Annotated in this window: 95 protein-coding genes and 5 pseudogenes; 73 read left to right on the top strand and 27 right to left on the bottom strand. The window is 43.5% G+C overall.

The window, feature by feature from the left end:
- Window positions 1-14 precede the first annotated feature (14 nt).
- Window positions 15-206, bottom strand: a pseudogene (locus tag AB4503_RS23175) (SAM-dependent methyltransferase); the annotation flags it as partial.
- Between the two features lie 459 nt (window positions 207-665).
- On the opposite strand from AB4503_RS23175, the gene AB4503_RS23170 reads away from it, so the two are divergent.
- The 7 genes and pseudogenes from AB4503_RS23170 to AB4503_RS23140 all read left to right on the top strand — a co-directional run bounded on the left by AB4503_RS23170 (window position 666) and on the right by AB4503_RS23140 (window position 8,631).
- Complete coding sequence (locus tag AB4503_RS23170; protein WP_372115783.1) at window positions 666-1,190, top strand: GNAT family N-acetyltransferase; 525 nt, start codon at window positions 666-668, stop codon at window positions 1,188-1,190.
- A gap of 14 nt (window positions 1,191-1,204) precedes the next feature.
- Window positions 1,205-1,801: a LysE/ArgO family amino acid transporter gene (locus AB4503_RS23165; RefSeq protein ID WP_372115782.1), complete on the top strand. Its 597-nt coding sequence runs from the start codon at window positions 1,205-1,207 to the stop codon at window positions 1,799-1,801.
- 13 nt (window positions 1,802-1,814) lie between these two features.
- Window positions 1,815-1,988: pseudogene (locus AB4503_RS23160) on the top strand (porin family protein); the annotation flags it as partial.
- A gap of 213 nt (window positions 1,989-2,201) precedes the next feature.
- Window positions 2,202-3,455 carry an exonuclease subunit SbcD gene (sbcD, locus tag AB4503_RS23155; RefSeq protein WP_017063974.1) on the top strand — a complete coding sequence of 418 codons (1,254 nt, stop codon included), beginning with the start codon at window positions 2,202-2,204 and terminating at the stop codon, window positions 3,453-3,455.
- A 4-nt stretch (window positions 3,456-3,459) separates the two neighbouring features.
- The gene (locus AB4503_RS23150; protein ID WP_372115781.1) at window positions 3,460-7,176 is read left to right on the top strand and encodes an AAA family ATPase; all 3,717 of its coding nucleotides are present in this window, start codon (window positions 3,460-3,462) and stop codon (window positions 7,174-7,176) included.
- Between the two features lie 275 nt (window positions 7,177-7,451).
- Window positions 7,452-7,586 carry a DUF2256 domain-containing protein gene (locus AB4503_RS23145; protein WP_081324519.1) on the top strand — a complete coding sequence of 45 codons (135 nt, stop codon included), beginning with the start codon at window positions 7,452-7,454 and terminating at the stop codon, window positions 7,584-7,586.
- Between the two features lie 160 nt (window positions 7,587-7,746).
- On the top strand, window positions 7,747-8,631 hold the full coding sequence (locus AB4503_RS23140) for a PA4780 family RIO1-like protein kinase (RefSeq protein WP_029235559.1): 885 nt from the start codon (window positions 7,747-7,749) through the stop codon (window positions 8,629-8,631).
- 147 nt (window positions 8,632-8,778) lie between these two features.
- Here AB4503_RS23140 and AB4503_RS23135 read toward each other — a convergent pair whose 3' ends face one another.
- The 3 genes from AB4503_RS23135 to AB4503_RS23125 all read right to left on the bottom strand — a co-directional run bounded on the left by AB4503_RS23135 (window position 8,779) and on the right by AB4503_RS23125 (window position 11,806).
- Window positions 8,779-9,519: an SDR family oxidoreductase gene (locus AB4503_RS23135; RefSeq protein WP_065583629.1), complete on the bottom strand. Its 741-nt coding sequence runs from the start codon at window positions 9,517-9,519 to the stop codon at window positions 8,779-8,781.
- Complete coding sequence (locus AB4503_RS23130) at window positions 9,519-11,090, bottom strand: cryptochrome/photolyase family protein (protein WP_372115780.1); 1,572 nt, start codon at window positions 11,088-11,090, stop codon at window positions 9,519-9,521. The genes AB4503_RS23135 and AB4503_RS23130 overlap by 1 nt, the downstream gene beginning before the upstream one ends.
- A gap of 293 nt (window positions 11,091-11,383) precedes the next feature.
- Complete coding sequence (locus tag AB4503_RS23125) at window positions 11,384-11,806, bottom strand: universal stress protein (RefSeq protein ID WP_017063967.1); 423 nt, start codon at window positions 11,804-11,806, stop codon at window positions 11,384-11,386.
- 235 nt (window positions 11,807-12,041) lie between these two features.
- On the opposite strand from AB4503_RS23125, the gene AB4503_RS23120 reads away from it, so the two are divergent.
- The 9 genes from AB4503_RS23120 to AB4503_RS23080 all read left to right on the top strand — a co-directional run bounded on the left by AB4503_RS23120 (window position 12,042) and on the right by AB4503_RS23080 (window position 19,828).
- Window positions 12,042-13,172, top strand: coding sequence for a PcfJ domain-containing protein (locus AB4503_RS23120; RefSeq protein ID WP_017059201.1), 1,131 nt, complete (start codon window positions 12,042-12,044; stop codon window positions 13,170-13,172).
- Window positions 13,173-13,395: 223 nt separating this feature from the next.
- Window positions 13,396-13,830, top strand: coding sequence for a GNAT family N-acetyltransferase (locus tag AB4503_RS23115; protein ID WP_372115779.1), 435 nt, complete (start codon window positions 13,396-13,398; stop codon window positions 13,828-13,830).
- 242 nt (window positions 13,831-14,072) lie between these two features.
- On the top strand, window positions 14,073-14,327 hold the full coding sequence (locus tag AB4503_RS23110) for a DUF3297 family protein (protein WP_017059204.1): 255 nt from the start codon (window positions 14,073-14,075) through the stop codon (window positions 14,325-14,327).
- Between the two features lie 505 nt (window positions 14,328-14,832).
- Window positions 14,833-16,206 (top strand): glycerol-3-phosphate transporter, encoded by a 1,374-nt coding sequence (gene glpT / locus AB4503_RS23105; protein ID WP_052878355.1) that lies wholly within the window; start codon window positions 14,833-14,835, stop codon window positions 16,204-16,206.
- Between the two features lie 77 nt (window positions 16,207-16,283).
- Window positions 16,284-17,339: a glycerophosphodiester phosphodiesterase gene (gene glpQ, locus AB4503_RS23100; RefSeq protein WP_372110654.1), complete on the top strand. Its 1,056-nt coding sequence runs from the start codon at window positions 16,284-16,286 to the stop codon at window positions 17,337-17,339.
- 262 nt (window positions 17,340-17,601) lie between these two features.
- Window positions 17,602-18,066: an ASCH domain-containing protein gene (locus tag AB4503_RS23095; RefSeq protein WP_017059207.1), complete on the top strand. Its 465-nt coding sequence runs from the start codon at window positions 17,602-17,604 to the stop codon at window positions 18,064-18,066.
- 130 nt (window positions 18,067-18,196) lie between these two features.
- Entirely contained in the window at window positions 18,197-18,691 is a 495-nt protein-coding gene (locus tag AB4503_RS23090; RefSeq protein ID WP_372115778.1) for an HAD family hydrolase, read from the top strand.
- 121 nt (window positions 18,692-18,812) lie between these two features.
- Window positions 18,813-19,193: an STAS/SEC14 domain-containing protein gene (locus tag AB4503_RS23085; protein WP_102428721.1), complete on the top strand. Its 381-nt coding sequence runs from the start codon at window positions 18,813-18,815 to the stop codon at window positions 19,191-19,193.
- 233 nt (window positions 19,194-19,426) lie between these two features.
- Complete coding sequence (locus tag AB4503_RS23080) at window positions 19,427-19,828, top strand: NUDIX domain-containing protein (RefSeq protein WP_017070706.1); 402 nt, start codon at window positions 19,427-19,429, stop codon at window positions 19,826-19,828.
- Window positions 19,829-19,881: 53 nt separating this feature from the next.
- Here the strand turns inward: AB4503_RS23080 and AB4503_RS23075 are convergent, their stop codons facing one another.
- The gene (locus AB4503_RS23075) at window positions 19,882-20,283 is read right to left on the bottom strand and encodes a YkgJ family cysteine cluster protein (protein WP_017065706.1); all 402 of its coding nucleotides are present in this window, start codon (window positions 20,281-20,283) and stop codon (window positions 19,882-19,884) included.
- A gap of 208 nt (window positions 20,284-20,491) precedes the next feature.
- On the opposite strand from AB4503_RS23075, the gene AB4503_RS23070 reads away from it, so the two are divergent.
- The 33 genes from AB4503_RS23070 to AB4503_RS22910 all read left to right on the top strand — a co-directional run bounded on the left by AB4503_RS23070 (window position 20,492) and on the right by AB4503_RS22910 (window position 37,920).
- Window positions 20,492-20,653: a hypothetical protein gene (locus AB4503_RS23070; protein WP_012604036.1), complete on the top strand. Its 162-nt coding sequence runs from the start codon at window positions 20,492-20,494 to the stop codon at window positions 20,651-20,653.
- Window positions 20,653-21,351: a pseudouridine synthase gene (locus tag AB4503_RS23065; protein ID WP_372115777.1), complete on the top strand. Its 699-nt coding sequence runs from the start codon at window positions 20,653-20,655 to the stop codon at window positions 21,349-21,351. The genes AB4503_RS23070 and AB4503_RS23065 overlap by 1 nt, the downstream gene beginning before the upstream one ends.
- Before the next feature lie 78 nt (window positions 21,352-21,429).
- Entirely contained in the window at window positions 21,430-21,804 is a 375-nt protein-coding gene (locus tag AB4503_RS23060; protein ID WP_372115776.1) for a VOC family protein, read from the top strand.
- A 96-nt stretch (window positions 21,805-21,900) separates the two neighbouring features.
- Window positions 21,901-22,509, top strand: a complete 609-nt coding sequence (locus AB4503_RS23055; RefSeq protein ID WP_372115775.1) for a sugar O-acetyltransferase — start codon at window positions 21,901-21,903, stop codon at window positions 22,507-22,509.
- Between the two features lie 160 nt (window positions 22,510-22,669).
- Entirely contained in the window at window positions 22,670-23,008 is a 339-nt protein-coding gene (locus AB4503_RS23050) for a hypothetical protein (RefSeq protein WP_108111852.1), read from the top strand.
- A gap of 210 nt (window positions 23,009-23,218) precedes the next feature.
- Window positions 23,219-23,347 carry a hypothetical protein gene (locus AB4503_RS23045; protein WP_371721947.1) on the top strand — a complete coding sequence of 43 codons (129 nt, stop codon included), beginning with the start codon at window positions 23,219-23,221 and terminating at the stop codon, window positions 23,345-23,347.
- An 82-nt stretch (window positions 23,348-23,429) separates the two neighbouring features.
- Complete coding sequence (locus AB4503_RS23040) at window positions 23,430-23,843, top strand: GFA family protein (RefSeq protein ID WP_372115774.1); 414 nt, start codon at window positions 23,430-23,432, stop codon at window positions 23,841-23,843.
- A gap of 2 nt (window positions 23,844-23,845) precedes the next feature.
- Complete coding sequence (locus AB4503_RS23035) at window positions 23,846-24,463, top strand: RraA family protein (protein ID WP_372115773.1); 618 nt, start codon at window positions 23,846-23,848, stop codon at window positions 24,461-24,463.
- Window positions 24,464-24,543: 80 nt separating this feature from the next.
- Window positions 24,544-25,032 carry a GNAT family N-acetyltransferase gene (locus AB4503_RS23030; protein ID WP_029406105.1) on the top strand — a complete coding sequence of 163 codons (489 nt, stop codon included), beginning with the start codon at window positions 24,544-24,546 and terminating at the stop codon, window positions 25,030-25,032.
- A gap of 18 nt (window positions 25,033-25,050) precedes the next feature.
- Window positions 25,051-25,896 carry an MBL fold metallo-hydrolase gene (locus AB4503_RS23025; protein ID WP_029235170.1) on the top strand — a complete coding sequence of 282 codons (846 nt, stop codon included), beginning with the start codon at window positions 25,051-25,053 and terminating at the stop codon, window positions 25,894-25,896.
- 38 nt (window positions 25,897-25,934) lie between these two features.
- Complete coding sequence (locus AB4503_RS23020; protein WP_017068328.1) at window positions 25,935-26,492, top strand: nucleotidyltransferase family protein; 558 nt, start codon at window positions 25,935-25,937, stop codon at window positions 26,490-26,492.
- A 139-nt stretch (window positions 26,493-26,631) separates the two neighbouring features.
- Window positions 26,632-26,985, top strand: a complete 354-nt coding sequence (locus AB4503_RS23015; protein WP_017068329.1) for a tRNA-binding protein — start codon at window positions 26,632-26,634, stop codon at window positions 26,983-26,985.
- A gap of 96 nt (window positions 26,986-27,081) precedes the next feature.
- Window positions 27,082-27,339 (top strand): hypothetical protein, encoded by a 258-nt coding sequence (locus tag AB4503_RS23010; RefSeq protein ID WP_004733879.1) that lies wholly within the window; start codon window positions 27,082-27,084, stop codon window positions 27,337-27,339.
- A 98-nt stretch (window positions 27,340-27,437) separates the two neighbouring features.
- Complete coding sequence (locus AB4503_RS23005; RefSeq protein ID WP_372115772.1) at window positions 27,438-27,854, top strand: NUDIX hydrolase; 417 nt, start codon at window positions 27,438-27,440, stop codon at window positions 27,852-27,854.
- A gap of 45 nt (window positions 27,855-27,899) precedes the next feature.
- Complete coding sequence (locus AB4503_RS23000; RefSeq protein ID WP_102561981.1) at window positions 27,900-28,238, top strand: GFA family protein; 339 nt, start codon at window positions 27,900-27,902, stop codon at window positions 28,236-28,238.
- A gap of 400 nt (window positions 28,239-28,638) precedes the next feature.
- Window positions 28,639-29,046 (top strand): bleomycin resistance protein, encoded by a 408-nt coding sequence (locus tag AB4503_RS22995; protein ID WP_372115771.1) that lies wholly within the window; start codon window positions 28,639-28,641, stop codon window positions 29,044-29,046.
- Window positions 29,047-29,197: 151 nt separating this feature from the next.
- Window positions 29,198-29,629 carry a DUF2000 domain-containing protein gene (locus tag AB4503_RS22990; protein ID WP_102481596.1) on the top strand — a complete coding sequence of 144 codons (432 nt, stop codon included), beginning with the start codon at window positions 29,198-29,200 and terminating at the stop codon, window positions 29,627-29,629.
- A gap of 80 nt (window positions 29,630-29,709) precedes the next feature.
- Window positions 29,710-30,129, top strand: coding sequence for a GNAT family N-acetyltransferase (locus AB4503_RS22985; protein WP_171733316.1), 420 nt, complete (start codon window positions 29,710-29,712; stop codon window positions 30,127-30,129).
- Window positions 30,130-30,163: 34 nt separating this feature from the next.
- Window positions 30,164-30,598 (top strand): GNAT family N-acetyltransferase, encoded by a 435-nt coding sequence (locus AB4503_RS22980; RefSeq protein WP_017078753.1) that lies wholly within the window; start codon window positions 30,164-30,166, stop codon window positions 30,596-30,598.
- Window positions 30,599-30,687: 89 nt separating this feature from the next.
- Window positions 30,688-31,044 carry a hypothetical protein gene (locus AB4503_RS22975; RefSeq protein ID WP_171733317.1) on the top strand — a complete coding sequence of 119 codons (357 nt, stop codon included), beginning with the start codon at window positions 30,688-30,690 and terminating at the stop codon, window positions 31,042-31,044.
- 59 nt (window positions 31,045-31,103) lie between these two features.
- Window positions 31,104-31,448: a glyoxalase/bleomycin resistance/dioxygenase family protein gene (locus AB4503_RS22970; protein WP_017063934.1), complete on the top strand. Its 345-nt coding sequence runs from the start codon at window positions 31,104-31,106 to the stop codon at window positions 31,446-31,448.
- A 55-nt stretch (window positions 31,449-31,503) separates the two neighbouring features.
- Window positions 31,504-31,977 carry a GNAT family N-acetyltransferase gene (locus AB4503_RS22965; protein WP_372115770.1) on the top strand — a complete coding sequence of 158 codons (474 nt, stop codon included), beginning with the start codon at window positions 31,504-31,506 and terminating at the stop codon, window positions 31,975-31,977.
- Between the two features lie 85 nt (window positions 31,978-32,062).
- On the top strand, window positions 32,063-32,407 hold the full coding sequence (locus AB4503_RS22960; RefSeq protein WP_102447886.1) for a VOC family protein: 345 nt from the start codon (window positions 32,063-32,065) through the stop codon (window positions 32,405-32,407).
- Window positions 32,408-32,526: 119 nt separating this feature from the next.
- Window positions 32,527-32,943, top strand: a complete 417-nt coding sequence (locus tag AB4503_RS22955; protein WP_009846821.1) for a VOC family protein — start codon at window positions 32,527-32,529, stop codon at window positions 32,941-32,943.
- 52 nt (window positions 32,944-32,995) lie between these two features.
- Entirely contained in the window at window positions 32,996-33,412 is a 417-nt protein-coding gene (locus AB4503_RS22950) for a GNAT family N-acetyltransferase (RefSeq protein ID WP_102333300.1), read from the top strand.
- 150 nt (window positions 33,413-33,562) lie between these two features.
- Entirely contained in the window at window positions 33,563-33,922 is a 360-nt protein-coding gene (locus tag AB4503_RS22945; protein ID WP_102333301.1) for a histidine kinase, read from the top strand.
- A gap of 75 nt (window positions 33,923-33,997) precedes the next feature.
- Window positions 33,998-34,405 carry a GNAT family N-acetyltransferase gene (locus tag AB4503_RS22940; protein WP_102333302.1) on the top strand — a complete coding sequence of 136 codons (408 nt, stop codon included), beginning with the start codon at window positions 33,998-34,000 and terminating at the stop codon, window positions 34,403-34,405.
- Window positions 34,406-34,472: 67 nt separating this feature from the next.
- A complete protein-coding gene (locus AB4503_RS22935) occupies window positions 34,473-35,054 on the top strand; it encodes an HD domain-containing protein (protein ID WP_372115769.1) in 582 nt (193 codons plus the stop codon).
- Between the two features lie 203 nt (window positions 35,055-35,257).
- The gene (locus tag AB4503_RS22930) at window positions 35,258-35,515 is read left to right on the top strand and encodes a hypothetical protein (RefSeq protein WP_017066541.1); all 258 of its coding nucleotides are present in this window, start codon (window positions 35,258-35,260) and stop codon (window positions 35,513-35,515) included.
- A gap of 69 nt (window positions 35,516-35,584) precedes the next feature.
- Complete coding sequence (locus AB4503_RS22925) at window positions 35,585-36,106, top strand: GNAT family N-acetyltransferase (RefSeq protein ID WP_372115768.1); 522 nt, start codon at window positions 35,585-35,587, stop codon at window positions 36,104-36,106.
- 200 nt (window positions 36,107-36,306) lie between these two features.
- Window positions 36,307-36,771, top strand: a complete 465-nt coding sequence (locus tag AB4503_RS22920) for a DUF302 domain-containing protein (RefSeq protein WP_017066540.1) — start codon at window positions 36,307-36,309, stop codon at window positions 36,769-36,771.
- A gap of 259 nt (window positions 36,772-37,030) precedes the next feature.
- Window positions 37,031-37,570 carry an adenylate kinase gene (locus AB4503_RS22915; protein ID WP_372115767.1) on the top strand — a complete coding sequence of 180 codons (540 nt, stop codon included), beginning with the start codon at window positions 37,031-37,033 and terminating at the stop codon, window positions 37,568-37,570.
- A 107-nt stretch (window positions 37,571-37,677) separates the two neighbouring features.
- Window positions 37,678-37,920, top strand: coding sequence for a hypothetical protein (locus tag AB4503_RS22910; protein WP_029235167.1), 243 nt, complete (start codon window positions 37,678-37,680; stop codon window positions 37,918-37,920).
- Between the two features lie 104 nt (window positions 37,921-38,024).
- Here AB4503_RS22910 and AB4503_RS22905 read toward each other — a convergent pair whose 3' ends face one another.
- Window positions 38,025-38,357 (bottom strand): PBPRA1643 family SWIM/SEC-C metal-binding motif protein, encoded by a 333-nt coding sequence (locus tag AB4503_RS22905; RefSeq protein WP_017063923.1) that lies wholly within the window; start codon window positions 38,355-38,357, stop codon window positions 38,025-38,027.
- Window positions 38,358-38,612: 255 nt separating this feature from the next.
- On the opposite strand from AB4503_RS22905, the gene AB4503_RS22900 reads away from it, so the two are divergent.
- The 7 genes from AB4503_RS22900 to AB4503_RS22870 all read left to right on the top strand — a co-directional run bounded on the left by AB4503_RS22900 (window position 38,613) and on the right by AB4503_RS22870 (window position 42,492).
- A complete protein-coding gene (locus AB4503_RS22900) occupies window positions 38,613-39,329 on the top strand; it encodes an HAD family hydrolase (protein WP_372110500.1) in 717 nt (238 codons plus the stop codon).
- A 51-nt stretch (window positions 39,330-39,380) separates the two neighbouring features.
- Window positions 39,381-39,764, top strand: a complete 384-nt coding sequence (locus AB4503_RS22895) for a nuclear transport factor 2 family protein (protein ID WP_017066538.1) — start codon at window positions 39,381-39,383, stop codon at window positions 39,762-39,764.
- A gap of 89 nt (window positions 39,765-39,853) precedes the next feature.
- On the top strand, window positions 39,854-40,585 hold the full coding sequence (locus tag AB4503_RS22890) for a glucose 1-dehydrogenase (protein ID WP_372115766.1): 732 nt from the start codon (window positions 39,854-39,856) through the stop codon (window positions 40,583-40,585).
- A 112-nt stretch (window positions 40,586-40,697) separates the two neighbouring features.
- Window positions 40,698-41,330: a type B chloramphenicol O-acetyltransferase gene (gene catB, locus AB4503_RS22885; RefSeq protein ID WP_372115765.1), complete on the top strand. Its 633-nt coding sequence runs from the start codon at window positions 40,698-40,700 to the stop codon at window positions 41,328-41,330.
- Between the two features lie 170 nt (window positions 41,331-41,500).
- On the top strand, window positions 41,501-41,752 hold the full coding sequence (locus AB4503_RS22880; RefSeq protein WP_372115764.1) for a Rho-binding antiterminator: 252 nt from the start codon (window positions 41,501-41,503) through the stop codon (window positions 41,750-41,752).
- An 8-nt stretch (window positions 41,753-41,760) separates the two neighbouring features.
- Window positions 41,761-41,994, top strand: coding sequence for a hypothetical protein (locus tag AB4503_RS22875; RefSeq protein WP_137001805.1), 234 nt, complete (start codon window positions 41,761-41,763; stop codon window positions 41,992-41,994).
- Between the two features lie 48 nt (window positions 41,995-42,042).
- Window positions 42,043-42,492, top strand: a complete 450-nt coding sequence (locus AB4503_RS22870; RefSeq protein ID WP_372115763.1) for a GyrI-like domain-containing protein — start codon at window positions 42,043-42,045, stop codon at window positions 42,490-42,492.
- Between the two features lie 223 nt (window positions 42,493-42,715).
- On the opposite strand, the gene AB4503_RS22865 is transcribed toward AB4503_RS22870, so the two are convergent.
- Window positions 42,716-43,306, bottom strand: coding sequence for a glutathione S-transferase (locus tag AB4503_RS22865; RefSeq protein WP_017061817.1), 591 nt, complete (start codon window positions 43,304-43,306; stop codon window positions 42,716-42,718).
- 173 nt (window positions 43,307-43,479) lie between these two features.
- Here AB4503_RS22865 and AB4503_RS22860 point away from each other — a divergent pair, with 173 nt between their 5' ends.
- Window positions 43,480-45,735, top strand: coding sequence for a peptidase U32 family protein (locus AB4503_RS22860; protein ID WP_017063916.1), 2,256 nt, complete (start codon window positions 43,480-43,482; stop codon window positions 45,733-45,735).
- 187 nt (window positions 45,736-45,922) lie between these two features.
- Here AB4503_RS22860 and AB4503_RS22855 read toward each other — a convergent pair whose 3' ends face one another.
- Window positions 45,923-46,387, bottom strand: a complete 465-nt coding sequence (locus AB4503_RS22855; RefSeq protein ID WP_017061819.1) for a thioesterase family protein — start codon at window positions 46,385-46,387, stop codon at window positions 45,923-45,925.
- Window positions 46,388-46,567: 180 nt separating this feature from the next.
- Window positions 46,568-48,403: an ABC transporter ATP-binding protein/permease gene (locus AB4503_RS22850; RefSeq protein ID WP_017068343.1), complete on the bottom strand. Its 1,836-nt coding sequence runs from the start codon at window positions 48,401-48,403 to the stop codon at window positions 46,568-46,570.
- Between the two features lie 562 nt (window positions 48,404-48,965).
- Here AB4503_RS22850 and artP point away from each other — a divergent pair.
- The 5 genes from artP (at window position 48,966) to AB4503_RS22825 (ending at window position 53,372) form a co-directional block, all read left to right on the top strand.
- Window positions 48,966-49,694: an arginine ABC transporter ATP-binding protein ArtP gene (gene artP, locus AB4503_RS22845; RefSeq protein WP_032545343.1), complete on the top strand. Its 729-nt coding sequence runs from the start codon at window positions 48,966-48,968 to the stop codon at window positions 49,692-49,694.
- Between the two features lie 120 nt (window positions 49,695-49,814).
- Window positions 49,815-50,546 carry a lysine/arginine/ornithine ABC transporter substrate-binding protein gene (locus AB4503_RS22840; protein WP_004733839.1) on the top strand — a complete coding sequence of 244 codons (732 nt, stop codon included), beginning with the start codon at window positions 49,815-49,817 and terminating at the stop codon, window positions 50,544-50,546.
- Between the two features lie 3 nt (window positions 50,547-50,549).
- Window positions 50,550-51,236 (top strand): arginine ABC transporter permease ArtQ, encoded by a 687-nt coding sequence (gene artQ / locus AB4503_RS22835; RefSeq protein ID WP_017078229.1) that lies wholly within the window; start codon window positions 50,550-50,552, stop codon window positions 51,234-51,236.
- Window positions 51,233-51,901: an arginine ABC transporter permease ArtM gene (gene artM / locus AB4503_RS22830; RefSeq protein WP_372115762.1), complete on the top strand. Its 669-nt coding sequence runs from the start codon at window positions 51,233-51,235 to the stop codon at window positions 51,899-51,901. Before artQ ends, artM begins: the two co-directional genes overlap by 4 nt.
- A 340-nt stretch (window positions 51,902-52,241) precedes the next feature.
- A complete protein-coding gene (locus tag AB4503_RS22825; RefSeq protein WP_372115761.1) occupies window positions 52,242-53,372 on the top strand; it encodes a DUF4238 domain-containing protein in 1,131 nt (376 codons plus the stop codon).
- A 135-nt stretch (window positions 53,373-53,507) separates the two neighbouring features.
- Here the strand turns inward: AB4503_RS22825 and AB4503_RS22820 are convergent.
- Window positions 53,508-53,645 (bottom strand): annotated as a pseudogene (locus AB4503_RS22820) (IS110 family transposase); the annotation flags it as partial.
- A 96-nt stretch (window positions 53,646-53,741) separates the two neighbouring features.
- Here AB4503_RS22820 and AB4503_RS22815 point away from each other — a divergent pair.
- From AB4503_RS22815 to AB4503_RS22770, 10 genes and pseudogenes are all read left to right on the top strand, one after another.
- Window positions 53,742-54,377 (top strand): hypothetical protein, encoded by a 636-nt coding sequence (locus tag AB4503_RS22815; RefSeq protein ID WP_372115760.1) that lies wholly within the window; start codon window positions 53,742-53,744, stop codon window positions 54,375-54,377.
- A 114-nt stretch (window positions 54,378-54,491) separates the two neighbouring features.
- On the top strand, window positions 54,492-54,917 hold the full coding sequence (locus AB4503_RS22810; RefSeq protein ID WP_372058637.1) for a hypothetical protein: 426 nt from the start codon (window positions 54,492-54,494) through the stop codon (window positions 54,915-54,917).
- Window positions 54,918-55,559: 642 nt separating this feature from the next.
- Window positions 55,560-55,757: a hypothetical protein gene (locus AB4503_RS22805; RefSeq protein ID WP_108192577.1), complete on the top strand. Its 198-nt coding sequence runs from the start codon at window positions 55,560-55,562 to the stop codon at window positions 55,755-55,757.
- On the top strand, window positions 55,754-56,299 hold the full coding sequence (locus AB4503_RS22800; RefSeq protein WP_372115759.1) for a GNAT family N-acetyltransferase: 546 nt from the start codon (window positions 55,754-55,756) through the stop codon (window positions 56,297-56,299). The genes AB4503_RS22805 and AB4503_RS22800 overlap by 4 nt, the downstream gene beginning before the upstream one ends.
- 112 nt (window positions 56,300-56,411) lie before the next feature.
- A pseudogene (locus AB4503_RS22795) lies at window positions 56,412-56,905 on the top strand (AAA family ATPase).
- Between the two features lie 207 nt (window positions 56,906-57,112).
- Complete coding sequence (locus tag AB4503_RS22790; protein WP_372115758.1) at window positions 57,113-57,535, top strand: hypothetical protein; 423 nt, start codon at window positions 57,113-57,115, stop codon at window positions 57,533-57,535.
- 14 nt (window positions 57,536-57,549) lie between these two features.
- Window positions 57,550-58,013, top strand: a pseudogene (locus AB4503_RS22785) (hypothetical protein).
- 104 nt (window positions 58,014-58,117) lie between these two features.
- Window positions 58,118-58,522 carry a DUF1801 domain-containing protein gene (locus AB4503_RS22780; protein WP_372115757.1) on the top strand — a complete coding sequence of 135 codons (405 nt, stop codon included), beginning with the start codon at window positions 58,118-58,120 and terminating at the stop codon, window positions 58,520-58,522.
- Window positions 58,523-58,716: 194 nt separating this feature from the next.
- A complete protein-coding gene (locus AB4503_RS22775) occupies window positions 58,717-58,998 on the top strand; it encodes a hypothetical protein (protein ID WP_017059577.1) in 282 nt (93 codons plus the stop codon).
- Between the two features lie 78 nt (window positions 58,999-59,076).
- Window positions 59,077-59,592: a GNAT family N-acetyltransferase gene (locus AB4503_RS22770; protein WP_372115756.1), complete on the top strand. Its 516-nt coding sequence runs from the start codon at window positions 59,077-59,079 to the stop codon at window positions 59,590-59,592.
- Between the two features lie 253 nt (window positions 59,593-59,845).
- Here AB4503_RS22770 and AB4503_RS22765 read toward each other — a convergent pair whose 3' ends face one another.
- The 17 genes from AB4503_RS22765 to AB4503_RS22685 all read right to left on the bottom strand — a co-directional run bounded on the left by AB4503_RS22765 (window position 59,846) and on the right by AB4503_RS22685 (window position 79,667).
- Window positions 59,846-60,505, bottom strand: coding sequence for a sugar transferase (locus tag AB4503_RS22765; protein WP_372115755.1), 660 nt, complete (start codon window positions 60,503-60,505; stop codon window positions 59,846-59,848).
- 9 nt (window positions 60,506-60,514) lie between these two features.
- Window positions 60,515-61,702: a glycosyltransferase family 2 protein gene (locus AB4503_RS22760; RefSeq protein ID WP_372115754.1), complete on the bottom strand. Its 1,188-nt coding sequence runs from the start codon at window positions 61,700-61,702 to the stop codon at window positions 60,515-60,517.
- Window positions 61,699-62,799, bottom strand: coding sequence for a glycosyltransferase (locus AB4503_RS22755; RefSeq protein ID WP_372115753.1), 1,101 nt, complete (start codon window positions 62,797-62,799; stop codon window positions 61,699-61,701). The genes AB4503_RS22760 and AB4503_RS22755 overlap by 4 nt, the downstream gene beginning before the upstream one ends.
- Before the next feature lie 367 nt (window positions 62,800-63,166).
- Entirely contained in the window at window positions 63,167-64,591 is a 1,425-nt protein-coding gene (locus AB4503_RS22750; RefSeq protein WP_372115752.1) for a GumC family protein, read from the bottom strand.
- Window positions 64,588-65,706 (bottom strand): glycosyltransferase, encoded by a 1,119-nt coding sequence (locus tag AB4503_RS22745; RefSeq protein WP_136978473.1) that lies wholly within the window; start codon window positions 65,704-65,706, stop codon window positions 64,588-64,590. Before AB4503_RS22745 ends, AB4503_RS22750 begins: the two co-directional genes overlap by 4 nt.
- A complete protein-coding gene (locus tag AB4503_RS22740) occupies window positions 65,699-66,484 on the bottom strand; it encodes a DapH/DapD/GlmU-related protein (RefSeq protein WP_017059585.1) in 786 nt (261 codons plus the stop codon). Before AB4503_RS22740 ends, AB4503_RS22745 begins: the two co-directional genes overlap by 8 nt.
- 92 nt (window positions 66,485-66,576) lie before the next feature.
- A complete protein-coding gene (locus tag AB4503_RS22735; protein ID WP_372115751.1) occupies window positions 66,577-67,953 on the bottom strand; it encodes an O-antigen ligase family protein in 1,377 nt (458 codons plus the stop codon).
- A 252-nt stretch (window positions 67,954-68,205) separates the two neighbouring features.
- Window positions 68,206-69,312 carry a glycosyltransferase family 4 protein gene (locus tag AB4503_RS22730; protein WP_372115750.1) on the bottom strand — a complete coding sequence of 369 codons (1,107 nt, stop codon included), beginning with the start codon at window positions 69,310-69,312 and terminating at the stop codon, window positions 68,206-68,208.
- A complete protein-coding gene (locus tag AB4503_RS22725) occupies window positions 69,293-70,804 on the bottom strand; it encodes a sigma-54 dependent transcriptional regulator (RefSeq protein WP_017059588.1) in 1,512 nt (503 codons plus the stop codon). The genes AB4503_RS22730 and AB4503_RS22725 overlap by 20 nt, the downstream gene beginning before the upstream one ends.
- A 224-nt stretch (window positions 70,805-71,028) precedes the next feature.
- On the bottom strand, window positions 71,029-71,439 hold the full coding sequence (locus AB4503_RS22720; RefSeq protein WP_372115749.1) for an Hpt domain-containing protein: 411 nt from the start codon (window positions 71,437-71,439) through the stop codon (window positions 71,029-71,031).
- 394 nt (window positions 71,440-71,833) lie between these two features.
- The gene (locus AB4503_RS22715; RefSeq protein ID WP_017059590.1) at window positions 71,834-73,066 is read right to left on the bottom strand and encodes a glycine betaine/L-proline ABC transporter ATP-binding protein; all 1,233 of its coding nucleotides are present in this window, start codon (window positions 73,064-73,066) and stop codon (window positions 71,834-71,836) included.
- Window positions 73,059-73,958, bottom strand: coding sequence for a proline/glycine betaine ABC transporter permease (locus tag AB4503_RS22710; RefSeq protein ID WP_017059591.1), 900 nt, complete (start codon window positions 73,956-73,958; stop codon window positions 73,059-73,061). Before AB4503_RS22710 ends, AB4503_RS22715 begins: the two co-directional genes overlap by 8 nt.
- Before the next feature lie 147 nt (window positions 73,959-74,105).
- Window positions 74,106-75,098 carry an ABC transporter substrate-binding protein gene (locus AB4503_RS22705; protein WP_017059592.1) on the bottom strand — a complete coding sequence of 331 codons (993 nt, stop codon included), beginning with the start codon at window positions 75,096-75,098 and terminating at the stop codon, window positions 74,106-74,108.
- Between the two features lie 555 nt (window positions 75,099-75,653).
- Window positions 75,654-76,343 (bottom strand): tyrosine-protein kinase family protein, encoded by a 690-nt coding sequence (locus AB4503_RS22700; protein ID WP_017063892.1) that lies wholly within the window; start codon window positions 76,341-76,343, stop codon window positions 75,654-75,656.
- Window positions 76,343-78,442 carry an SLBB domain-containing protein gene (locus AB4503_RS22695; RefSeq protein ID WP_017067079.1) on the bottom strand — a complete coding sequence of 700 codons (2,100 nt, stop codon included), beginning with the start codon at window positions 78,440-78,442 and terminating at the stop codon, window positions 76,343-76,345. Before AB4503_RS22695 ends, AB4503_RS22700 begins: the two co-directional genes overlap by 1 nt.
- Window positions 78,439-79,275 carry an OmpA family protein gene (locus AB4503_RS22690; RefSeq protein WP_017067078.1) on the bottom strand — a complete coding sequence of 279 codons (837 nt, stop codon included), beginning with the start codon at window positions 79,273-79,275 and terminating at the stop codon, window positions 78,439-78,441. The genes AB4503_RS22695 and AB4503_RS22690 overlap by 4 nt, the downstream gene beginning before the upstream one ends.
- 62 nt (window positions 79,276-79,337) lie before the next feature.
- Entirely contained in the window at window positions 79,338-79,667 is a 330-nt protein-coding gene (locus AB4503_RS22685; RefSeq protein ID WP_017059596.1) for an STAS domain-containing protein, read from the bottom strand.
- Window positions 79,668-79,978: 311 nt separating this feature from the next.
- On the opposite strand from AB4503_RS22685, the gene AB4503_RS22680 reads away from it, so the two are divergent.
- The gene (locus AB4503_RS22680) at window positions 79,979-80,821 is read left to right on the top strand and encodes a DNA ligase (RefSeq protein WP_372115784.1); all 843 of its coding nucleotides are present in this window, start codon (window positions 79,979-79,981) and stop codon (window positions 80,819-80,821) included.
- The last annotated feature ends 69 nt before the right edge of the window (window positions 80,822-80,890 follow it).

Raw genomic sequence — 80,890 nt, 5'->3', positions numbered from 1 at the left:
TGATTTGATCAACAACGCCAACCGAAATCAATAAAATGACGAACGTGTGGGCCAGTGCCACAAGCTAAGTCGAGGTGTGTTTTTCCTTCATTTCCAAAGATTTGATGGAGTCTACGTACGCAGTTACTTTGCGCTTGGTAGTCAATATCTACACACATTAAATCATAGTAACCGGATAGGTCGGTATAGAGTGCGTTGGCGGACATATTTGCCTGCAGCATAAGCTGAAAAATTAGGGTGGCGCATCATATACCGAAATTGGAAAATCGCAATCAAATATTCGATCAATGAAAGCGTTTTATTTTCTAACTTATGGTCGTTTTAAATGAGACCGTTTAAAGGGATGTTTAAGCTGCCAACAACATCAGTACGCGTGTCATCGCTATTCACTTTGCCCTGACTACTTATTCGTTAACTAAAACAGGTGTTGCTCCCTCAATGCAGCGACCATACGGGCTTTGCGGAACGCTTTTATCACGAGACGAGATAGGAAAAATATGGTATCTAGGTAAACCCAGTGTGACATTTATAATTTTATGATTAATCAGTAATTTTACTGATTCAAACCGAGTTCTTGAAAAGGAAACAATTCAGGAAAGTGGGCTGTTGATAAAAACCAAATCACTCAAGCTAAATAAGCGAACTAAACAAGGAGAGTTGAAACAATGACATCAGCAATAAATGCACAGGGTTCAATGGAAAATAGAACAGCATTGGAAAGCAGTGCTTCAATAGAAATTAAGGTGGATGACTTGTCGGGTGGGGAAGTCATTGAATTACTTGAAGAGCACCTCGCTGATATGTACGCCACTTCGCCAGCCGAAAGCGTTCATGCACTGGATCTAGATGGGCTCAAGTCACCAGAGATTACTTTTTTCAGTGCTTGGAAAGACAGCCAACTACTTGGGTGTGTTGCCATTAAAGAGCTAAATACCCAACACGCTGAACTCAAATCGATGAGAACCTCACAGTTTGCTCGAAAGTCAGGTGTTGCGAGCCAACTTTTACAGCACGTATTGGATACAGCAATCGCCCGCCAGTATCAAACAATCAGTTTAGAGACCGGCTCAGAAGACTACTTTAAGGCTGCGCGTAACCTGTATGAAAAGTTTGGCTTCGGATACTGTGAACCCTTTGCTGATTATGTGTTGGATCCGCACAGCCAGTTTATGCGTATTGAGTTGCGTTAAGAGGCTAGCCTTAGATGTCGACTTGCTTTGCAGGTTTCTCCCTTGGCCTTTCGCTGATTCTTGCGATTGGCTCTCAAAATGCGTTTGTTTTAAAGCAAGGGCTTAAGAACCAACACGTATTGGCAGTTTGTGCTGTATGTGCCATTTCCGACGCCTTACTGATTAGCTTTGGCGTGACGGGCTTTGGCGCAATCGTTAAGCAGTTCCCACAAATAGAGCAGTTCGCCCGTTATGGTGGCGCTATCTTTTTGGGTGTCTATTCATTCTTAAGCTTCCGATCAGCATTTACCGAAAACCACGCCTTAGAAGCCACGGCAGAAACTAAAGACTCATTAACCAAAGCGATTGCGATGTGTTTGGCGTTCACTTGGCTTAACCCGCATGTGTATTTGGATACTGTGGTATTGCTGGGGTCTATCTCAACTCAATATCAACCGGATCAAATGTTGTTTGGCGCTGGGGCGGTATCGGCGTCATTCGTGTTCTTCTTTTCACTTGGATATGGCGCTCGCTTCTTGGCTCCAATGTTTAAGAACCCGAGAGCGTGGAAGGTGTTGGAATTTGTCGTTGGCGTGATCATGGCATCTATTGCAATATCTTTGATTGTCTAGCTGCGCGTAATTAGGCTTCCATTTTGGTATAGGTGTTGAATACACGCCAGTAGAAAGCCTAACCTTACGTTTAATCTCACAAGCAGATGCAGTAAATATCGAATTCTTCGGCCCGAATGGTAATAGACTGGCAAGCCGTGATGTAGCGTTTAGCACAGTAACTCTGGGCGCTTCGTACAATTTTTGACGACCTCTGTGAAATAGCTTAAAGCTAAAGCTATGGACACCTAAAACCGCTCTAACGTTGAGCGGTTTTTTTATGTCAAAAATAACGATTGGTCACGCTATGGGCGGAGTTGGTCCAAAGCCTGAAATTAGTTGGTTTTCACAAGCTTATAAAAGGGAATTATCTCGACTATTTTGGTAGATTAAAGGTATTACAGACTTCCAGTGAGCAGCAATGAAGATTCTTCACACGTCCGATTGGCACCTTGGCCAAAACTTCTACAATAAAAGCCGCAAGAATGAACATGAACGGTTTTTACAATGGTTACTTGAGCAAGTTACAGAGCACGACATCGACGCGATCATTGTTGCTGGCGACATTTTCGATACCAGTACACCGCCGAGTTACGCTCGTGAGATGTATAACAAGTTTGTGGTCGATTCGAACAAGATCGGTTGCCAATTGGTGTTATTAGGTGGTAACCATGACTCGGTGTCTGTGTTGAAGGAGACACAGCAATTACTGAAGTACATGGGCGCAGACGTAATTCCGAACACCAATGAAGATCATGCGACTCAGGTTGTCGAACTAAAAGGCAAGAACGGCGATGTAGAAGCGCTGGTTTGTGCCATTCCTTTTATTCGCCCTCGCGATGTGTTGATGAGCCAGGCGGGTGTCACTGGCGTTGAGCGTCAGAAGCAACTCGGCGATGCAATCAAACAGCATTATCAAAGTGTTTATGATGCGGCGGTTGCTAAGCGCGCGACGTTTGTAAACAGCGAGCACATGCCGATTATCGCTACCGGTCATTTAACGGCGATGGGTGTCCAACAATCGGATTCTGTGCGTGATATCTATGTCGGCAACCTTGATGGTTTCGCCGCTGATGGCTTCCCAGACGCAGACTATATCGCACTTGGTCATATCCATCGCCCACAAGTGGTGGCAAAGCGTGAATACATTCGTTATTCAGGCTCTCCAATCCCACTAAGTTTTGATGAACTTAAGTCTCAAAAACAAGTGTGTGTGGTTGAGTTTGTTGAAGGTGAGCGCACCATTTCTCAACTGCCTGTTCCCACATTCCAACCTCTAGCTGAAATCAAAGGCGACTTGAGCGAGATCGAATCTCAGCTTAACCAATACATAGGTTTAGATAGCGACCAAAGCGTATGGTTATCGATAGAAGTGCAAGCGCAAGATTACTTGTCGGATCTACAAGAACGTATGCGCGCACTGACCGAAGGATTGAATGTGGAAGTACTTCAACTGCGCCGAGCAAGAGAGCGTCGTAATCAAGCATTAGAGCAAGAGTCGGCAGAGACCTTATCTGAACTGAGCCCGATGGACGTGTTTACGAAGCGTATTGCCTTAGAAGAGTTTGAAACCGATTCTGAAAAAGCGCGTTTAGAGCGCATGACGGTGAAGTTCAAACAAGTGATGGTCGAAGTGTCTGAAAGCGCTCAAGCGCCCAATAAAGTAGAAGAGTAATCGTATGAAGATTTTAAGCCTAGAATTTGAAAACCTGAACTCTTTGAAAGGGCGCTGGAAGCTCGATTTTACCCAATCGCCGTTTGCAGAAAACGGTCTGTTCGCAATTACTGGTCCAACTGGGGCGGGTAAAACCACCATTCTTGATGCGATTTGCTTGGCACTTTTCCATCGCACACCGCGTTTGAAAAGCATTGCTAAAGGTAATAATGAATTAATGACTCGTGGTACGGGCGAGTGTTTTGCTGAACTGGAATTTGAAGTTCAAGGTAAAACGTACCGATCTAATTTCCACCAAAAGCGAGCGCGTGGAAAACACGATGGCGCATTGCAAACGCCGACCTGTGAATTTGCAGATGCCGACACCGACAAAGTCTTAGAGACCATGCTCACTAAGAAGATCAAGTTGGTGGAGCAGGTCACGGGCCTCGATTTCTCGCGCTTCACTAAATCCATCATGTTGTCTCAGGGTGAGTTTGCAGCGTTCTTAAACGCCAATGCTAACGACCGTGCCGAGCTACTTGAAGAGCTGACGGGCACAGAAGTCTATAGCCTGATCTCTGAGCGCATCTACGATCATTTCAAGTCGAGTGAAGAGTCGCTTAATCACCTTAAAGCGAAAGCAGAAGGTGTGAGCTTACTCTCTGAAGAGCAAATCCAAGAGCTAACCGCAGAACGAGAAACGTTAGAAGCCGAGCAGAAGCGTTTGTCTGAGCAGTTAAAAGAGTGGCAAGCGCATCTTAGCTGGTGGAAAGACGTGACTAAAGCTGAGCAAACTATCGCGACCAGTGAGCACGATCTTAAAACAGCTCAAGATGAACTAGACCGTAACCAACCTGCGCTAGAGCGTTTGGCAAACAGTGCACCAGCTGAAAAGCTGCGCCCAATGCACAAAGATTTAAAGCGTTGCGAACTAGAGGTGAACACTACTCAAGCTCATTTAGATAACAGCACTAAGTTACTTGCCGTTCGTGATGCAGAGAAGCAAGACGCGCAAACAAAACTGACGCAAAGCAGTGCGATTGTCGAACAGGTAAAAGCCGAGCAACAAGATCAAGAGAAGATCATTGAGCAGGTTCGTCCGCTAGATAACCAAATCGCCGTACTCAAAGATAAGCAAACTGCGGCCGTTAATGCAGCGAATACGCTAAACGAGCAACATACGCAGCAGCGCAATCAACAGGTCGTGTTAGTCCAAAAAATAGATGCACTGAAGCAACAAGATCAACTCAGTACTGAGTATTTAAATACACATCAAGCTGACCAACATCTGGAAAAATACCTAGGTCAATGGCAAGCCAAAGTTGAGCAAGTTCGTACTTTAGAGCGTCAACATGCAGAACAACTAAACTCAGCGAAGCAAGCTTTGTGTGCGGTTGATGCACAGCAAACGATCATCAAATCTGCGCAAGAAGCTAAAGCAACGCAAGACAAAACTTTAAGTGAATTGGTTGTGCTAGAGAGTAGTGCAAAGCAACAGCGGGAAGCATTGCAAGGCAACATCAGCGAACAAGTATTGAATGCGCAAAAAGATCTGTTGGAGTACTGGAATCGCAATACGCACTCATTACTTGAGATCAACCGTGGTTTCCTAAATGCCCAGCAACAGCTGCACGCAAAAACTCAGGCACATCAAACCAACACCCAATTGGTCGACAAGCTTTCGAAAGAACGTGAAGTGTTGGTGGAGCGATATAAAGAGAAAGAGACTTCGCTTGAGCGATTAACGCGTTTGATTGATCAAGAAGGCGAGTTGGCGAAATACCGTGCAGCTCTAGAATCAGGCTCTGAGTGCCCGCTGTGTGGTTCAACAGACCATTCGATTGAGCAGTCGCAAGATATTGCAAATTTGGTTGCTCAAAAAGAAACGGAAAACCTAGAGTTAACGGCCATCAAAAAAGAAGGCCAAGAGCATCGTCAGCAATTAGATTCTCTGGCCCCAATGATTGCGGCGCTTAACGATGACATCCAACGTGCGCAAGCAGATATTCAACAAGCTCAATTGAATTGGCAAGGTGTAATCGGCAAGCTTCAACAGAGCTTATCGGATTTCGTTGGCACGGCTCCTGAACTGGCACTGCTAACGATTAACGATTTAGGCAATGAAGCTACAGTCGCGACCTTTGCTCAGCAGTGTGAACTTCAACTAAGTCAGAGCGCGCAGCAGCTCAAAGCGTTGGGTGATGCTAAAGCGCATTACGCTGAAGCTGAGAAACAACGCCTGTCTGTAAGTGTTATGGCTGACAAGGCGCAGTCTAATCTCGAGTTGGCCGAGCAACGCTTAGCTGATTTGAATAAGCAAAACCAAGTCGCAAACGAGCAAGTGACTCAAATAGCTCAAGCGAAAGGCCAGCAATGGAACGCTTTGAAAGAGAGCATTGTTCAAACTTCTATCGAAGCACCTGAACTTGAGCATATCGATGATTGGTTTACTGCGAAATCGCAAGCATCAAGCACATGGCAGCAAACCAAACAGCAACAGGCCGATATTGAGAAGCAACTGATTACTCAAAATGCCGAATTGAAAACGTTAGACGACAAGCTAAGCAGTGTTGAGAAAGAGCTCGCGACACTGACGCAACAGAGTGAGTCTTTTGTGTTAGAGCTCACTCGTGTAACGGCTGAAAGAACAGAATTGTTTGGTGATAAAGACATTCAAGCCACCAGCAATGCGATGAAGCAAAAAGTCACTGAAGCGGTAAATGCATTTGATGCCGCTCAGTTGGTGCTTAACCGCTGCGAGCTGGAACATCGAACCGAGCAAACCAAACACACTGGTTTCTCGGACGAGTTGGTCAGTAAGCAATCTAGCTACACACAAGCGTCGAATGCTTGGTCAGAAGCGCTGAAAACTAGCCCATTCGAAGGTGAGGCTGATTTTGAAGTAGCGTTGTTGGATGAAGAGGTTAGAACTCAACTTCAAAGCCTGAAGAAGTCTTTAGACGAAGCGATTGTCAGTGCACAAGCTAGGTTGAACACCGCCAAAACGACGAAAGTGGAGTTACAAAACCACGAAAATGCGAAAGCATGGCAAGAGCAAAACCAACAGCAAGTTGAAGAAGCGACGACTGAGTGTCAAAACGCACAACAAAGCCATGCAACCAAGATCGGCGCAATTTCTGCCAATCTTGAAACGGATAGCCAGAACCGCAGTAATCAGCAAGATCTGTTTAAGCAAATTGATGAGCAACAAGTCGAGTTTGATGATATCTCTCGTTTGAACTCACTTATTGGCTCTAAGAACGGCGACAAGTTCCGTAAGTTTGCCCAAGGTTTAACATTGGAAAACTTGGTGTACCTTGCGAACAAGCAGCTACAACGTTTGCATGGTCGTTACGAGCTTAAACGTAAAGCCGACGATGGTTTAGAACTGCAAGTGCTCGACACATGGCAGGGCGATGTGATGCGTGATACAAAGACTTTATCAGGTGGCGAAAGCTTCTTGGTGAGCTTGGCGTTGGCATTAGCGCTATCTGATCTTGTGAGCTACAAAACCAGTATTGATTCTCTGTTCTTAGATGAAGGTTTCGGCACGTTGGATAGTGACACATTGGACATTGCCCTTAACGCGTTAGATAACTTGAATGCATCAGGCAAGATGATCGGTGTCATTAGCCACGTTGAAGCACTGAAAGAGCGAGTGCCCGTTCAGCTTAAAGTGACAAAACACTCTGGCTTAGGTGTGAGTGAGATGGAGAAGCAGTACAAGGTTGTCGCTTAGGTTGTTACTTTGGTTCTTGCTAAATTTATCTGCGCAGAAATAGAAACAGAGCTAGATGAAGCAGATCCCCGACTCAGTCGTTCCTCCTTCTCGAGGATGACGGAGTCGGGAGTAGTCACAAATCACTACGCAGTCACTCCTTAAAGTCAGGAACGAACGTCATAGAGAACTAGGCTTTGTTCGTATTGCCTTCGTCATTCTCTAAAGCGAGGTACGAGCGTAATAGGGAATCTCTAGTAAACGCAGGAAGTGGATGCTTCAAGAAGGGAACGGCCATGCACAAGAAACCCCATTTACCGACTAAGATATGTCCTGTTTGCCAAAAGCCTTTCGCATGGCGTAAAAAATGGCAGCGCTGTTGGGATGACGTGATCTACTGTTCTGAACGTTGTCGTCGTAATAAGTCTTAGTCCCATAATCTGAATAGATCAGGTCAATACTCATGATCTAAACCCGTTAACTCCAATATTTCCTTCCTTTGTCGTAATTTTGATGATCCTTTAATCGTTTCGTCATTCATTTCTCAAGTTAATATTTCTATCTGTAAGATAAGTGATGTATAAAGGCGGCATGAAGATACCTAAAAGAATACAGCCTTTAGTTGACGACGGTTTAGTCGACGAGGTGACAAGCCAACTCATGAGTGGCAAAGAAGCATCGGTGTACATTGTGCGCTGCGGCGATACGATCCGTTGTGCCAAGGTATATAAGGAAATAAGCCAACGCAGCTTCAAAAAAGCGACCGCGTATCGTGAAGGCCGAAAAGTCCGAAATAGCCGCCGCGCTCGAGCGATGGAAAAAGGCTCTGGCTTTGGTCGTGAACAACAAGAAAAGGTTTGGCAAAGTGCTGAAGTGGATGCCTTATATAAACTGGCAGAAGCGGGTGTTCGTGTGCCTGTCCCTTATGGTTGCTTTGATGGCGTACTGCTTATGGAGCTGGTCACTGACGATGAGGGTTACGTTGCACCACGTTTGAACGATGTGGTGATGTCAGCAGAGCAAGCGATCGAAGACCACGCCGTGATGATGACTTACGTGGTTAAAATGCTGTGTGTTGGTTTGATCCATGGTGACTTGTCTGAGTTCAACGTATTGGTGGATGAGTACGGTCCAGTAATTATCGACCTACCACAAGCGGTTGACGCTTCGGCTAACAACAACGCTGAGTGGATGCTGGCTCGTGACATCAATAACATCCGTGACTATTACGCTCAGTTTGCTCCTGAACTGGCAAAAACCGAGTATGCCAAGGAAATGTGGGCGCTGTACGAGAAAGGCGACTTGAAGCCAGACAGCAAACTGACGGGTGAGTTTACGGAAACCGACGACTTGGCTGATATCGAAGCCATCATGCAAGAGATAGACGCTGCGCGAATTGAAGAACAACATCGACGCGAGCGAGCTAAAGAAGAGAAAGAAGGTGTTGACGATACTAAGTTCAATTGGGCTGAATAATCGTGATGATCAGTTTTGATCTTTAGCTAGATATCAACCAAACGCCTTTTAAAACAGAGGCGTTCTTTCTAAATAAAAACCCAATGGAGCTTCAACTCTGTTGGGTTTTCTTTTTTAGCACTAATGAAAGACGTACACTCGTATCAACTACCAATTTAACTGTTCACCATCGTAAGCGTAGAAGTGCCCACTGTTATCCGGTGTGGCAGTGCGAATAATATCGACCAACTGATGGGCGACATAGCTTGACTCAAACAACTTACCTTCAGGGACATTGGTCTGAAAAGGCTTCGACAGAGCTGTGTCTGTCGTGCCCGGGTGCAGAGCCAACACGGTGCCTTTCTTAATGGTGCGTTGCCATTCGATCGACATGGTTTTGATGAACATATTTAGGGCTGCTTTCGATGAGCGGTAGCTATACCAACCGCCTAATCTGTTGTCTGAAATACTGCCAACCTTTGCGGATACCACAGCAAACTTTGGATTGTCGCTCGCTTTAAGTATCGGCGTGAAGTGTTTTGCTAATAACAAGCTGGGCAGGGTATTCACAGAGATGTTTTTGAGGAAAAACTCAGGGTCGATGGACGACAAGTTCTTTTCCGGTCCAAGATCTGGAGTGTGGAGCATACCCACGCAGTTGATCAGCCAATCAAGTTGTTCAAACTCAGAACTCAAGCGCTTAATATCAGCTTCGTCGGTGGCGTCGACTTTGTGCCAGCTCAAGCGATTGTTTTCTAGTTCCGGCTGTTGAGAGTGGTAAGTCGCGTCTACATGCACATCAAGAAAATCAAACCGAGAGAGCTCAGATAATAGGTGTTTAACCACAGCGAAACCAATACCGCCGCTCCCACCGACCACCAATATGTGTAATCTGAGTTGCTCCACCATTATAAGTTCTCCAAGTTTGTGATTCGTTGTTCAGCAGTATCGAGAATCGCTTGTTGTGATTGCTCATCCATGTTGTCCCAAGAGCGATATAACATGCCCATACGTGGGTTGCGGTTTAACGCATCGCGGTGCTGGTCCATAAAGCGCCAATACAAGCTATTGAAAGGGCAAGATTGCTCTCCGCTGCGTTCTTTAATTTGGTAATGACAGCCTTTGCAGTAGTCACTCATACGGTTGATGTAAGAACCGCTGGCAGAGTATGGTTTGGTTCCGACGATCCCGCCATCCGCAAACAGTGCCATACCTCGCGTATTTGGCATTTCGACCCACTCAATCGCGTCGACGTATATACCAAGGTACCAACTGTCTACTTGGTCGGGGTCTATGCCCGTAATTAAGCAGAAGTTGCCAGTGATCATTAACCTTTGGATGTGATGCGCGTAAGCAAACTCAAGGGACTGGTCAATCGCGTGCTTCATGCAATTCATATTGGTTTGTCCGTCCCAAAAGTAATGGGGCAGGTTATTATGTGCTGAGTAATGGTTTTTGTTGGCGTAAGCAGGCATGTTTGCCCAATAGACGGCGCGTATGTACTCTCGCCACCCCAGTATTTGGCGTACAAATCCTTCGACCTGTGCAATATCGATGCTTGGCTTATCTGGTGAGCTGTCTCGAAGACAGGATGCTTGGTAGGCCCACAGTGCTGCATCAATCACTTCTTTAGGGCTCAGCAGTTTACTGTTCAGCGAGAACGATATACGGCTATGATACAAGCTCCATTTAGAGTCGTGCTCTGTCGTCATCGCATCTTGAAACTGCCCAAATAACGGCAAGCAGACTTGGCAGAAATGAGCGAGTAGAGACAAGCTTTGTGCGCGGTTCACCGGCCATAGTAACTGGTTACCGACTTGACCAATGGTTTGTACTTGGTGACGTTCGATACGTTGCAAAATGTCGGTTATATCATTGGTAAACATCAGCGGCTGAGGTAGGTTTTCGATGTCTTGTTTCTTGAGCTTATTTCGATTGTTCGCGTCGTAATTCCATTTTCCGCCAACGGGCTTTCCGTCTTCTAGCAAAATGTCGAAACGTTTTCTCATTCGGCGATAGAAGTGTTCCATCATGATGTTTTTGTCTTTTGGAAACTGTTGTTCTATCTCCTCGAATGGAAAGAGGAAGTGTTCTGTATCACAACAACCTTTGGTCGCATTGGTCAGCTTGAGCTTGTTCATCTGCTCTAAGAGGCGATATTCATCTGGCCTTTGATATTCGAATTTCTCTGCGCCGAATTCGTGTACATAGTGCTTTAAAAGTGTGTCTAGGTTTTCAAATTGCGTTGTGTCGTCAAGAGTAAGGTGGAGTACTTGATGACCTTGTTCTTTGAGTTCGTTAGCGAAGTAACCCATCGCACAGAAAAACGCGGCCACTTTTTGAATATGAGAGGCTACATAATCCGTTTCTTGTTTGAGTTCAGCAATGATGTAAATAACGTCATCGTTGACCTGTCGAAACCATGAATGCTCAATGTTGAGTTGGTCACCTAATACAAGTCGTACCGTTTTAAATTTCATAATGCGTCCTGGTTTGTGAGGCTTGTTGTGACTGCGTTACCGTCTGACCATTGATTGATGAAGGCATGGTCTGGGTCGTACATTTCAGTACGTTGGTTCAAATCGAAATGACGTGATTTGTTAATTATTAGACGCTTACGAGTTGATAGGCTGACAAGATCACAAATGACTACTCTAAGTGGGAAATAGGAGATTTCGATCAGGATGAGTGTGTTGAAGAGGATATCAAGCCAACCAATAATACCGATAGAGGTTGGCAATGCCGGTTATTTTTGAGTGTCGAACTGGAGCTTCTATTCCATTGGAACAACGAGAATATCGATAGGGGAAGTATCGATGATCTGTTTAGAATGGGAGATGAGCTTATGCCAAAAATCATGGTGATGGCCGCATAGCAATAGGTCAACGCCGTTGGCTTCGATGGCATTTTTGAGCTTATCGTTCAAATCACCCGTTCCCACGAAAATGTGCTTGATTGGGTGCTTGGCGTAGGCTTCAAACTCTTTCAAATGCTTAACGGCATCTTCATTGATGGGTAAATCACCGTCATTTCCCTGAATATCAACGAGCTCTGGATAAATTTCTCCATGCGTACCATCGATATAAACAAATGAAATGCCAGCCTCCAGTTTATCAGCGAAGAAGGTCGCTCTATCAATGAGAATCTTGGTGTCGTCAGACAGTTCAAGTGCGACCAGAATATGTCGGTAATCCATAATTAAAGCCTCTTGTTGTGAGTTATGTAACAAGCATAGTTTCTGTTGACGCAAATGATATCGAAGAGATCTCATATTCCGTAAAATCATCATTCAATGTTCTTCTAAGCACTATCGTATTTATATCGCTTTGATTGGTAAGAAATTTACAAAAGGTTGATATAGTGGTTGAAGCGCTAGCTTATGCTGTTAGATAGGCTTGATAGTTCAATGCGCCAATAACGAAGAGGCATCAATGACAGCACTACTAACCATTCCCACTCGAACATTAGGTTTCGACTACGATATTGAGATCCGAGACTGGTCTCAAAAGCTCGTCGGCTTTCATGTGTTTGAAGATGGTAGACGACCGCTTGATGGAGGCATTGGGCTGAGCCTCAACCTTGTTGAACAGTTTGACGTGAATGGTCGTTGGCTAAATTCATTACCTGCGCGTTATCGTGAAATCACCGACGACTTTCCAGAATACCAATACCAGATGTTGTGGCTTGCTGCGAATACTTATGAAGCCGCGCAATTGCTTGAATTAAGGCCTGTTATTTTGGCTTTGATCTGCATGAAATACAGTGTCGACAACAAGAAAGCACTGGCACTAAGTCGCTTAGGGCAGAAGAAGATCCTTACCAAGTTGGGCTTAGACGGCAGCAAGGCGACACTCAAATTCATCGACAAGCTAGAGCTTCATTACAATGTTGGTGATGAACTCGACCACATTGTTCGCATTCTCGAGCCACTGCAAAGACGAGTTCTTAAGTTTAAGCATTACTCAAAAGTTGGATACACAGCCCTGCGTTTGGACCAAGTTCATCCATTTCTAACTGGTAGCAGGCTAGGGATTGCAATGGTGGAAGAGGGCAGACTTAACGCACCGTCGAAGATGGCGATGTTCCAAGATGCGATATTGCTAGGGCAAGATTTGGAGATGGATGATCCACTGCGCGCGATTACCAGTCAGAACTCTTTTGCGATGTTTGAGCAACTGCATGACCGCTGGACGGAGCAACGCCAATTACGACGCTTGGAGGGTAACTGCCCAATGGATAAAGACATCCCTTATCCCGTTCCTTTACTTGGCAATGACAACATTCATCCGCTCACGGATTATTACGACCTTGAACACGAAGGCATCGAGCAGAAGCACTGTATTGGCGTGTATCACAACCGAATCATGAGCGATCGTTATGTGGTGTTCCGCATGCTCAAGCCTCAGCGTTTAACCATAGGTTTACGCCGCGTCCCGAGCAAAGCATTTCCTTTTGAAATAGACCAAATCTGCGGAAAACGAAATGCACCTCCGTCGGAATCCGCTCGCCAAGTGATTCACGACTGGTTGGAAGCGAGTAAGCAGAAGTATCCTAAGCAATAGCCATTAAGTAGAAGGAATACAGGATGTTTCAACAAGGCGATCTTTGCCCTCATTGTGGTTTGATTATTGTGATGCCTAAGATCTGCAAGGTGAATGCCTAGGATGCGGCGAAGAAATTAATCAAGACCCAGCAGACGATTACGACGAAGAAGAGTAGCTTTACCTACACTTAGATTAAACAAGGCTAGGATAGCCGAATTACTCTCTTTAAAAGGACGGAAAAATGCAGAAAGTAATCTTTAGAAATTGCGATGAAAACTCACCTTATTGGCATGAGTTAGAGGGCTTATTTCAAAGTGAATGGTCTGATTTCAAGTTTAAAGATACATATAAAGAAAACGTACAACTCCCTCCAGTAATAACAGTACTTCGCGAGAATGTGGTCATTGGTGGCTTGGCGTATTCCTATTTTCAAGAACCTCACCAAGTTCGTGATGTAGTGTGGATCAACGCTGTGTTTGTCGACCCTCAATGGCGCGGTCAAGGCATTGCCAGTGAACTGATTAATCGTGGTGTCAGACAGGTTTCTTCTGCAGTGCAAACTCAACTCTACGCGTACACCAATATCATGGGTCTCTACCAAGGGCTAGGTTGGTCAATCGTAAATATCGAATCAGAACCGAACCATAAAGTGATGAGTATTGAGCTTAATCGATAAGCTCGGAATAAAAGCCTGATATTAGTTTATCTGCCGTTCGAGTAATGAATTTCTCCCTTTCATCCATAATGCATAAACCTGTTAAATTTTCGTTGAAACTCATGCCGATATCGCCTTTAAATCAAACAACTAGCTGTTGATTAAAACGATCAAGACGATTTATTGCAGCAGTTGTTGAGCACAAAGCCTATATTGACTAGAATGACGCACTTTTTTTATTTACGTACATACAGGTAATGAACATGAGCGATACTAATTCAAGACCAGCTTTACCAGATCATCTTGCAGGCAACCCACGCAGCCCACACCACGTTGCTGAGTGTTTCGAATACCCAATCGGCATTCGTCTAAATGGTAAAGAGCGTACTGATGTTGAAGAATACTGCATCAGCGAAGGTTGGGTTAAGATCCCTTCTCCAAAAGCGCTAGATCGTTTTGGTCAGCCAATGCTTATTACTCTAAAAGGCACTGTAGAAGCTTTTTACATCGACGCATAATCATGTCGTGTGGCTAGCTAATACTTCGAGTAATTAGCTAATGTTTGCTTAATTAGCCAACATCAAGCCACCAAGCGTTATTACCTAAAAGGGTCTAGAGAAATCTAGACCCTTTTTGTTTGCATTGATTTTAGCGAACTTCTTTAACCAATAGCCCAAACCACCTTCATAACTCCACAGATTCAACCAAAATTGTTGTTATTCACTATGCATTCGCAGTAATAACAAAGTTGTTGTTGGTTGATTTATGTTCGCTCGCTCTTTTTGGATTTATTCGTACTCGAAAGTTCTGATGTTTAATTAAACAGATACAAACAAAAATATGAAGCGCATTCTAATTAAATGAAACTAATATGCTGTATTTAAAGTTATTTTTTGTTAATAACTACCTCTATCACAGAAATTAATCCTGAAGCACATACAATTCCCTTGATTTCGAATGAGCGCTAAATTTTTTCGTTCGAGCGTTTAAATTCTTCCTTCGCCCAATAATTATGAGGTTCCTATGTTTGGAATATTCAAACCTATGGCGCATATCGATCGCTTGTCATCAGATAAGATCGATAGCACCTACACACGACTACGATGGCAGCTGTTTCTTGGCATCTTCGTTGGCTATGCGGGGTACTACTTAGTCCGTAAAAACTTTAGTTTGGCGATGCCTTATCTCATTGAACAAGGTTTTAGCCGTGGAGAACTAGGGGTTGCATTAGCGGCGGTATCTATCGCTTACGGCTTATCTAAGTTCTTAATGGGCAGTGTTTCTGACCGTTCTAATCCTCGATACTTCCTCAGTGGCGGCTTGTTAATGTCGGCATTGGTCATGTTCTGCTTCGGATTCATGCCATGGGCGACAGGCAGCATCACTGCGATGTTTATCCTGCTGTTCTTGAATGGTTGGTTTCAGGGCATGGGCTGGCCAGCTTGTGGGCGAACCATGGTTCACTGGTGGTCGCGTAAAGAACGTGGCGAGATAGTGTCGGTATGGAACGTTGCTCACAACGTGGGCGGCGGCTTGATTGGCCCGATGTTCTTATTGGGACTGTGGGCTTTTAACGATGATTGGCGAACCGCTTTTTATGTTCCTGCATTTTTTGCCACTCTCGTTGCTATCTTCGTTTGGTTTACGGTAAGAGACACGCCTCAATCTTGTGGTCTACCACCGATTGAAGAACACAAAGACGATTACCCAGACGACTACGATACGTCTCATGAGAAAGAAATGACGGCGAAAGAGATCTTCTTTAAGTACGTTTTCTCTAACAAGCTGTTGTGGTCAATCGCTATTGCCAATGCGTTTGTTTACCTTATCCGCTATGGCGTACTCGATTGGGCTCCAGTTTACTTAAAAGAAGCAAAAGACTTCTCTGTAGATAAATCATCTTGGGCTTACTTCTTGTATGAGTGGGCAGGTATCCCTGGCACCTTATTGTGTGGTTGGATTTCAGATAAGTTATTCAAAGGCCGACGTGCACCTGCAGGTATCTTGTTCATGGTTCTAGTGACAGTCGCTGTGTTGGTATATTGGCTGAATCCAGCAGGTAACCCAACGGTTGATATGCTGGCACTGGTTGCGATTGGTTTCCTTATCTATGGTCCTGTAATGCTGATCGGTTTGTATGCACTGGAACTTGCGCCTAAGAAAGCAGCGGGTACAGCGGCTGGTCTAACGGGTTTGTTTGGTTACTTAGGTGGCGCAGTTGCTGCGAACGCAATACTCGGCTTTATGGTTGACCATTACGGCTGGGATGGCGGCTTCATTATTTTGGTCGGCGCTTGTGTGGCTTCAATCATCTGTCTGCTTTACGCCTTCTTAGGTGAGCGTGCGCACCATAAACAAAAAGATCTCGAACGAGAGAAAGAAGCGTTAGCTCAGTAGTGTATTTACTGAATCACATCTATAAATAACAACAGAGGCAGGTATATCCTGCTTCTGTTTTATCAAGGGAAACAATAATGAAAACAACGTCACTGTCTCTGACCTTATTAGCACTAAGCTTATCTGCAAATGCATTAGCAGATCCTTTAGTGATTGCGCATCGCGGTGCTTCTGGTTATTTACCTGAACACACATTACCCGCTAAAGCGCTCGCTTATGCAATGAAACCCGACTACATCGAACAAGATGTCGTGATGACCAAAGACGACCAATTGGTGGTTTTGCATGATCATTATCTAGACCGCGTCACCGATGTCGCGGATCGCTTTCCAACACGTGCTCGTTCAGATGGCCGTTACTACGCGATTGATTTTACGCTCGCTGAGATCAAATCATTAAAGGTGACCGAAGGCTTTAAGTTAGATGAACAAGGCAACAGAGTGGCAGGGTACCCAACGCGCTTCCCAATGTGGCAGTCTGATTTCCGTGTCGCTACCTTTGCAGAAGAAATCGAGCTGATCCAAGGCCTAAATAAGACCTTAGGTTATGACGTGGGCATCTATCCTGAAATTAAAGCACCTTGGTTCCATCGTCACGAAGGCAAAGACATCTCCAAAGCGGTACTTGCAACCTTGCATCAATATGGTTACCTATCAAAAGACGACAAAGTGTATTTGCAGTGTTTTGACGCCAATGAACTTCAACGCATTAACGATGAGCTCATGCCAGCGATGGAAATGGATCTTAAGCTCGTTCAGTTGATGGCTTATACAGATTGGAATGAAACCATGACGTACCAAGGTGACAAAGCAACGCCGTACAGTTATGACTGGATGTTTGAAGCTGGTGGCATGGATAAAGTGGCGTCTTATGCGGAAGGAATAGGCCCTTGGAAGCCAATGTTGGTGGACGATGCATCGACCAAAGATAACATCATTATTAAACCGTTAATGAAGTCAGCAAAAGACGCGGGCTTAGATGTTCACCCGTACACGTTCCGTGCTGACCCAGGAAGAATCCCAGCTTATGCTGATAACTTTGATGGCATGTTGGATGTCTTCTACAACCAAGTCAAAGTTGATGGTGTGTTTACCGACTTCCCAGACAAAGCGGTCGACTTCTTGAACCGTTAATACCCCGTCAGTTACAAGCTATTAGTAACGAGATACTAAGAGCCAAAAGCACCGACTAAAGGTGCTTTTGGCTCTTCTTTCACTTTTTGGATCTCCTTGTACTGGCCTCGAAATCCTACCTATATTCTTCTTTCTCAGCCCGCATTTTGATATTCACTCGGTTTACAGCTATAACCTGACTTGATAGGTTACTCCCAATGCAGCCAGATGCTTAATCTATAAGTGTTTATCGGCTCAACCTGATATTGAATTTGGAAAGATCATGGAAGAAAGAAGCAAAGCTTATCTTGATAGCTACCTCAACACATTACCAGCAGACGTTGCTTCGCAATACACCTCTTTTAGTGCCGACTATTACTGTGCTGATGAATACAACGCCAACCTCTGCGCCCAGTTAATTCTCAAGGGTGAAAAACAAGCGTCTTGCAGCCTTGAATATTGGTACAGCCATGAAGGCGAGACGAGACCAGTAGTTGGTCACTTGCAAGTCGTCACTGACTGGGATGGCAAGCCAGTTTGCATTGTAGAGATCACTTCAGTCTCACAGTGCAAATATAACGAAGTGACGGCGGAGTTTGCTGCTGCCGAAGGCGAGGGTGACAAAACACTCGAATGGTGGAAAGAAGCTCACTGGAACTTCTTCTCTCGTGAATGTGAAGAGCTCAAGATCTCACCAAGTGAAGACATGTTACTTATGTTGGAGCGTTTCAAAGTGGTTTATCAATAAAGGGTATTTTGTGTTTAGAAGATCGTGCTCCATAAACAGTAACAAGGTTGTCCATAATGAGCCTAACCGTCCGAGAAGTTTTTATAGGCTCGCTTAAACATTAGATAATTCATCGTATGCAGGAGGCAAGATGACAAAGCTAATCGAATTAACAGAAATAGTCTTATTCGACTGGGGCAATACGCTGATGGTCGATTTGCCAGACGCACAAGGGAAGATGTGTGACTGGGAAACCGTACAAGAAGTGAGTGGTGCTCGTGCATTACTGGGGGAGTTGTCGAAAACTCATCTAGTTTATGTTGCTACCAATGCTGGTGATTCCAGTAAAGACGACATCATTCGAGCCTTTGAGCGTGTTGGCCTGTCTCAATATATCTTGGGTTACTTTTGTAAGGCGAGCATTGGCTTTTCTAAGTTCGAGTCGGGGTTCTATCCTGCCATTATTTCTAAGCTCGGTGTTTCACCACAAGAGATCACCATGGTAGGCGACACTCTAGAGAAAGACATTTACCCAGCACTTGAAGCGGGTTTGCAAGCGGTGTGGTTGAACACGGAAAGTGCTGAGCTTAAGTCACAGCATCCAGGTATCGTACAAGTTCAATCCCTAAGCGAACTGTTGGAGTAGCGCGATTAACTCTCTGATATTAAGTTCAGATAAAGCGCTTGTCCGTTTTGACGTAAACCTCTCATCTCTTTGCTGTTTAATCCTCTAAGCTAACTCTAGTTTCCACTATGAGGGCTAGGTTATGAGTGTCGAACGTCACGGAATATCGGTTGGAATTGAACGTGTTAGCGGTGAAACCATCGTTGTGTTCAAAGCGAAAGGCAAACTCACACACGATGACTATCAGGCAATGATGCCAATTCTAAATACCACGCTAGAAGAACTCGATTCATCTAAACTCAAGATGCTGGTCGATATCTCAACCTTAACAGGATGGGAGTTACGTGCAGCTTGGGATGATTTCAAATTGGGATTAGAGCTCAATTCGAAGATAGACAAAATCGCGATTTATGGTGATAAAAGCTGGCAAGAAATGGCATCAAAAGTCGGCAGTTGGTTTGTGTCCGGTGAGATTAAGTCATTCGAAGACCATGACTCTGCGCTTAAGTGGCTAGTCGATTGATTCTATCTACGAACAACTAGAAAGCAATCCGTAAACAACGCCGATGACAGTTGACGAGAATTGTCTCGAACGCTGTCATTTTTCGTTTTGGCGATGATATTTCCTATTCGATTCAATAGAGTATATTCCTTCCAGCGTGTAACATACCCAGGCTTTGTTTGGTCGTGACTAATAGAATAGCGCGGCCAGATTCAGTAATAACGAGAACTAAAACAGAAATAAGGTCTAACGACATGCATAAGGTAATTGATAAGCTGGCTTGGATATTCATCAAAGACGGCAAGTTGTTGATGGTGAGATCAAAAGGCAAAGAACTGTTCTATCTACCGGGTGGTAAGCGTGAAGCTGGCGAAAGTGATGAGCAAGCACTGGTTCGCGAAATCAAAGAAGAGATCTCAGTCGATTTAGTGCCTGATTCCATCAAATACGTCGAGACGTTTACAGGCCAAGCTGATGGCAAAGCGGAAGGCGTATCAGTGCAATTGACTTGTTATCTTGCTGATTATACAGGCGAACTGTCTCCAGATGCTGAAATCGAAGAGCTTAAGTATGTGGATATCAACGACAGAGCGGTATGTTCATTGGCAGCACTGGTTGCGCTTGATTGGTTAGAAGCGAACCAGTACTTGGCTTAAGGTTTTAGCGGCTATTAGCTAATGCTGAAGATTGATCTTCAAAAGATCATCGCTTACGAATAGCTTGAAGGGCGGCTGTCTTTCATCAACAGGTCGAGTTTCCTTTGAGCTTTCTTCGTGTCTTGTAAATCCACCACCTCAATCATTTCACACTCATCTCGTACCATCTCATTAATTAGGCTTGGGTAGTGTCGGCAATCTTCTGGTCGGTCTAAGTAAATGCTACATGTGTACTTGGCTTGAGCCTTGGTGTCTTTCGTCGGAACCAGCTCCAGAAAAGGGCAGCGAGTTAAACGTTCGCCAGATTCAGGGTCAAACCATATCTCGCTTCCTCGAACATATTCAAAGATGTCTGGGTTGAACAGCTCCCACAAATCGATCTCTTCTTGAGTCGCGGCAAGGTCGCCATCTCCGTATTTGATACAGCATTTTCCGCATTGATTACAATCTTTCATTATCGACTTCATAAGTTGGTGAGCTTTTATCATTTTACCACTGATAGCCGTGGCACGTTGACTTTGTTGTTCATGGTTAAGCCGTTACGGGGAGGGATCTTGGAATGGCGGTGCTTAAAATCAATTTATCTATGCACCACCACTCCAAACAAGGCTGTAAACAGTGATACAATTTGCGCCTAGCAAGTTATTAAAACAAGGCATAAAAATGAGAACCGTATACACCACCGAAGGCGACATCAACGCAAAGAAACAGAAAGACGCTTACCCAAAATTGGCGCTATGTGATAACTGCGTTCGAGACTATGTGGTGATTGCTCAAGGCGAACGTACTTATAAGCCATGCGCAAAATGTGGTGCTGACGATTAATGCGCCTTGATAAATACCTATGTAAAAGCACTGAACTAACCAAGCCTGAAGCAATTGAACGCATCCATAATGGCGAGGTGAACGTAAACAGTGAGACGGTCACCGATGAATCGACTCAGGTTCATGAAAGCAACACCGTCTTGTTAAATGGCACTCCGCTTAAGTTGCGAGAATTTCGATACCTCCTAATGCACAAGCCTGCGGATACTATCTGCTCTAATATCGATGAAGTTTATCCTTCACTGTTCAACTACATCGAGATAGACAAAGCATCAGAACTGCACATCGCAGGACGCTTAGATGCAGACACCACAGGCTTAGTCTTGATTACCGATGATGGGCGATGGTCATTCAACATCACTCTGCCAACCAAGTCATGTAAGAAGGTGTATCGCGTGACATTGTCACGAGATATCAAAGATGATGTCGCTGACAAGTTCAAAGCGGGCGTTAAATTGCAGGGCGAACAAAATCTGACGCGTCCGGCAGAACTCGAAGTGATTACCAGTAAAGAAGTGCTGTTGACCATTACAGAAGGTAAGTTTCATCAAGTAAAACGAATGTTTGCTGCGGTAGGAAACCGAGTTGTTGGCCTTCACCGTGAACAGATTGGTGATGTTCGTTTAGATGTTGAAGCCGGCCAGTGGCGTTATCTAACTAAAGCCGAAGTTGACTCATTTCAGCAAGACTCTGAATAAGAGCTCTGAATAAACGCCGTAACCACTTAAAGCGTTAAGCGTGTCAGCACCAGAACATCAATACTATAAGGATATAGGATGGAAAACCTAAAAGTCTCAGAAATTAAGTCTTTCGTACCCGCGAAAGACTTCGATTTATCCAAGCGTTTTTACCAGTCAATCGGCTTCGAGTTGATGTCTGAATTTCACGATATCGCCTATCTACGACACGGCAGTTGCGCCTTCCTTTTGCAAAACTTTTATGAACCTGCGCACTGTCACAATTACATGATGCACTTGCTGGTTGAAGACGTAAAAAGTTGGTATCAACACATCCAAAACTCTAATGTAGTGTCGGAATTTGAAGTTACCGTTTCCGAGGTTGTTGAGCAACCTTGGGGAATGCTTGAGTTTTGTATCACCGACGCAAGTGGTGTGCTGTGGCGTGTGGCTGAAAACATCAGGCCGCGTTAATTCATCCAACTTGCATTAAGGCCAGTGAAAACTTCAAATTATCCATCTGTTTCTTTATTTATGCCGACATAAGGCAATGATCAAATAGGTTCAAACATGGATATAAAGGCTAAAATGCACAGCCAAGACGTTTACTACTGTGACGACGTTGATTTGGTTGCTGAGCAAACTCAATGCTTAGAAGTGCTATACGATTTCAACCATACTCGCCCGAGCGAAGGTGATAAACGACAACAAATCATGAAGCAGTTGTTCGCCGAAGTCGGTGAGGGCTGCTACATTGAACCACCATTACATGCGAACTGGGGGCGTCACACCCACCTAGGCAACAACGTATACGTGAACTTTAATCTGACTCTGGTCGACGACACAGACGTATTCATCGGCGACAACGTGATGATAGCGCCTAACGTGACCATTGCCACTGGCACACATCCCATCAGCCCAGAACTCAGGCTAAAAGCAGCGCAGTTCAATGTTCCCGTTCGTATTGGTAACAACGTATGGCTTGGCGCGCACACAGTCGTACTTCCCGGTGTCACCATTGGTGAAAACTCAGTAATAGGCGCAGGCAGCATCGTCACCAAAGACATCCCGGCCAATGTCGTCGCAGTTGGCAAACCATGCAAAGTGATACGCGAAATCAACGAGAGCGACCGAGAGTATTACCACAAAGATCGCCGCATTCCAGATGAACTAAAGTAGGCGGTTTTTCACACGCCTGAAATTAGCTGTGACATAAGTCATTGCTATGCAATGGCTTAGTTGTATATTACTTATCTATCTTAGAAACTAGACAAAATTATTCTGGAGTTAAGTGCAGAATTTTTCTGTCTGATAGCTGTTATATGTACAGGAACTTTCAATGAAGGGTTTTCTCAAAGGGATTTTATCTTATCTTGTTGTGATCTCGGTAGCTCTGCTAATTTCTCGCAATTTTTTTGATTACCTATCCACAATAGACTTGGTTGACTACATTGCATATAGCGGGGTTTTACTTGTTGTATTGGCAGGCATTACATTTGATGGTAACAATCTAGCTAATCAAGACTTTTTGTCGTTAATGATTCATCGTGAACTTGTGTCCCGAACCAATGACTTTCAAGACGAAACTAATAAAGTAAGTTTTGCAGTTAATGTCGGATTGATAGGAATATTTTTACTTATTGCTAGTGGCGTAATGGCTTGGCATATTAGTAAGTAAAACATATAACAAGGTGCCTAAATCTGAATCGTAAACGCGTGCCGAACTCGCTTCGCTCAGGCATGGCACACATCCACTTTCAGCGTAGCTAAGCGTTATGCCTCGTCATTCTTCCTGAGTTAAAGTAACTATCCATATCTAGTTTAGGTTCACGGTGCTTTTCTTACCCATTTGCTAGAGTGACATTTCAATGAGCATGGAGGTTTTGTAATGGGAACTGTAATCGGTTTGGTGATTCTAGTTGCGATAGATTGGTATCTTGTTCGTAAAACAGGGCTTCATATTCATAAATGGATCTCTAAAAAGTATGCTGCGTATCTGTCGGGAAAGGGGAACTAAAAATAGCCTTTCTTATTAAGTCATCGGTATAAAAAGCGTTATCCGCTATTCATTTACAAACACTGCAAAGATTGGAGGACTCATGAAAGGTAAAGGAAAGTGCCTATGTGGCTTGGTTGAGTTGGAAGTAGAGTACGCCAGTAATGAATTGGGGGCCTGTCATTGTAGTATGTGTAGAAATTGGTCTGGCGGTCCGATGTTAGTCATTGATTGCTCTGATTCCGTCAAAATATCAGGTGAATCAAATGTAGTGAGATATAGATCATCAGATTGGGCAGAGAGAGGTTTCTGCGGTAATTGTGGTACTCACTTGTTTTACTTTTTGGTGCCAAATAATCAGTACCACCTTCCTGTCGGTTTATTGATGTCTGGGGATGACTACAAGTTAACTCATCAGATATTCATCGATGAAAAGCCCGATTACTACGAATTTAAAAATGAAACGCACAATATGACTGGCGCAGAAGTATTTGCCCACTTTGAAAGTGGAGAGTAAATATGAAGACAGATTTTTCTAAATTAGCGACAACCGAGTACGGAAATATACTAAGTAACGATCACTTTATTGACTTTAGTATTGGTCCTCTTTGGCAGGGAATGCCGCGAATTTGTGGAGAAGCGTTTACTGTCCAGTTAACGTCTGGTGATAATTTAATGCTTCATTCAGCCATATACGAAGCACCAGAAGGTTCGATCATTGTAGTAGATGGCGTTGATAGCGAATATGCTGTAGCCGGCGGTAATGTATGCGCAGTCGCGAAGAGTCGAGGTATCAAAGGCTTTATTATTGATGGTGTCATTCGAGATTTGACTGAAATTTCAGATATGAAGTTTCCAGTTTTTGCGAAAGGTGTTCATCCAGTACCGGGAAAGAAAGAGGTCTATTCTGAATTGGGTGCTCCAATCACTTGCGGGGGAGCAAAGGTGTATACGGGAGATATCATTGTTGCTGATGTAGAGGGTATTGTCGTTATTCCTAAATCAAGAAAAGATGAAGTGTTTCTAATGGCTTCAAAGAAAGCAAGTGACGAAGCTTCATTAACACTCGCTGAGTGGGAAACGAGTCATAGGGCTAAAATAGCCCAAGCAATAACGTCTGCGAAACAAAAAACTTAATTGGTGCAGCAAGTTGATTTGTAATGCGTGGCATTTGTCATCAATTAACAGGCGTTAGGCGACAACGAATAAATTCATCCATGGAGAAGAGAGTGATCGTACGGACTGCGACGAAAGAAGACTCAAGTGTCTTGTTAGAGTTTATTGAACAAAAAGCTGACTTTGACCGGAGTATGAAAGGGTTTAGTGGTGAAATCTCGACAACTATAGAGAAAATCGAACGCACATTATTTGGTGATTACGCATTTGCCCATGCATTAATATTAGAACGGAATTGTGAGCCTTTTGGCTTCGCACTGTATCACTATCGATATTCATCCTTCAGTGGAGAGCCATCAATCTGGCTTGACGACCTATTGGTTACAGGAAATCAAAGATCACAAGGGTATGGCCGTGAACTTATGTTGGCTTTAAAGTCACAAGCGGAGTCATCATATGCCTCTCACATCTCATGGACGGCAAGTCCACATAATAAGAAAGCGCATGATTTCTACAAAAGGTTGGGTGCAGAGGTTGAGCGAATGGATGGTCAAAGACCTTATTTTCGTTGGGCAATGTGCGATTCGTAAATGAATCAAAAGGGAACTATGAAAATAACGACGCTGGTTGATAACTCTCGACTGGATAACAGGAAAGATTTAGCCGTTGAGCGCGGACTATCACTGCATATTGAAACTGAATCGCTAAAGATCTTGTTCGATATGGGAAGTGGCGATACGTTTTGTCAAAACGCACCATTACTGGGTATTGATATTAAAGATGTAGACCTCGCTGTCATATCACACAGGCATCATGATCATTGTAATGGCACCGCTGATTTTGTTGCTCATAACTCTAAAGCCAAAGTGTTTCTGAAAAATTGCGAACAGAAAAGCTATCATTTCCGGGCTTTCGGTTTCAAAAGTGATGTCGGGATCAATCCGGACTTACTAGAAAACAGCAACGAGCGGTTAGTCTTCGTTAATCGTACTACTGAGATCGCCCCAAATGTCTTTGCTATCACAGATATTAGCGTGAAACACGAACAACCTAAGGGTAATAAATACCTTTATACACAGTCGGAAAATCGACGGGAGCGCGACTCATTTGATCATGAATTACTGTTAGTGATTAAAGAGCCAGATGGTTTAGTTATATTCACGGGATGTGCGCATAGTGGCGTTCTTAATATGGTTGATACAGCGGTTACTCTGTTCCCAGGAGAGAGAATAAAAGCGGTTGTCGGGGGCTTCCATCTAGTGGGCTTACCATTGTTCAATAGTATTGGTGGCACAAAGCAAGACATTAGAGATCTTGGATTGACGTTGTCTCAATACCCCATTGATAAACTGTATACAGGGCACTGCACAGGCAAGAAAGCTTATGAGTTGTTGAAAGAAGTATTAGGCAAGCGTCTGGAAGCAATGCCGACAGGTCGGCGTATTCATGTGTAGCGTTGGTCAAACCTTAGATGGATGTTAGTTAGGTCACGATGAATAAACAAAAACTAAAGAACCTCATTCAACAAGTTCCTGAGCTAATCGATACAGCCAAAGTATGTCGTGAGGTGGGCTTGCCAAACTTCTATATTGCAGGCGGAGCTATCACTCAAATCATCTGGAATGATATCGAAAACAAACCGCTTCTAGACCAAGTCAAAGACTTCGATGTTGTCTATTTCAATAGTACCTCAGCTATCACCGAAGATGAGTTCAAAAACCGCATTCGTTCGCGGTTAAGTCATTGTGTCGACGTGGACGTAAAGAACCAAGCGACCATTCATGAGCATTACGCTAAGAAGTTCGGTTGCTTCATTCAACCATACGATCGTGTTGAACAAGGTATCGAGTCTTGGCTCTCTGCATTTGCTATCGGGTTTACTTTGAATGATTCAGGCGGCATCAAGTTGTTTTCACCATACGGTGTAGAGGATGCGTTTGATATGCTGATTAAACCGAATAAGCGAGCAATGACAGAAGAAAATTACAACAAAATGACCACTGGCTATAAGGCTCGATGGCAGCAAGTAAAAGTGCTTCCTTGGAATTGATCTATAAAGCTTTGTGGGATCGCTCTTAACATTGGGTATTTAATTCAGTTTGGCGTCAGTGGTAAATTTGAATCTAGTCTCAGCATTGTTAGTGACTTAGTTGTACGTTATGTGATTTGGAAACAACGAGGTCTGGTTTATGAAATACGCTCCAATTAAAGATGAAATTACGTTTGATGATTTCGCGAAAATCGACATTCGTGTGGGTTTAATCACTGAGGTTTCTGAAGTCGCAAAATCAGATAAGCTGATGAAACTCACCGTCGACTTTGGCGATCATCAGCGATCAATCTTGGCTGGCATCAAACAAGAGCGTGAAAACCCCAAAGAAATCGAAGGTAAGCAAGCCTTGTTTGTCGTGAATCTACCTGAAAGAAAGATGGCGGGTGAAATGTCTCAGGGTATGTTGTTTGATATTGGTTATGAAGACAAATTAAATCCGTGTTTAGCTTGTCCTGAAACCGAAATGCCTAATGGTGCTCGAGCTGGGTAACGTACACATAAACGTGAACAATAATGTAAGACGGAATAACGCGTATCTTAACTTAAAGCGAACATCATAGATGGAACACAAAACAGGGTACAAGAGATGAAAGCTGGTACGCCAAGAGATTATAGCGAAGACATGTATAACGTTTATTTTGAAGTTGGAGAGTGGGAAGGAACGGCTCTCAGCATACTTGAGTCGTTTGTTGGTCAGTCACCGTCAACGTCTATTTCACATTTGGAGTTTGGATATGAACTTGCGATGCCTATCCAATGTGTACCAGATCTCGTGAGGCTTTTGACTGAGAAAAATATCGCTATTTATCAGATCGTACGTGGTAACAAGATACTAGAGTCATAAAGATATTGGTCGAAGTAGAACAGTGAATTAATCGAGATTGATTCGTTATACATGGTACTTATCGTTGAAGGTTGGATTTCTTTCTTAAGGAGTTTTAAGTGGGTCAGGAAGTAAGAGTAGGTGTAGCTGCGGTTATTCTACGTGAAGGACGAGTACTACTTGGAGAACGAATTGGTTCTCATGGGGCTCATACGTGGGTAACGCCGGGCGGACACCTTGAGTGGGGTGAAAGTATCGAAGAGTGTGCCAAACGCGAAACACTCGAAGAGACTGGCTTAGTTGTTAGTGCATTTGAGAAGCTGACTTTTACCAATGATATTTTTGAGAAAGAGAACAAGCACTATATTACGCTGTTTGTTGTTGCTTCTGACGCTAGCGGCGAACCGCAGGTGACAGAACCTGATAAATGTAAGCAATGGAAATGGTTTAAGCTCGATGAGTTACCAGAGCCATTGTTTCTTCCTCTGACGAATTTGCTTAACGATCCGGTCATCCTTGGGAAGCTAGTGCAGTAATACAAATTGTTAGGCCGTTGCTATGTGAATACAGGAAACAATCAAATGGAATTAAAGTGTCACTGTGGAAATGTGAGCTTAGAACTGAGCTCGCTTCCAGACGAAGTCGGGGAGTGTAATTGTTCTATCTGTCGTCGTTATGCTGCCGCTTGGGCGTATTTTTCTCCAGAGCAAGTTCAAATCAACTTGAGCGAGAAAACTGAGTTTTATTGTTGGGGCGATAAAGAAGTCGAATTTCATCGCTGCAAGTCATGTGGATGTTTAACGCACTATGTAACGACAGAGAAATGCTCCGCAGATATCTTGGCCGTGAACATGAGAATGGTCGAAAATGAAGTGCTTGCAAGCATCCCAGTTCGTAAGATCAACGGCGCAGCGTACTAAGTCAACTAACAAGGTACTCTCACTGCGCCTTGCAGTATTGAAACGGTAGGTTTGGTCGTATTAAGGAGATGTTCGATGTTCAAGTGTCCAAATTGTGGGGCGTTGGTTTCTATTAAAGATAAATCAAAGTTGCATCCTTCCAAACACATGCCATGTAGACAATGCGCTCAAGTATTGAAGCCTTTTACTATTTATTACTACTCACTCTTTTTTGTTGCTCCTTTTACGGTTTCGACTTCAATGAATTATGCTGGGTTTAGCACTTTTGGTGCCATGGTGCTTAGTTTTACATTGTTTTACGTGTTGTTTGTGTGTCAGCCAATAAAGAAAGTAACGCAATAGCCCTCTAGCATTAAAAGAAGAGGACTAATCAGTAATAAAATAATGAGACAGGTAAATCATGACATTACGAGTAGTTCCGGAGCTTTATTGTTTCGATATTAATGTGAGCAAATCCTTTTTTGTCGATGTGTTAGGGTTTGAAGTGAAATACGAGCGGCCAGATGAGGAGTTTGCTTATCTAACGCTTGATGGTGTTGATGTGATGCTTGAAGGGATTGCGGGCAAAAGTCGAAAATGGCTTTCAGGTGATCTGGAGTTACCTTTAGGGCGTGGCGTTAACTTTCAATGGGATGTTATCGATATCGAACCACTTTATCAGAGAGTTAACGAAAGCGCCGCTGATTCTATTTACTTAGCGTTAGAGTCGAAGCCTTATCAATGTGTGGGTTCGATCGTGACTCAGAAGCAGTTCATCGTTCAAACTCCTGACGGTTATCTCTTTAGGCTCTGCCAAGATATTCATTAAATCATGACCTTGTGGTTGAATACCAAATACTGGTCTCTGTTCTGCATTATTTGATGGACCAAACGTATTAACTGAGTACTAAGGTTGCATTGCTCACGCCCCAGTAATGCGTTATACAAATACGGTAATTAAGAATGAATGAGGATATGTAGTGAGCCATTTACCAGACGAAAGCCAAAAACGATTCATAGCGATTTTAAGCAAAAAGATGGATTTAGGAAGAACATTGAACGTGCTAGGGCACTTGAGCGTTGGCCTATCTAACCTATTAGAAAGTGAAGAGGCTTGCTACGTTGACTATGAAGACTTGGATGGCAATGTCCACCCTAATTTATCTCATTATCCTTTCATTGTTTTGAAAGCCGACAATTCAAACAAGCTTCGAAAAGTGCGTGAAGAAGCCTTCAGCCGTGGTATTAAATTTACCGATTTTACGAGCTCAATGATCGAAGGTGGTTCTGTTGAGCAGCAGCAACGAACCAAAGAAACCAAAGAAGAAGATCTTGAGTATCTAGGTGTATGCCTGTTTGGTGACACGGAAATTCTACGTGAGTTTACAAAGAAGTTTAGCTTGTATAAGTAACTCACTTTAGTGGTCTAGCTATCTGCTAGTAAGTACACCGAACATGTTACATAAGCCGTTAATCCAGAGATAGGAAGTCAATGGAATACCAATTAGATATTGAGCCTTCCGATGAAGACATTAATGAAGTCCGAGGCGGGTTAATCAAACACAACACACCGTTTCTGGAAGGGATAGCCAAGTCTCAAGTTGCGTACTACGCGATGGAGGAAGGCAACAAAGTTGGTGGCATTATCGCTGACCTTTGGGGAAACTGGTTACTGATTAAGTTCCTCTGGGTCGACGATTCGATGAGAGGAAAGCAAGTCGGCAGTGATCTACTTGAGCGTATTGAAGAGTATGCACAGTCTCAAGGTTGTACGTCGTCATTGGTCGATACATTAAGTTTCCAAGCGAAGCCTTTTTATGAGAAACGAGGGTATGAATGCCAGATGGTGTTAGAAAATTACCCTGTAGATTCATCGCTATCGTTTCTCACCAAGTCGCTCGTCAAAAAGTAGCAAATAAAGACCCCGTATATACAAGGAGAGTAGAGTGGTAAACATTCGGGAAATGGCAATTTCAGACTACGACTCAGTGATCGCGTTGTGGTGCCAGACAGAAGGCATGAGTATTCGCGATGCCGATTCGAAAGAAAGCATTGCGAGCTATTTAGATCGTAACCCCGGTCTAAGTTTTGTGGCTGAAAGCAACAACGAGATCATTGGCGCTGTGTTGGTCGGTACGGATGGACGTCGTGGGTATTTACAACATTTAGCTGTCTCGGCCAACTTCAGAGGGCAAAAGTTAGGTTGTAAGCTTGTCGCAGAGGCGGTCAACGCCCTTGCAGGGTTAGGTATCCCGAAGACCCACTTGTTTGTCTATAACGACAACATCAATGCTCAACAGTTTTACGAAAAATTGGGCTGGTTTCCTCGAGATGAAGTTCGAATGTACTCGTTTAATAGCTCGGATAATAGTAACGTTTAGCCTTAAAGGTTCGCGCTGGCTGAGCTTGAATTTGTAACAGATTCGCGTGCATCTTCCCAATATCAAAACAATCCTTGGAGTATTTAGAAATGTTGTTTTCTAGTCTGTCTAAACCATTGGTTCATGGCTCCGAGTTATGTTCTGAACTGGTCAATTTCTTAACCGAGCATAAGAGTGATTTCGAAGAAAAGTTAATCCCTGATCTGTCATACATCGATGATATGGCACATGTGGTGAACGGCATTAAAATCAAAGACGTTCTACACATCAATGCCAATCAATACCGACTTCAATATTCGTTTGATTGGGAGCTGTTTCTAGGTTGTTCAGATAGGAACGAAACCGGTGTAGAGAATGGAAGCGTTCTATTCACACTTGAGGATGATAACGTTCTTAATATCAACTTCCCAAACTACGGTTCTCGAGACACTAGCGATGAGCTCTAGTCGGTTCAGACTAACTTGTTTTATCCTGAATAATCGGTAACAACGAAGAAGAGGTAAATTTGAGTCCAATCGCTATCCTTGTCCATGTCCCAAATATTGAAGAAGGGCTGAACTGGTACCAGAAAGCATTTCCACATGCCGTTGCCATTTATCATCCAGATTCTGATTTTACAGTTTTGGATCTTAACGGGTTCTCTATTGAAGTTGTGCAAGCCGACAGTAAAGTTAATGCAGGTAAAAAAGGAACAGTACTGTATTGGTCAGTCGACAGCGTTGAAGAATCTCTTGTTTATTTTCAGTCAATTGGAGCAACGTTATATCGTGGTCCAATGGCCATAGAAGGTGGGCTAATCATGTGCCAAGTAGAGGACCCATTTGGTAACCTAATTGGCTTACGAGGTTAGAACTTCTCCCGCCTCTCAATAAGGGACTATGTGGTTTGTATAAAAAGGAACAACAATGATAACTATCGAAAGGCTTGAAGAATCACATGTGGCGTTAGTTCAGGCCATCCAACTCGCCGATGAACAGGTCAAGTTCGCTGGCACAGCTGCAGAGTTTTTATTAGACGGCAGTGAAACCACGCACTTGCACGTGATTAAGTCTAATAACGAAGTTGTTGGTTTCTTTAAGCTGGATATCGCTTACGCAGAGCACTATGAATTCTGCCCAGAAGGAAGTATTGGCTTAAGAGCTTTTGTGCTTGATAAAAACCAGCAAGGTAAAGGTTTAGGAACTGGCACGGTCAAAGCTTTGTTTCCATATTTAAAAGCGAATTACTCAGCGTATGAGTCGATTTATTTAACCGTGAATTGCAAAAATCCCGCCGCATTCAACTGTTATAAGAAAGGCGGCTTCGAAGATACCAATGAACAGTATTTAGGTGGCGCAGCAGGCCCGCAATTTATCATGAGTGGTCAAATCGCTTCGTAATATTAAACCGATTAATTATTGATGAGAAACACCTGCACAGCTGTATGCAGATTGAGAGTCTTAAAGAACTCGAAAAGGAAATTTGATGAAAGTTCAATATCTTGAAGTGGTTACCCCAGAAGTCGATGTTGTTTGTGCAACATACGCTCAGCTCTACAACGTGAAGTTCAGTGGTGCAGATGTGAACCTTGGTGGGGCGCGCACTGCAAAGCTATCTAATGGTGGGGTCATTGGCATTCGAGCACCACTTCGTGAAACTGAAGGACCAACTGTTCGTCATTACACGCTGGTTGAGGATATTCAGTCTGCAGTAAATGCAGCCGAGAAATTAGGCGCCGAAGTTGCGTTGCCGCCAATGGAGTTACCACGTCACGGCATGTGCGCCATTGTTATTCAAGGTGGCGTCGAACTCGGATTCTGGCAATTATAAATGATGTATACCTTTTAGATTGTGACGGACGAGATACTACGATTTATGATGAGACACCTAGTGTCTTTGCCTGCTTCATGGCATCATTCCACGCAGCTAAAACCCCAACAAGGTATGTTATGAAACAGAATATTGTCCACATTGCACTCGTGGTAAAAGACTACGATGAAGCGCTTGATTTCTATGTAAACAAGCTTAAGTTTGATCTCATCGAAGATACGTATCTACCAGAAGAAGATAAACGCTGGGTTGTTGTTGCTCCACCAAATTCAACCGGTGTGAGCCTGTTACTTGCTAGAGCTTCTAAGCCAGAGCAACACGATTTCATCGGCAACCAAGCTGGTGGACGCGTATTCCTATTCTTAAACACCGATGATTTCTGGCGTGATTACGAACGCATGACGTCTTTGGGCATTAACTTTGTCCGAGAGCCTAAAGAGCAAGGCTACGGCACCGTTGCTGTGTTTGAAGATCTTTACGGTAACTTGTGGGATCTGCTTCAGTTAAACCCTGAACACCCTATGGCTAACAGGTAGAAAAGCTTAGTCAACAACCTTAATTCTGGTCATACGGATAGGCAGGAGCGACATGGAAGTCACAAGGTATCAACCCAAGTATTTAACCGCTTTACAGGCGCTCTATCTAGAATCAAGACAGGACACCTTTCATTGGGCTGATGCCGACGCTTTTGAGTTATCCGATTTCGAATTAGATACAGAAGGTGAGCAGATATGGGTGGCTGTTTCTGGCGACAAGGTTTTAGGTTTTGCCTCTGTTTGGGAACCTGAGAGTTTCATCCATCACCTATATGTGTGCCCGCGAACGCTACGTTCTGGAGTAGGCTCTGCTTTACTCAATACCTGCAAACAACATTACACTGATCTGACTTTGAAGTGTTTGACTGCCAATGAACATGCTATTGGCTTTTACCAGTCGCAAGGTTTTGTTATCTCATTCACAAAAGGAGAGGGATTAGAGCGTTATCATTTAATGGAATACAGATAGCTGATATCTAAAGTTAGGATGTGAGCTACAACTTAGCTCTAAGTATTGAAAAATCAAATTTGAGTTCTTTGTTTACGGTGCAATAGATAATTTCAAATGGTAGCGTCATCCAATTCTGTTTCAATGTTTAGTCGTTACTAGAGGTCCCGAATGAATCAAGTTGAAGTTCTTTATGCCCTAATGAATAGAATAGTGTCTGATTTAAATAAACGTTTGCCAGTTTCTTTGGTTCTACATCAGCAACAAATAACAACAAAGAATATTAGTTTGAGTGGGGCTAATGGGAGGGTATGGGTATCTCCATGTCAGGGCGGTTACGATATTTCGATTAGCGGAATTTCGCTCGAAAATGATATGACGGCAAGGTTAACATCTTATTTTGGTCGCAATCCGGATGGCTACAAACAAAGAAATGCAACTCGAGGTTTTGAACGCCAGCCTTTTTGGCGCACAAGTAATTTTCTAAACGTCGAAGTCGTTTGTGAAATGTATGCCAAGACTACTCAATAGTAAATTAATGTTGAAAAGGATTTGCTTCATTTCAAGCTTGCATACTTACGTAGGTTTCTGAACATTGGAGATAATATGGAAATAAAACAGCTTTCAGCGACGGAGGTACTTCCGGTTAGGCATCAAGTGCTTTGGCCTGATAAACCGATGTCGTTTTGTATGGTGCCAGATGACGAACAAGCAACGCATTACGGCGCGTTTGTTGGTGAGCAGTTGGTTTGTGTCGCGTCTATCTATATCCAAGGCAATGAAGCGAGGCTGAGAAAGTTTGCCACGCTGCCTGAATTCCAAGGGCAGGGAATCGGTTCAAACGTGATTGATCATGCCATCTCTAACCTCAAAGAATCAAACATCCAATATTTTTGGTGCGATGCGCGCACAACGGCTTTAGGTTTTTATCAAAAGTTTGGGATGGCTGTAGAAGGCTCTGAATTTGAAAAATCGGGTGTTGCGTATTACAAAATGTCGGTTCATTGGGAGTAACGCTTCTCTTTCGTTAGGTTAACCCTCCGCATCGCTAAATCATCAACTTAAGTTAAGGAAGCTCATCGTGGAAGAAATCAAAGGCATTCTGCAATTCATGGTCGAAATTGAACAATTAAAGGATGTTCATCGACAGACAAAACCGGTTGGATTGGATCGATATGAAAACTCGGCAGAGCACAGTTGGCACGTCTGTTTGAGCGCACTCATGTTGAAAGACTATGCCAATGAAGAAATCGATATTACGCGAATAATGAAGATGCTGCTGATTCATGATCTTGGGGAAATCGATGCCGGAGACACCATCATTTATGCCAGTGAAACCGCAGAAAACAAGCTCAAAGAGAGAAACTGCGTTGAGCGCTTGCTGAAATCATTACCGAGCCATTCAAGAAGCGAGTATTTGGATTTATGGCTTGAGTTCGAAGCAGGTGAGTCACCAGAAGCCAGATTTGGTAAGGCGATCGATAGAGTGCCGCCTTTGCTTCATAACATCCATGGTGGTGGTCACAGCTGGAAGAAGCACAACATATCCAAAGACAAAGTACTGACCTTCAATGGCGAGCGTATTTCTAAAGGCAGTCGTGCTCTATGGAAAGAGCTAGAAGTGCAACTTGAAGGTGCTGCGGAAAAAGGGCTATTAAAGTAAAAGTTAATTTCATACCTTAGCGTAAGAATAGCTTTAGCTTTTCAATGAGGGAGATCTCGATGGTAACTGATTCAAGATGCATGGCACTTACCTTGTGTCTCATTTCTTTCTAATAAAACTCTAGTGGACAACAATAAGTTCGAGAACCGAGTGATAAGTTGTTAGTATGTATCAAATTTATAAATATCAGTTGGCTTATATAAATGCTTGATAATAAGTATATTAAACACCCTTATCACTGTGAGCAGTGCGACGCACTTACCCCGCACCTTGCTGTTAGCGCTTCCGATGCTGAATCTAAAGCGGACGCTGAATCTGAAAAGAAACAATGGAAGTTAGGCGTGTTGATGGAGTACCTGGTGACGTTATTGTTTAGAGGTGATCATAATGTTCCCGGTTTTTATGTAGACAGTGATTACGAATACCAGTGTGAGAAATGTGGGACTAAGTCGTGGCACTGATTGGGTATGAACATTTGATGTAAATCTCATGACAATAATAAATATGAGTCAGAAATTACAAGGGACTGTATGGAAATCATATCCGAAATCGAAGTGTCCAAAAAGCAACATCAAGCCATTACCGCTCTGAGAAATAGCTCTTTCCCCGATCATCAGGTAGAGCGTTCTTATTATAAACAACTCCCTCATATGCGAGCTCTGCAATGCCGTGAAGAACGACTCGTCGGCTACCTTGGTCTTGATTACCGTATGGTCAGTGTTGGTGACAGTGCTTACAAAGTATTAGGTGTTATTGATTTTTGTGTTGCTGAGAATGTCCGAGGGCAAAGTGTTGGTAAATCTATGCTGTGTGAATTGGATGAGTATGCAAAGAATAGGGATGTCGATTTCATTATTTTGATATCAGATCTTCATGATTTCTATTCCTCACAAGGGTATATCCAAATTACTAGTACTAACTCTTGGTTAAGACTTCATGAGCACCTTAGTTATGGCGTCGCTGTTGAAGAAATTGATGACCTATATGTAAAGCCATTGAACGGAAAACAATGGCCTTTAGGGGATATTGATTGGCTTGGCTATATGTATTAGCTCTCTTGTTTTAAGTTACTCCATGAGTTAACGATGTGAATAAACCCTAGGTAAACTGATGATAATAAGACGCATTAGAAAAGTGATCCTCTCTGCAAACTGAGAATGGAATCGCGTCTATACTGACATGGGTTACGTCGCTGAATTTGGAAGTGGCGCTATGAATGTAAGTTTGATTAGGTTAAATCTCAGAGGTGACGATGAAAAAATTACTACCACTATGCGCCATTTTACTCTCGGCATCATTTTCAGCCGCGGCTTCTGATGGTTTGATTAAATACCAAAGTAATTATTCAGTGAAAGAGACCGCTGACCGCTTTGAAGAAATCGCCAAGAGCAAAGGTTTGACCTTGTTTGCGAGAATCGACCATCAGAAAAACGCGAGTAAGGTCGATCTTGAATTGAGACCAACGGAAGTCATCATCTTTGGTAACCCGAAAGTAGGGACACCATTAATGCAATGTGCTCAAGAAGTCGCGATAGATTTACCGCAGAAGGTGTTAGTCACTGAGGATTCTAATAAGAAAGTATGGTTGTCTTACAACGATCCTAATTACTTGGTAGAGCGTCACGCGATCAATGGCTGTGACGAGGTCGTTAAGAAAGTATCGGGTGTACTAAGCAAGCTATCAGAAGCGACAGTGGCGAAAAAGAAAGCAAAATAACCAAGATCAATAAGCACTCATTAAGACTATTAATGGGTGCGATATGACGATGATATCGCCCATTAGTCATTGTGTTGACAACTAAGCAACAGTATATAAAAGTAGTTTTATGAAACTGAATTTAGCGCAATCTAACCAACGAATTATCATCATTCCATAGGAATGGTGGGATTGTTGATGCGCTTTGTTTATCGAACCCACCCGTAAGGTGGGTTTTTTGTCGCTGTCTTATGGGTTTTATCTGAATAGAGGAAGTCATATGAAAAAGATCGCGGTTTTTGGCAAGCCTGGGAGTGGAAAATCCACAATCAGCAAGGCGTTAGCACTAGCTACAGGGATAGAGCTTCACCAGTTAGACTCTATTGTTTACAAGGCCAACGGAGAGCTTGTTGAACGTGAAGTATTCGAGCAGGCTCATGAGAGCATACTTAAGTCAGAAAGCTGGATCATCGATGGTTTTGGCCCTCTAGGCTCGTTCAACACACGTTTAGATGCAGCTGATACCTTGGTTTATATCGACCTTCCTTATTCAATTAGCTACTGGTTTGTAACCAAGCGAATGCTCAAAGGTCTATTCGTTAAACCTGAAGGCTGGCCTGATGGAAGTTCAGTTATAAAAGGCACGATACAAAGTTATAAGACACTAAAACTGTGTCCTAAATTTTGGAATGACGACTTTAAAGCGCAGTTAGAATTGCGCGCTAAAGAGAAAGAGGTTTACATCATCAAAAGCGTGACTGAATTGAATAACTTTGTTCATCAACACTCACTTAACAGTCGAGAGCTTACCTTTCTTTGAAACGCTTTAATTTGCTCATAACTTCATGAAAATATATAGATTTAACTCAACATGTGGCATATTTGCCATGTGTTGAATTTGTGCTTTGAATTAAGGCTATAGATATTATGTATGGAAGTGAGAAGACGAGAGCGTTCTGCTGTAACTGTAAGGAACTTACACTGCATAGGTACACGATGTTCAGTAGCCAAGTGCAAAAGGCACCACAAGCTGAAGATAAAGAACCGAGCTTACTCCAACGAATTTTATCGGAGTTTCTATCTTTTGGTGTTACAGGTTCGGGCGCGACAGGTGATTACAAATGTACCCAATGTGGAACATATCTGAATACACCAGACAACCTCGACTGAGTTTGTGAGTTTGGCTTAGGCAAATAAAAACGGGAAGACCTCAATGATCTTCCCGTTAGATATTACTTAACTCATCGTGCTATTGGCAGTTTGAGTGAGAAGTCTTATGCACAACACTTCTTGTATTTTTTACCGCTGCCGCAAGAACACGGATCGTTACGGTTAGGGGTCTTTTCAAACGTCATCGTTTTTGGCTTGTTCAGTAGAGTATCAAGCTCGATGGTGTTCTCTTCTTTGTCTGCGTCGACTGTAACAGTAACGAAGATAGAATTTTCAGCGGCTAGTGCTTCAACTTCTGCTTTGCGCGCTTCAGTTTGAACCATTACTGCGATTGGAGATTCTTCGGTACCCGCTTTTACATCGCGGTTTACGTTGTAGCCAGCAAGAACGTGGTTCTGTCTTGTTTCGATACGGCCTTTGAAAAATAGTTTCGACATTGGGTACTCATAAAAAATGTTGAATGGCGCTATTTTTAACGACGATAGCGCAATGGAGCGGGGATTATACGCATATATTGCAATTGATAAAGCAGTGATGTGAACAAAGGCTGTTTGGTTATTGTTTGCTAGTAACGGTTTGCTCTCTAGCATTGTTCGGATTGGACTAATTTTCAAATTCAAGACAATAAGATTTCCCTAAATAGGCTTATGAATGATAAATTCAAATTATTAATCGAAACAAAGAGATAGTGTATGAAGTTAGATGCCATCCTGTGGGATTACGATGGAACCTTAGTCAATTCCGTTCCAAAGAATATCGCAATCACAAAAGACATTATCTCTTTAGTCGCGCCACACTTGTCAGGCGACAACTTACCTAAATATTTGCTCAGCGAAGCGCTTTATCATGAAGCCAACCACGGGGCTAAAAACTGGCAAGCCTTATATATCGACTATTACGGCTTATCACACGATGAAATGTTGATCGCTGGTGGAATGTGGGCAGAGCATCAAGAGAAAAACCAAACAGCCGTCGCCTTGTTTGAAGGAATGGAAACCGTGGTTAATCAGTTTGCTCATCTTCCTCATGGGATCTGCTCTCAAAACTCTCAATTGAATATTCGTGGTGTGCTCGACAGTTATGGCATCGGCGATTTGTTTAAATCGGTAGTGGGTTATGACGATGTTTCGAACGGCAACCAAAAACCCCATCCATTTGGTGGTGTGAAATGTGTCGAGAACATATTTGGCGCCGATCCGACTAACGAGCTTTGTTTGATGTACATCGGTGACCATGAAGCGGACACACAGTTTGCTCGCAATATTGAAGCCGCGCTGGGTAAAAACGCAAAAGTGATTGCCGTTGCAGCAGGTTATAGCCGATCGAAACCTGAAAATTGGCAAACCAAGCCCGATTACATTGCTAACAGTGTCGATGATCTTTTAACGATCATTAGCAAGTACGCATAACGAAGCAGACATTTAAAAATCACCACACCTGAATGACTTTAAGGAAGAATAATGACACCAAAACAAGTGGTATTAGGTTTTTGGGATGCAATGCGCAGTAATGATTTTGCCAAGGCAAGCGAATGGCTAGCCGCAGATTTTGAAGGCTATTGGCCTCAGTCGTCTGAATTGACGGTAGGCCGCCACAACTTCACGGCAATCAACTCTGAATATCCAGCCAATGGTGTTTGGGAGTTCACGCTCAATTCGATTGTCTGTGAAGGTGATACGGTAGTAACGGACATTTCAGTTACTGACAGTGTGCTGAAAGACCGAGTGATCACCTTTCACACGGTGGTTGACGGTTTAATTCAAAAGCAAACTGAGTTTTGGCCAGACCCATTCGAAGCGCCGGCGTGGCGATCGCAGTGGGTTCAGATCGTATCGAACAATTAGTTTGTATCGATACGATCAGTTTGTCACGAACAACTAGGTCGTATCGAATAATCAGGTTGCACAGAATAAGTAAACATTAGGAGGTTTCATTGAGCAAGGTAGTGGTTGTAACCGGCGGAAGCCGAGGCATTGGCGCAGCGACGTCTAAATTGTTGGCCAGTCAAGGCTATGCTGTATGCGTTAACTTCATACACAATGAGTCGCGAGCTGAAGATCTAGTGAATGAGATTCGCGAACAAGGCGGAACCGCGATTAGTGTGCGTGCGGATGTGTCTGTTGAATCGGACGTGAAATCCTTATTCGAGATTGCTCGTAATAAGCTAGGTCCAGTGACTCACTTGGTTAATAATGCCGGGATCTTGTTTACCCAGTCACCATTGGTTGATATTGAATTGGATCGCTTTGAAAAGGTTATGAAATCCAACGTATCAAGCTGCTTTCTGTGCAGTAAAGCCTTTATCAAACAAGCCGATGGCGCGGGTTCGATTGTGAATGTATCGTCTGCCGCTTCTCGCACTGGCGCACCATTTGAGTATGTGGATTACGCAGCATCGAAAGGTGCGATGGATTCACTCACCAAAGGCTTATCGCTTGAATTAGCTTCACGCAATATCCGAGTGAATGGCGTAAGGCCAGGTTGTATTTATACTGAGATGCATGCAGACGGCGGAGAGCCAGAGCGCGTAGACAGACTAGCTTCGCAGTTACCATTACAACGAGGTGGAACACCAGAAGAAGTCGCTAACTCTATCGCATGGTTATTATCAGACGAAGCTTCGTATGTCACCGGCTCGTTTATTGATATTGCAGGCGGTCGATAGGGCGCGTTGCCCTTTACACTAAGATAAACAAGTTACAACAAGATAAACCAGTTAAAACCATAAACTCGCAACAAAAGTACCTAACTAAAAGAACGAAACTAAGAGTACAAACATGAAGAACTATTTTGAAAGTCCGTTTGTTGGAAAGCCACTCAAAGAGCAAGTGACCAACCCAAACATCATCGTGGGCGAGCACAGCTATTACTCGGGTTACTACCATAACCACAGCTTTGATGACTGTGCGCGTTACTTATTACCGGATAGAACCGACATCGATAAGCTGATCATTGGCAGCTATTGCTCGATTGGTTCTGGCGCCGTGTTTATGATGGCAGGCAACCAAGGCCACCAAAATCAGTGGGTGAGTACCTTCCCGTTCTTCTATCAAGACGATGAGAAGTTTGAAGGTGCGATAGACGGCTTTGAACGCTCGGGTGATACCGTGATTGGTAACGATGTGTGGATTGGCACAGAAGCCATGATCATGAGTGGTGTTAAGGTTGGTGACGGAGCCATCATCGCAAGTCGAGCGGTTGTGACTAAAGATGTCGCGCCATACTCGATTGTCGGTTCAAACCCAGCACGCCATATCCGTTATCGTTTCAATGAGACTGAAATCGCTCAGTTGCTAGAAATGAAATGGTGGGAATGGAGCGAAGAACAAATCAAAGGCGCAATGTCGCTAATGTGTTCTTCAGACATTGGTGGTTTGTACCATTATTGGAAAGGATTCTTGAAGCCTTAAATTGTCGTTCACAGATGAAATGTGAATGGTGAGAACGAGATTAAATTTAACAAATTACTCAATAATCTGATTATGGCAATGCGAATGTGATACGAGTAACTTATTGATTGTAAAGATATTGAATAGTATGGCATGTCGCATTAGCGTGGTGGATGAATTGGAAGGGTATTATGATTAGTTGCAACGATTACGATTATATTGAGATTGTGTGTATGCACCGATACCCAATCAAATTAACGCTGAAATCTGGCGAGCAGATTGAATGTGTCGGATTAGATACTCAACGCAATGATAGCCGTGAAGAGTGCATTAAGGTCAGTATTCAAGGTGTAGAACAACTTGTCGTACTCACAGACCTTTCCACACTAGAAGTTTGTGTCTACAACCCTCATTTTCAGCAGATTTCATTCAAAACGTCATAGGCTTTCAAATGAATAACACCATAGAACAATGCTATTGCACCGCATGCCGAGAAGATACACAGCACGTTGTGGTGTTGGTCAGAAAGACGAGTGCGTTTGCAGACAAACCTAACCAAAAGCGAAGTGAGTTTTGGGCAGGCATGATAAAAGGTTGGTTCCTTGGCCCATTTATCGCATCTATGGACGAATTTTCTCGTCATATAGTGTGTGAGAAGTGTGGTCACAAAGAGATTGAAGATTAGGTATCGATTCAATATGCTCAAACCATCGTTGGCTTAGGGATAAAACGAATGAAAGTAGAAACGATTGAAGCCGTAAAGGCGTATGGGTTTTCAGTAAGAACCACTAATCAGGATGAGGTTGACCCAACTAAAGCGAAGATAGGGCAATTGTGGCAGGGCTTTTTTGACCAAGCATTTCCGAAATTAACACCGGATTCAAAAGTGTATGGCGTTTACACGAACTACGAGTCTGACTTTACGGGCGAATTTGATGTTATCGCGTGTACTAATGCACTTACGGATCAGAATGTTGATACGCTTGTAGAAACCGAAATACAAGCAGGTAAATACTTAACGTTTTCTGCTGAAGGTGAATTACCACAAGCTGTGATCGACCTATGGGGTGAAGTGTGGGCGTATTTCAGCGCTGCTGACTGCCCACATGTGAGAACTTACACGACAGATTTTGAACTATACAAAGGTGAAACTGAAGTCGCGATTTCGATAGCGATTCAGTGATCAGGTTAAAATGAACAAAAGGCTTAGCTTAGACTGTGTTTGCCAGTTAAGAGACAGTAGTTACCGGTAAAGAGACAACGGAATCCCAGTTAAGCCTTTGAATATCTGTTCTTTACAAAGAAGATACAGTGTCACGTAACTACTTTAATACCTAGGAATTATCTATTCCAGAATTCCCCTAGATCACCCTAGATACCCTTAAGTCACCCAAAATTCTCTTAAGTTATCCAAAAAGACAATCTTGCTTGGTTTCATTCCACAAAGGGTATTGCTTCATGACTTGGGTGTAGAGCTTACTTTCAAGGTGCGCTCTTAACCAACGTCCTACGTTTTGATATTCCGATTTCACAAACCACTTCTTTTCGACTCGCACAAACTGACTGACGAAAGGCATCACCGCAAAATCGGCCAAGCTTGGGCTTTCTCCAAAAAAGTAGGGCTGATCGGTAAGTCGCACTTCTAACTGCTTAATGAAGGTTTCGCAGGCTTGTCGGCGTTGTTCAACATCGATGTTTCGGTAACGAACCGATGCACGATACCTTTCTAAGTGACCAATAAATTCTTCATCGTTGGTTTTAATGAGCTGCTGAACTTGTTCGCTAAGCGTTGGATTGCTTGAACGCAGAAGATCTTGAGGATCGTTTTGTTGAAGTGACCAGTTCATCACATCCAAGCTCTGTTCAATGACTTGTCCATTGGGTAACACCAATACAGGCACTGTTCCTTTTGGCGAACTGGCCAATAGTTCGCTAGGCTTGTCTTTGGTAACGATTTCTCGAAGTAACACTTTTTGCTGTGATAGTGCGATGCCCATTCGTCCGCGCATTGCATAAGGGCAACGGCGTAAAGAATAAAGGATAGGTAGATCGGATTCGTTCGGCATTATTGAGGTCATTTAGTTTGAAAAGTGTTGTACGGTGGTAAAGAGATCGTGATGTGGGTAGAATACGCGGCTTAAAAATTATAAGTAAGTGAGCGACTTCAAAAATGAGCAGAAAAATTGAGTTATTAGCCCCAGGTGGCGATGTAGAAGCGATAAAAGCCGCCATCGTAGCGGGTGCTAATGCAGTTTATTGTGGTTTAGACACATTCAACGCTCGTAACAGAGCCTCTAACCTGTCGTTAGACGAATTGAATGGTGTGATTCGCCTTGCTCATGAATACGGCTGTGAAGTGTTCCTGACTCTTAACGTTGTGCTACTGGAGCACGAGACTAAGAGCATCACCAAACTGCTGAACCAGCTTGTGAACACCAAAGTGGACGGCATCATTGTTCAAGACTTGGGTTTATTCAACCTGGTTAAGAAGCATTTCCCATCGTTAGACGTTCACGCGTCGACTCAGTTAACTACGCACAACGAAGGCCAGATTAAGTTCTTGTCTAAGATTGGCGCGACGCGCGTTAACTTGTCTCGTGAGTTGAACCTGCCTGAAATCAAGATGCTGACGGAAGTGGCACACGATCACGACGTATTAACCGAAGTGTTCGTACACGGCGCTCTGTGTATCGCATTCTCTGGTCAATGTTACTCAAGCTCAGTAAGTGTGGGTAACTCAGGTAACCGTGGTCGTTGTAGCCAAGCGTGTCGTGATGAGTACGAAATCACCAACGCGGGCAACAAGTTCCCACTTAACCTGAAAGATAACTCAGCTTACTACGACCTACCTGAATTGGTTGATGCGAAAGTCGACTCATTGAAAGTAGAAGGCCGTATTAAAGGCGCACACTACGTTTACACTGTGGTAGACACATGGCGTAAACAGATTGATAGCTTTGTAGAAAGTGGTTTGTTGATCGAAGACGATTCGAACCTACACAAAGTATTCAACCGTGATTTCACCAACTCTTTCCTAAAGGGCAACCTAACGAAAGACATGTTCATCGATAACCCGCGCGACAACAGCATGAACTACGCTGTTGAAAAAGCGACGGAGCAGAACAACGAAATCTCAGTTGTACAGATTCAAGAAGTGACCAACGAACTTCACCAAGCGAAAGACGTTCTTGGTAACGAAATGCGTGACAAGATCGAGTTCCTTGATATTCGCAAGACACCAGTAGCACTGTCGTTCAGCGCAAAAGTGGGTCAACCATTTACGGTGACTGTGAACACGCCAAAAGAGAACTTTACTCTTCAATCTAAATCGCTATTGAAAGCGGTTGAAGAGAAGGCGATTACTCAAGAGCTACTTGAGAAGCGCTTCAAAAACGTGAAGAGTGCAGTTCACACGCTAGAAAGCCACGACTTCAGTGAAGTGGATGCAGGCTTGTTGATTCCTCTAAAAGAAGTTTCAGACCTAAAAGACGAGATCGACTTCATTCTGAACGGCTCTGTGGAAGTGATTAAGCACGTTGAAGTGCCAGCACTGCCTCAGCACCCTAAAGTGAACGAGAAGCCGACTATGTCGATGCTTATCGCCGATGTAGAAGACTTACACCTGTGTGACGTGACTGACGCGGATGTTTACTTCAAACTTCCAGAAAGCTTCAAGAAGCGTTGTAACAAGTACATCGACATCTTGGCAGCAAACCCACGTTTGATTCCTTGGTTCCCAGCGGTATTGATCGGTAAAGATTACGACGAAGCGGTTCGTATTCTTGAAGAGATCAAGCCAGCTCGCATCGTAACCAACAACACGGGTATTGCTTACAAAGCTTACGAGATGGGTATTGAGTGGGTTGCAGGCCCGTTCATGAACACGACCAACTCTCACGCACTGGTTACTCTGAAAGAAGAGCTGAACTGTGCAGGCGCATTCATTTCGAACGAGATCAACAAAGGTCAGATTCGTCATATTCGTCGCCCAGAGAACTTCAAACTGTTCTACAGCATTTACCACCCAATCTTGATGATGACCAGCCGTCAGTGTTTCTTCCAAAGAACCGTGGGTTGTAACAAGCCAAGCATCGAAGCAGGTTGTATGTTGAAGTGTGAGAAAGCGACCACGATTACCAACGTGAAAGGCATCTCTTTTGCGGTTGATAAACAGAAGGGTGGCTACCCAAGCATTTACAACCACGAGCAGTTCTTGAACCACGACGCAGTAACTGACTTCTCTGGTCTGTTCGACGAGTTCTTCATTGACCTAACCAACATCGGTGCAGGTTCTAAAGAAGTGAAAGACAAAGTTGAGCTTATCAAGCATTTCGAAGCGCTACTGAACGGCGTTGAAGGTTCACAACAGAACCTAGAGCAGATGGTTGAAGTTCGAACTAATGCTCAGTACGTGCAAGGTCTATAGCGTACAAGTTTTATAGGGTTCAATGTCTATGGGCTGTAAGGCTTATAGCTTCTAACGCAAAGAGCGTTCAAGGTTTATAACGCTCAACCGCTTATAAGCACTCTGAACCAATAAACAAAAGGCCACTCAATCGAGTGGCCTTTTTAATGTCTGAAACTTTCTCAATCTTTCTCAACCAACGAATACGTTATTCTGTCACGGCTTCTTGTTTGAAGCATGGGCTTTTCAACGTGTTCATCTTTTCGATTTCATTGGTTAAGCGCAGCGAGAGCAGGGCTTTCTGGTTCGAAGCAAAATCAAACATCACGATAGTCGCAGTGCCAACGGTCGTCAGTTTCTGTTGAGCCTTACTGACAATCGCGTATTCCATGGTGAATCGGTCATCTTGAATATCGGTAACACGTGAGCCGACCATCAAGGTATCTGGATACGTGACTGGGCGGAAATACTTACAGTAAGTGTCACCAAGAACAGGACCAACTTTGGTAATCGCCATCTCTTCCATCAGCTCGACGTGCTTGAAAAAATCTAAGCGAGCGGTTTCGAAATAGCGAAAATATACAGCGTTGTTAACGTGATTGAGTGCGTCCATTTCTCCCCAAGCGACAGGGATTTCTGTTACTACTGGGTAGTCAGATAATAGTGCTTCCATGCGAACTCTCTTATTGTTATCTGTGTAATTAACGTTATTTACTTATCCTTCATCGGAATAAGTTGTTATTGGAATAAAAACCCTACCGCTAAATTAACAAAACTGCAACACGCGTGATTTAAGTTTTTGAAGCTTGAAACCACACAATGTCAGTGACTTAGTTGCACATCCACTCAATAGTTAGGCACTAAGGTGTTTGAATTGCAGCTCAACCAAGCGTTGGTACAATTCGCAGCTATTGATGAGAGACTGGTGGTCGCCGATGTCTACTAGTTGTCCTTTATCGAGCACCGCAATTTGGTCGGCGTGTTTAATTGTTGATAATCGATGGGCGATAATGATCGTCGTTCTGCCACGCATTAACTCTTCTAACGCTTGTTGTACGTGATGCTCACTTTCACTGTCTAGTGCGCTGGTTGCTTCATCCAACAATAGAATATTTGGATCTTTCAAGATGGCACGTGCGATAGCAATACGTTGTCTCTGCCCACCAGAAAGCCTTACACCACGTTCACCAAGAAAGCTGTTGTAGCCATCAGGTAGGTTTTGAATGAACTCGTGTGCGTGCGCTTTCTTCGCCGCTTCGATCACTTGCTCGTCTGTTGCCTGCGGGTTGCCATAGCGAATGTTATGGAACACATCGTTACTGAACAGAGCAGGTTGTTGCGGTACCAATGCCATCTGCTTTCTTAGCTCGTTAGGATCAAACTGATTCAGTTCAACACCGCCTAATGTGACCTTACCCACTTGTGGGTCGTAGAAACGTTGCAGCAGTTCGAACAGGGTAGTTTTACCTGCGCCAGACGGGCCAACCAGTGCCAACACTTTGCCTTCATGGGCAGTAAGCGTGAGGTTGCTTGTTGCGGGTTGGTCCGGTCTTGATGGATAACAGAAGGTCACATCATCAAATGCAACTTCTGGCGTTACGTTAGCAAGCGAAGTTGGATTCGCAACTGGCGCAACAATATGGCTTTCAACTTGTAGGATCTCGATTAATCGCTCGGTCGCACCTGCCGCGCGTTGCAGTTCACCCATCACTTCAGAAATCGTACCTAACGATGAAGCAACCATAATTGCGTAGAACACAAACGCCGCTAAGTCACCAGCCGACATAGTGCCGTTGATAACATCACTGCCGCCAACCCAAAGCATGCCTGCAATAGCACTAAATACAATCACGATAACGCCAGAAATAAGAATCGCGCGCTGTTTTACACGCTGGCGACCAATCTCATACGCCTTTTCCACTTCTACCGCGAATGATGCTTTCTCTTGCTCTTCTCGGCTGTAGCTTTGCACCGTTTTAATGTGCTCAATTGCCTCACCTGCGTAAGAACCCACATCAGACATGGAGTCTTGGCTTTGGCGAGATAGGGCTCTTACACGGCGCCCATAAACAAGGATCGGAATCAAGATAAATGGCACCGAGGCCAATACAATCAACGTCAGCTTAATATTGGTCGCAAACAGCATGATGATTGCACCAATACACATCAACGCGCTGCGCATCGCCATAGAGAACGATGAACCTATGATGCTTTGAAGCAGAGTAGTATCCGTGGTGATTCGCGACATGATGTCGCCACTGCCATTGGTTTCAAAGTAACTCGGGTGCAGCGTCACCACGTGATTGAAAACCGACAGGCGTATATCCGCACTTACTCGCTCACCAACAGAAGAGACCAAATAGAAGCGGAAGAAGGTGCCAATCGAGATCAGCACGACCACCACCATGATGAATTGAATCGCGCTGCCTAAGTCTGACAACGATTGTTGGCTGAAGCCTTGGTCGATAAGAAGACGAATACCGTGTCCGACTGAGAGGGTTAAGCTCGCCGTGAAGATCAACGCGATCAATGCGGCAATAACACGGCCTTTGTAAGGCTGAATGAATTTGCTCAGCTCAAACAAAATACTGAGGCTTTTTTTCTCAGGTTTGGGGTCTGGCACTTTTTGAGTAGAGCGCTGAGTCTGTCGCTGGTTTGAGTCGAGCGTAGAAGAGACATCGTTTTGCATATGACTGCCTTAATGTGTTGTCGCTTTAAAAATAGATGGCTTGTTGCTTATGGCTAATTGCTTATGGTTTATGACTTATTGCCTGTACTGCGCGTTGTTCGCTGGGCAGTCATTGTTGTTGAGAATCGAACCCATTAAAGCATTTATTGCGCTGTGACGCTCCCTAGGAAACTCAATTTCCAATATTTCCTCATCATTAAGTGAATAATTCGAAACAACCTTAAAGGAAAACTAAGCATTCTGATCCAGTCAGTTGGATAGGAAACCAAGCTATTTAACCCTAATTTTTATGCAAGTAAATTAGCGTTGATAGGAGAGTGCACACATAAACAAGCAACCGTGCGATGATTTATAAATTGATAGCAAAACGTTTGCTATTTATCTCGATATTAGCTTTATCAATGACTTGTGAGTTTTGGTTGTAAGACCAGTTATAGCGACTGTTTTTTGTGGAATGTTTGTTACAAAAATTCAACAAAGTAGTTTTTTATACATTTTTCTTGCATAAAACCTCGGATTGAATAGAATAACCAACAAATGACAATTAATGCAGTATTGTGGCATGAGTATTCAAGTAAAGAGCATCAACAAATCATACGGTGATACCCAAGTTCTTCACGACATCAGTTTCGACTGTGAGAGCGGCGAAACCTTGGTATTGCTTGGCCCAAGCGGCGCGGGCAAGAGTTCATTACTGCGTGTATTGAACCTGCTTGAAATCGCGGACAACGGCGAATTAGACATTGCGAATGAGCAATTCGATTTTTCAAGCCAAATCCAAGAGAAGCAGGGGCTTAAACTTCGTCGTAAAGTCGGCATGGTGTTCCAGCAATACAACTTATGGCCACACATGACGGTGATGGAAAACTTGATTGAAGCACCAACCAAAGTGGCGGGTTTGGATAAGCAAGAAGCGATTAAGCAAGCGCAAGAAGTCCTAAAGACACTTCAACTTGCCGACAAAGCAGACGCTTGGCCACTTCAACTGTCTGGCGGTCAACAACAGCGTGTTGCGATTGCACGTGCGCTGATGATGAAACCGGATGTGTTGTTGTTTGATGAACCAACAGCGGCGCTTGATCCTGAGATCACCAACCAAGTCGTGAGCATTATTAAAGAATTGAGCGGAACGGGCATTACCCAAGTGGTCGTGACGCACGAAGTCGACTTCGCGAAGAAGATTGCTAGCCACGTTCTGTACCTAGAGAAAGGGTACATCGTTGAACACGGCACCAGCGATTCATTCGTTAATCCGCAGACACCTGAGTTTGCTGAATATTTGACTCATTAAGTAAGTCACGTATTAAAAGAAAGTTGACTCACTAGATTTAGCTAAACACAACATCAATTAAAACAATCAAATTATAAGAATGGCCACAGGCCGCTATCAAACAGTATTCGGAGTAACAAAATGAAAAAGATTCTACTAGCTTCACTTATCGGCCTTGCTTCTTTCAACGCAGCGGCGCAAGAAGAAATCAAATTCGCAATGGAAGCAACATACGCACCATTCGAATACATGGATGAGAACAACCAAATTCAAGGTTTTGACGTAGACTTAGCAAACGCACTTTGTGAAGAGTTGAAAGCAACGTGTACTTTCCACAACCAAGCATTCGATAGCTTGATCCCTGCACTTAAATTCAAACGTTACGATGCAGCTATCTCGGCAATGGACATCACAGAAGCGCGTCTTAAACAAGTGAACTTCTCTAACGCATACTACGATAACTCTGCAGCATTCATTTCTTTCGAAGGCAAAGTAGCAGACCAAGCAGCACTAGAAGGTAAGCGTGTTGGCGTTCAAAACGGTTCTACTCACCAGAGCTTCCTACTTGAGCAAATGACTGGCGTAACAGCGGTACCTTACTCAAGCTACCAAGATGCATTCATCGACATGAAGAACGGTCGTATCGATTCTGTATTCGGTGACACAGCCGTTGTAGCAGAATGGTTCAAGAAAGAAGACAACCTAACGTACGTAGGCGACCAAGTAACAAACCAAGAGTACTTCGGTAACGGCTTTGGTATCGCAGTAAACAAGAGCAACCAAGAACTTGTAGACCAGCTTAACGTTGCACTTGCAGCAGTGAAAGCGAACGGCGAATACGACAAGATCTTCAACAAGTACTTCGGTAAGTAATTTATGGAATTAACGGGTTACTCTTTAGGGCTCGTCGAAGCAAGCTGGATGACTGTTCAGCTTGCGTTCGTAAGCCTATTGGTTGGATTGGTTCTAGCAGTTTTGTTTGCAAGTGGTGAGATGTCTCGTCGTATTGCAATCAAATGGCCAACGACTGCATTTGTGACGATTGTTCGTGGTTTACCAGAAATTCTGGTCGTACTGTTTATCTACTTTGGTTCGACACAAGTTCTGTTCATGATCACTGGCGACTTCATAGAAGTGAGCCCGTTCTTATCTGGTGTTGTTGCACTGTCACTTATCTTTGCTTCTTACGCTTCGCAAACCTTGCGTGGTGCATTAAAAGCAGTAAGCAAAGGGCAGAGAGAAGCAGCAAGCGCGCTTGGTATCTCTCAATCACGTTCATTCTTTCGTATCGTGTTACCTCAAGCGGTAAGACACGCACTACCAGGGTTAACCAACCAATGGTTAGTGTTACTGAAAGACACTGCATTAGTTTCGCTAATTGGCGTAACAGATTTGTTGAAACAAGCACAACTAACATCCGCTGCAACGCACGAAGCATTTACTTGGTACGCGACAGCAGCAGCAATCTACTTGGTCATCACTTTAATCACACAAAGATTGGTAAAAGTGATTGATGGTAAGTTCTCTATTCAAGGTTTGGGTAACAAAGGGGCAATGGCATGAATCAACAATACCTCTCTCAAATGCTTGAAGGCTTAGTGACCAGTCTTCAACTCACAGGTGCTTCATTGCTGGTTGGTTGTATCTTGTCACTGCTGATGACGGTAACGCTAATCCTAAGAATACCTGCGTTTCACTGGTTCACTCGTGGCATCATCACGCTGTTCACTGGCACACCATTATTGGTGCAGATCTTCTTGGTGTATTACGGCCCGGGTCAGTTCGATTGGATTCGTGAAAGCTTCATGTGGACTTGGTTAAGCCAACCTTGGTTCTGTGCAATGTTAGCATTAGCTTTGAACACTGCCGCATACAGCACGCTACTGTTCAGAGGCGCATTCAACGCCATTCCAGCAGGGCAGTGGGAAGCATGTCGTGCACTAGGCATGGACAAAGTAGCAACGCTTAAAGTGTTACTGCCATACGCTTTACGCCGCGCCGTTCCAGCTTACTCGAACGAAGTGATTCTAGTCTTCAAAGGTACGTCACTGGCAAGCACCATCACCATCATGGACTTGATGGGCTACGCTCAGCGTATCAACGGCCAAACCTACGACACACTAACGGTGTTCGGTATTGCTGGCGCATTCTACTTAGCAGTAAACGGCATATTAACGCTGATCTTCCGTCAGGTAGAGAAGAAAGCCCTCGCATTCGAAGCCGCGTAAGCTAGCCACACACAAGCTTAACTAACGTATAAAGCCTGCCATTTATGTTCGCATAGATGGCAGGCTTTTTTGTGTTTTGGGGCATGTGTAAGGGGACTGTGTTTATATCCAGTTGGTCGGGGTTTTTACGAAATTCATACTATATAGAAATATTCTATATTTTGTTATTCGATGTGCCTATCTATGCTTTAAGTCACTGAAATAACGAAATTAATTGTGCTAGAGTGCTATGCATATGAAACTAGATTGAATAATTCTATATTTAAATGCGGGGTTTTTCGGTCTAGTCGCTGTTAAGGCTCTAAGTTCAATTCGGCGTATAGAAATATAAAGGATACAAATGGGCGAAATTACTATAAATCAGCATTATGTACCTCGTTTTTTGCTTGATGGGTTTCGAGTTAATTCGGTAGCTGAAGATCTAGCAAAAGTTAATGTTCTTCGAATCAGAAATAACAAGCTATTGTTTAACCAGTCAGTGAAAGAGGTATTCTCACAGAACTATTTCTATGATAAGGATAATTTCATTGAAAACTTTATTGAATCGCATATTGAAACGCCTTCATCTAAACTAATTAATCAATTTCGCAGTGGTGCTTTTCATAGTTTAAATGTTGATTGTCAATGTTTGACGAAATTTTTATGTTGTCAGCTAATGAGAACTCAAGAAGCCTTGAACGAAAGCTTGAGGTATAGTGAAGAACATACTTATCATATTGCTGAAGAGTTGCTTGAACAAAATGAAATTGCATATGAAGATGATGTGCGAGACCTATTTTCTATAGAGTTCCAAGATCGTGATGCTAAGCGAAGTGTTATAGCCCAATTAGTTCTTGATAGTGTATTGATTTCGAAGGGTATGGAAGATTTGAGATTCCATATTTTAGTTAATGAAACTAGTGAAGATTTTATTATTTCAGATCACCCAGTTATTAAGTATAACTGGTTCTATAAAGATTTGAGTGCTCTTGGTGTTGCTGGTTTGATGAATAAAGGAGTTCAATTATTCCTTCCACTATCTCATAGGCTATACCTGTGTGCCTATGACTCGACTGTTTATAAATATGGGGCTAAAAATAGTGACGTCTCCGAAGTTTTAAGCCTTGAAGACGTGCGGTTTTTAAATACTATTCAAGTTAGAAATGCCAACGATCTAATTGCGTTAGGTGGTACTTTTGATGAAAGAGAGATCCGTAATCTGGTAACTAAGTATTATGGTCAAAAACTTAATGTAGTTGATAGTTTGGGGTTAGGTATGACCGATGCAAGTTCGCAAGTTGAACGGACTGTGTTGGGAGCGGTGTATTACACTCAGCGTAATCTATTGGATAAGCCTAGTTTCTTTAAAGTGTTAAAAAAATCTAAGATCTACCAAGATGAACTGACTGTAAGAGATCCTTACTTGGTCGATGGAGTCAATATGTTGTTTCAGTATAGCGCTCAACAAAGGCATCAAAGATTCGAGCCTTAACAAACGACTATGGCGTCAATGATTAATTTTTGGCAGTGTTTTCATCCCACATGGCGCCATCTCTCAGCATAGAGTTAAGAGTCACAACCATCTTTCGAACACATTCGAGTGCGATTGGGGCGACACCAATGACTGTATATTTGCTATTGAAGTCTGTAGTTTAGAGCGGGTTGCTGACTTATGAAGTATTACCTTACCATTTTGGTCTTCGGCATGAAGACTGAAGTGGTTTTTAGCTAGGTCGATACCGCAGAAATAAGAATAATCAGACATGGTGCCTCCGATGCATTTAAGTACCACATAAGTGTGGCAGATCCTCGGTAGGGGGAATCCATGTCATTCGTTAGGCTTCAAGGAGGAAGCAACAAAATGAAACGACAGATTGCTTGGGCACTTCTTCGCCTTGGGTTCGTTGCGATTCTCTATCTGCCCATAGCGTATACGTTCCTAATACTTATCGAAACTTCGCGCCCTCGATTCCTAGAAATGAACTGGGATGCTTATATTTGGCTTACCGTGTTTCTATTGGTCATAGGTTACTGCTTTCTTCGCTTGTCGCTTACAAAAGAGTTCGGGAAACTGTTTTTAGTTAGTGTCCTTGGGGTTTCAGTACTAATGATGTATGAAGGTCAATCTTATGCTTTTGATTCTCGTAATATATCGGCAAACACTTTGTATGTGGCGTTCCTATTTTTGATTTCCGGAATCCATTTTGTAGTGCCTACAAAATGGACGAAGCCATTGTTGTTTTTGCTACCTGTTAGTGCGTTGGGTTGGTTCCTAAGAATGTCTGTATATCAACCAATTTGCTTTTCTTATGAGGTATATTTAAGCAAATCAACAATGAGTTCGGAACAGTACGATAAGGTTGTGGATCTGGTTTTACAAAGCGTTCCAACGACGTTTGTAGGTGGCTCAATGGCATTTGGGTTGCTACTTCCATATTGGTTTGCTTTGTATGGTTCTAATCCAACTTCAACATATAAAAGCCTAACAAAACGCTAAACCAGACACTTCACGCTTGGCAATTTTGCTTCGCAAAAGTATACGCCAAGGTGCTGTGCAGGTTAGCTAGACGTTTAGCGTCATGCGCTACTCCAACTTGAGAAGGTAGTACAAGTGGAAACTAGAGTTAAAAAGTCGGTTCGGTATCTTACCTTGGGTATTCTTATCTACCCGTTTCTTTACATGATACTCAATTTTATTATCCCGATTCTAATGGCGATTTTGGGCGAAGTTGGTCGCTCGTTAGTTGAAATTCTTGAATATTTCACTTGGTTTATAATGCCTTTTTTTTCGGTGCTCTATTTGTTAGCTTTCTATCATTTTTCACCCATGTTAGGTAAGTGGCATCAATGGGTTGGGTATGCTTTGGTTTTTGCCGCTGTGCTAATGGAAATAGCGATGCCCTGGATGGAATCTGGTCTGGTGTTTAAGACAGCATCTTTTCTATGTCAGCTTTTCGAGATAGGCATTTTGGTTAGTTGCCTGTTCGTTTTTAGCAATAAGTTGAGGCCAAATTCTGAGCTTGGAAGTAACGTATAGCAAGTCTGAGCCTCATCTTACTAGATTGGAGTGCTTATTATCCATCCGAGCTGTTCAAGAGTGATTCACAACACACGGCATTTTAACTATGCCTTTGTATTAGCCATTTAAGAAGTATAAGGCTGCTTCGGCATTGCGTTACTCCGCCTTGAACAGGGCGCACCACTCATCGTGTTGAAATTCATATTGCATCCCCGTTTCAGGGTAAATCGAGACCTATTTCCTTGCCTGAGAAATGAGCAAAAGTAGTATGTGCTTTAGAACTCTACTTCTTTAGTCAATTTTTCAGGTAATACGTGAAATACTTCTGATCATACCTACAGTTTTTTTAACTAAATTTATTGGTTTGCAAATGGGATTCACCTATAACCTGTTTTCAGACCCGTTCAGTCTTAAAGTTGCTCTGATTGACCTTGGTTTATTTGTCTTTGTCGGTGCACTTCTTAGTTTTATTTACGACAAGGTCAAACATGCACTCAAGAACGTCAGGAAAAATTAGCCTGACATAGCACTGAAAACGGATGCTCAACGGCGTTATTTTCGGCTTACTTCAATTTCAGTGTTTATGTAACAATGGTTTAAGGTCTGGTCATAACGTCACTCACACCTATACATAGTGTTGCTTTCTACGAGGGGATGAACATGAAACAAGGAATTTTAAAGAATCTGAAGCTGGCATTAGGTGTTGGTTTTGGTGTTGCCATCCATCAGTACTTTTTTATGACGGATGGTGCGTTTGATTTCTATCGACCACTTGTGGCTTTTGCTTTTACGTTTGTAGTTAGCAGTATTGGTACACTTCTAAAAGAAAGAATCATGCGTAAGAAGGAGATTACATGAGAATATCGGAAGCCGTTCTGTCGGATTTAGAATCCTTTTTCGAATACATAGGAGCACAGCTTCTTGAGAATGCGGATGATAACTCTCCACTTTTCCAACCGATCTCTAAAGAGAATTGTGTAGTTTCAGAACGATTTAAAGACAAGTTTCGAAATGGTTTTGAGGCAAGCCTTGGTGAACATGGCTGGAGAAAGCTCTGGGTAATCAAAGACTCTAAGGAACGAGTGTTTGGTCATATAGACCTACGTCATTACGGTGAAGAGTATAAGTTTCATCGTGTGCTTCTCGGCATGGGTGTTGATTCAAGTCTAAGAAAGCAAGGGTTGGGTGTAGAACTGATTAAGCGCGTGACTGAGTTTTGTAACGAAAGCCCAAGTATCGATTGGTTAGATCTAAATGTTCTCTCGAATAATCTTCCTGCAAAAAATTTGTATTTGAAATGTGGTTTCGAAGTGATTGGAGAAGTCCCAGATTGTTACCTTATAGAAGGGCAGACTGTGTCAGAAACAATGATGACACTATGCACAAGAAGTTCCGGGTAAGAACGCTTTTAAGAATAAATTATGACACTTGGCATCCTAAGCTTATGTTAGTGCTTAAGCTTGGTGTCAGTGCTTTTACACGGCAACTCTACCTAGAAGCAAAAGAGGAATCATGACAAAAATCTACTTCGTATGTGGCTTTATCGGTTCGGGTAAAACGACTTACTCTAAAGCGCTTGCAGAAAAGCATGGTGCCTTTCGTTTCTCGATTGATGAGTGGATGATTCCTTTGTATGGAGAGCATATGGAGCGCATATGGAGCGTGAAGATTTTGACCGCCGGCTGGCTGCGCTACAAGGGTTATTCAAGGAGTCTGCAATGCAGCTGTTTTCCTTGGGTGTTCCGGTGATTTTTGACTTTGGTTTTTGGCGTAAATCTGATCGGGATTCTTTTACAAGCTGGGCATCAAACCTAGGCGTGGGCAGCGAAGTTCACTACCTTGATGTCCCGTTTGAGACTTGTAAGGAGAGGGCATTCAGCCGCAACTCGGAACTTAATGGTAAGTCTTATGAGATGACACCTGAAATGTTAGATCTGTTTTGCTCTTGGTTTGAGGTTTCCACTTCAAATGAAAATGTTATTTGGGTTCAACAGCAAGCTCAATAAGGTATGTAGTTAGGCGCGAAGGTGAGTGGCGTTTTTGTTATCTAGCTTGTGTTCTAAGTCTCACATTACATTGGGTTTGTGAAAGTCTGAGTCGTCCATCGAATAGTCGTGTAACAAGGGCATTTCTCATGCCGTATTTTTGGTAATTAGTTCTTCCTGTCGATTATCGAATTTGTCCTAAACCCACTATTAAGGCAGGGAACCCCAATGAATAGAACGCTATGGTTCGCACTCATTTCGCTTTTGTTTTCAATGACAATGGTATTTTGTACATACAGTTATGGAACAGAGAGCCACGTTGAAGTAATCACACTCACTTTAGTACTGTCGGGCCCTCTGATTTTGACCTTTGCGCTCGTTGTCATTTTTTGTGGCGCACCAGTCATTAGCAAGTACAAGTTACTTGGAACTGTCGCAATTTGTGTGCATGGATTTACAGCATCACTGCATGTGCTGTGGAACGGATTTATGTTTGTCGATGTGATAAATAAACAAGGCTTAGGCCCGGGACAAGGTTATTCTGGTTTGATACTTTGGGTTGGTAGTCTCAAGGCGATGCTACTTGGTTTGGTTGTGGGAGTATGCCTGCATTACTCACTACGATTATTTAGAAAGGCCGCAGTAAGATAGCTGTTGGCTAGTTAATGGGGTGTTCGTTGTCTATAGGAGTTGTCGCTGTGTTTTATAGTAAGGAATTCAACAAGGGATTGCTGCTCATCCTTGTTGCGATAAGTGCTTTCATTGTCGTTACCTCGGATAATAACCCTGGGACATTAATCGCTCACGCCATCAATGGTTTAATTGCTTTGCTCTTTTTCTCCATGACCATTGAGGTCAAAGACAATGTACTAAGCTGGTATTTCGGTTTTGGGTTTTGGCGTAAGAATGTAGAAGTGTCAGACATTACCGAGACAGCGTTCTATCAAAGCAAGTGGTATCAAGGTATTGGCATCCGAATGCTGAGCGATGGCTGGTTGTATAATGCATCGATAGGTTCAGCGCTGAAGTTAAGCCTAAACAATGGAAAGCATGTTTACATTGGTTGTAAGGATACGGACGGTTTAAAGCTGGCCTTGAAACCGCTAACGAACAGATAAACGAAAAATGATTTATTAGGCTTGGCACTTTTCGTTTAAAGTTGGGCTAATGTTTAAGGTTCTATGCTTTAAGTGAGCTGGACTTTAATATCACAACAAATGAATCGGAGGTTGAATGGACAGAGCAATCAAAACACATTTCGACGAGTATCCCGATGATGTTCGAGCTCGGCTTGAAGAGTTGCGTTCATTAATCTTTGAGCTTTGCTCTGATTTGGAACTAGGTGAAGTCGAAGAGTCTCTGAAATGGGGCGAGCCGAGTTACAGCGTTAAGACGGGCAGTCCAATTCGAATCGATTGGAAATTAAAATCGCCAAACAACTATTACTTGTTCTTTAACTGCCAAACTAAGCTAATCGACACATTCAGAGAATTGCACGATGGCACATTGGTATTTCAAGGTAATCGTGCAATCGTCTTGAAACTGACTGAACCACTTCCCGAGGCACCAATCAAGCAGTGCTTGGAGTTAGCCTTAACTTATCAGAAACGAAAACATCTCCCACTTCTTGGCGCGTAGTTCTTATATGTTGTCATTATATTTCTTAAACAGGTTTTCTGTGTTCTAGCTATCACTCTTTAAAGTGCTAAGACTGTACCATCTTGATTAGTATCAAGAGGCTAGGGAATCTCTATAACCAACGCTGATTGTATTGCTTACCGTTTAAAAAGGTGTTCTAGTCACCTTGTATTTCAAACTTAAAAGGAAGTTGTATGAATTTAGATAAAGCCAAAAAACGTATCGCAAAGCAGGTTAAAAAAGGCGACCACGGATACCCAAAAATCACGTTAGCGTATTACGGGACGACCAAAGATCTCGCAACGGAAGTCGCGGTTCAATTTATGCTGGGTGAGGGCGATGGTGTTCAAGAAGAGCGTTTTTCTTGTGAAACCGAAATCCGAGATAATGAATTAGTTCAAACGACGTTACTCAAGATAATCGAGCGAGCAAATGTTAACTCAGTGATTGAAGTTGAAGGCGTGGCTGTTCTTTAGTTTGCTTTAGCCTGGAAACGAAGCCAACACGAGAACTCAGGTGTATAATCCACATTTTTATCGAATTAGGCAGGACACATGGCGATCTCGTTTGAAACTCAAAGACTAAAAGTAGAAGAAGTTGCAGGTGAACTTATTGTTCCTGAACGTTCGGTTCTGCTAGAGAGAGTGCCTGACATTCTAACCTCGTCAGTAGTTGAAAACCTTCCTCCATACTTTCACGGTATTGTGTCACGTGAACTGGCTGAAATCTGGCTCGATCGAATGTTGTCGGAGAGCCGCTTACTTCAAGTGAAATCCAATGATAATCAATTGATTGGTTTTCTGTTCGCTTATGTAGAAGACGAAAGTGATGCTCATATTGGCTACTTGCTTGCAGAAGAGTTCTGGGGCAAGGGTTTCGCGAGTGAGTTACTGAAGGGTTTCATCACAGAAGTCGCAAAAACCGAGTTATGGTCCACACTGATTGGCGGTGTCGACCGTTCAAACATAGCCTCTACACACTTACTTAATAAGCTAGGTTTTGTTGAGCAAGCCTCTGACGAAAGTGCCGTGGTTTTCTATGAATATAAGCTTTCTCGCCTTAACTCTTAATTCTTAACTCTGAGCTCTCAGCTCTTAATTTCTAATCCCTAACTCAAGCCACATCTGCGTTATACATTCATTGCCAATGTTTACGTCAATTGATAGGGAAGAAACCTTATTACACCATTCAACTGAGAACCGAGAGCAGCGAGTCTAGTTAACGTGGGCTAATTCGGCACTCTGTGTTTCATTAGCGACTCTCCAATCGCCCCCTAAGGCTTTATAGAAAACAGGCTTTGTATCCACATTAGACCATACTGGTTTAGCGACCTCGACCATCTACCATTACGATGATTGTTTTAGAGATGATGCTGAGATCAGCGGCAATCCAAGACTTAACCGAACATAGGCTTAGTGCATAACTGTGGTCAAAACCTACTTTACGACGTACATCATCAATACAGGTGTCGTAACCTTGATTTACTTGTGCAAGCCCTGTAATACCAGGCATTACGCCGTATGTACGGTCAGCAAAGTAAGGGATTTCGTTCTCTAGTTTGGTGTAAAAAGTAGGGCGTTCAGGGCGTGGACCAATTAGAGACATTTCACCTTTCAATACATTGATCAGTTGTGGCAGTTCATCAAGACGTGTCTTTCTCAAAAAGCGGCCAACAGGCGTGATTCGCGGGTCATTCGCGGTAGCCCAAACTGCACCAGAGCGAGTTTCTGCATCCTCGTACATGCTACGGAATTTCATGATCTCAAAGATTTCCATTTTCTCCGGTGTCGATTTACCAACGCGCAATTGACGGTAGAAAATAGGGCCACGAGAAGTGAGTGCAATCGCCATCGCAATCAACGAAAATACGGGCGCTAGCAAAATCAAAGCAATCAGTGAGCTTACAAAATCGAAAGTACGTTTAGCACGTGAGATTTTGTATTGGTATAGGTTTTGGGTAGATAGCTGTTCGATGTTCATCATAATAAGTCCTTAATGATTTGCTCGTGTCCAAGGTGAGTTTTCTAGTCCGATTAGGTAACGAATGCCACCAATGAAGTTGGCGTAGTGTCCAACTATCAAATAAGAGATTAATGAAATAGGTTTGTTTACTAGACGCTTTGGCAAGATGCAGCCAAGGACGCCAATGGTATAAACGGTAACTTGAGCCCATAACAGCGCTTCAAATACCAAGTAGTTGCTAAGTAAGATTGAGCACACTAAGCACACAATCATTAAATAGGGAGTGAGTAGGCGAAGTCCTTTTCCTGAAAAGAACGCAAACGCGATGCCTTTAAACTTCGGGCTGAACAAGGCAAATAATCGAATCGCTTGTTGCATGTTGCCCGCTGAAATACGAAGTCTTCTTTTGAAGTCTGTTTCTAGGTTCGATTCTTCTAGCTCTAATGCCACCATTTGGGTTTCGTATTCGGCGATGTAACCTTGTTTAACGATTTGCATCGGTAAGATGAAATCATCATTAATAGTGTTGAGTGGAAGCAGTTCAAACAGGTGTGTTCTAAACAAGTAGAAAGCGCCATGAGAACCCAAGCTAGAACCTAATGAAGCCTCAGACTCTTTAACCGTGGTTTGGTACTGCCAATACGTGTTTTCGCCTTCATTGCCTGTTGGACAAAGTTGATACGTTGCGTTTACCACTCCAACCTTGTCACTTTCAAAATGAGCGGCAGCTATAAGCAAAGCATCCAATGAAATAAGGGCAGAAACATCACTCATCGCCGTGATATCACTGGTTATACGTGTCACTTCTTCATTAACAACCGCGACTTTACCTCGGTTTACTTGATGGTCATGTATCTCAAAATAGACATCACTGCACATCGCTTCTTGTATGGTCATTTGTGCAATGGCGACTGTGTTATCAGTGCAACCATCGCAAGCGATAATGACTTCCAACTTCTTTTTTGGGTAATCGAGTGAAGCAAGGTTACGAATCTTGTCTGCGATCCACTGTTCTTCGTTAAATGCAGGAACAAGAACGGTGATGGTCGGCAACGTGCAATCTTGCTGTTCCTCTTTGTAGCAACGATGACTCTCTTCAACTTTGCGTGCGGGGTGGCTTTTCGCATACCAACGCAGTAACAAAGGGTAGGCTGCGTGATGATAGACAATCAACGCACCTGAAAACAAACAAAGTCCCGCAAGCAACCAATCAATCATGCGTAAGCTCCTTCTGAGATGTCGTTGTAAGACGAAACCATTTTGATGATGTCGAAGTTCTTAAGAACATAGTGTCGAGGTGATAAAAAGCGTTCATTTTGATTCTCTAACAAGGCATTGGCTAATCCCGTGATACTGCCTTTTTTAACGAGGGCGCCGCTGACTGGACATAAGGTTTCATCGACAGCTCCTACATTCATTGCGACGGTTGGAATATTGCATGCTTGAGCTTCAAGTGTAGAAAGCGGCAGCCCTTCGTGGCGTGAAGGTAGGCAGAACGTATCCAACGCTCCGTAAAACGTGGTCATGTCTTCAACTAAGCCAAGAAAGATGACTCGGTCACTCAGATTCAAGCGGCTAGTCAGTTGCTCTAGTTGATTGCGTTTAGTACCGCCGCCAGCCAATGCGACAACCATGTTTGCAGGTAAAAGAGTCAGTGCTTTAATAAGTTGGTCTTGGCCTTTGACATGTTCTAGTCGACCTGCACAACCGATGATGTGTTTGTCTGTCGGCAGGTTTAGTTTTGCTCTCGCGTGTTCTTTCGACATTGGCTTAAACTTCTCACAATCAACGCCATTTTTGATGGTAATGATGTTCTCATAAGAAAAAGCAGTGCGTAGTTGGTTATAAACACGTGTCGCGTCGGCAACTAACGTTGGTTGAGCAGCTTTTAAAGCAAGCGCTTGTAATCGACGACGTTTGTTGTTGTTCAGATGCCAAGCGTCATGTTCGGTATGGATTCGAGTTGGAACCCCGGTTACGCGAGCGGCATAACCAGCGTATAACAGTGGGCCAATATGATGGGTATGAACCACATCAGGGCGAATCGCGTTGAAGGCTTTAATTAGCTTAATAATGATATTGAATTGTACGCCTGGTGCTTTATCCAAAAAGACGATTTGCTTTTTGTATGGCTCTAGCTTCGGCCAGTTGTTTATAGACTCTTGTTTAGTACCCTCTAAACTGACAATCAACACTTGGTCTGTTGGTTTAGCAAGGCGGAGCAAATCCAGAGTTAGGGTTTCTAATCCACCCGGTGCAAGGTGCTGAACAACGTGTATGATCTTTTTGCCATGCTTCGTTAAATGCGTATTCATAGTTTGGACCCTGCCTTTATAATTGTTGTTTCGCCTTTCTGACGTTTCTCTTGAAGTAACTTCTTTAAAACGTTTAACTACACAAGGAGATTGCAGGAGTTGTGCCAATTAAATAACCGTTATTTTTCAGTTGTTTAGATTATTTAATTCTAGGGCAGTTTTCATTTCTCAAAATGGGAATCAAAACAAAATACAATTGAATGGCAGTTTGAATCATAGGGCTTGGGTAAATCGAAAGTAGCATTAGAACTTGGGGCTCTAAATAAACAAAACGCCAACCGAGTGTTGGCGTTTTGCTCTAGGATGCACGAAGCTTGGAAATTAGAAAGCTGTGAATCTAGCAAGTCAAAAATGGCTTTGAGGCTGACTAGCTCATTTTAGGGATCACCGTTATCACAGGGACACCCAAGATATCTTCGATTTCGTCTTTGCGTTTGATTGAAGAATCAAACAGTTCAAACAATACCGCTAAACCAATACCCAAACCGATACCTGCAACGAATCCAGCCAGAATAAAAACAAAAGTCGGCATGTTAGATTTGACACTCGGTGTGAAAGGCAAATCGATAATCTTCACACGTTTGTTTTGCTCGAATACACCAAGCGAACCCGTTAGTTGAGCCATTTCATAACGCTCTGTCAGTTCATCATATAGTTGACGTTTGATTTCAACTTGACGTTTAAGGCGGTACATCTCTTTTGCATTTTCGCCGAAGTTATTGGCCTTGTGTTCTAATTCGAAAATCATAGTTCGAAGGCTTTTGGTCTCTTCAGTTAAAGACTCAAAGCGAGCACGAACCAGCTGTAGACTGTGTAATTGAGTGACCAGAAGAGGTTGGGTCTCAGAAAGTTTGTTCAGTGTCGTACTACTTGCGATGTCCCAAAGCTGGTCGCTGTTCATCGTTGGCTGGGTTACCTCGAGCAAACTCTTACGTTCATTCTCTAGTCTGTCTAGCTCACGCACTTTAGCTTGCACAGCACTGTGCTTGTCCGTGTATTTAGCTTGTAACAAGGTAAGGTCGCTACGAATGTCGATGATCTGGTCTTCTAATTTACCGATCACAGGGTTGGTTCTTGAAAGTTGTTGGTCGATTGACCCTAAACTTTTTTCGACACCCGATAACTCGGCCTCTTTTTCTGCCAGTGTTTGTTTGAGTGAAGCTAAGCGATTCAAACTTTGGCTCTGTACCTCAGGCGTCGAATGAACATTCTCATTCATGTATGCAGCTAGCGCTTCTTCTGCTTCTGCAAGCTCTGCGCTACGTTTGTCTATATGGATTTTCAAGAAGTTACTTGAATCTTCAATCGATGAACGTTCCGGTGCGAGTAACTGTTCAATGAAATGTTCACTTACCGAGCGCAGCGTCGCTTCCATTCCATTTGGTGTGTTCGACGTTAGACTTATCTTTAGAAAATCTTTTCCAAGCTGAGTCACCGTTAGACGTTGAGACAGGTCAGTAATGATCTCTTGTTTCTCAATTTCAGGCATATCTGGCGTGGTTAATTGCAGTTCATCAGCGACCGAGTAAAGCACATGTCGACTGTGAAGCAGTGTTCTCAATGCGTTAAGTCGATCTTTGAGCATCGTCGAAACGGCAATGTCTTCCAAGAATGGATTCATCTTGGCCGTTTCTTGAATCAACATACTGGTATGCGCGTCATATTTAGTTGGAGCCAACTTGCTCACACCAAAGCCTACAAAGGGCAAAATAAGCATTGGCAGAACGATAACGTAGCGTTGGCGCCACATCGCATTGATGATGACTAATAACCGCAATTTCAGATTATTCATAATAGCTCCAACATCCAATGTACGAAGTTACCGCGGTTCTGCCAGCTCTCTTGTTCGACGACAGAGATAGGTGAGTTGCTTAGCTCGCGTGCATGATCAAGCGCCCAAATCATTTGGTTGGCACTGCCAACCGTGGTTACGTGCCCTTGATATGGAACCAAAGCAGGGAACGGTGTTGTGATAATGGGTGTGCCCGCCGCAAGGTATTCCATTAGTTTGAGTGGGCTACACGCTCGGATCTGCTCGTTATCAACAAACGGCAACAAGCTCACATCCCAGTGTTGAGAATAGCTTGGTAGCGTGTGGTGTGGACGAGGGCCAAGGTAATGTACGTTACTCAACTTAGGTAGCATGAGCGTATCAAGCTCGTTTGGACCTATGAAAACAAAGTCCCATTCCGGCATCGCATTCGCAACATGATCAATCATTTCATAATCAAGCCACTTAGAAAGGCTGCCATAAAAACCAGCAATAGGGCGGTGGTTGCTTGGTAAATCTTTTGCTCTTGGTGCGGGTGTTGAAAATAGGTCTACGTCGACACCATGTGGTAGCAAGTGCGCTTTATGCTTTGGAAATTTACCCATCAATTTTTTGCTAGCCGCGAATATAAGCGTTGATTTTTCGATTAGCTCTGATTCGTGCTGTGCAACGGTGTCATGATCAACACCAGCCAGCGCGCTAAAATCATCACCGCAGTAATAGACCACAGATGACTCGCCTAAGTGTCCGCACAAATCAACAGCGGTCGGAAGAGAAGTCCATAGGATAGGCGCGTTCAGATTAAGCTCCGCAATAATCGGTTTTAGTTGGTGCAACATCATTTGCTGAGCCAACTTTCTAGAAAATTTAGAAGCAGGCGCAGGGATTGTCTTTAAGTTAACGATAGTAATGTTGTCGTGTCCCTCAGAGTCGAGCATGTTTTGAGTAACGGCTTTGGTTTTACCAAACAACTTGTTGAACGCTCGGCTGGCATCTTTAGCGGACAGCTTCGGTTGTCTTAAGCCAATAGAGTTGACCCATAAGACTTTGTGTTGCTTAGCAAGGTGACGAACTAAATGTTGAGTCGATGAAGGTAGGCCACCAAAGTCTTCACCAAATACGATTAAATCACGCATGGTCACCTCCATGAGTCTCTAACGAATCGAACATATCGGATTCTGTCACTTCAACGGGTTTAATGTGACCGACAACTCGAGCTGGGTTACCGCCTGCGATTGCAAAAGCCGGGATGTTCTTTGTTACTACGCTGCCTGCGGCTATTACGGCACCTTCGCCGATGGTTACGCCACCTTTAACCGTCACATTCGTGCCTAACCAAACATCGGGTTCAAGAATGATGTCACCGATTTGCTGAGGGTCGTCACCTTCACCTAGCGCTCGGCGTTTTGCATCAAGCGGGTGTCCAGAGTATCCAAATAGAAAAGCGCCGCCTGCGATTCGTACGTTGTCAGAGATAACCACTTTACCTCCAACAGCGATAGTCGACTGCCAACCAATGTCGACGTTATTGCCAATCGACAATAGTGGGTGTTCCAAGCCTTCAAGTTGTTGAGTACAACCAGAGAATGTCGTGTGGCCAGAGATACGGCAGTTGTCGCCAATCGTAATTTGCACCGGACCGCTGACGAAAGGCAGTCCACCATACAAATACAGGCGTTTGCCACATTGAGCCACACGACCTTTGAAAGCCGGAGTCCAGTAGAAGAATCGCGTAAAGCCAGAAACCAGATTCACCACTAGCTTGTGCGCTTGATATAGACAGCGATTAAATAGTTTAGGGGTAGGTAGCTCTGCGCTTCTGATGTTTTTCAAAATGAAAAACACATTTCTAATTCGAGAATTAGGATGAAACTTAAGCCAATGTTTGAATTGATGTATAGATACTGACGTCATAATGAAAATCCTCTTTTTTGTTATATAGAAGTACTTTCATATATTGTGCCATCTAATAAATATAATATTTTCAATAGGTTAAAATGTGTCTTTTAGGTTTTCTCATTTTGACAGGCAGTTTGAGATACATTTGAGACGCAAACTGTGAGTGCTGCGAGGATATAAATCGGCCAGTTGAAGCCTTGAGTCAAAAATGTACCCGACACGATTGTTCCAATCAGACCTGCATAGATCGCATAGGCGACCGCATTGAGTTCGGGGGCGATTTCTGTGGCCGAGTTTTTTAACCTCGTTAGCGTAGAGCGAGAGGTTTTGACCAAAGAAACGATAAGGCAGACAAAAATGATCAGACCAATAAAGCCTGTTTCTGCCAACACACCAAACCAGGTACTGTGAACGGCGTGATTCAGTCCGTCCCAATGCGAACTGTAAAAGAAGTAGTTCGAGAAGAAGTTGTTCAACCCTACGCCGGTCAGTGGATTCTCAACTGCCATCTTTATTGCTGCTTCCCAAGCATAGATTCGACCCATTGCAGATTCATCGATACCTTGTTCAGCGGCACCACCAGAAGATCTGTCTGAGATACCAGCAACTAAATAGAGCACCACGGCCGCGACAGTTCCCACTGAGATTAAGAGAACTTTAGAGCGCACTAGCTTCCACGCAAAAATACCAATCACCGCAATACAACCCAGTAATCCGCCACGGCTTTGAGTGGCAATAATGGCGGCGAGCAGTAACAGACAAATTAAGGCACTGATTAAACGTTTGGATCGTGAGATGCCAGTCGTGGTGGCTTGGCTTATTGTAAAGGCGAGTGGGAACATCAGTACCAGTGCTAGGTCGTTCGGGTCACCTAACATAGAGCCAAAATCGCGGCCAATAGTCACGCGTGAGCCCTCGACAAGCCCAATACCATTTACTGAGTTGTACACGGCAATAGAGCTGACTAAAGCGCCAGCGTAGATAATCGTCATCGCGGTTTTTGCGAGATTTTCCGTGGTGTTTACTAGCCAAGTAATCGCAAGCGTCATCACTATAATTTTCCAATAAACGCCCTTGAATTCTGCTAGTGCTATTGGCCTGTTGGACGCGAAGATAATACCAATGAAAACCAATACCCAAAATATGGCGAGCCAATTTAAACAAGGGTGCCAGAAGATTTTAAGTTCTTTACTGATTAATGCATGCCATAGAAGAGCCGACAGAGCGCCTAATGAAAGCATCAGCGGTATTTTTAGCGAATAGAGCTGAGGTATAGCTTCGTGAATTCGGAAAAATGAAAAGACAACGAACAGTAAAACTAACCAGAATGTTTTGTTTAACACGAATAACCCGGCCAATGGCACAAGAGCGAGCGCCACAATGACAGCAGGGTGAGGCACAAAGTACCAAACAACACCAAGCCCAACACACAAGGTGCTGATCGTGATGATGACTGGCAATCTATTGACTTCAGGGTTGACCATTGTGACCTCTATTGGCAAATAAACTCTTTAGGACTCGGCTCGTAATCTTTTTAAGACGTAGTTACGCCTGATGTTAAAGATTGCAAAGTGAGTGCCAGTTATGCATTTTGTTTAACTTACTGATTTAATGTTGGATTATTAAGTGAGGGCGTAGCCTTGAGGTGAGTTTTGTCATTTTGAGAATCAGTATAAAACTGTCTAAAGTACTTAAATCATCAAGCCAAAATAACCAGTTATCGACTAAGGCTAGAATTAACGGTCGAGTTGATAGATTTCCAACAACTGCGGGACAACGGCTTGTGGAGAGTATTGGTTTTTCACGGTTTCTATCGCGTGACTCTTGAGAGAGTTACGTTGCTCGTTCGTCAATGACATCCACAAAGATAAAAACTGTTCTAGCTCAGCTTCTGAATTTGCAAGGTAGCCGTTAACTTGATGCTCGATGAGTTGAGGCAAGTTACCAACTGAGGTGGCGAGAACGGGAATGCCACGAATCATGGCTTCTAATGCCGCCATAGGTAAGCCTTCAAAGCGAGAAGGGATGATTAACAGATCGATTTGGTTCCAGACGTCGTCCATATTGGTCTGATGCCCATGAAAGGTCACATTATCAGGCTGCGATTTAACTAAGATGTCCATTTCTGGCCCGTCACCAAAAAGCTCAAACCGAACATCAGGAAACTGTTTGGCTAATGCAACAAATCGACCAGGCGCTTTTTCATGGCTCAATCGCCCCACAAAACCAACATGGAATGGGCTTGATGAAGGGGAGCTTGTTAACCCGGTTGGCATTTTAACAAAGTTATTCAATTGATGGGTTTGACTCGGCACTTTCGCTTTAATCTTTTCACTGACCACGAGCGACTGATCAGAAAGAAAACTGCTGTAACGGTCGAGCCAATCATAAAGCCATACTTTGCCTGTTGGGGTTTCACCTGCGTGATAAGTGGTGATTTGCTTTGTGTTGTTGAAACGAGGCGGAAGCTTGATTAACTTGCTGACCAAACTGGCTTTGTAACCATGAGCATGGATAAGCCTTGGTTGATAATGTTGAATTGCACGTTTCAGCTGTGTCGCGCTATTGCCATTTGAATCTACAGAACATGAGGCTAAATCGGAGAGGTAACTAAAAGGGATGTTCAGCGCATTCAACTTTTCAACGATGATCGCTTCAGGATTAAACTTAGTCAAAAGAACGATACGAACAGCCTCTGAATACTGAGCGCTTTCCGATATCAGGCCTTGTGCTAATTCTAAAACATGCGTTTCTATGCCTCCAAAAGTTTGGCTGTCGATCAACAGCCAAATCTCATGAAGGTTTATGTCGAGTATACCTTGGTTAGGCTTGATTGTACTCATCTTCCGATTCCCAAGCCTGTTTCTTACGATAAACAGTAGAAGGGCTAAGTTCTAACAGAACAGCAGCGTTTAACACATTCCCATCGCAATGATTGATGGCATGTTGAATGGCTTCACGTTCTATTTGCCACATTGGACGAATAGCACCTTCGCTTGTGGTAAATGCAGGCGTCATCGGCTCATTGTGAGCTTGAGCAACTGACGATTGTTCCAACTCTTCCGGAGTAATCGGTGGCAACTTAGCTTCTGGTGCTTCAACAACTGCAGGTTGAGGCGCAGTTACTCGAATTGGTGTCACTGATTTAGATGATGGAGCGGCATCTACTTTATTAATCGGTGGCGGTAACATGTCTTTAGTCACGCTCGTTTCATTGTTCAACACCACTATGTTACGGATGATGTTTTGCAACTGACGCACATTGCCTGGCCACGCATAACGTTTAAGTAGATTCTGCGTTTCTTTGTCTATTGATTTAAACTTCTTCTTGTCTTGCTTCGCGTACAGTTTCAAGAAGTGATTAGATAGGGTGACAATGTCACTTCCTCGTTCACGAAGCGGTGGCATTTCGATAGGCACAACGTGAACACGATAGTAAAGGTCTTCTCTAAAACGTCCTTCTTCTACTTCAACCAGTGGATCGCGGTTGGTCGCACAGATAATTCTGACATCCACTTTAATCTCGCGGTTGCCACCGAGTGGAGTAAACGTACCAGTTTGCAAAAATCTGAGGAGCTTCTTCTGCATCTCCAGTTCCATTTCACAAAGCTCATCGAGAAATAGGGTACCGCCATGCGCTTGCATTGCTGCACCTTTACGGTCGGTTGTCGCACCGGTAAACGCACCTTTAACGTGACCGAAGATTTCACTCTCCATTAGGTCTCGAGGGATAGCGCCGCAGTTAATGGCCACGAAGGGTTTACCATTACGCTGACTCTCTTGGTGAATCGCTTCCGCACACACTTCTTTACCTGTACCACTTTCGCCGTTAATAAACACGCTGGCAGTGGTTGGTGCTACCGAATCAATGATCTTGTAAACCGCCTGCATGGGTAGGCAAGAGCCAATGAAATTATGAAAACGATCACGATCGAATTTGCTTTGCATGTTATCGACGAGGTTTTCGAGTTTCGCTCTTTTTAGATGCAAGCTAACAGAGGTCTTGAGTCGATCGGCTTGAATGGGTTTCTCTAAGAAGTCTTCTGCACCGCGTTGGATAAGGTCTACCGCGATGTTTACTGAACCATGCGCTGTCGCGATGATGACAGCGGTCGGTATTTCGTTAGCAGTAATCCAATCTAAGACTTCTTCGCCTGGCATGTCAGGAAGCTTAAGGTCGAGAATCACAAGCTGTGGAGAGTGCCTTTCAATGAAGGTCTTAGCTTCCGCGCCGGTTTCGACGTGGAAAATATCATAGGGCTCGTCTTTTACGTACTGCTTGTAGAGTACGGCGAGTGAGGTGGAGTCTTCAACTAACAATACCTTAGGGCGCATTGTGTATTCCTTTTGAAACTTTATCCTAACCAATCAATAACATAGTGATATGCAACCATCAATACGAGTCTTGTGTATTTGTTATCTACCACATGCAATCTTTTAAGAAGCGGCCTGTATAACTTCTCGCATTGCTGTTCATGATGGAGCCCATCTTATGGCGACTATATTAATAACGAATATGTTGAGTTTTATCTGATACCGATACTGATACTAATGAGCATTCAGAGCTCGCTGAAACCAGCCTTTTTTCTTTCAAGCAAGGCTTTGATTGAACGCTCTGCGAGTTCTAGTAATTCGTCAACTTGTCGAAATGCCGCATCATGACTCTGTTCTAAACATAGCTTTTCTAAAGCTCGAGCTAATTCACCCAAAGGGCGATTACCTAACGAAAGCGCTGTGCTGCCGAGAGTGTGGACCTCGAACTCAAGTGTTTGAGCGTCTTTCTGCGTGACTGCCTCTTTTATAGCGACCAAGCGTGTTTGTGATTCTTCGACATAATGGTCGATCAAGATAGGGATAATGTCCGCACTTGTATCGCGAATCATTTGCTCCAGAACGCTTTCATCGACAAGCTCGCTCACTTGTTGTGAGTTTAGATTTGTAGCTGCGTCTGACGCTAAAGTAGAATTCATCAAACTAAGTCCTTTTATTGAGCTTAATATCTGTTAATACTATTAAGTTTTAGTCATTTTCTAGAATAATTTCAACTGGTTGCCGTACAAATAGAGCATTTAATTGGCATCTCACTCATCTTGCTATTGGGTTTGTGACAAACCTAACGGACTGATTTTATTTTGTTTTCTCTTATGAAATATAAACTTAGGTGCCTATAAAGCCTAAGGTGCGGGTAGATCTCAGAAGAAAACGAGCCCGATACAAATAAAAAAGACCACTGCAGTGAAATAACAACAGTGGTCTTAAAGCGGTTTATGTAGTTTAGGCTAATCTAAATAGCAATAACTCAAATAACGATAACCCAAACAATGATAATTTAAACAGCCGTGCTTTAAATCACGAAAAGTAGGACTACGAAGCTTTATCAATTTTTGGCTTTGGGTCGGCTTCTACTTCTTCCTCGCTACTTTCTGAGAAGATATCAGCAACAGCGCTTCTCTCGAGTTCACCTTTTAGATTACCGTCTTCATCAACAACTGGAAGAGAGTAGTCACAAGACATAGTGTCCGGTAGCACTTCTTCAATCACCGCATCTGGTAAGATGGCAGGGACTTCTTCGTATATCTCATCACTAAAATCATGTACCGATGAATCTTCAACGGCGTCTTGTAGACTTTCTTGTGTGACTAGGCCTTGATAGCCGTCATCTGTTACGTGATAAGCGTAATCGTTTTTAAGCATCTTCATTTGTGCCAAAGCACCTTCAATTGTTTCTGATGTGATTCGATACAGAGGAGGCTGCATAACGGTTTCAACGGTCAGTGCACGAGCACGGTTTACGTCTTTCACGAACGCTTCCACGTAATCATCGGCTGGATTTAGCAGAATCTCATGTGGTGTGCCTTGTTGTACTAACTCGCCGTCTTTCAAAATTGCGATTCTATCGCCTAGGCGGAGTGCTTCGTCCAGATCATGAGTGATGAAAACAATCGTCTTATGAAGCTTCTCTTGAAGTTCGATAAGCTGATCTTGCATTTCACTTCGAATCAAAGGGTCGAGTGCCGAAAAGGCTTCATCCATTAACAAGATTTCAGCGTTAGTACACAGAGCGCGAGAAAGGCCAACACGTTGTTGCTGACCACCTGAAAGTTGCGCAGGGTATTGCTTGCCGTAACCTTTCAAGCCCACGGTTTCTAACCATTCGTTGGCTTTTGCTAAACGGTCTTCTTTTTTGATGCCTTGTACTTCCAACCCATACGCAACGTTTTCAACCACAGTGCGATGAGGCATTAAGCCAAAGCGTTGGAATACCATCGACATTTTATGACGACGGAACTCTTCTAGCTGTTTAGTGTTGAGGCTCATCACATCAATGCCTTCAACCATGATTTTACCTTGAGTCGGGTCAATCAAACGGTTGAAGTGGCGAATCAGCGTCGATTTACCCGAGCCAGAAAGCCCCATGATAACGAAGATTTCACCACGGTTAATCTCAAGGTTGATCTCTTTTAAACCAACGGTATGACCCGTATCCGCAAGAATCTGATCTTTGTGTTCGCCGTTTTGAACTCGGTTCATAACAGACATTGGTTTCGGTCCAAACACCTTGTACAGACCACTAATTTCAATCAATGGTTTAGTCATGCTTGAATCCTCCTAAATGCGCATTAGTTCTTCTTGCGTACGCTTGTGAAGCGCGGTCAAAAAGGATTGCGAGGGCAACGATGGCGAAACCATTCATCAAGCCTAATGTGAAGTACTGGTTAGTAATCGATTTGAGAACCGGTTGTCCTAGGCCTTTCACACCAATCATGGATGCGATAACAACCATAGACAGTGCCATCATGATGGTTTGGTTAATACCCGCCATGATCGTTGGCATTGCTAGAGGAAGTTGAACACCCCATAAGCGTTGCTTTTTGCTCGCACCGAAAGCGGTAGCGGCTTCAAGGACTTCTTTATCAACTAAGCGTATGCCTAGGTTAGTTAGACGAATTACAGGTGGAATCGCGTAGATAACCACGGCGATTAGCCCTGGAATCTTACCGATGCCCAGTAGCATTACCACTGGAATCAAATAAACGAACGCAGGCATGGTTTGCATGATATCGAGCATCGGCGTAACAATTGACTGAGCTCGATTTGAACGAGCCATCGCAATACCAATCGGAATGCCCAAGAATATTGAAACCAAGGTACATACAGTGATGATACTGAGCGTCCGCATGGTGTCTTCCCACATTCCAAAGTAACCAATGAGAAGTAGAGAAGCAACACAGCCTAGAGCCAGTTTCCAAGAACGGCTTGCTGCGTAGACAAGGCTGGTACACACAGCCAGGACTATAATCCAAGGTGTTGAGATAAGGAGTTTTTCAAACCAAACGAGGAATGAAAGAAGAGGGTCAAAGAGAGATTCAATCATTTCGCCGTATTCACGGGAAAATTCACGGTATGCGCCATCTAGCGTCTTTTTTATGGTTCGTAAATCACCGCGTTCCATCTCTGGAAAGCTTGATAACCAATTGCTGTCAGCCATTTTATATCCTTATAGTTCGGAGCCACTTGTCCATGCGATAAGAAAATCGCTAATGAAAAGGGCTCCGAATCATGAATAACATCAAGTATAGCGACGTTATTTCTGTTTTATTGTTGAAGCGTAATTACTTGTTATTAAATCAAGCTCTTACAGCTGAGCTTCAACTTTCTTAGCCACTTCTTCAGAAACCCATGGGTGCCATACTTCTGGGAATTCACTTAAGAAATGCAGACTCGCTTCTTCGCCATCAGCTTGGTTGTCTTCCATCCAAGCAAGTAGCGAGTTCATTTTGTCGTTTGTGAAACCACGTTTAGTAAAGTAGTCGTACGCTTCAGGAGCACGTGACGCAAAACTTTCAGTGGTAATCGTGTGGACAGGTGAAGGCGGGTACATGGTTGCTTTTGGCGATTCACAATCTTCTTTGGTGGTACAGTTAAGGAACTCTTCCTCATTAACGCCACTGCCAAAGTCGACTTTAACCATGTCGTATTTACCTAGAACAGCGGTCGGTGCCCAGTAGTAACCAAACCAAGCTTCTTCACGTTCATAAGCTTTTGCGATAGAGCCAGATAAGCCGGCACTCGAGCCTGGATCAACAATCGTGAAACCGCTGTTTTCTAGCTCAAGAGCATTAAACAAGTTTCCGGCGCTGATCTGACAGTTCCAGCCTGCAGGGCAGCTGTAGAATGCAGATGTATCTGGGTCTTCAGGGTGTTTAAATAAGCTTGCGTTTTTGCGTACGCCTTCGATGGTTGCCATTTCAGGGTACTGTTTTACTAGGTAAGCTGGAACCCAAAAGCCTTCTTCGCCGCCGTTCACAAGTGCTTTACCTGCGTAGCGAAGACGTTTTTCTTCAACACCTTTATCTAATGCGTCTTTTAAGCTGTTGCTCCAAAGTTCAGGTGCAACATCAGGCTGGCCTTTTTCGATCATAGACGTGCCTGTTGGCATAGTGTCGCCAGGGATAAGTTCAGCATCACACCCATAACCATGTTCAAGGATGAATTGGTCGATATTGGCGATCAGTGTTGCAGAGTTCCAGTTCATATCTGCGATTGTTACGCTGCCACATTCTCCAGCGTTAGCATTACCGCTGGCTGCTGCTACTAACAAAAATACGGAGCTTAACTTGTATTTCATATTGAGTTTCCTTTCTCTTTAATAATACAACTAAGGTAACCAAGGTAAATTGATTATCTAAATTGCTCGATGGTGATCCTTTCCGTGTATTTGAACCATTTGAGCAGAAGGAGGGATGGGTGAAGTTTGAATAGATAAACGTGCAAAGTCAGTGAAGTGTGATTTGCCAATTCATCCACTGTGTTTCAACAGCCATCGGATAACTTTGTCAAACTATTACAAATTCGTCAAAAACCACCTCTATTTATAATCTTAGGGAATAATCGTACGAATTCCATCTTTGATGCGATTTACATGGCACTTTAACCGTCTGTGTCACATTACCGCTAAAGTTAGGTGTGGGGCTGTTTATTTTTGAAGGGATTTAAAGGTGGTAAGACCATGAATGACGTGTGTGAAATGCGTTGAATGGTTTTTTAAATCTTATTTTTAATAACAATTTCGCCAAAAACACCCAATTTGGTTTTGAATCATTCAGAGCAGTTGGAGCTTGAAGTCTAATACGATTGGCGGCTGTCATGGTTTTAATGACAGCCAGAAAGTAGCAAAAGAAAGTTACATAGGAAGGTTCAAAAACTCATTTTGATACAGCTTGTTTGCCAAGCTATCGCGAAGCTTAACGGGGATAAATTTCATTCGATTGATTTGTCTGACCAACTCTTGTGCAAAGCTAGGCTTTTGTTTCATGTTCATCACGCAGCCCATTAGATTGATACTTTGTGCATCAAGCAGCTTTTTCGCTTGTTCTAGGTGGTGACTCGACGTTTCTCCATAGGCGACAACAATTAGTGTACTGCCACAAGCGCTCGCGACAGACTGCGCCGGAATATTGCCTTTGTTTATGTTGAGAAGCGGTGAGGTATCAATGATGACTCTGTCGTATTTCTCTAACCATTTGTTGACCACTTTTTGTAACGTTGTCGGATCTTTATAAGCCAATTGCGTTGAAGCAACTTGTGGAGCAGGGACACCGATAAACGTACGCTGAGATTCAACATGTTCTATCAGTTGACCTTGCTGATTATCTTCTAGCATATTCAAATCTTTGAAAGCAGGGTTGAATAAGTTGAGATCAACATAAAGCGTTGAATGACCCGCAAGAAGAAAACGCTCGGCTAATGCGGTTGCAATAGATGTTACACCGTCACCTGAATGGCAGGCGGTGACGCATATTGATTTTTGGCCGTTAAGTTCAGAAGCTAAATACAGTTGCTCGACTTCGGCATGGGTCGCTGAAATTGTCATTATAAAGCTCCTATTAATACGATGGTGGTGGTGATACGCAGTATGTCATCAAGTCCGACGCGTGCTTTTTCAATAAAGCTTTCGCGACGGTCTGGGATGTAAATCGTGTCACCAGCGCGTAGCACCGGCAAATTGTAAATGTTCGCCGTTTTGCTGAATTCAACAAGGTCAAAAGTACGAGCCTGACCTTGGCAGCAAGACATATTGACGATGGTAATTTTTTCTACATAAGCATTGTCGGTAGGTCCTGCTGCTTCTGCCAGAATATCTAGAATGGTCATGTTGTCGTTGAACACATAACGCCCCGGATTGTTAATCGCACCAAGCACACGAACGGTTTCTTCTTTCGGTGTATCTAACCAGTTTTTGCCTTTCTCTGGGATGTAAATCGTGTCGCCAGTGGTTACGTTTGGCAGTAACGATTCGTCACCGGTTTCGAAGTACAGTGATAAGTTAAGTTTGCTTACTTGCGAATAGGTTTTGTCACGATGCGTTACTCGAACGTTGTGGATGTCGGCATCCTTTGTTGGACCGTCAGCCGCAGACAAGATATCAAGGAAGTGCATGTCTTTGGTGAAGCGGTAACGACCGGGTGCATTCACTTGTCCAAAGATGTAGATCGAAGCATCAGAGCTTTGACGAACCCATTGTGATTTATTGTCTGAAGGATCTTGTGGCAAGTCGTGAACACGCACGATAGAGCCCGCTCGAATTTGTGGCATTTGGTCACGTGGCGCACCATTTCGAATAAAATCATCAAGGTTAAACACAACTAGCTTTCTACCAGTAACAACTTCGATTTTCGATGTGTCAGCGCGTAGCGTAGGGCCACCGACGTGTGCCAATAATCCCATGAAATTCATTTCATCTGACCATTCAATACGACCAGGTCGATTCACCTCACCAATCACGTTAACTGCTCTGTCTGGCGTGATTTTCAACCAAGACTTCTCGTTCATGTCGGTTTTCTCGGGAACGAAAATCGCGTCACCAGCTTTGATGCTAGGAGGGTTAGAGTTAGGTAAGCCTTCAGTGTAAGCCGCTAAATCGAATTTAAGCACTCTGCCATCTGCTTTGATAACACGGATTTGTCGTGACTCTGCAAATCGAGTTGGGCCGCCCGCATTCGCCAAGATATCCATAAAGGTCGCGTCTCTTTTGCCTTCAAAAGCACCAGGGGCTGCGACTTCGCCCATTACGTAAACCATGTTGGCGCCAGATTTGATCTCTTCTTCTTGCTTGGGAACGAAAATGGTCGCACCCGGGCGTAAAATTGGAAGCAGACTTTCGTCACCAGAATCTAAGTAACGTTTTAGGTTGAATAGCGTTGGGGTGTTGTTCGAAATTACTCGGATTTGCTCAACACTGGCATAACGAGTTACGCCGCCCGAACGCATAAGTACGTCGACAAGGTCGGTGTTCTCTTTGTAAGTGAACGAACCCGGCGCGTTCACCTCACCAAACACTTTGATGGAGTTACGAGAATCAGCACTGTCACCTGAGTTAGCAAGCTTTGCTGCGTCAAACTCTTGCTCGATGTTACCGACTAATGGAGAAGCTGGAACGAATAGTGAATCCAGTGATTGAAGAGTAGGTAATGCTGACTCGTCTCCTGAATCAAGGAATCGTTTGTAGTTAAACTCTTTCTTATCTGCGCCTCGCTTAAGAATCAGCTTATCCAGTTGCGCGCCCGGGCGTAAACCACCCGCAGCGTAAAGTGCCATTTGGATGCTAGAACCTAATGAGAGCGTGTATTCGCCAGGCTGTTCTACATAACCTTGCACGTAGATGATGATTTGCTGCTCTTTTACATACACTGAAGCGTTCGAAAGATCTTTGTAAGCGGTTGCCAGCGACTCTAGAACGACTTTGTTAAGCTGTTCGCTGTCGTAACCCGCAACAAACACAGCGCCTACTTCAGGAAGGGTAATACGGCCACGCTTATCCACTTGGAACCCCGTGTTTAAGGTACTTTCACCGGGTACGTTAACTTGGATTAGATCACCGACTTGAACCGCGTCTGAAAACTCATCGTTAGCATTGACGACATTCGCAAAGCATAACGATAGGGTGATGATAAAAGCGATCAAGGATTTCATAATCCACCTCCCATTTTCTCGGCATTCTTAGGCGAGACAATTTCAATACTTACTCGGCGGTTCGTTAAACGCGTGCCGTCGGATTCACCTTCAAAAAGAGGGACGGTTTCGCCAACAGAGACGGCTTTGATTCGTTGAGCGCCTAGTCCAAAAATAGTCAGGTAGCGTTCGACTTGTTTCGCTCGTCCAAGTGCTAACTTGTCGTTGTATTCTTCGGCACCCGTTGCATCAGCATGGCCGGTAACAACAAGGTCTAGGGATTTGTGTTCTTTAAGTAAAGTGGTCGCCTCGGCCAGTCTTCCCATATATTTAGGATTTACTTCAGTCGAGTTTTCCGCAAATTGGTTGTCAACATTAAGCAGGTCATACAACTGTTCAATAACCGACAGTTGCATTCTAAATTGATTTTCATTTTTTGGTGGCTCACAGCGGGCTTGTGAAGTTACGTAATCCAGTTGGACCTCAAGTTCATTTAGGCGTTTTCTTTGGATCACTAAGTCGTTGGCTGCATCCAGTAGTAGACCGCCTTGAAGTTCACGAGCAATACGATTTTGCTTTTCGATTGCTTGAACAACAGCAGCTGGGAAACACCAACGAGCACCTTCTTGGATCAAAGCATCAAGGTGCAATTTAGCGAGCTGCCAATCAAAGCGTAATCCATGTTCTGGACCAAGAGGCTCGTCTGGCATGACAGGAGAGAAGTCTGAGTTTTGATAGTTAATAGAATCGTAACTTTCAGCCAAACCCCCTGTGCCTTGTTCAGGATAGCTAGTACAGCCACCCAGAACGAGAGCGGACAGAGAAAGGGCTATGTAGTTTTTCAGTATTTTCATGCCAACGTCCTATGTTTCTAATTTTTCTTATTATTTTTTGTTACTTCTAGCTTAGTGGGTCTTCATGAATTTGCAGGATTTTTTGAATTTACTGGGATAGCGTGGCCAATACGTAGTAGGTTCATAATTTCAAGCGGTTGCCCCGTCACATTTTCAAGTCGCATGTTGCGTTCGCGCTCAGTCAGACGTTTGAACATATAAACAATCGCGCCAACACCAGATGAATCTAAAAACTCAACTTGGCTAAAATCAACTTCGATTTCAGGGTGACCATCGTTAGAAATCACATCATCGATGTCGGTTTGTGCATCACGACTGCCTGCTGCATCCAGATCACCGAAAATAGAAAGTGTCAGTGTCGTTGTGTTTAAATCAGTCTTACGTAGTTCCATAGCGATATCTCCTTTTAAGTATGTATGGACAACTGCACTGAATGTGCCAACTTTTATGTTGTTATTTTTCAGTAATTTATGTTTAGTACGAATTCCTATCTCAAATTGAGAAAAGACGTTTCTCAATATGAGAACTAAAAACGGCGGAATATATGAGAGTTATAGGTCATTAATTTAATGAATAAATGAAAAGGTTAGATAAGGTTGATGAGTGGATCGCATCTTCTAGCAAAGGTTGTCTACCTACGTGTCAGAACGCTTAGGATTAAAGGCGTTTGTTGACCACTACAGATATCAATACGGAGCAGATGATGAGATTAACTAAATTGGCGATAGCAACTCTATGGGCGTGTTCGCTCTCTTCTCATTCATCCTATTTACCTCCCGACCATTTGGTACTGGCCAATACATACCAACAAGGCATTGATGTTTCTGAATACTGGAAGAGTGAAAAGCTTGATGGAATTCGGGCTCTTTGGGACGGACAACATCTTTATACACGCAATGGTAATCGCATTTACTCACCCAAGTGGTTTACTGAAAACTTGCCTAAGGTCCATCTCGAAGGAGAGTTGTGGGCAGGAAGGGGCAAGTTCCATCTCGTTCAATCTACCGTTCTCGATCATACGCCGAGTGACACTGCATGGCGCCAAATTGATTTCATGCTGTTTGATATGCCCGGCGCCGCAGGAGATTATCAAAAGCGCTATTACAACATTTTGCATTGGGTAAGTGTGATTGGAGAATCTCATGTCAGCTACATCGAACATGTACCGATTCATAATGAGGAAGCACTGTTCCATCAACTCGATAATGTCGATGAGCGTAATGGTGAAGGTTTGATGCTTAGAAAAATCACCAGTCGTTATCAAGCAGGCAGAAGTAATGACCTGTTAAAGCTGAAAAGGCATCATGATGCCGAAGCCACAGTTATTGGCTACAAGGGTGGGACAGGGAAGTATAAAGGGATGATGGGTTCAATCTTGGTTCACACAGAAGAGGGTGTGGAATTTTATATAGGCAGCGGGTTCAGTGACCAAATGAGACTCGCACCGCCAGAGATCGGCAGCCGTATTACCTTTCGTTACAATGGTTTTACTCAAAACGGAAAACCCAAGTTTGCGCGCTTTGTTCGAGAGAAGAGTGAATATTAAGGCAGATACGATCTACCTGACCATTAAACGAAAAAGAGCCCTGAAAATCAGTAATGCCGATCAGTTAAA

Source organism: Vibrio sp. 10N.222.55.B11, assembly GCF_041473705.1.
GTDB lineage: Bacteria > Pseudomonadota > Gammaproteobacteria > Enterobacterales > Vibrionaceae > Vibrio > Vibrio crassostreae_C.
Note: the sequence above shows the minus strand (reverse complement) of the source record. Positions and strands in the feature narration are given on the sequence as shown.

Coding starts and splice junctions, on each gene's coding strand:
- glpT (WP_052878355.1), top strand. CDS start 14,833: ATGTTTGGAATATTCAAACCTATGGCGCATATCGATCGCTTGTCATCA.
- AB4503_RS22690 (WP_017067078.1), bottom strand. CDS start 79,275: ATGAAAATACTGAAAAACTACATAGCCCTTTCTCTGTCCGCTCTCGTT.
- AB4503_RS22745 (WP_136978473.1), bottom strand. CDS start 65,706: ATGCGTGATTTAATCGTATTTGGTGAAGACTTTGGTGGCCTACCTTCA.
- AB4503_RS22710 (WP_017059591.1), bottom strand. CDS start 73,958: ATGGCTGACAGCAATTGGTTATCAAGCTTTCCAGAGATGGAACGCGGT.
- AB4503_RS22700 (WP_017063892.1), bottom strand. CDS start 76,343: ATGACAATTTCAGCGACCCATGCCGAAGTCGAGCAACTGTATTTAGCT.
- AB4503_RS22685 (WP_017059596.1), bottom strand. CDS start 79,667: ATGGAACTACGTAAGACTGATTTAAACACAACGACACTGACACTTTCT.
- AB4503_RS23015 (WP_017068329.1), top strand. CDS start 26,632: ATGAAATACGCTCCAATTAAAGATGAAATTACGTTTGATGATTTCGCG.
- AB4503_RS23060 (WP_372115776.1), top strand. CDS start 21,430: ATGGAAAACCTAAAAGTCTCAGAAATTAAGTCTTTCGTACCCGCGAAA.
- AB4503_RS23115 (WP_372115779.1), top strand. CDS start 13,396: ATGCAGAAAGTAATCTTTAGAAATTGCGATGAAAACTCACCTTATTGG.
- AB4503_RS23145 (WP_081324519.1), top strand. CDS start 7,452: ATGCACAAGAAACCCCATTTACCGACTAAGATATGTCCTGTTTGCCAA.
- AB4503_RS23170 (WP_372115783.1), top strand. CDS start 666: ATGACATCAGCAATAAATGCACAGGGTTCAATGGAAAATAGAACAGCA.
- AB4503_RS22800 (WP_372115759.1), top strand. CDS start 55,754: ATGAGAATATCGGAAGCCGTTCTGTCGGATTTAGAATCCTTTTTCGAA.
- AB4503_RS22900 (WP_372110500.1), top strand. CDS start 38,613: ATGAAGTTAGATGCCATCCTGTGGGATTACGATGGAACCTTAGTCAAT.
- AB4503_RS23045 (WP_371721947.1), top strand. CDS start 23,219: ATGGGAACTGTAATCGGTTTGGTGATTCTAGTTGCGATAGATTGGTAT.
- AB4503_RS22925 (WP_372115768.1), top strand. CDS start 35,585: ATGGAAATCATATCCGAAATCGAAGTGTCCAAAAAGCAACATCAAGCC.
- AB4503_RS23135 (WP_065583629.1), bottom strand. CDS start 9,519: ATGGTGGAGCAACTCAGATTACACATATTGGTGGTCGGTGGGAGCGGC.
- AB4503_RS23165 (WP_372115782.1), top strand. CDS start 1,205: ATGTCGACTTGCTTTGCAGGTTTCTCCCTTGGCCTTTCGCTGATTCTT.
- AB4503_RS22995 (WP_372115771.1), top strand. CDS start 28,639: ATGACATTACGAGTAGTTCCGGAGCTTTATTGTTTCGATATTAATGTG.
- AB4503_RS23065 (WP_372115777.1), top strand. CDS start 20,653: ATGCGCCTTGATAAATACCTATGTAAAAGCACTGAACTAACCAAGCCT.
- AB4503_RS23050 (WP_108111852.1), top strand. CDS start 22,670: ATGAAGGGTTTTCTCAAAGGGATTTTATCTTATCTTGTTGTGATCTCG.
- AB4503_RS22775 (WP_017059577.1), top strand. CDS start 58,717: ATGAATTTAGATAAAGCCAAAAAACGTATCGCAAAGCAGGTTAAAAAA.
- AB4503_RS22930 (WP_017066541.1), top strand. CDS start 35,258: ATGCTTGATAATAAGTATATTAAACACCCTTATCACTGTGAGCAGTGC.
- glpQ (WP_372110654.1), top strand. CDS start 16,284: ATGAAAACAACGTCACTGTCTCTGACCTTATTAGCACTAAGCTTATCT.
- AB4503_RS22705 (WP_017059592.1), bottom strand. CDS start 75,098: ATGAAATACAAGTTAAGCTCCGTATTTTTGTTAGTAGCAGCAGCCAGC.
- AB4503_RS22755 (WP_372115753.1), bottom strand. CDS start 62,799: ATGAATACGCATTTAACGAAGCATGGCAAAAAGATCATACACGTTGTT.
- AB4503_RS22940 (WP_102333302.1), top strand. CDS start 33,998: ATGGAAATAAAACAGCTTTCAGCGACGGAGGTACTTCCGGTTAGGCAT.
- AB4503_RS22950 (WP_102333300.1), top strand. CDS start 32,996: ATGGAAGTCACAAGGTATCAACCCAAGTATTTAACCGCTTTACAGGCG.
- AB4503_RS22975 (WP_171733317.1), top strand. CDS start 30,688: ATGTTGTTTTCTAGTCTGTCTAAACCATTGGTTCATGGCTCCGAGTTA.
- AB4503_RS22735 (WP_372115751.1), bottom strand. CDS start 67,953: ATGGTCAACCCTGAAGTCAATAGATTGCCAGTCATCATCACGATCAGC.
- AB4503_RS22740 (WP_017059585.1), bottom strand. CDS start 66,484: ATGACGTCAGTATCTATACATCAATTCAAACATTGGCTTAAGTTTCAT.
- AB4503_RS23020 (WP_017068328.1), top strand. CDS start 25,935: ATGAATAAACAAAAACTAAAGAACCTCATTCAACAAGTTCCTGAGCTA.
- AB4503_RS23125 (WP_017063967.1), bottom strand. CDS start 11,806: ATGGATTACCGACATATTCTGGTCGCACTTGAACTGTCTGACGACACC.
- AB4503_RS22840 (WP_004733839.1), top strand. CDS start 49,815: ATGAAAAAGATTCTACTAGCTTCACTTATCGGCCTTGCTTCTTTCAAC.
- AB4503_RS22910 (WP_029235167.1), top strand. CDS start 37,678: ATGTATGGAAGTGAGAAGACGAGAGCGTTCTGCTGTAACTGTAAGGAA.
- AB4503_RS22770 (WP_372115756.1), top strand. CDS start 59,077: ATGGCGATCTCGTTTGAAACTCAAAGACTAAAAGTAGAAGAAGTTGCA.
- AB4503_RS23070 (WP_012604036.1), top strand. CDS start 20,492: ATGAGAACCGTATACACCACCGAAGGCGACATCAACGCAAAGAAACAG.
- AB4503_RS22860 (WP_017063916.1), top strand. CDS start 43,480: ATGAGCAGAAAAATTGAGTTATTAGCCCCAGGTGGCGATGTAGAAGCG.
- AB4503_RS22695 (WP_017067079.1), bottom strand. CDS start 78,442: ATGAAATCCTTGATCGCTTTTATCATCACCCTATCGTTATGCTTTGCG.
- AB4503_RS22720 (WP_372115749.1), bottom strand. CDS start 71,439: ATGAATTCTACTTTAGCGTCAGACGCAGCTACAAATCTAAACTCACAA.
- artP (WP_032545343.1), top strand. CDS start 48,966: ATGAGTATTCAAGTAAAGAGCATCAACAAATCATACGGTGATACCCAA.
- AB4503_RS22790 (WP_372115758.1), top strand. CDS start 57,113: ATGAATAGAACGCTATGGTTCGCACTCATTTCGCTTTTGTTTTCAATG.
- AB4503_RS22805 (WP_108192577.1), top strand. CDS start 55,560: ATGAAACAAGGAATTTTAAAGAATCTGAAGCTGGCATTAGGTGTTGGT.
- AB4503_RS23095 (WP_017059207.1), top strand. CDS start 17,602: ATGGAAGAAAGAAGCAAAGCTTATCTTGATAGCTACCTCAACACATTA.
- AB4503_RS22895 (WP_017066538.1), top strand. CDS start 39,381: ATGACACCAAAACAAGTGGTATTAGGTTTTTGGGATGCAATGCGCAGT.
- AB4503_RS22780 (WP_372115757.1), top strand. CDS start 58,118: ATGGACAGAGCAATCAAAACACATTTCGACGAGTATCCCGATGATGTT.
- AB4503_RS22855 (WP_017061819.1), bottom strand. CDS start 46,387: ATGGAAGCACTATTATCTGACTACCCAGTAGTAACAGAAATCCCTGTC.
- AB4503_RS23040 (WP_372115774.1), top strand. CDS start 23,430: ATGAAAGGTAAAGGAAAGTGCCTATGTGGCTTGGTTGAGTTGGAAGTA.
- catB (WP_372115765.1), top strand. CDS start 40,698: ATGAAGAACTATTTTGAAAGTCCGTTTGTTGGAAAGCCACTCAAAGAG.
- AB4503_RS22850 (WP_017068343.1), bottom strand. CDS start 48,403: ATGCAAAACGATGTCTCTTCTACGCTCGACTCAAACCAGCGACAGACT.
- AB4503_RS23055 (WP_372115775.1), top strand. CDS start 21,901: ATGGATATAAAGGCTAAAATGCACAGCCAAGACGTTTACTACTGTGAC.
- AB4503_RS23085 (WP_102428721.1), top strand. CDS start 18,813: ATGAGTGTCGAACGTCACGGAATATCGGTTGGAATTGAACGTGTTAGC.
- AB4503_RS22730 (WP_372115750.1), bottom strand. CDS start 69,312: ATGAGTACAATCAAGCCTAACCAAGGTATACTCGACATAAACCTTCAT.
- AB4503_RS22750 (WP_372115752.1), bottom strand. CDS start 64,591: ATGAATAATCTGAAATTGCGGTTATTAGTCATCATCAATGCGATGTGG.
- AB4503_RS23150 (WP_372115781.1), top strand. CDS start 3,460: ATGAAGATTTTAAGCCTAGAATTTGAAAACCTGAACTCTTTGAAAGGG.
- AB4503_RS22915 (WP_372115767.1), top strand. CDS start 37,031: ATGAAAAAGATCGCGGTTTTTGGCAAGCCTGGGAGTGGAAAATCCACA.
- AB4503_RS22765 (WP_372115755.1), bottom strand. CDS start 60,505: ATGATGAACATCGAACAGCTATCTACCCAAAACCTATACCAATACAAA.
- AB4503_RS23090 (WP_372115778.1), top strand. CDS start 18,197: ATGACAAAGCTAATCGAATTAACAGAAATAGTCTTATTCGACTGGGGC.
- AB4503_RS22880 (WP_372115764.1), top strand. CDS start 41,501: ATGATTAGTTGCAACGATTACGATTATATTGAGATTGTGTGTATGCAC.
- AB4503_RS22760 (WP_372115754.1), bottom strand. CDS start 61,702: ATGATTGATTGGTTGCTTGCGGGACTTTGTTTGTTTTCAGGTGCGTTG.
- AB4503_RS22725 (WP_017059588.1), bottom strand. CDS start 70,804: ATGCGCCCTAAGGTATTGTTAGTTGAAGACTCCACCTCACTCGCCGTA.
- AB4503_RS23000 (WP_102561981.1), top strand. CDS start 27,900: ATGGAATTAAAGTGTCACTGTGGAAATGTGAGCTTAGAACTGAGCTCG.
- AB4503_RS22825 (WP_372115761.1), top strand. CDS start 52,242: ATGGGCGAAATTACTATAAATCAGCATTATGTACCTCGTTTTTTGCTT.
- artM (WP_372115762.1), top strand. CDS start 51,233: ATGAATCAACAATACCTCTCTCAAATGCTTGAAGGCTTAGTGACCAGT.
- AB4503_RS22985 (WP_171733316.1), top strand. CDS start 29,710: ATGGAATACCAATTAGATATTGAGCCTTCCGATGAAGACATTAATGAA.
- AB4503_RS23130 (WP_372115780.1), bottom strand. CDS start 11,090: ATGAAATTTAAAACGGTACGACTTGTATTAGGTGACCAACTCAACATT.
- AB4503_RS23035 (WP_372115773.1), top strand. CDS start 23,846: ATGAAGACAGATTTTTCTAAATTAGCGACAACCGAGTACGGAAATATA.
- AB4503_RS23120 (WP_017059201.1), top strand. CDS start 12,042: ATGACAGCACTACTAACCATTCCCACTCGAACATTAGGTTTCGACTAC.
- AB4503_RS22905 (WP_017063923.1), bottom strand. CDS start 38,357: ATGTCGAAACTATTTTTCAAAGGCCGTATCGAAACAAGACAGAACCAC.
- AB4503_RS23110 (WP_017059204.1), top strand. CDS start 14,073: ATGAGCGATACTAATTCAAGACCAGCTTTACCAGATCATCTTGCAGGC.
- AB4503_RS22815 (WP_372115760.1), top strand. CDS start 53,742: ATGAAACGACAGATTGCTTGGGCACTTCTTCGCCTTGGGTTCGTTGCG.
- AB4503_RS22920 (WP_017066540.1), top strand. CDS start 36,307: ATGAAAAAATTACTACCACTATGCGCCATTTTACTCTCGGCATCATTT.
- AB4503_RS22945 (WP_102333301.1), top strand. CDS start 33,563: ATGAATCAAGTTGAAGTTCTTTATGCCCTAATGAATAGAATAGTGTCT.
- AB4503_RS23140 (WP_029235559.1), top strand. CDS start 7,747: ATGAAGATACCTAAAAGAATACAGCCTTTAGTTGACGACGGTTTAGTC.
- AB4503_RS23030 (WP_029406105.1), top strand. CDS start 24,544: ATGGAGAAGAGAGTGATCGTACGGACTGCGACGAAAGAAGACTCAAGT.
- AB4503_RS22865 (WP_017061817.1), bottom strand. CDS start 43,306: ATGGGCATCGCACTATCACAGCAAAAAGTGTTACTTCGAGAAATCGTT.
- AB4503_RS22965 (WP_372115770.1), top strand. CDS start 31,504: ATGATAACTATCGAAAGGCTTGAAGAATCACATGTGGCGTTAGTTCAG.
- AB4503_RS22680 (WP_372115784.1), top strand. CDS start 79,979: ATGAGATTAACTAAATTGGCGATAGCAACTCTATGGGCGTGTTCGCTC.
- sbcD (WP_017063974.1), top strand. CDS start 2,202: ATGAAGATTCTTCACACGTCCGATTGGCACCTTGGCCAAAACTTCTAC.
- AB4503_RS22960 (WP_102447886.1), top strand. CDS start 32,063: ATGAAAGTTCAATATCTTGAAGTGGTTACCCCAGAAGTCGATGTTGTT.
- AB4503_RS23010 (WP_004733879.1), top strand. CDS start 27,082: ATGAAAGCTGGTACGCCAAGAGATTATAGCGAAGACATGTATAACGTT.
- AB4503_RS23080 (WP_017070706.1), top strand. CDS start 19,427: ATGCATAAGGTAATTGATAAGCTGGCTTGGATATTCATCAAAGACGGC.
- AB4503_RS22875 (WP_137001805.1), top strand. CDS start 41,761: ATGAATAACACCATAGAACAATGCTATTGCACCGCATGCCGAGAAGAT.
- artQ (WP_017078229.1), top strand. CDS start 50,550: ATGGAATTAACGGGTTACTCTTTAGGGCTCGTCGAAGCAAGCTGGATG.
- AB4503_RS22955 (WP_009846821.1), top strand. CDS start 32,527: ATGAAACAGAATATTGTCCACATTGCACTCGTGGTAAAAGACTACGAT.
- AB4503_RS23075 (WP_017065706.1), bottom strand. CDS start 20,283: ATGAAAGATTGTAATCAATGCGGAAAATGCTGTATCAAATACGGAGAT.
- AB4503_RS22870 (WP_372115763.1), top strand. CDS start 42,043: ATGAAAGTAGAAACGATTGAAGCCGTAAAGGCGTATGGGTTTTCAGTA.
- AB4503_RS22715 (WP_017059590.1), bottom strand. CDS start 73,066: ATGACTAAACCATTGATTGAAATTAGTGGTCTGTACAAGGTGTTTGGA.
- AB4503_RS23025 (WP_029235170.1), top strand. CDS start 25,051: ATGAAAATAACGACGCTGGTTGATAACTCTCGACTGGATAACAGGAAA.